Annotated in this window: 109 protein-coding genes (2 of these 109 running past the window's edge); 59 read left to right on the forward strand and 50 right to left on the reverse strand. The window is 70.6% G+C overall.

The genetic code is table 11. From position 1 onward, the window contains the following. Both edd and eda read left to right on the forward strand, forming a co-directional pair. Nucleotides 1–861, forward strand: partial view of a phosphogluconate dehydratase gene (gene edd / locus HFP48_RS26640; protein WP_168580385.1) — the 3' portion only. 972 nt of this gene lie to the left of the window's left edge; 861 of the gene's 1,833 nt are visible here — the last part of the coding sequence; its start codon lies off the left edge, out of view; its stop codon occupies nt 859–861. A gap of 11 nt (nt 862–872) precedes the next feature. After that, a complete protein-coding gene (gene eda / locus HFP48_RS26645) occupies nt 873–1,496 on the forward strand; it encodes a bifunctional 4-hydroxy-2-oxoglutarate aldolase/2-dehydro-3-deoxy-phosphogluconate aldolase (protein WP_043799984.1) in 624 nt (207 codons plus the stop codon). Nucleotides 1,497–1,518: 22 nt separating this feature from the next. On the opposite strand, the gene HFP48_RS26650 is transcribed toward eda, so the two are convergent. The 5 genes from HFP48_RS26650 to HFP48_RS26670 are packed head-to-tail and all read right to left on the reverse strand — an operon-like array spanning nt 1,519 to nt 6,066. Further along, the gene (locus HFP48_RS26650) at nt 1,519–1,995 is read right to left on the reverse strand and encodes an OsmC family protein (protein ID WP_235431134.1); all 477 of its coding nucleotides are present in this window, start codon (nt 1,993–1,995) and stop codon (nt 1,519–1,521) included. Further along, nucleotides 1,992–3,329 (reverse strand): LLM class flavin-dependent oxidoreductase, encoded by a 1,338-nt coding sequence (locus HFP48_RS26655; protein WP_168580666.1) that lies wholly within the window; start codon nt 3,327–3,329, stop codon nt 1,992–1,994. The genes HFP48_RS26650 and HFP48_RS26655 overlap by 4 nt, the downstream gene beginning before the upstream one ends. Before the next feature lie 34 nt (nt 3,330–3,363). After that, nucleotides 3,364–4,449, reverse strand: a complete 1,086-nt coding sequence (locus HFP48_RS26660; protein WP_050036111.1) for an NrtA/SsuA/CpmA family ABC transporter substrate-binding protein — start codon at nt 4,447–4,449, stop codon at nt 3,364–3,366. A 31-nt stretch (nt 4,450–4,480) separates the two neighbouring features. After that, complete coding sequence (locus HFP48_RS26665; protein ID WP_168580386.1) at nt 4,481–5,230, reverse strand: ABC transporter ATP-binding protein; 750 nt, start codon at nt 5,228–5,230, stop codon at nt 4,481–4,483. Further along, on the reverse strand, nt 5,227–6,066 hold the full coding sequence (locus HFP48_RS26670) for an ABC transporter permease subunit (protein ID WP_203329775.1): 840 nt from the start codon (nt 6,064–6,066) through the stop codon (nt 5,227–5,229). The genes HFP48_RS26665 and HFP48_RS26670 overlap by 4 nt, the downstream gene beginning before the upstream one ends. 190 nt (nt 6,067–6,256) lie before the next feature. Here HFP48_RS26670 and HFP48_RS26675 point away from each other — a divergent pair, with 190 nt between their 5' ends. From HFP48_RS26675 to alc, 7 genes are all read left to right on the forward strand, one after another. After that, nucleotides 6,257–6,886 carry a GntR family transcriptional regulator gene (locus HFP48_RS26675; protein WP_050036112.1) on the forward strand — a complete coding sequence of 210 codons (630 nt, stop codon included), beginning with the start codon at nt 6,257–6,259 and terminating at the stop codon, nt 6,884–6,886. A 22-nt stretch (nt 6,887–6,908) separates the two neighbouring features. Then, the gene (locus HFP48_RS26680) at nt 6,909–8,075 is read left to right on the forward strand and encodes an ROK family transcriptional regulator (RefSeq protein ID WP_168580387.1); all 1,167 of its coding nucleotides are present in this window, start codon (nt 6,909–6,911) and stop codon (nt 8,073–8,075) included. A gap of 213 nt (nt 8,076–8,288) precedes the next feature. After that, nucleotides 8,289–9,731 (forward strand): sugar porter family MFS transporter, encoded by a 1,443-nt coding sequence (locus tag HFP48_RS26685; RefSeq protein WP_006944106.1) that lies wholly within the window; start codon nt 8,289–8,291, stop codon nt 9,729–9,731. Nucleotides 9,732–9,775: 44 nt separating this feature from the next. Then, a complete protein-coding gene (locus tag HFP48_RS26690) occupies nt 9,776–10,762 on the forward strand; it encodes an ROK family glucokinase (RefSeq protein ID WP_006944107.1) in 987 nt (328 codons plus the stop codon). A 196-nt stretch (nt 10,763–10,958) separates the two neighbouring features. Then, the gene (locus tag HFP48_RS26695; RefSeq protein ID WP_168580388.1) at nt 10,959–12,239 is read left to right on the forward strand and encodes an aldolase; all 1,281 of its coding nucleotides are present in this window, start codon (nt 10,959–10,961) and stop codon (nt 12,237–12,239) included. Next, nucleotides 12,227–13,561 (forward strand): allantoinase AllB, encoded by a 1,335-nt coding sequence (gene allB, locus HFP48_RS26700; RefSeq protein WP_168580389.1) that lies wholly within the window; start codon nt 12,227–12,229, stop codon nt 13,559–13,561. Before HFP48_RS26695 ends, allB begins: the two co-directional genes overlap by 13 nt. Then, nucleotides 13,558–14,544: an allantoicase gene (alc, locus tag HFP48_RS26705; protein ID WP_168580390.1), complete on the forward strand. Its 987-nt coding sequence runs from the start codon at nt 13,558–13,560 to the stop codon at nt 14,542–14,544. Before allB ends, alc begins: the two co-directional genes overlap by 4 nt. A gap of 221 nt (nt 14,545–14,765) precedes the next feature. On the opposite strand, the gene HFP48_RS26710 is transcribed toward alc, so the two are convergent. The 5 genes from HFP48_RS26710 to HFP48_RS26730 all read right to left on the reverse strand — a co-directional run bounded on the left by HFP48_RS26710 (nt 14,766) and on the right by HFP48_RS26730 (nt 17,912). Further along, nucleotides 14,766–15,629 (reverse strand): DUF1206 domain-containing protein, encoded by an 864-nt coding sequence (locus HFP48_RS26710; RefSeq protein WP_231772305.1) that lies wholly within the window; start codon nt 15,627–15,629, stop codon nt 14,766–14,768. Further along, nucleotides 15,622–16,878: an acyl-CoA desaturase gene (locus HFP48_RS26715; protein WP_050036479.1), complete on the reverse strand. Its 1,257-nt coding sequence runs from the start codon at nt 16,876–16,878 to the stop codon at nt 15,622–15,624. The genes HFP48_RS26710 and HFP48_RS26715 overlap by 8 nt, the downstream gene beginning before the upstream one ends. Before the next feature lie 74 nt (nt 16,879–16,952). Then, nucleotides 16,953–17,108: a DUF6131 family protein gene (locus HFP48_RS26720; RefSeq protein WP_164528060.1), complete on the reverse strand. Its 156-nt coding sequence runs from the start codon at nt 17,106–17,108 to the stop codon at nt 16,953–16,955. Between the two features lie 90 nt (nt 17,109–17,198). Beyond that, on the reverse strand, nt 17,199–17,366 hold the full coding sequence (locus tag HFP48_RS26725) for a CsbD family protein (RefSeq protein ID WP_170914042.1): 168 nt from the start codon (nt 17,364–17,366) through the stop codon (nt 17,199–17,201). An 81-nt stretch (nt 17,367–17,447) separates the two neighbouring features. Further along, the gene (locus HFP48_RS26730; protein ID WP_050036118.1) at nt 17,448–17,912 is read right to left on the reverse strand and encodes an APC family permease; all 465 of its coding nucleotides are present in this window, start codon (nt 17,910–17,912) and stop codon (nt 17,448–17,450) included. Between the two features lie 133 nt (nt 17,913–18,045). On the opposite strand from HFP48_RS26730, the gene HFP48_RS26735 reads away from it, so the two are divergent. The 4 genes from HFP48_RS26735 (at nt 18,046) to HFP48_RS26750 (ending at nt 22,355) form a co-directional block, all read left to right on the forward strand. Next, a complete protein-coding gene (locus HFP48_RS26735; RefSeq protein WP_043796804.1) occupies nt 18,046–18,771 on the forward strand; it encodes a TetR/AcrR family transcriptional regulator C-terminal domain-containing protein in 726 nt (241 codons plus the stop codon). Nucleotides 18,772–19,208: 437 nt separating this feature from the next. Beyond that, nucleotides 19,209–20,099: a MoxR family ATPase gene (locus tag HFP48_RS26740; protein WP_043796805.1), complete on the forward strand. Its 891-nt coding sequence runs from the start codon at nt 19,209–19,211 to the stop codon at nt 20,097–20,099. Nucleotides 20,100–20,107: 8 nt separating this feature from the next. Then, nucleotides 20,108–21,223, forward strand: a complete 1,116-nt coding sequence (locus tag HFP48_RS26745; RefSeq protein WP_161996251.1) for a VWA domain-containing protein — start codon at nt 20,108–20,110, stop codon at nt 21,221–21,223. Continuing rightward, entirely contained in the window at nt 21,216–22,355 is a 1,140-nt protein-coding gene (locus tag HFP48_RS26750) for an XdhC/CoxI family protein (protein ID WP_006944119.1), read from the forward strand. The genes HFP48_RS26745 and HFP48_RS26750 overlap by 8 nt, the downstream gene beginning before the upstream one ends. 20 nt (nt 22,356–22,375) lie before the next feature. On the opposite strand, the gene HFP48_RS26755 is transcribed toward HFP48_RS26750, so the two are convergent. Next, a complete protein-coding gene (locus HFP48_RS26755; protein WP_006944120.1) occupies nt 22,376–23,842 on the reverse strand; it encodes a hypothetical protein in 1,467 nt (488 codons plus the stop codon). Nucleotides 23,843–24,058: 216 nt separating this feature from the next. Between HFP48_RS26755 and HFP48_RS26760 the strand changes: the two genes are divergently transcribed. The 4 genes from HFP48_RS26760 to HFP48_RS26775 are packed head-to-tail and all read left to right on the forward strand — an operon-like array spanning nt 24,059 to nt 28,501. Then, nucleotides 24,059–24,565, forward strand: coding sequence for a (2Fe-2S)-binding protein (locus HFP48_RS26760; RefSeq protein ID WP_006944121.1), 507 nt, complete (start codon nt 24,059–24,061; stop codon nt 24,563–24,565). Then, on the forward strand, nt 24,562–26,949 hold the full coding sequence (locus tag HFP48_RS26765; protein WP_006944122.1) for a xanthine dehydrogenase family protein molybdopterin-binding subunit: 2,388 nt from the start codon (nt 24,562–24,564) through the stop codon (nt 26,947–26,949). Before HFP48_RS26760 ends, HFP48_RS26765 begins: the two co-directional genes overlap by 4 nt. Then, nucleotides 26,946–27,803, forward strand: a complete 858-nt coding sequence (locus HFP48_RS26770) for a xanthine dehydrogenase family protein subunit M (protein ID WP_029546635.1) — start codon at nt 26,946–26,948, stop codon at nt 27,801–27,803. Before HFP48_RS26765 ends, HFP48_RS26770 begins: the two co-directional genes overlap by 4 nt. Before the next feature lie 20 nt (nt 27,804–27,823). Then, on the forward strand, nt 27,824–28,501 hold the full coding sequence (locus tag HFP48_RS26775; protein ID WP_006944129.1) for an SRPBCC family protein: 678 nt from the start codon (nt 27,824–27,826) through the stop codon (nt 28,499–28,501). 109 nt (nt 28,502–28,610) lie between these two features. Here the strand turns inward: HFP48_RS26775 and HFP48_RS26780 are convergent, their stop codons facing one another. The 3 genes from HFP48_RS26780 to HFP48_RS26790 are packed head-to-tail and all read right to left on the reverse strand — an operon-like array spanning nt 28,611 to nt 33,506. After that, entirely contained in the window at nt 28,611–31,325 is a 2,715-nt protein-coding gene (locus tag HFP48_RS26780) for a molybdopterin cofactor-binding domain-containing protein (protein WP_168580391.1), read from the reverse strand. Then, nucleotides 31,322–32,131 carry an FAD binding domain-containing protein gene (locus tag HFP48_RS26785; protein ID WP_043796815.1) on the reverse strand — a complete coding sequence of 270 codons (810 nt, stop codon included), beginning with the start codon at nt 32,129–32,131 and terminating at the stop codon, nt 31,322–31,324. The genes HFP48_RS26780 and HFP48_RS26785 overlap by 4 nt, the downstream gene beginning before the upstream one ends. A gap of 4 nt (nt 32,132–32,135) precedes the next feature. Next, nucleotides 32,136–33,506: an 8-oxoguanine deaminase gene (locus tag HFP48_RS26790; protein ID WP_168580392.1), complete on the reverse strand. Its 1,371-nt coding sequence runs from the start codon at nt 33,504–33,506 to the stop codon at nt 32,136–32,138. A 142-nt stretch (nt 33,507–33,648) separates the two neighbouring features. On the opposite strand from HFP48_RS26790, the gene HFP48_RS26795 reads away from it, so the two are divergent. Further along, nucleotides 33,649–35,121 (forward strand): PucR family transcriptional regulator, encoded by a 1,473-nt coding sequence (locus tag HFP48_RS26795; RefSeq protein WP_043796904.1) that lies wholly within the window; start codon nt 33,649–33,651, stop codon nt 35,119–35,121. Nucleotides 35,122–35,131: 10 nt separating this feature from the next. Here HFP48_RS26795 and pucL read toward each other — a convergent pair whose 3' ends face one another. Genes pucL through uraD form a run of 3 tightly spaced genes read right to left on the reverse strand, consistent with a single transcriptional unit; the run spans nt 35,132 to nt 36,895 of the window. After that, nucleotides 35,132–36,046: a factor-independent urate hydroxylase gene (pucL, locus tag HFP48_RS26800; protein ID WP_006944142.1), complete on the reverse strand. Its 915-nt coding sequence runs from the start codon at nt 36,044–36,046 to the stop codon at nt 35,132–35,134. A 4-nt stretch (nt 36,047–36,050) separates the two neighbouring features. Further along, complete coding sequence (gene uraH / locus HFP48_RS26805; RefSeq protein WP_006944145.1) at nt 36,051–36,377, reverse strand: hydroxyisourate hydrolase; 327 nt, start codon at nt 36,375–36,377, stop codon at nt 36,051–36,053. Then, complete coding sequence (gene uraD, locus HFP48_RS26810) at nt 36,377–36,895, reverse strand: 2-oxo-4-hydroxy-4-carboxy-5-ureidoimidazoline decarboxylase (protein WP_043796817.1); 519 nt, start codon at nt 36,893–36,895, stop codon at nt 36,377–36,379. Before uraD ends, uraH begins: the two co-directional genes overlap by 1 nt. Before the next feature lie 155 nt (nt 36,896–37,050). On the opposite strand from uraD, the gene HFP48_RS26815 reads away from it, so the two are divergent. Further along, nucleotides 37,051–37,953 carry an LLM class F420-dependent oxidoreductase gene (locus HFP48_RS26815; protein ID WP_029546642.1) on the forward strand — a complete coding sequence of 301 codons (903 nt, stop codon included), beginning with the start codon at nt 37,051–37,053 and terminating at the stop codon, nt 37,951–37,953. A 19-nt stretch (nt 37,954–37,972) separates the two neighbouring features. Here HFP48_RS26815 and HFP48_RS26820 read toward each other — a convergent pair whose 3' ends face one another. Next, a complete protein-coding gene (locus HFP48_RS26820) occupies nt 37,973–38,701 on the reverse strand; it encodes a helix-turn-helix domain-containing protein (RefSeq protein WP_029546643.1) in 729 nt (242 codons plus the stop codon). Between the two features lie 92 nt (nt 38,702–38,793). Between HFP48_RS26820 and HFP48_RS26825 the strand changes: the two genes are divergently transcribed. The 5 genes from HFP48_RS26825 to HFP48_RS26845 all read left to right on the forward strand — a co-directional run bounded on the left by HFP48_RS26825 (nt 38,794) and on the right by HFP48_RS26845 (nt 43,735). Then, nucleotides 38,794–39,243 (forward strand): hypothetical protein, encoded by a 450-nt coding sequence (locus HFP48_RS26825; protein WP_006944152.1) that lies wholly within the window; start codon nt 38,794–38,796, stop codon nt 39,241–39,243. Between the two features lie 81 nt (nt 39,244–39,324). Continuing rightward, complete coding sequence (locus tag HFP48_RS26830) at nt 39,325–39,801, forward strand: hypothetical protein (protein WP_006944153.1); 477 nt, start codon at nt 39,325–39,327, stop codon at nt 39,799–39,801. A gap of 1 nt (nt 39,802) precedes the next feature. Then, nucleotides 39,803–41,641, forward strand: a complete 1,839-nt coding sequence (locus tag HFP48_RS26835) for a glycoside hydrolase family 15 protein (protein ID WP_080688416.1) — start codon at nt 39,803–39,805, stop codon at nt 41,639–41,641. A 52-nt stretch (nt 41,642–41,693) separates the two neighbouring features. Continuing rightward, nucleotides 41,694–42,335: a hypothetical protein gene (locus tag HFP48_RS26840; protein ID WP_006944155.1), complete on the forward strand. Its 642-nt coding sequence runs from the start codon at nt 41,694–41,696 to the stop codon at nt 42,333–42,335. Then, a complete protein-coding gene (locus HFP48_RS26845) occupies nt 42,332–43,735 on the forward strand; it encodes an FAD-binding oxidoreductase (RefSeq protein ID WP_029546646.1) in 1,404 nt (467 codons plus the stop codon). The genes HFP48_RS26840 and HFP48_RS26845 overlap by 4 nt, the downstream gene beginning before the upstream one ends. Nucleotides 43,736–43,781: 46 nt before the next feature. Here the strand turns inward: HFP48_RS26845 and HFP48_RS26850 are convergent, their stop codons facing one another. Further along, nucleotides 43,782–44,228 (reverse strand): MarR family transcriptional regulator, encoded by a 447-nt coding sequence (locus HFP48_RS26850; RefSeq protein WP_080688420.1) that lies wholly within the window; start codon nt 44,226–44,228, stop codon nt 43,782–43,784. A gap of 241 nt (nt 44,229–44,469) precedes the next feature. On the opposite strand from HFP48_RS26850, the gene HFP48_RS26860 reads away from it, so the two are divergent. Further along, nucleotides 44,470–45,117 (forward strand): maleylpyruvate isomerase family mycothiol-dependent enzyme, encoded by a 648-nt coding sequence (locus HFP48_RS26860; protein WP_029546648.1) that lies wholly within the window; start codon nt 44,470–44,472, stop codon nt 45,115–45,117. Between the two features lie 65 nt (nt 45,118–45,182). Here HFP48_RS26860 and HFP48_RS26865 read toward each other — a convergent pair whose 3' ends face one another. The 3 genes from HFP48_RS26865 to HFP48_RS26875 form a co-directional block, all read right to left on the reverse strand. Continuing rightward, complete coding sequence (locus tag HFP48_RS26865; RefSeq protein WP_050036127.1) at nt 45,183–45,848, reverse strand: FMN reductase; 666 nt, start codon at nt 45,846–45,848, stop codon at nt 45,183–45,185. Next, complete coding sequence (locus HFP48_RS26870; RefSeq protein WP_006932509.1) at nt 45,845–46,990, reverse strand: LLM class flavin-dependent oxidoreductase; 1,146 nt, start codon at nt 46,988–46,990, stop codon at nt 45,845–45,847. The genes HFP48_RS26865 and HFP48_RS26870 overlap by 4 nt, the downstream gene beginning before the upstream one ends. 93 nt (nt 46,991–47,083) lie before the next feature. Then, a complete protein-coding gene (locus tag HFP48_RS26875) occupies nt 47,084–47,914 on the reverse strand; it encodes an oxygenase MpaB family protein (protein WP_168580393.1) in 831 nt (276 codons plus the stop codon). Nucleotides 47,915–48,172: 258 nt separating this feature from the next. Here HFP48_RS26875 and HFP48_RS26880 point away from each other — a divergent pair, with 258 nt between their 5' ends. Then, nucleotides 48,173–48,853: a class I SAM-dependent methyltransferase gene (locus HFP48_RS26880; protein WP_043796830.1), complete on the forward strand. Its 681-nt coding sequence runs from the start codon at nt 48,173–48,175 to the stop codon at nt 48,851–48,853. Nucleotides 48,854–48,900: 47 nt separating this feature from the next. Then, the gene (locus tag HFP48_RS26885) at nt 48,901–49,740 is read left to right on the forward strand and encodes an alpha/beta fold hydrolase (protein WP_029546653.1); all 840 of its coding nucleotides are present in this window, start codon (nt 48,901–48,903) and stop codon (nt 49,738–49,740) included. Nucleotides 49,741–49,749: 9 nt separating this feature from the next. Here the strand turns inward: HFP48_RS26885 and HFP48_RS26890 are convergent, their stop codons facing one another. Then, a complete protein-coding gene (locus HFP48_RS26890; RefSeq protein WP_168580394.1) occupies nt 49,750–50,733 on the reverse strand; it encodes a DUF389 domain-containing protein in 984 nt (327 codons plus the stop codon). Nucleotides 50,734–51,173: 440 nt separating this feature from the next. Between HFP48_RS26890 and HFP48_RS26900 the strand changes: the two genes are divergently transcribed. The 3 genes from HFP48_RS26900 (at nt 51,174) to HFP48_RS26910 (ending at nt 53,728) form a co-directional block, all read left to right on the forward strand. Further along, nucleotides 51,174–51,620 (forward strand): hypothetical protein, encoded by a 447-nt coding sequence (locus tag HFP48_RS26900; RefSeq protein ID WP_065923311.1) that lies wholly within the window; start codon nt 51,174–51,176, stop codon nt 51,618–51,620. A gap of 84 nt (nt 51,621–51,704) precedes the next feature. Continuing rightward, nucleotides 51,705–52,157: a DUF6069 family protein gene (locus HFP48_RS26905; protein WP_246872486.1), complete on the forward strand. Its 453-nt coding sequence runs from the start codon at nt 51,705–51,707 to the stop codon at nt 52,155–52,157. A 446-nt stretch (nt 52,158–52,603) separates the two neighbouring features. Then, nucleotides 52,604–53,728: a globin domain-containing protein gene (locus tag HFP48_RS26910; protein ID WP_246872487.1), complete on the forward strand. Its 1,125-nt coding sequence runs from the start codon at nt 52,604–52,606 to the stop codon at nt 53,726–53,728. Between the two features lie 13 nt (nt 53,729–53,741). Here the strand turns inward: HFP48_RS26910 and HFP48_RS26915 are convergent, their stop codons facing one another. The 5 genes from HFP48_RS26915 to HFP48_RS26935 form a co-directional block, all read right to left on the reverse strand. After that, nucleotides 53,742–54,233, reverse strand: coding sequence for a TspO/MBR family protein (locus tag HFP48_RS26915; RefSeq protein ID WP_006943512.1), 492 nt, complete (start codon nt 54,231–54,233; stop codon nt 53,742–53,744). 35 nt (nt 54,234–54,268) lie between these two features. Further along, entirely contained in the window at nt 54,269–54,499 is a 231-nt protein-coding gene (locus HFP48_RS26920) for a hypothetical protein (protein WP_029546658.1), read from the reverse strand. 217 nt (nt 54,500–54,716) lie between these two features. Continuing rightward, nucleotides 54,717–57,302 carry a cation-transporting P-type ATPase gene (locus HFP48_RS26925; protein ID WP_168580396.1) on the reverse strand — a complete coding sequence of 862 codons (2,586 nt, stop codon included), beginning with the start codon at nt 57,300–57,302 and terminating at the stop codon, nt 54,717–54,719. A gap of 181 nt (nt 57,303–57,483) precedes the next feature. Beyond that, nucleotides 57,484–58,785, reverse strand: a complete 1,302-nt coding sequence (locus HFP48_RS26930; RefSeq protein WP_029546660.1) for an MFS transporter — start codon at nt 58,783–58,785, stop codon at nt 57,484–57,486. A 101-nt stretch (nt 58,786–58,886) separates the two neighbouring features. After that, nucleotides 58,887–60,554 (reverse strand): AMP-binding protein, encoded by a 1,668-nt coding sequence (locus HFP48_RS26935; protein WP_043796835.1) that lies wholly within the window; start codon nt 60,552–60,554, stop codon nt 58,887–58,889. Between the two features lie 289 nt (nt 60,555–60,843). On the opposite strand from HFP48_RS26935, the gene HFP48_RS26940 reads away from it, so the two are divergent. Further along, nucleotides 60,844–63,162 carry an FHA domain-containing protein gene (locus tag HFP48_RS26940; RefSeq protein ID WP_168580397.1) on the forward strand — a complete coding sequence of 773 codons (2,319 nt, stop codon included), beginning with the start codon at nt 60,844–60,846 and terminating at the stop codon, nt 63,160–63,162. A gap of 16 nt (nt 63,163–63,178) precedes the next feature. Here the strand turns inward: HFP48_RS26940 and HFP48_RS26945 are convergent, their stop codons facing one another. Continuing rightward, entirely contained in the window at nt 63,179–63,757 is a 579-nt protein-coding gene (locus HFP48_RS26945; RefSeq protein WP_050036131.1) for a hypothetical protein, read from the reverse strand. Between the two features lie 90 nt (nt 63,758–63,847). Here HFP48_RS26945 and HFP48_RS26950 point away from each other — a divergent pair, with 90 nt between their 5' ends. Then, nucleotides 63,848–64,897: a helix-turn-helix domain-containing protein gene (locus tag HFP48_RS26950; RefSeq protein WP_037202103.1), complete on the forward strand. Its 1,050-nt coding sequence runs from the start codon at nt 63,848–63,850 to the stop codon at nt 64,895–64,897. Nucleotides 64,898–64,904: 7 nt separating this feature from the next. Here the strand turns inward: HFP48_RS26950 and HFP48_RS26955 are convergent, their stop codons facing one another. After that, nucleotides 64,905–67,274, reverse strand: a complete 2,370-nt coding sequence (locus HFP48_RS26955) for an FdhF/YdeP family oxidoreductase (protein ID WP_043796923.1) — start codon at nt 67,272–67,274, stop codon at nt 64,905–64,907. A 167-nt stretch (nt 67,275–67,441) separates the two neighbouring features. Here HFP48_RS26955 and HFP48_RS26960 point away from each other — a divergent pair, with 167 nt between their 5' ends. Both HFP48_RS26960 and HFP48_RS26965 read left to right on the forward strand, forming a co-directional pair. Beyond that, the gene (locus HFP48_RS26960; protein ID WP_168580398.1) at nt 67,442–69,016 is read left to right on the forward strand and encodes an FMN-binding glutamate synthase family protein; all 1,575 of its coding nucleotides are present in this window, start codon (nt 67,442–67,444) and stop codon (nt 69,014–69,016) included. Nucleotides 69,017–69,123: 107 nt separating this feature from the next. Then, complete coding sequence (locus HFP48_RS26965; protein WP_168580399.1) at nt 69,124–69,285, forward strand: hypothetical protein; 162 nt, start codon at nt 69,124–69,126, stop codon at nt 69,283–69,285. A gap of 79 nt (nt 69,286–69,364) precedes the next feature. On the opposite strand, the gene HFP48_RS26970 is transcribed toward HFP48_RS26965, so the two are convergent. Both HFP48_RS26970 and HFP48_RS26975 read right to left on the reverse strand, forming a co-directional pair. Continuing rightward, entirely contained in the window at nt 69,365–70,189 is an 825-nt protein-coding gene (locus HFP48_RS26970; RefSeq protein ID WP_168580400.1) for a cytochrome c biogenesis CcdA family protein, read from the reverse strand. Further along, complete coding sequence (locus HFP48_RS26975) at nt 70,186–70,896, reverse strand: thioredoxin domain-containing protein (RefSeq protein ID WP_168580401.1); 711 nt, start codon at nt 70,894–70,896, stop codon at nt 70,186–70,188. The genes HFP48_RS26970 and HFP48_RS26975 overlap by 4 nt, the downstream gene beginning before the upstream one ends. A 128-nt stretch (nt 70,897–71,024) precedes the next feature. Between HFP48_RS26975 and HFP48_RS26980 the strand changes: the two genes are divergently transcribed. Continuing rightward, nucleotides 71,025–71,522 carry a hypothetical protein gene (locus HFP48_RS26980; RefSeq protein ID WP_168580402.1) on the forward strand — a complete coding sequence of 166 codons (498 nt, stop codon included), beginning with the start codon at nt 71,025–71,027 and terminating at the stop codon, nt 71,520–71,522. Here HFP48_RS26980 and HFP48_RS26985 read toward each other — a convergent pair. Together HFP48_RS26985 and HFP48_RS26990 are read right to left on the reverse strand one after the other, a co-directional pair. Further along, nucleotides 71,512–72,453 carry a M56 family metallopeptidase gene (locus HFP48_RS26985; RefSeq protein WP_168580403.1) on the reverse strand — a complete coding sequence of 314 codons (942 nt, stop codon included), beginning with the start codon at nt 72,451–72,453 and terminating at the stop codon, nt 71,512–71,514. The two genes, HFP48_RS26980 and HFP48_RS26985, sit on opposite strands and share 11 nt — an antisense overlap. Beyond that, nucleotides 72,450–72,827 carry a BlaI/MecI/CopY family transcriptional regulator gene (locus HFP48_RS26990; protein WP_210432844.1) on the reverse strand — a complete coding sequence of 126 codons (378 nt, stop codon included), beginning with the start codon at nt 72,825–72,827 and terminating at the stop codon, nt 72,450–72,452. Before HFP48_RS26990 ends, HFP48_RS26985 begins: the two co-directional genes overlap by 4 nt. A gap of 386 nt (nt 72,828–73,213) precedes the next feature. On the opposite strand from HFP48_RS26990, the gene HFP48_RS26995 reads away from it, so the two are divergent. Together HFP48_RS26995 and HFP48_RS27000 are read left to right on the forward strand one after the other, a co-directional pair. Beyond that, the gene (locus tag HFP48_RS26995) at nt 73,214–73,939 is read left to right on the forward strand and encodes a peroxiredoxin (RefSeq protein ID WP_210432785.1); all 726 of its coding nucleotides are present in this window, start codon (nt 73,214–73,216) and stop codon (nt 73,937–73,939) included. A 310-nt stretch (nt 73,940–74,249) separates the two neighbouring features. Continuing rightward, the gene (locus tag HFP48_RS27000; RefSeq protein ID WP_168580405.1) at nt 74,250–74,828 is read left to right on the forward strand and encodes a hypothetical protein; all 579 of its coding nucleotides are present in this window, start codon (nt 74,250–74,252) and stop codon (nt 74,826–74,828) included. A gap of 113 nt (nt 74,829–74,941) precedes the next feature. Here HFP48_RS27000 and HFP48_RS27005 read toward each other — a convergent pair whose 3' ends face one another. Further along, the gene (locus HFP48_RS27005; protein WP_246872488.1) at nt 74,942–75,298 is read right to left on the reverse strand and encodes a winged helix-turn-helix domain-containing protein; all 357 of its coding nucleotides are present in this window, start codon (nt 75,296–75,298) and stop codon (nt 74,942–74,944) included. Between HFP48_RS27005 and HFP48_RS31765 the strand changes: the two genes are divergently transcribed. Beyond that, complete coding sequence (locus HFP48_RS31765) at nt 75,287–75,457, forward strand: hypothetical protein (RefSeq protein WP_246872489.1); 171 nt, start codon at nt 75,287–75,289, stop codon at nt 75,455–75,457. The genes HFP48_RS27005 and HFP48_RS31765 overlap by 12 nt on opposite strands. A 97-nt stretch (nt 75,458–75,554) precedes the next feature. Here the strand turns inward: HFP48_RS31765 and HFP48_RS27010 are convergent, their stop codons facing one another. The 3 genes from HFP48_RS27010 to HFP48_RS27020 all read right to left on the reverse strand — a co-directional run bounded on the left by HFP48_RS27010 (nt 75,555) and on the right by HFP48_RS27020 (nt 78,408). Then, nucleotides 75,555–76,118, reverse strand: a complete 564-nt coding sequence (locus tag HFP48_RS27010) for a flavin reductase family protein (RefSeq protein ID WP_168580406.1) — start codon at nt 76,116–76,118, stop codon at nt 75,555–75,557. 231 nt (nt 76,119–76,349) lie between these two features. Further along, nucleotides 76,350–77,195 carry an NADPH-dependent oxidoreductase gene (locus HFP48_RS27015; RefSeq protein ID WP_168580672.1) on the reverse strand — a complete coding sequence of 282 codons (846 nt, stop codon included), beginning with the start codon at nt 77,193–77,195 and terminating at the stop codon, nt 76,350–76,352. Nucleotides 77,196–77,289: 94 nt separating this feature from the next. Beyond that, complete coding sequence (locus HFP48_RS27020; protein WP_010596237.1) at nt 77,290–78,408, reverse strand: LLM class flavin-dependent oxidoreductase; 1,119 nt, start codon at nt 78,406–78,408, stop codon at nt 77,290–77,292. A 498-nt stretch (nt 78,409–78,906) separates the two neighbouring features. Here HFP48_RS27020 and HFP48_RS27025 point away from each other — a divergent pair, with 498 nt between their 5' ends. From HFP48_RS27025 to HFP48_RS27060, 8 genes are all read left to right on the forward strand, one after another. Then, entirely contained in the window at nt 78,907–79,971 is a 1,065-nt protein-coding gene (locus HFP48_RS27025) for a 2-oxoglutarate and iron-dependent oxygenase domain-containing protein (RefSeq protein WP_010596238.1), read from the forward strand. Beyond that, nucleotides 79,968–80,807: a MetQ/NlpA family ABC transporter substrate-binding protein gene (locus HFP48_RS27030; RefSeq protein WP_006943671.1), complete on the forward strand. Its 840-nt coding sequence runs from the start codon at nt 79,968–79,970 to the stop codon at nt 80,805–80,807. Before HFP48_RS27025 ends, HFP48_RS27030 begins: the two co-directional genes overlap by 4 nt. Beyond that, nucleotides 80,804–81,814: a methionine ABC transporter ATP-binding protein gene (locus tag HFP48_RS27035; protein ID WP_102031753.1), complete on the forward strand. Its 1,011-nt coding sequence runs from the start codon at nt 80,804–80,806 to the stop codon at nt 81,812–81,814. The genes HFP48_RS27030 and HFP48_RS27035 overlap by 4 nt, the downstream gene beginning before the upstream one ends. Then, a complete protein-coding gene (locus HFP48_RS27040) occupies nt 81,811–82,479 on the forward strand; it encodes a methionine ABC transporter permease (RefSeq protein WP_029546695.1) in 669 nt (222 codons plus the stop codon). Before HFP48_RS27035 ends, HFP48_RS27040 begins: the two co-directional genes overlap by 4 nt. Nucleotides 82,480–82,598: 119 nt before the next feature. Further along, nucleotides 82,599–83,642 (forward strand): putative sulfate exporter family transporter, encoded by a 1,044-nt coding sequence (locus tag HFP48_RS27045; protein ID WP_006943674.1) that lies wholly within the window; start codon nt 82,599–82,601, stop codon nt 83,640–83,642. Between the two features lie 169 nt (nt 83,643–83,811). Beyond that, entirely contained in the window at nt 83,812–85,773 is a 1,962-nt protein-coding gene (locus HFP48_RS27050; RefSeq protein ID WP_029546696.1) for a gamma-glutamyltransferase family protein, read from the forward strand. Nucleotides 85,774–85,911: 138 nt separating this feature from the next. Further along, entirely contained in the window at nt 85,912–86,340 is a 429-nt protein-coding gene (locus HFP48_RS27055) for a CBS domain-containing protein (RefSeq protein ID WP_029546697.1), read from the forward strand. Nucleotides 86,341–86,421: 81 nt separating this feature from the next. Further along, entirely contained in the window at nt 86,422–87,093 is a 672-nt protein-coding gene (locus HFP48_RS27060) for a hypothetical protein (RefSeq protein ID WP_029546698.1), read from the forward strand. On the opposite strand, the gene HFP48_RS27065 is transcribed toward HFP48_RS27060, so the two are convergent. Next, on the reverse strand, nt 87,084–88,841 hold the full coding sequence (locus tag HFP48_RS27065; protein ID WP_050036155.1) for a cutinase family protein: 1,758 nt from the start codon (nt 88,839–88,841) through the stop codon (nt 87,084–87,086). The genes HFP48_RS27060 and HFP48_RS27065 overlap by 10 nt on opposite strands. Nucleotides 88,842–89,038: 197 nt before the next feature. On the opposite strand from HFP48_RS27065, the gene HFP48_RS27070 reads away from it, so the two are divergent. From HFP48_RS27070 to HFP48_RS27080, 3 genes are all read left to right on the forward strand, one after another. Then, nucleotides 89,039–89,599, forward strand: coding sequence for a dihydrofolate reductase family protein (locus tag HFP48_RS27070; RefSeq protein WP_029546700.1), 561 nt, complete (start codon nt 89,039–89,041; stop codon nt 89,597–89,599). Between the two features lie 58 nt (nt 89,600–89,657). Further along, a complete protein-coding gene (locus tag HFP48_RS27075; RefSeq protein WP_029546701.1) occupies nt 89,658–90,074 on the forward strand; it encodes a TIGR03618 family F420-dependent PPOX class oxidoreductase in 417 nt (138 codons plus the stop codon). A 308-nt stretch (nt 90,075–90,382) separates the two neighbouring features. Continuing rightward, on the forward strand, nt 90,383–91,702 hold the full coding sequence (locus HFP48_RS27080) for an aromatic acid/H+ symport family MFS transporter (RefSeq protein WP_168580407.1): 1,320 nt from the start codon (nt 90,383–90,385) through the stop codon (nt 91,700–91,702). Nucleotides 91,703–91,812: 110 nt separating this feature from the next. Here HFP48_RS27080 and dnaB read toward each other — a convergent pair whose 3' ends face one another. The 5 genes from dnaB to rpsF form a co-directional block, all read right to left on the reverse strand. Continuing rightward, complete coding sequence (gene dnaB, locus HFP48_RS27085) at nt 91,813–95,028, reverse strand: replicative DNA helicase (protein WP_168580408.1); 3,216 nt, start codon at nt 95,026–95,028, stop codon at nt 91,813–91,815. Between the two features lie 472 nt (nt 95,029–95,500). Further along, nucleotides 95,501–95,956 (reverse strand): 50S ribosomal protein L9, encoded by a 456-nt coding sequence (rplI, locus tag HFP48_RS27090; RefSeq protein ID WP_006932315.1) that lies wholly within the window; start codon nt 95,954–95,956, stop codon nt 95,501–95,503. Nucleotides 95,957–95,975: 19 nt separating this feature from the next. After that, nucleotides 95,976–96,218 (reverse strand): 30S ribosomal protein S18, encoded by a 243-nt coding sequence (gene rpsR, locus HFP48_RS27095; protein ID WP_003938621.1) that lies wholly within the window; start codon nt 96,216–96,218, stop codon nt 95,976–95,978. 43 nt (nt 96,219–96,261) lie between these two features. Continuing rightward, nucleotides 96,262–96,771 carry a single-stranded DNA-binding protein gene (locus tag HFP48_RS27100; RefSeq protein ID WP_006932313.1) on the reverse strand — a complete coding sequence of 170 codons (510 nt, stop codon included), beginning with the start codon at nt 96,769–96,771 and terminating at the stop codon, nt 96,262–96,264. Nucleotides 96,772–96,835: 64 nt separating this feature from the next. Beyond that, nucleotides 96,836–97,123: a 30S ribosomal protein S6 gene (rpsF, locus tag HFP48_RS27105; RefSeq protein ID WP_003938619.1), complete on the reverse strand. Its 288-nt coding sequence runs from the start codon at nt 97,121–97,123 to the stop codon at nt 96,836–96,838. 130 nt (nt 97,124–97,253) lie between these two features. On the opposite strand from rpsF, the gene HFP48_RS27110 reads away from it, so the two are divergent. The 4 genes from HFP48_RS27110 (at nt 97,254) to HFP48_RS27125 (ending at nt 100,045) form a co-directional block, all read left to right on the forward strand. Beyond that, nucleotides 97,254–98,597 (forward strand): glycosyltransferase 87 family protein, encoded by a 1,344-nt coding sequence (locus HFP48_RS27110; protein ID WP_206530792.1) that lies wholly within the window; start codon nt 97,254–97,256, stop codon nt 98,595–98,597. Next, nucleotides 98,594–99,193: a GNAT family protein gene (locus HFP48_RS27115; protein WP_168580409.1), complete on the forward strand. Its 600-nt coding sequence runs from the start codon at nt 98,594–98,596 to the stop codon at nt 99,191–99,193. Before HFP48_RS27110 ends, HFP48_RS27115 begins: the two co-directional genes overlap by 4 nt. 76 nt (nt 99,194–99,269) lie before the next feature. Beyond that, complete coding sequence (locus HFP48_RS27120) at nt 99,270–99,620, forward strand: CD225/dispanin family protein (protein ID WP_006932305.1); 351 nt, start codon at nt 99,270–99,272, stop codon at nt 99,618–99,620. Between the two features lie 11 nt (nt 99,621–99,631). Further along, entirely contained in the window at nt 99,632–100,045 is a 414-nt protein-coding gene (locus tag HFP48_RS27125) for a DUF2752 domain-containing protein (RefSeq protein ID WP_043796892.1), read from the forward strand. Between the two features lie 99 nt (nt 100,046–100,144). On the opposite strand, the gene HFP48_RS27130 is transcribed toward HFP48_RS27125, so the two are convergent. The 3 genes from HFP48_RS27130 to HFP48_RS27140 all read right to left on the reverse strand — a co-directional run bounded on the left by HFP48_RS27130 (nt 100,145) and on the right by HFP48_RS27140 (nt 105,017). Beyond that, on the reverse strand, nt 100,145–101,722 hold the full coding sequence (locus HFP48_RS27130; RefSeq protein ID WP_050036158.1) for a glycosyltransferase 87 family protein: 1,578 nt from the start codon (nt 101,720–101,722) through the stop codon (nt 100,145–100,147). Between the two features lie 9 nt (nt 101,723–101,731). Further along, nucleotides 101,732–104,260: a transglycosylase domain-containing protein gene (locus HFP48_RS27135; RefSeq protein WP_230304374.1), complete on the reverse strand. Its 2,529-nt coding sequence runs from the start codon at nt 104,258–104,260 to the stop codon at nt 101,732–101,734. A gap of 334 nt (nt 104,261–104,594) precedes the next feature. Next, nucleotides 104,595–105,017: a DUF5318 domain-containing protein gene (locus HFP48_RS27140; RefSeq protein ID WP_065923290.1), complete on the reverse strand. Its 423-nt coding sequence runs from the start codon at nt 105,015–105,017 to the stop codon at nt 104,595–104,597. A gap of 94 nt (nt 105,018–105,111) precedes the next feature. On the opposite strand from HFP48_RS27140, the gene HFP48_RS27145 reads away from it, so the two are divergent. From HFP48_RS27145 to HFP48_RS27165, 5 genes are all read left to right on the forward strand, one after another. Further along, nucleotides 105,112–105,942 carry a DUF1707 domain-containing protein gene (locus HFP48_RS27145; protein WP_168580410.1) on the forward strand — a complete coding sequence of 277 codons (831 nt, stop codon included), beginning with the start codon at nt 105,112–105,114 and terminating at the stop codon, nt 105,940–105,942. 23 nt (nt 105,943–105,965) lie between these two features. Then, nucleotides 105,966–106,793, forward strand: a complete 828-nt coding sequence (locus HFP48_RS27150; RefSeq protein WP_168580411.1) for a DUF1707 domain-containing protein — start codon at nt 105,966–105,968, stop codon at nt 106,791–106,793. Then, nucleotides 106,790–107,341 carry a hypothetical protein gene (locus HFP48_RS27155; protein ID WP_231772267.1) on the forward strand — a complete coding sequence of 184 codons (552 nt, stop codon included), beginning with the start codon at nt 106,790–106,792 and terminating at the stop codon, nt 107,339–107,341. The genes HFP48_RS27150 and HFP48_RS27155 overlap by 4 nt, the downstream gene beginning before the upstream one ends. Nucleotides 107,342–107,461: 120 nt before the next feature. Beyond that, a complete protein-coding gene (locus HFP48_RS27160; RefSeq protein ID WP_006932293.1) occupies nt 107,462–108,019 on the forward strand; it encodes a PadR family transcriptional regulator in 558 nt (185 codons plus the stop codon). Continuing rightward, complete coding sequence (locus tag HFP48_RS27165) at nt 108,012–109,100, forward strand: inositol-3-phosphate synthase (RefSeq protein ID WP_006932291.1); 1,089 nt, start codon at nt 108,012–108,014, stop codon at nt 109,098–109,100. The genes HFP48_RS27160 and HFP48_RS27165 overlap by 8 nt, the downstream gene beginning before the upstream one ends. 95 nt (nt 109,101–109,195) lie before the next feature. Here the strand turns inward: HFP48_RS27165 and HFP48_RS27170 are convergent, their stop codons facing one another. From HFP48_RS27170 to HFP48_RS27180, 3 genes are read right to left on the reverse strand one after another with little or no spacing between them, the layout of a single operon-like run. Continuing rightward, nucleotides 109,196–109,948, reverse strand: coding sequence for an SDR family oxidoreductase (locus tag HFP48_RS27170; RefSeq protein ID WP_006932290.1), 753 nt, complete (start codon nt 109,946–109,948; stop codon nt 109,196–109,198). Then, nucleotides 109,945–111,015 carry a phosphotransferase family protein gene (locus tag HFP48_RS27175; RefSeq protein ID WP_168580412.1) on the reverse strand — a complete coding sequence of 357 codons (1,071 nt, stop codon included), beginning with the start codon at nt 111,013–111,015 and terminating at the stop codon, nt 109,945–109,947. Before HFP48_RS27175 ends, HFP48_RS27170 begins: the two co-directional genes overlap by 4 nt. Beyond that, nucleotides 111,012–112,262 (reverse strand): acyl-CoA dehydrogenase family protein, encoded by a 1,251-nt coding sequence (locus HFP48_RS27180; protein WP_168580413.1) that lies wholly within the window; start codon nt 112,260–112,262, stop codon nt 111,012–111,014. The genes HFP48_RS27175 and HFP48_RS27180 overlap by 4 nt, the downstream gene beginning before the upstream one ends. Before the next feature lie 82 nt (nt 112,263–112,344). On the opposite strand from HFP48_RS27180, the gene HFP48_RS27185 reads away from it, so the two are divergent. Next, nucleotides 112,345–112,662, forward strand: partial view of a TetR/AcrR family transcriptional regulator gene (locus HFP48_RS27185; RefSeq protein WP_006932287.1) — the 5' portion only. It continues 246 nt past the right edge of the window; only the first 318 of its 564 coding nucleotides appear in the window; the start codon lies at nt 112,345–112,347; its stop codon lies off the right edge, out of view.

Consider the following 112,662-nt stretch of genomic DNA (forward strand, 5'->3'; position numbering starts at 1 on the left):
GACCTGGCGGACCTGTCGGCCGTCGTGCCGCTGCTCGCCCGGATCTACCCCAACGGCGCGGCCGACGTGAACCACTTCCACGCCGCCGGCGGGCTCGGTGTCGTCGTCTCGGAACTGCTCTCGGCGGGCCTGCTGCACGACGACGTCACCACCGTCGCCGGCCCCGGTCTGCACCGGTACACGCAGGAGCCGCGGCTGCGCGACGGGACGCTGCAGTGGGAGGCCGGGCCGTCCGAGAGCCTGGACCGCACCGTGCTGCGCGGCGTCGTGGACCCGTTCGCCGTGGACGGCGGGCTCAAGGTGCTCGACGGCAACCTCGGCGAGTCCGTGCTCAAGGTGTCCGCGGTCGCCCCGGAGCACCACATCGTCACCGCGCCGGCCCGGGTGTTCGACGACCAGGCCGACTTCCTCACGGCCTTCGAGGCGGGCGAACTCGACCGCGACGTCGTGGCGGTGCTGCGTTACCAGGGCCCGCGCGCGAACGGAATGCCAGAGCTGCACAAGCTCACCCCCGCGCTGGGGGTGCTGCAGGACCGCGGGCGCCGGGTCGCGCTGGTGACCGACGGCCGGATGTCGGGCGCGTCCGGCAAGGTTCCCGCCGCCATCCACGTCACGCCCGAGGCCGCGGCCGGCGGCCCGCTCGCCCGCGTCCGCGACGGCGACCTGATCACCGTCGACGCCGTCGCCGGCTCGCTGTGCGTGCACCTGTCCGACGCCACACTCGCCGACCGCGTGGCGACCGGCCACGCCCCCTCCGACGACGCCTGGACGGGCACGGGCCGGGAACTGTTCGCGGGCCTGCGGGCCGCCGTGGGCCCGGCCACCCTCGGCGCCAGCGTCTTCCAACCCAACCCCGCGTGAAGGAGACCCCGATGAGCCTGCTGGACGTGACCCCCGTCGTTCCCGTCGTCGTGATAGACGATGCCGCGGACGCGGTCCCGATCGCCCGGGCCCTCGTCGACGGCGGTGTGCCGATGATCGAGCTGACTCTGCGCACCCCGTGCGCCCTCGAGGCGATCGAGCGGATCGCCGCCGAGGTTCCCGAGATCACCGTTGGTGCCGGCACGATCGTCGAACCCGGCCAGGCCGCGCAGGCCGCGGCGGCCGGCGCGCGCTTCCTGGTGTCGCCGGGCGCGACGGAGTCGCTGCTGAAGGCCATGACCGACACGGGACTGCCGCACCTGCCGGGTGCCGCGACCGTCTCGGAGGTGCTGCTGCTCCTCGAACGCGGCTACCGCGAGATGAAGTTCTTTCCCGCGGAGGCCGCGGGGGGCACCCGGTTCCTCGCGTCCGTCCACTCCCCCGTGCCCGCGGCCCGGTTCTGCCCCACCGGCGGGATCTCGGTCGCAACCGCCCCCGACTACCTCGCGCTGCCCAACGTCGGCTGCGTGGGGGGCTCGTGGCTCACCCCCGCCGATGCGGTGCAGACCCGGGACTGGGCCCGGATCACCCGCCTCGCGCAGGTGACCACGAAACTACGCCTGGCCGAGGCGTAGGCGGACCGGGCTCGCCCCCGTCCTACTCGGACGCGACGGGGGCGAGCCCTCGTCCGTTGAGGCGCAGTTCCACCCCACTGCCGCGCCTGATCGTGTTGTAGATCGGGCAGGTGGCCACGAATTTCGCGGCCAGTTCCTCCGCGTCGCGGACCCCGGGGCCGTGGATTTCGAGCTCGAGCAGCGTCCGGTCGTAGACGGTCGGATCGTCCGTTCCCCGCACGTGGGACGCGCGGGCGGTGAGTGCATCGAGTTCGAGTCCGTCCGAGGCGGCATTGTGCTCGATGTTCGCGAGGGCGCAGGAGGCGAGCGCGGACAGCAGCAGTTCCCCGGCATGAACGGCCTCACCGTCGGCAAGCCTCGAATCGCTGACGAAGTGGTTGCCGCGAGCGCTGAGCACGAACCTGCCCGGGGCGCCGGCCGAGGTGCCGACGGCCACTGCATCGGCGATCGGCGCCGCGTCCACCGCGTCCGGATGGTGTGCGAATTGCCCGGCATTCACGGGCGCACTCCGGCGCGCTCGGCCCACTCGCCGTGCCCGGGACGGGACAGGCCGAGGTTCTCCCGCAGCGTGGCACCCGTGTACTCCGTACGGAGGATTCCACGCCGCTGCAACTGGGGCACCACCTCACGGGCGAACGTCTCGAATCCGCCGGGCTGGTGGGGTGCCTGCAGCGTGAATCCGTCTGCGGCACCGTCCTCGAACCACTCCTGCAGGCCGTCGGCGACCTCGGCCGCGGTCCCGATGAACCCGCCCTCGTAACGCCCGCCGTACTGCTTGCCGAGTTGACGCAGGGTGAGGCCCTCGCGCTCGGTGATCTCGCGAACCTCGTTGTAGTGACCCTCCACTCCCGCCACCTCCACCTCCGGCAGCCGTTCGTCGAGCGGGAACGTCGACAGGTCGACATCGAGATGGTATGCAAGGGTGGACAATCCACCGATCGGTGGCACGAGTTCGAACATCTCCTCGGCCAGTTCCTTCGCGCGGGCCGACGTGGGGCCGACGACCGGCGTGATCGAGGGCAGGATCTTGACGGACTCCGGATCCCGGCCGTACTTCGCTGCCCGCTCCTTGATTTCCGTGTAGAACGCCTGCGCCGACTCCTTCGATGCGTGACTGCAGAAGATCACGTCCGACCAGCGGGCGGCGAAATCCTTGCCCTTCGCGGAGGCTCCGGCCTGGATGAGGACGGGGTACCCCTGGGGCGGGCGCGGCACGTTGAGCGGTCCCTGCACCGAGAAGAACCGGCCCTGGTGATCGATGCGATGCACCTTGGCCGGCTCGGCGAAGAGCGGCTCGTCCGGGTCCAGGACCAGCGCATCGTCGTCCCAGCTGTCCCACAGCTTGCCGGTGACCTGCAGGAATTCGTCGGCACGCTCGTATCGGGTGGCTCGGTCGAACTGCTCGTCGAGGTCGAAGTTGCGGGCCTCCGATTCCTGGAACGACGTGACGATGTTCCACGCGACGCGGCCGGAGGTCAGGTGGTCGAGGGTCGCGAAGGTGCGGGCGAGGTTGAACGGCTGCGCGTACGTGGTGGACACGGTCGCGGCGAGTCCGAGATGCCGGGTTGCGGCGGCCATCGACGCGATGATCGGCAGCGGATCCATACGAAGGGAGCCGAGAGCACCGTAGCGGAGCTGGGAATCGGTGCTCCCTCCGAACCGGTCCGGGACGGACAGGATGTCCGGGAAGAAGGCGAGGTCGAAGCGGCCGTGCTCGAGGGTGCGCGCGATGTTCTGGTAGTAGTCGGCGTCGAGCCATCCCGGCACCGAGCCGGGGTGGCGCCACCCGCCCGGTCGTCCGGGTCCGGCGGTGACGAAGGCAGCGAGGTGCATCTGTGCGGTCACGAGAGTCTCCTGAGGTGAACGGTCAGGCCTGGGCGAGTTCAGCGGCGACGGCGGCACGAACGGAGTCGAACCTGCTGTCGGACAACCAGGTCTGCACATCGACGGGCTCGGGGTACACGCCGAGCCGGTGGAAGTTGTCGGCGAGATCCTGAGTGCCGGCGATCGCTCCTTCGTCGACGGCGGTGAACTGCCCCGCCCCGGAGTAGGACAATCGCCGGGCTTTCACCAGATCGAGGTAGACGTCCCGCTCGAGCGTCGAGTCACCGAACCCGCCGAGCGCCGTGAACTCGTCGACCGCCGTCTCCGGATTCGCCTCGACCCAGCGCTGGGCGTCGCGCACGTTGCGGGCAAGTGTCGCGGCGACCTCCGGATGATCGAAGGCGAAATCCTCGCTTGCGACGAAGAACGCGTAGTCGTACGTCTTCACTCCGGGCAGGGTTGCCGCGTTGTGCTTGCGCCGGGCCAGCTCGATGGTGGGCTGCCAGTTGATCCACGCGTCGACCTTCCCCTGGGCGAAGGCGGCTTCCGCATCGGCGGCAGTGAGATTGACGTAGTCCACGTCGTTGATTGTCAGCCCGGCGGAGTCGAGGTACTTGACCAGGCTGTAGGTGCCCGTCGTGCCCTGGTGGTCGGCGATGCGACGGCCGCGCAGGTCGGCGGCGCTCTTGATGTCGGATCCCTTGGGGACGAGGATGTCGACCTCGTTGGAGGGAAGCGGATAGGACACGAGCGGCACGACCGGGACGTTGCCGCCGATCGCGTAGATGACGGCGGTGGCCGTGGCGAACGAGAAGTCGACGCTACCGGCCTTGATGGCCTCCATCACCGGCAGCGATGCAGGGAAGCCGGACGGATAGGTCACCGGCACGCCGAGATCCGAGGCCAGGTCGAAGCCTCCGAGGTTGTGGGACAGGACGGTGCCGGGTTCGGCCTTGCCGTCGCCGATCAGTGCGTAGCGCACTTCGGTGAGTGCCTTCGCGGCACCCGACGAGTCCTTCGTGCCGCAGGCGGCCAGCGCTCCGATGCCGGTGACCGCGAGCGCTCCGAGGCCCGCGGCCTCGAGGAATCGCCGGCGGCCGAATCCGGGAAGTGGCGAGCGGGAATTCATAGGGGACAACCTCTCTCGGATCGAGCTGATATCAGTGGTCGGGATGGACGGCACGCTCGGCGTCGAGGAGTCCGGCGAGCAGCTCCTCCTTCCAGGCGGCGAGCTGCGCGTCGCCGCGATGCCGCGGCCGCTCCTGGGGAACGCGCAGGTCGCGCGTGATGCCGGAGGGAGTGAGCAGCAGGACGCGATCGGACAGCACGAGCGCCTCCTCCACGTCGTGCGTGACGAGCAGGACCGTGCGCGGGTGCTCCACGAGCAGACGTTCGAGCAGCTGGTGCATCGTGACGCGGGTGACGGCGTCGAGAGCCCCGAACGGCTCGTCGAGGAGCAGAACCTCCGGCCGGTGGAGCAGGGCCCGCGCGAGCGCGACGCGCTGGCGCTGGCCGCCGGACAGTTCGGCCGGCCAGTTCTTCTCCCGACCCGTGAGTCCGACCTGCCCGAGGAGTTCGGCCGCACGAGCACGCGCTCCACGGGTGCCCAGAGTGACGTTGCCCAGGACCGACTTCCAGGGCAGCAGCCGATCCTCCTGGAACATCATCCGCGAGGTGTGGCCGCCGGCGGGCACACCTCCGGTCGGTTCGACGGTGCCGGCTGCGGGCACTTCGAGACCGGCGAGGATGCGGAGCAGCGTGGACTTGCCGACCCCGCTCGGGCCCAGGATCGAGACGAACTCGCCCGGGGCGACGTCCAGGTCGATATTCCTCAGTACCCAGTGGTCGCGGTACCGCTGTCCGATGCCGCGTAGGCACAGGCCGACGAGGTCGTCTGCGACCGTCTTCACCGGTTCTCCCTTCGGTAGTTGGCATTCCAGCGCAGGACGCGTGCCTCGATCAGGCGGACGATCTGGTCGGCGAGCAGACCGGCAACCGCGTAGAGAACGATGGCAAGGACGATGCGATCGTTGCGGAGCATTTCCCGGCCGTTCTGGGCGAGATACCCGATTCCTTCGCGGGTCGCGATGGTTTCGGCGATGACGAGGGTGAGCCAGGCGACGCCCAACGCGTATCGGATGCCGTTGAGGACGACCGGCATGGCCCCGGGCACCACGATCTCGCGGATGATGCCCCAGTGGGTCAGGCCGTAGGAGCGGCCGAGCTGGATCAGCTTTGCGTCGACCGTGCGGATTCCGTTGACGGTGTTCAGGTACACCGGGAAGACGACGCCGAGGATCACGAGAACGATCTTGGGCAGTTCGCCGATCCCGAACGCGGCGATGAGCAGGGGCACCAACGCCAGATGCGGGAGTGCGCGCACCATCTGCAGGGTGCGGTCGAATATCCCTTCCGCGATGCGGGAGAGACCGACGGCGAAACCCAGGACGAGACCTATGGTCGCGCCGATGACGAAGCCGATGACGATGCGCCGGAGGCTGACTGCGATGTGCGACTGCAACTCGCCCGTGGACCACAGCGAACGCGCGGTGTCGAGGACGTCGGTCGGCGGCGGCAGGACGGAGGCTGGGACGACTCCTTCGGTGGAGGCCCACTGCCAGCTCAGCAGAACCAGCAGCGGAACTGCCCAGGGCAGCAGCAACGCCCACGGCAGCACCCGTCGAATCCCGGCGGTTCGCTCGCCGCCCTGCACGCTCGCAGACTCGGGTGCGATTGCCTCACTCATGAGTCGAAGTCGGGATGGAACGGATCATGCGGCACTCCTCGATCGGTCGGACGCCGGTCACGCTATCCAGACGTGCACGCACATGTCGTCAGTTGTATACACATGGATTCAAACTCTGTACACGCGCCCACGAGCGTGATACGGCTTGACGAATCCCTCGACACGAACCGCCCCGACAGGAAGGAAGCCGGTGACATCTGCAGGCCCGGGTCCCTACAGCGAACTGCGCACACGCATCATCTCCGGCCGCTACGCCCCGGGCGCGCTCCTGGTTCCGGCCACAGTGGGTGAGGAACTCGGGGTGTCCCGGACACCGATCAGGGAGGCGCTCATCCGGCTGGAACTCGAAGGCCTCGTGACGAAGGTGTCGCGCGGCTTCGTCATCCGCGAGCGGTCGCCGGAGGAGATTCTCGACATCTGCGAAGCACGCATCGCACTCGAATCCGTCGTGGCGCGTTCCGCGGCACTCCGACGCACCGAGTTCGACCTCGCGATGTTGCGGCGGGCACTCGAGTCGGCACGGACCGGGGTTCCCGACGAACGTCTGCGGGCGCATGCCGAGTGGCACATCGCGCTGCGGGTCGCGGCGCACAACCCCACCATCTCCGAGTTGATGGAACTGCTCGACGCCCGCCTCCATGTCTACGACGGGACCGCGTCCCGATCCACCGCCAATCTCGATCTGATCGAAGCCGAGCACGAGGAGATCTACCGCGCCGTGGTCGACGGAGACGGGGAGCGCGCGAGCGAGTTGATGGTTGTCCACCAGACGAGGACCCGCGACCTGCGAATCGCCGAGATGGTCGAATCGAAGCGGTAGCACCGGGCGGTACGCTGGGCAGATGCGTGAGGAGAACGACCACCCCGGCTCGCAGTCGTCGCTGCGTACAGCCAATCAGCAACGGGTGGTAAGGGTTCTGCAGTCCGGTGGCGAACTCACCCAGGCGGAGATCGCCCGGCGCACCGGTCTGGCCCCGGCCACGGTGTCGAATCTGGTGCGGGAACTGACCACCAGCGGCCTGGTGGAGGTGGCCGCGGCCGAGCGCCCGGGCCAGCGGGGGCGGGCCGTGAAGCTCACCCGGTCGGCGGGCCTGGCCGTCGGAATCGATTTCGGGCACCGGCATCTCACCGTCGCCGTCGCCGACCTGTCGCACGAGATCCTCGCCGAGAAGCGGGTCGAGCTGGCGAGCGGACATCGCGCCGAGGACGGGATAACAAGGGCCGGGGCGCTTCTCGACGACGCCCTCGTCGAACTCGGGTGCGGACGCGACGCCGTCGCGGCCGTCGGCATGGGCCTGCCCGCGCCGGTCGAGTCCGCCACGCACCGGATCGGCGGGCCGTCGATCCTGCCGGGCTGGGTGGGCGTCGACCCGGCCGCACTGGCCGCCGAGCGGCTCGCGCTTCCCGTCCACGTCGACAACGACGCCAATCTCGGTGCGCTGGCCGAGCACATCTGGGGTGCCGGGTGCGGCGTGGACGACCTGGCCTACATCAAGCTGTCCGACGGCGTCGGCGCCGGACTGGTGCTGGACGGGCGGCTGTACCGGGGCCGCGCCGGCACGGCCGGCGAGATCGGCCACACCTCCCTCGACGAGTTCGGCCAGGTGTGCCGGTGCGGCAACCGCGGCTGCCTCGAGACGATGGTGGCCTCGCACGTGGTGATCGGGCTGCTCGAGCCGAGCCGGGGGCCCGGCCTGACGATCGCGGACGTGGTGGCACTCGCCGAGGCCGGCGACGCCGGGTGTGCCCGGGTGCTCGCGGACACCGGCCGCCACGTCGGGGTCGCGGCGGCGAGCCTGTGCAACCTGCTCAATCCGCAGCTCCTCCTGATCGGCGGCGAACTCGCCCTGGCGGGAGAGCTGCTGCTCGAGCCCCTGCGTCGCGCGATCGAGCGGTACGCGGTGCCCAGCGCCGCGCGCACCGTGCAGGTACGGACGGCGGCGCTCGGCGCCCGGGCCCAGGTACTCGGGGCGGTCGCCCTGGGACTGCGCGCGGCCAGCCCCCGCTGAAGATCATCTTCGAGGCTTCGGCGCCGACTCACGTCCAGAACTAGGTTCAAATTCGAACATAAGTAGCGTCTCAAGACGCTTTTTTCATTCATTTCTTGACGACTGACGCCGCTTCGTCCTACTGTGGTCCAGCACACAGTTCGCGTGACCGCCGCCACTCGCCTCCCGGAACGGGACCGCCGCGGCCGGGTCCCGCCGCCCACGAGGAGTCCCATGAGTAACCACGTCGCGCTCCCGACCGTCCCCGACACCGGACCGGACACCGCCGGCGCCCCGGTGCCGGTCCGCATCGCCGCCATCGCCGCGCTCGGCGGCCTGTTGTTCGGCTTCGACAGCGCCGTCATCAACGGTGCCGTGTCGGCCATCGAATCCCGGTTCGCCGTCTCGTCCGCCGTCCTCGGCTTCGCGGTCGCCTCGGCCCTGCTCGGCGCGGCCGGCGGCGCCGTCCTCGCCGGCCGCATCGCGGACCGCTACGGCCGGCTCACCACCATGCAGGTCGCCGCCGCGATGTTCCTGGTCAGCGCGCTGGGCACCGGATTCGCCTTCAACGTCGAAACTCTCGTCCTGTTCCGCATCGTCGGCGGTGTCGGCGTCGGACTCGCCTCCGTCATCGCCCCCGCCTACATCGCCGAGATCTCCCCCGCCCGGGTACGCGGTCGCCTGGGATCGCTGCAGCAGCTCGCGATCGTCGTCGGCATCTTCGCCGCCCTGCTCGTCGACTACGCCCTCGCCGCCCTCGCGGGTGGCTCCCGCGAGGAACTGTGGTTCGGGCTCGAGGCGTGGCGCTGGATGTTCCTGTCCATGACCGTTCCCGCCCTCGTGTACGGATTCCTGACGCTCACCATCCCGGAGTCCCCGCGCTATCTCGTCGCGAAGGGCCGCATCGGGGAGGCCCGCGGCATCCTCGGCACGCTGCTCGGCGAGCAGGGCATCGACCTGCGCATCGAATCGATCCGCGCCACCCTCGGCCACGAGCGCACCCCGTCGCTGCGCGACCTGAGGGGACCCGCGCTGGGCCTGCTGCCCATCGTGTGGATCGGCATCGGGCTGTCGGTGTTCCAGCAGTTCGTCGGCATCAACGTGATCTTCTACTACTCCAGCATCCTCTGGCAGGCAGTGGGATTCGACGAGAACAGCTCCCTCGTCATCACCGTCGTCACGTCCGTGGTCAACATCGCCACCACCCTCGTGGCCATCGCGTTCGTCGACCGCATCGGACGCCGGCCCCTGCTGATCATCGGCTCGGCCGGCATGGCCGTCACCCTCACCACGATGGCCGTCGTCTTCGCCACCGCCTCCACCACCGTCGTCGACGGTGTGACCACCCCGCACCTGACCGGACTGCAGGGACCGATCGCGCTGATCGCCGCGAACCTGTTCGTCGTCGCGTTCGGCATGTCGTGGGGACCGGTCGTGTGGGTCCTGCTCGGCGAGGCCTTCCCCAACCGGATCCGCGCGGCGGCACTGTCGCTCGCCGCCGGCGCGCAGTGGGCGGCCAACTGGGTCATCACCGTGAGCTTCCCCGCCATGAAGGAACTGTCGCTGGGGCTGTCGTACGGCTTCTACGCCGTGTGCGCGGTGCTGTCGCTGCTGTTCGTCCTGCGCTGGGTCAAGGAGACCAAGGGCCGCGAGCTCGAGGACATGGACGCCGCCTGAATCCCGGGCACCCCGGTAACAGAACAGTCAGGGAGAGAACAGACATGGCACTGACCATCGGAATCGACGTGGGCGGCACCAAGGTCGCCGCCGGCGTGGTCGACGAACACGGCACCCTGCACGCCCGGCTCCGCCGCGCCACCCCGTCGGACGACCCCGCCCGCACCGAGGACGTCGTCGCCGACGTGGTCCGCGAACTCCGCGCCGCGCACGACGTGTGCGCGGTGGGCATCGGCGCCGCCGGATTCGTCGCGTCCGATCGCCGTACCGTGCTGTTCGCCCCCAACCTCGCGTGGCGCGGCGAACCGCTCGGCGAGGCCGTCGAGGCCGCGTGCGGGCTGCCGACCGTCGTCGAGAACGACGCCAACGCCGCCGCCTGGGGCGAGGCACGATTCGGCGCCGGCCGGGGTGCCCGCACCGCGATCGTCCTCACCGTCGGCACCGGCATCGGCGGTGGGCTGATCATCGACGGCGCCCTGCACCGCGGAGCCTCGGGGCTGGCCGCGGAACTCGGCCATCTCAACGTCGAGCCGCACGGCCGTCGCTGCGGGTGCGGGAACCACGGCTGCTGGGAGCGTTACGCCAGCGGGCGGGCCCTGGTGCGGGAGGCGCAGGAGATCGCGAGCGTCTCGCCCGCGCTCGCCGGCCGGCTGCTCGAGCTGGCCGGCGGGCGCGCCGAGCAGATCACCGGGCACCACGTCACCACCGCCGCCCGCGAGGGCGACGCCGCCGCGCTCGAGTGCTTCCGCACGATCGGCACGTGGCTCGGTCACGGCATGGCGGACCTCGCCGCGTTCCTCGACCCGGAGGTGTTCGTCCTCGGCGGCGGTGTGTGCGAGGCCGGGGAACTGCTGCGCGGGCCCGCCGTCGCCACGTTCGCCCAGCGGCTGACCGGACGCGGGCACCGCCCGGCCGCCCCGGTGCGGCTGGCCGAGCTCGGCCCCGACGCCGGGATCGTCGGCGCCGCTGACCTGGCCCGGCGCCGCACGGATCTGTCGGCCACGCGCCTCGATCTCTCGGCCGCCGGCTGAACACCCGCCCGGGTGGGGCGAGCGAATGTATCACCGACTCGGACTGAGGAGGTGAGCGATACATTCGCTCGCCGCACGCGGTCCACCGCGTAACACCGTCGTTACCGCGGTTAACCGTTCGCTTGACACGACGCCACTACCGTCGGCGGAGCCACGCGTATACAGCCGTGGATACAGACGACGGGAGTGTGCAGCGGTGGACGGACTCGAACGGCTCCACGCCTCGCTCGACGCGACGCTCGGGCCCGTCGACGCCGCGTACGCCACCGCCTATCCCGGGACGACACCGGCGCGGCAACCCGTGCACACCGTGTACGTGCCGGCCCACCGGTACGACGCGACGACCGTCGCCGACTGGGGTGCACACGCCCGCCGGGTACTCGACGAGAACTGCTCCGGCCCCGGCGACCTGGCCGGCGTGACGGGGATCGAACCGGAGCTCGCCGAACAGGTCCTACCGCTCGTGCGGGCCAAGCTCGGCACCGAGCCGATCGAAGATCTGCGCATCGACTTCGAGGACGGTTTTCCCCAGACGGACGTGCCCGGCCCGCACCGCGACACCGACGAGGACGCCCACGTCGCCCGGACCGCCACCGTTCTCGCCGGCAATCCCTCCGCCACCCCGTTCGTGGGGCTGCGCTTCAAGTGTCTCGAGCCCGCCACCCGCCGTCGCGGGATCCGCACGCTCGACGCCTTCGTCGGTGCTCTCGCCGAGAAGACCTCCGCTCCGGACGGTTTCGTCGTGACCCTGCCCAAGGTGACTGCACCCGAGCAGGTCTCCGCGATGGTCACCGTGTGCGAGCACCTCGAGCGTGCGCACGGGCTCGACGTTCCCCTGCGGTTCGAGATCCAGATCGAGACCCCGCAGGCGATCTGCGGTCCCGACGGCACCGCGCAGGTGGCGCGGATGCTGCACGCCGCCGCGGGCCGTTGCGCGGGACTGCACTACGGCACCTACGACTACTCCGCCGCGTGCGGCATCGCCGCCGAATACCAGGCCATGGACCACCCCGTCGCCGACCACGCCAAGGCCACCATGCAGGTGGCCGCCGCCGGCACCGGCGTACCCCTGTCCGACGGATCCACCAACCGCCTCCCCGTCGGCACCCGCGAACAGATCCGGGCCGCGTGGGGCCTGCACGCCCGGCTGGTGGAGCGGTCGCTGCGCCGCGGGTTCTACCAGGGCTGGGACCTGCACCCCGCGCAACTGCCCACCCGCTATGCCGCGACGTTCGCGTTCTACCGCCGTTCGTTCCCCACCGCGGCGGCCCGCGTCGCCGCCTACCTGTCGCCGGGGCGTGACTCCGGCTATCTCGACGAACCCGCGACGGCCCGCGCCCTGGCCACGTTCCTGCTCCGCGGCCTCGCCTGCGGAGCCCTCACCGAGACCGAGGTCCGCGACCGCGCGGAGACCACGCCGGACCGGCTGACGCGGCTCGCGGGCCGACAGGAAGGACCTACCGGATGTCCACCGTGATCCGCACGCGACGCGCCGTCGTCGGCGACCGCGAACACCCCTGCTCGGTCGTGCTCCGGGACGGGCGCATCGCCGCGATCGGGGCCTACGACGCCCCTGCCCCCGCGGGCGCCGAGGAGTTCGTCCTCGCCGACGACGAGGCTCTTCTGCCCGGTCTGGTCGACACGCACGTGCACATCAACGACCCCGGCCGCACCGAGTGGGAGGGATTCGCGACCGCGACCCGCGCGGCCGCCGCGGGCGGCGTCACCACCGTCGTGGACATGCCGCTCAACTCCGTGCCGGCCACCGTCGACGTCGCTGCGCTGGAGGTCAAGAAGAAGGTTGCCGCCGAACAGATCTCGGTCGACGTCGGATTCTGGGGCGGCGCCGTGCCGGGCAACCTCGCCGACCTCGAACCGCTCTGGGACGTGGGCGTGTACGGCTTCAAGTGCTTCCTCGCCCATTCCGGGCTGGACGAGTATCCGCCGCTCGACCGGGAACAGATGCTCGCCGCGATGCGCACGATCGCGGGCTTCGGGGGCCTGCTCATCGTCCACGCCGAGGACGGGCCCACCCTCGACGCCCAGCCGCCGGCCGCGGGCCGCCGGTACGCCGGCTTCCTGCGGTCGCGTCCGCCGGCCGCGGAGTCGCGGGCCGTCGCCCAGGTGCTCGAGGGCGCCCGGGAAACGGGTTGCCGCACCCACATTCTGCACCTGTCCGACGCCGGGAGCCTGCCGCTGATCGCGCAGGCCAAGGCCGACGGCGTGCCCGTCACCGTCGAGACGTGCCCCCACTACCTGTCGCTGTTCAGCGAGGAGATCCTGGACGGTGCAACTCATTTCAAGTGCTGCCCGCCGATCCGCGAGGCGAGCAACCGGGAAGGCCTGTGGCGCGGCCTCGCCGAAGGCACGATCGACGCGGTGGTCTCGGACCACTCGCCGTGCGTGCCGGAACTGAAGAAGTTCGCGACCGGAGACTTCGCCGAGGCGTGGGGCGGCATCTCGTCGCTGCAGCTCGGCCTGCCGATCGTGTGGTCCCAGGCCAGGCGCCGCGGCCACACCCTGACGGAGGTGACCCGATGGATGGCCCGAGGCCCCCGCGACCTGGTGGGCATGACCGACCGGGGCGAGATCGCGATCGGCAACGTCGCGGACTTCTGCGTCCTCGCCCCCGACGACGCGTTCGTCGTCTTCCCCGAACGCCTGCACCACCGCAACGCCGTCACCCCCTATGCCGAGACCGCGCTGGCCGGGGTGGTCCGCGGGACGTGGCTCGGCGGCCGCCCCGTGGGCCGGACGCCGAACGGGCGCCTGCTCGACCGTGAGAGGACGAACCCGTGACCGACCCCGCCTTCCTGCAGCTGCCCGACCTCGCGTCCCGGACCCTCGCCGGCTCCGTGGTGTACGCCAACGACGAACTGTTCGCCCAGCGGGAGAATCTCGTCACCCCGGAACCCCCGGCCTTCGACACCGGGGACTTCGGGCACAAGGGCAAGGTGTACGACGGTTGGGAGACCCGGCGGCGCCGCGAACCCGGCCACGACTTCGCGATCGTCCGGCTCGGGGTGCCCGGAGTCGTGCGCGGCGTGGTGATCGACACCGCATGGTTCACCGGCAACTACCCGCCGTTCGCCTCGGTGGACGCCGTCGAGACGGAGGGGTATCCGACACCAGACCAGCTGCTCGCGGCGCCGTGGCAGCCGATCCTCGACAAGGTGGCCCTCGCCGGGGACACCGCCAACACCTTCGCGGTCGACAGCGAATACCGATGGACACACCTGCGGCTCAACATCTTTCCCGACGGCGGGGTGGCCCGGCTGCGCGTGCACGGCGAGCCCCGGCCCGACCCGGCGTTCCTCACCGGGACGATCGACCTCGCCGCGCTCGAGCACGGGGCCGACGTGGTGGACTGCTCGAACCGCTTCTACTCGTCCCCGCGCAACATCATCGCCCCCGGCCGGGCGCGGCACATGGGCGAGGGCTGGGAGAACGCCCGCCGCCGCGACGGCGGCAACGACCATGTGGTGGTGCGCCTGGCCGGGGAGGGCCACGTCGACCACGTCGAAATCGACACCTCGTACTTCGTCGGCAACGCCCCCGGGTGGGCACGACTGATCGGAATCCCGGACGGCGCAGCGCTCTCCGACGAATCCGCGTGGGTCGAGCTCGTGCCGCGGACGGCACTGCTGCCCGACTGCCGGCACCGGTTCCGCGTCGACGCGGCCGTGCCGTTGCGGCACGTGCGGCTCGACGTCTATCCCGACGGGGGCCTCGCCCGGCTGCGCGTGCACGGGCGGCTGACGTCGCCTGCGGCGGAAATCTGACTTCCTGCGTGAACGACGGTGCAAGCAGCGGCACGCCGTCGAATGCGGTATCAACCAACTCGAGCAGAACCGGGCCGTGGCAACTCGATACGACAACTCGCCGTTCGCTACGCGTCTACCGTCCGCATCACCGCGACCAATTAGTGGCTCCGGACGGACAACTGATGAAAAACGCCTAGAGTCTGGGGGTGCTCCGTTCGGCGGCTCGGGGCTGCGCCCGGCTACATCTTGGCGTATCTGGCCATGGCGAAGCTGTAGAGGCCGTAGGTGATGATGCCCACGCCGGCCGCGATGAGGAGGGCAGCCCCATAGGGTTGCGCCCCCAGGGTTTTGAAGGCGCCGTCGAGTCCGGTGGCCTTACCGGGCTCGGATTGGATGACGGCGAGAATCACCAGCAACCCGATGGCGGCGATGGCCAGACCTTTCGCGATGTACCCGACCATGCCCAGTCGTCGCACGAGAGGACTGGTGATTCCTTCGAGGTCGTCGAGGAAGCTGCGACTGACACCCTTGTAGACGTGGTATCCGCCGACCGCGATGATGACCAGCGCCCCCGCGAGGAGGACGATCGTACCGGCGGTGGTCTGCATCAGGCGGGCCGTGATGCCCGCACTCTGCCCGCTGCTGGACTTGCCGCTGCCGCGGGCGAAACCGAACGCGGAAAATGCGAAAGCGAAGTAGACCACCGCCAGGGAAAGGGCCTTGAGACGATCGATCACCTCCGATTTCTTGCTGTCGGCGTCCGGTCGGGACGAACTGCCGAGCGCCGCTTCGGCGAGCCGCCACAGTCCCATGATTGCGAACGCGACGACGCCCACCCACAGCGCTGCGATGCCGCCCGGCTTTGCGGCCAGTTCCGTCATGGCGCCGGATTGGTCGGCGGTGCCGGCTGCGCCGCCGAGGGCGAGCCGGATGGCGATGTAGCCGATGATCAGGTGCACGATGCCGCTCACGACGAACCCCGCGCGGGCGAATCGTTCGAAGATGCTGTTCTGGGCCAGACGGCCCGCGGTGGAGGACGAGTTGCCGTACGACGGCGGCGAAGAGCTCGCGGCGGGTGCCGAGGAAGGGGTGGTGTCAGGCATGGCGATCGTCCCATGTTGGTGGTGGAATTCTCCGTCGGCGGGTGCGACGGTTCGTGGGCAGGGTGCGTAGGGCTGTCCGTAGCCCGATGCGGGAAGCCGGAGCACCTCCGCCCGTCTCACGCAAGGCACGGAATTTCAGTTCGGAGGCCGTCTCGGGGGCATCGTCGGCGGTCGCTCGCAGGAACCGGTCGGGCAGTGCGAGTTTGTGGATGGTGCGCAGCGTCAGCAGGTACTGCCGTGCAAGGGGACCGGTGGTGTAGGGCAGGTCGTACTTCTCGCACAGCGCTTGCACCCTGGTGGAGATTTCCGCATAGCGGTTGCTGGGGAGATCGGGAAACAGGTGATGCTCGATCTGGTAGCAGAGGTTGCCGCTCAGGAACGCCATCACCGGGCCGGCCCGGAAGTTGGCCGCGCCGAGCATCTGCCGCAGGTACCATTCGGCCCTCGTCTCGTTCTCGAGTTCGGCGAGGGTGAACTTCTCGGCGCCGTCGGGGAAGTGCCCGCAGAAGATCACCACGTACGCCCACACGTTCCGCACCAGATTCGCGGTCAGGTTCGCCGTCAGCGTTCGCCGCCAGCGACGTCCGCTGAGGGCGGGAAAGAGCAGGTAGTCCTTGCCCGTCTGACGGGCGATCTTCCCGATCAGCGCTCGGAAGTGGGCGGATTTCTCGGCAGCGGTGCCGACGCGGTCCTGTTCGGAGTACAGGTCGTGCAGAGCGATGCCCCATTCGAACGTGGCCGCCAGCAACAGATTCCGCAGCGGTTGCAACAGATGTTCGGGCTTCCAGGGCTGGTCACGAGTGATGCGGAGGACACCGTAGCCGAGGTCGTCGTCCATTCCGACGATGTTGCTGAACACGTGATGGCGGTAGTTGTGGGAGTAGCGCCACTGCGACGAGAGGCCGGCCATGTCCCATTCCCAGTTGCTGGAGTGGATTTCCGGGTCGTTCATCCAGTCCCATTGACCGTGGGAGACGTTGTGGCCGATCTCCATGTTCTCCACACTCTTGGCCACGCCGAGCGCCGCCGTTCCGAGGACCCAGCCCACCGGGCCCCTGGTGCCGTAGATCACCAGCCGCGCAGCGGTATCCAGTAGCCGCTGGAGGCCGATGGTGCGGCGGATGTAGGCGGCATCGGCCTCACCGAGCGACTCGGTGACGTCCTGGCGAATGCTGGTGAGCTCGTCGCTGAGTGCCTCGACGTCCTCGTCGGTGAGGTGTGCGTATTCCTTGATATCGGAGATGGCCATGGTGCGCTCCAGGTTCCGGACGAGCCCCACCCGGAACGCCGGGTGGGGGCGTCCGGTGCGGCCTCAGGGCCGGGTCAGTAGTAGTGGCGTCGGCCTGCCACCGCGTGGCCCATCGACCCCATGATCGCCAGGACCACTCCGATGAGGATGAGCGCGACCCCGACATACAACAGGATGGGCAGGCTGATGACCACGCCGACGATGGCGAGGATGATTCCGAGAACGATCATGAGGACCAACTGATTTCGGGTTGTCTTGCTTGTGCGGACGGCAGCCGGTGCGCCGGGCAGCACACGGCGCACCGACGTGAGATGCGGAATCTAGTGTTTGAAGGCGTCCTTGATCTTGGCGCCGGACTGCTTGAGGTTGCCCTTGACCTGGTCGGCCCGTCCTTCGGCTTCGAGGCTGCGATTCCGGGTGGCCCTGCCGAACACCTTCTTCACCGAGCCCTTGGCGGCCTCGGCCGAATGCGCGAACTTTGTACGCATACTCATGACGGGTTCATCTTCCTCTGGTGTTTCGCCGGCGCGGACGCGCCGGTCGTGGATGAATCGGTACCGGGCCGACCGTCAGTGTGTGACGCCGTGGCGCACGGTGGCTTGACCTGTTCGGTGACCGAACGGGTGTCGCCAGTCACGTCGCCCGTCGTGCTGGTCGCGGTGGTTCGTCCCGTGCGGTGTCCTGTCGACTGTATCCGGGTTCGCGGAGGCCATCTCGCGCTGTTCGGCGAGGCGGTCCCGGTCCTGGTACGCAGTCGCGGTTTCGCGGCGGGATTCTGTCAGGTCGTGGCGGGCGACACGGCCGCGCCGGGAGGTGCGCCGGGCGCCGGCAAGGAGCATGCTGAGCCCGATGAGCCCTACTGCGCCGACGACGATGCCGTAGAGGAACAGCGTGCCGGTGGAGCCGGTGACGTGATAGCCGAACACGGCAAACCCGTCGGTCACGGCGTGCCCGTCACCGCTGTTGCTCAGCACGCCGGTGAGTCCGACAATCACGGCGGCGAGAAGGACGATGAGTCCGAAGATGATGATCATGGCGGCCTCCCGGGCCTACGTCGTGAGACTCAGTCAACGCCGAAATCCACCGTATGTCAACACTGTAGGTCTACTGCCAAGACCTACGGTAAAGGCCTACGGTGGGAGGCAATGAGTGAAGGAAGTGTTTGTGATGGCCAAGGCCCCCGCTGATCGCACGCCCCGCTCCGGCAAGGGTCGGGTCCCGGACGGCGGCCCGATCACCCGACAGCGAATCCTGACGGCCGCACTCGAGATCATCGACCGCGACGGAATCGACGCACTGTCCATGCGTCGCCTCGGCAAAGCCCTCGACCGCGACCCGATGACCCTCTACCGTCACGCCCCGAACAAGGCCGCTCTCCTCGACGCCGTCGCCGAGAACGTCCTCGAACAGCTCGAGGTCGACACCGACGACGGCGACTGGGTAACTCAACTCCGGGAGGTCGCCCGGGGCTTCCGCCGGTTGGCGCTCGACCATCCCCACGTTGTCCCGCTCCTGGTCACCCGGCCCCTGGCGACGCCCCTCGGACTGCGGCCGCTGGGAACACTGCGCCCGCTGGAAGACATCCTCACCTTGCTCACCCGGGCCGGCTTCACCGCGACTGATGCCCTGCACGTCTACCGGGCCTTGTTCGGATTCCTCCACGGTCACGTCCTCAGCGAGCTCCAGGAACTCGTCGAACGACCCGACGAGCACGACGATCTGCTACGCCTGGGACTGCACCGCCTACCGATCGGCGACTTCCCCCTCCTGCGCGGCCTCGCACCGGTACTGGCGTCCTACGACGGCGCCGCGGAACTCGAACGCGGCCTCGACATCCTGTTCACCGGACTCACCGCGACACTGACCTCCCTCGACGGCCCAGTCGCGCGGTGATCCCACGACGGCGAGTCGTCGGTCGATCGTCGCCGCGGGCATCCCTGAGCAGGACGGTGGTCCCGTCGCGGATGTCCGGTTCCGGGAACGACCGCAACACGGGCACCAGATCGCTCAGGATCGGGGCCGGACGCTTGCCTGACGGCATCGCGAGCACCGCCCACCAAACACCAGCGCGGCCACAACCTTCGGTCCGAATTTCGGCGGCCGACGCACGGGGTCGCACCACCGTCGGTGTCAGTGTCGACCGCAAGGCCTTGCAGACATGGTCCCGATTCCGGCCGGTCGTGGCACACAACTCGACGAGGGAGCACATCAGGGCCGAGCCGGCCGGGTCGAGGCAGGGCCCCGGCTGCACGTCGAGGCAATGGTGCCTTTCCGGACTTCCGGAGCTCCGAAAGGACGCCACGGCAGCGGCGCTGCCATAGGCTCGCAGCATGACGGCATCGGCGGCGATCGGCTCACCGGAGGAGCTGGCGCGGGCGCTGGACACGACGGGTTATCTCGCCGACGACGGCCTCGCAACGGTCGCCTTCCTGGCGCTGCGCATGGGCCGCCCGCTGTTCTGCGAGGGGGAACCCGGCACCGGCAAGACATCGCTGGCCATTGCCCTCGCCGACGCGCTGGCCCTGCCGCTGATCCGGTTGCAGTGCCACGAGGGCATCGATGCGTCCCAGGCCCTCTACGACTGGGACTTCCCCCGGCAGTTGCTGCACCTGCGCACCCTCGAGGCCGCGAGCGGCGGCCACCTGGAGGCCGAGGAGGCGGAACGCTCGCTGTACACCGAGCGGTTCCTGCTGGCGCGGCCCCTGCTGCAGGCGCTCACCGACGCGCCGTGCGTGCTGCTCGTCGACGAGATCGACCGGGCCGACGACGAGTTCGAGGCGTTCCTGCTGCAGGTGCTGGACGAGAACGCCGTCACCATCCCCGAGCTCGGGCAGGTGCGGGCGCGGACGCCGCCGCTGGTGGTGCTCACCTCCAACCGCACCCGCGAGGTGCACGACGCCCTCAAACGCCGCTGCCTGTACCACTGGCTCGAACATCCCGACCTCGCGCGGGAGGTGGAGATCCTGCGCCGCCGCATCCCGGGCATCGCCGAACACCTCGCGGAGCAGGTCGCCCACGCGGTGCAGACCATGCGCGGGATGGATCTGCTCAAGCCGCCCGGCGTCGCCGAGTCGCTGGACTGGGCACGAGCGCTGCGCGAGCTCGACCGCGACGTGCTCGACGCGACGACCGCGGCCGCGACGCTGGGCGCCGTCCTCAAGTACCGGGAGGACCTCGACCGGGTGGTCCGCACCGGGCTCGACCGGCTCCTGACGGGGTGAGGCCCGCGATGACGACGGCCGCGGACGTCGGAGGTCCCCTCGTCGGGATCGCCGGGTTCACCCGCGCCCTCGCCGCGGCCGGCCTGCCCGTCGCCTCGGACGCCGCCGAGGCCTACGTGCGCGCCCTGCGCGAGATCGACCTCGGCGACCGCCGGCAGGTGTACTGGACCGGACGTGCCACCCTGTGCCACGACCCCGACGACATCCCCCGCTACGACCTCGCGTTCGAAAGCTGGTTCGGGGGAACGGCACCCGGCGTGACGTCGCCGCAGACCCGCACCCCGCGTCGGGCCCGCATCGCCGGACTCACATCCGCGGGTGGTGACGAGACCGCCGGGGAGGGTCCGGAACTGCGGGTCGCCGCGGACGACGCCGACGTGCTCCGCCGTCGCGACATCGCGGAACTGTCCGACGCCGAGCGGGCACACCTCGCCGAGCTGATCGCCACGCTGCATCCGCGACCGCCCACCCGCCCGGCGATGCGGCTGCGCCCGTCGCGCCGGGGCCGCATCGACCCGCGCCGCACGGTGCGCCGGATGCTCGCGGCCGGGGGCGAGCCCGTCCGGCCGAGCCGGCACGGCAAGGCGACCCGTGCGCGCCGGGTGGTGCTGCTGCTCGACGTCTCCGGATCGATGAGCCCCTATGCGGACGCGCTGCTGCGGTTCGCGCACGTGGTGACCCGCGCCGATCCCGCCCACACCGAGGTGTTCTCCCTCGGCACACGCCTGACGCGGCTGTCGCGCGCGCTGCGGGCCCGCGACCCGGAACTCGCCCTCGCCGCGGCGGGCCGGGCGGTTCCCGACTGGGCGGGCGGCACCCGGCTCGGCGAGACCCTGCGGGCGTTCCTGGACCGGTGGGGCCGTCGTGGGCTCGCGCGCGGTGCCGTCGTGGTGATCTTCTCGGACGGCTGGGAACGCGGCGATCCCGGCCTGCTCGCCGAGCAGCTCGCCCAGCTGCGCCGCCTCGCCCGCGCCGTGCTGTGGGTCAACCCGCACGCCGGGGCGGCCGGGTACGAGCCGGTGCAGTCCGGCATCGCGGCCGCCCTGCCGCATCTCGACCGTCTGCTCGCCGGGCACAGCCTCGCGACGCTGCAGGAACTGCTGGAGGAGGTCCACCGTGCGTGAGGTTCTCGACGAACTCGACCGTCGCTACCGGGCCGGCGACACCGTCGCCTTGGGAACCGTGGTCTCGACGTTCCGTTCCGCGCCACGCGCACCGGGCGCGGCGATGCTCGTCGCCGGCGACGGCACCGTGACCGGCAGCGTCTCCGGCGGTTGCGTGGAGGGCGCCGTGTACGAGCTCGCCCAGCAGGTGATCGAGGACGGTGTGCCCGTGTTGCAGCGGTACGGCGTGTCCGACGACGACGCCTTCGCCGTGGGGCTCACGTGCGGCGGCATCATCGACGTGTTCGTCGAACGGGTGGACGTCGCCGGATTCCCCGAGCTGGGCGAGGTCGTCGCGTCGGTGCGGGCCGGGGAACCCGTCGCGGTCGCCACCGTCACCGAGCATCCCGATCCGGCGTGGGTGGGTCGTCGCATGGCGGTGTGGCCGGATCGCGCGCACGGGGCGCTGGGGTCGGCGCGGGCGGACGACGCCGTCGCCGACGACACGCGGGGTCTGCTCGCCGCGGGCCGGACCGCGACGCTGCACTACGGACCGGACGGGCAGCGCCGCGGCGAGGGCATGTCGGTGTTCGTCCACTCGTTCCAGCCGCCGCCGCGGTTGCTGGTGTTCGGCGCCATCGACTTCGCGGCCGCCATGGCGCAGCTCGGCTCGTTCCTCGGCTACCGCGTGACGGTGTGCGACGCGCGGGGCGTGTTCACCACCGCCGCCCGGTTCCCGGCCGCCGACGAGGTGGTCGTGGACTGGCCGCACCGCTACCTCGCCGCCGAGGCGGCCGCGGGGCGCGTCGACTCGCGCACGGTCGTCACCGTGCTCACCCACGACCCGAAGTTCGACGTGCCGCTGCTCGAGGTGGCATTGCGGCTCGACCTGGCGTACGTCGGTGCCATGGGGTCGCGGCGGACGCACGAGGACCGGTTGGCGCGCCTGCGCGAAGCGGGGATGACGGAGGACGAGCTGGCCCGGCTGTGCTCCCCGATCGGCCTGGATCTGGGGGCGCGCACACCGGAGGAGACCGCGGTGTCGATCGCGGCGGAGATCATCGCGCTGAAATGGGGTGGCCGGGGCGAGCACCTCGCCCGCACCGAGGGCCCGATCCACGCCCACGAGGACAGCGCGGTTCCAGGGCAGTAGGAGCTGCCCGGGAACCGCGCTCAGCCCTCGGCGACGACCCGGAACTTCTCGAGCGAGGTGTCGGTCGCGTCGGGAATCACCATCCCGGCGTTCACGCCGCTGCGCAGGTAGTCGACGACGGCGTCGTCGAGCCGCTCACCCGGCACGACGGCGGGAATGCCCGGCGGATAGGGGGTGATCTGCTCGGCCGCGATGCGCCCGGCGGCCCGGCCTGCGTCGACCATCTCCGCCCTGCCGAAGAACGCGTCGCGCGGCGACATCACCGAGTCGAGCTGCAGCTCGCCGGGGCTCGGCAGATACATCTTCGGCGGCGGATCGAACGACTCCGCGGCCTGCGACAGCGACTCGAGCGCCGCGACGAGCCGGTCCGTGGTGCCCTCGTCGTCCGCCATGGAGAGGGTGGCCAGGATGCGCCGGTGATCGGTCATGCCGAGGTCGAGCCGGCAGTGCTCGCGCAGCCAGTCGCTGCACTGATAGCCGGAGACGCCGAGTTCGCTCACGTCCAGGAGGATCTGCAGCCGATCGAGATCGTGCGAGGCCTCCTCGCCGAGCAACCGGTCCTCGAGGACGGTCGGCCCGTCGATCGCGGCGATCCGGTCGCGGGTACGCCGAGCCAGCTGCAGTGCGTCACCGAGCAACTCGGCGCCGTGCTCGACCATCTGCCGGCGCCACCCGTCGATGGCCGAGTAGATCATCACGTTCGGACTCGTGGTCATCAGCAGGTCGGCACAGGCCGACAGGTGCGCCCCGTCCACCAGGTCGCCTTGTAGGTGGTACACCGATCCTTGCTCGAATCCGGCACCCATCTTGTGGACGCTGACCACGCAGATGTCGGCGCCGGCGTCCATGGCCCAGGTGGGCAGGTCGTCGTGGAACGGCAGGTGCGCGCCCCACGCCTCGTCGACGATGAGGGGCTTGCCCCGCTCGTGGCAGACCTTCGCGATGCCCTCGAGGTCCGCGCACGTGCCGTAGGGGCTCGGGCTGACGATCAGCGCGCCGGCCGCATCCGGGTACTTCTCCCACGTCGCGCGCACCTGGTCCGGCGACGGCGGATGGGAGAAGTGCATCTCCTCGTCCCATCGGGGGGTGATCCAGCGGGGCGTGACGCCGCTGAAGATCAGCCCGGCGACGATCGACTTGTGCGAGTCCCGGCCGACGAGCAGTCCCCCCGGATCGTTGCCCGCCACCGCCATCATCGCGGCCTTCACCGACAGGGAGCTGCCGCAGGTGGAGAAGAACGCCTGCTCCGCTCCGACCGCCTCGGCCATGAGCTGCTCGGCCCGCGAGAGGTAGCCGTTGCCCGACTTCCGGTCGTCGAGGCCGCCCGAGGCGAGCACGTCCGAGCGGAACGTGTCGAGCCCGAGGACCTTCTTCACCCGCGGGTCGGCACCGCGGCCTTGGCGGTGGCCGGGCGGGGAGAAGCCGTAACGGTCGAGCCGGTGGTACTGATCCAGTGCATCCAGCAGGGGAGTTTCGGACTGATCCATGCCCGGGGGGTACCCCGCACGCGGACCGAAAATGCCCTGCCGCGGGTCGGCTTCGCGAGTCGGATTCCCCCGTCCCGCCGCCACCCGCGCGGGAACGAGGTTGTTCCGCCACCGATTCGGCGAATCGGCGTATTCGGTGGTCATCGTTGGAGCACAGTGTCAGTGAACACTTCTCGACGATCTTGGATCCCGGATGTTCCCGGCATTGGAGGCCCGATGCGCATCACTGTCACCGTCGACGGGACGACCTACACGGACGAGGTGGAACCGAGGCTGCTGCTCGTGCACTATCTGCGCGACCGGCTCGGCAAGGTCGGCACCGTGGTGGGCTGCGACACCAGCAACTGCGGTGCCTGCACCGTGCACCTCGACGGCCGCAGCGTCAAATCCTGCTCGGTGCTCGCCGTGCAGGCCGACGGTGCGGAGGTCACGACCGTCGAAGGCCTGTCCCGCGACGGCGTGCTGCACCCCGTCCAGCAGGCATTCCACGACAACCACGCACTGCAGTGCGGCTACTGCACGCCCGGCATGATCATGTCGACGATCGACCTGCTCGAGGAGAACCCCGATCCCGACGAGCACGAGGTGCGGCTGGGTCTCGAGGGCAACCTGTGCCGCTGCACCGGCTACCAGAACATCGTGCGGGCGGCGCTGGACGCGGCGCAGAAGGCCCGGGCCGCCGAACTGCAGACGGACAACACGACGGCAGGAGGCGGGCGATGACCAGCACCGTCGAACCCGAGATCGGCCAGTCGCGGCGGCGCAAGGAGGACGAGCACCTCGTCACCGGGCGCACCCGCTGGACCGACAACCTCGTCCTCCCCGGGATGCTGCACATGGCGATCCTGCGCAGCCCGTTCGCCCACGCCCGCATCACCTCGATCGATACGTCGGAAGCACGGCAGAGACCCGGCGTGGTGGCGGTGCTCACCGGCGCGGACGCCTCGCCGGAGCAGGGCAGCCTGCCGTGCGCGTGGGTGATCACCCCCGATATGAAGATCCCGCCCGCGCCGTCCCTGGCCGTCGACACGGTCAACTTCGCCGGGGAGGCCGTCGCCCTCGTCGTCGCGCGCAGCGCCTACGAGGCCCACGACGCCCTCGAGGCGATCGACGTGGACTACGACGAGCTGCCCGTGGTCCTCGACCTGGCGACCGCCGCCCGCGACGGCGCCGACCTCGTGCACCCGGACCTCGGCACCAACGTCAGCGCCACCTGGACGTTCGACTCCGCCGAGGCCGGCACCGGCGGCGACGTCGAGCAGGCCATCCGCGACGCCGAGGTCGTCGTCGAGCGCACGTTCCGGCAGCAGCGGCTCATCCCGGCGTTCATGGAACCGCGCTCCGTCGTCGTCGACCCGACCGGGCCGCAGATCACCGTGTGGTCGGCCACGCAGATCCCGCACATCCTCAAGATCATGCTGGCGATGACGCTGGGCGTCCCCGAGCACAAGCTGCGGGTGATCGCACCGGACGTCGGCGGTGGTTTCGGCGGCAAGCTGCAGGTGACCCCGGAGGAACTGCTCGCACTGCTCGTCGCGCGCCGGCTCGGGAAACCGGTCAAGTACACCGAGACCCGCAGCGAGTCGATGGTCGCGGCGCATCACGGCCGCGACCAGATCCAGAAGCTCACCCTCGCCGCGCGCCGCGACGGCACCGTCGTCGGCCTGAAGGTCGAGCTGCTCGCCGACATGGGCGCCTACCTGAGGCTCGTCACCCCGGGCGTACCGATCCTGGGCGCGTTCATGTTCAACGGCATCTACAAGTTCGGCGCCTACCACTTCTCGTGCACCAACGTGTTCACCAACAAGGTGCCCACCGACGCCTACCGCGGGGCGGGCCGGCCGGAGGCGACGTTCGGGATCGAACGGATCATGGACGAGCTCGCCGCCGAGCTGTCGATGGATCCGCTCGAGCTGCGCGCCAAGAACTGGATCCGGCACGAGGAGTTCCCGTTCGACACCGTCGCGGGCCTGACGTACGACTCGGGCAACTACGAGGCGGCCACCGCGAAGGCCCGCGATCTGTTCCGGTACGACGAGTTACGCCGCGAGCAGGAGGAACGCCGCCGCCGGCAGGACCCCGTCCAGCTCGGCATCGGGGTGTCGACCTTCACCGAGATGTGCGGCCTGGCGCCGTCGCGGGTACTCGGCTCGCTCAACTACGGGGCGGGCGGCTGGGAGCACGCCGCGATCCGCATGCTGCCCACCGGCCGGGTGGAGGTGGTCACCGGTTCGTCGTCGCACGGGCAGGGCCACGAGACGGCGTGGAGCCAGATCGTCGCCGACCGGCTCGGAGTGCCGTTCGAGGACATCGAGGTGCTGCACGGCGACACGCAGACCTCGCCGAAGGGGTTGGACACCTACGGATCCCGGTCCCTCGCCGTCGGCGGTATGGCCGTGGTCAAGGCCGCGGAGAAGGTGATCGCGAAGGCCCGCCCGATCGCGGCGCACATGATGGAGTGCTCGGAGGACGACCTCGAGTTCGCCGAGGGCCGGTTCCGGGTCCGGGGTACCGAGAAGGCCGTGGGCATGAGCGACATCGCGCTCGCGGTGTTCACCGCGGCCGACCTGCCCGAAGGCATCGAGCCGAACCTGGATTCCGAGGCCACCTACGACCCGGACAACTTTTCGTTCCCGCACGGCACGCACCTGTGCGCCGCCGAGGTGGACACCGAGACCGGGCAGGTGCGCATCCGCTCGTACGTGTGCGTCGACGACGTCGGGCACGTCGTGAACCCGCTCATCGTGGAGGGGCAGGTGCACGGCGGCCTCGCCCAGGGCATCGCGCAGGCCCTGTACGAGGAGGCCGTCCACGACGAGTCCGGCACCCTGCTCAGCGGTTCGTTCGCCGAGTACCTGCTGCCGTCGGCCGCGGACCTGCCGACGTTCACCACCGACCGCACCGAGACCCCCGCCACCGGAAACCCGCTGGGCGTCAAGGGGGTCGGCGAGTCCGGCACGATCGCCTCCACGCCGGCGGTGGTCAACGCCGTCCTCGACGCCGTGCGCCACCTCGGCGTGCGGGACATCGAGATGCCGTGCACCCCGATGCGGGTGTGGCACGCCGTCGAATCAGCTCGGCAATCGGCTCAGGGAGGCGCCCGATGATTCCGTCGACGTTCGACTACGTCGCGCCCACCACCATCGACGAGGCCGTCGCCGCGCTGGCCGCGGCCGGGGAGGACGCCAAGATCATCGCCGGCGGGCAGAGCCTGATGCCGGTGCTGCGGCTGCGGCTGGCCGCCCCCACCACGCTCGTCGACCTCGGGCGCGTCCCCGACCTGCGGGGGGTGCGCGAGGACGGCGGCGACCTCGTGATCGGCGCGATGACCACCCACCACGACGTGATCCACGATCCGCTCGTGCGTGAACACGCGCGGCTGCTCGCCGAAGCCACGAGCACGGTGGCCGACCCGCAGATCCGGCACCGCGGCACCCTCGGTGGGGCCCTGGCCCACGCCGATCCGGCCGGGGATCTCGGCGCGCCGGTGCTCGCCCTCGAGGCCACCCTCGTCGCGGCCGGACCGTCGGGGCGGCGCAGCATCCCCGTCGCGGAGTTCTTCGACGACTACTTCACCACCACCCTGCAGCCCGAGGAGATCCTCGTCGAGGTGCGGATCCCCAAGCTCACGGGATGGGCGGCGCGGTACGAGAAGTTCAACCGGGTGGCCCACGCCTGGTCGATCGTCGCGGTCGCCGCCACCGTGCAGACGGACGGCGGCACGATCCGTCAGGCCCGGGTGGCGCTGACGAACATGGCGGCCGTGCCCGTGCGGGCGCACGCCGTCGAGCGGGCCCTCGTCGGGCAGCCCGCGACGGCGGACACCGTCCGTGCCGCCGCCGAGCAGGCCACCGAGGGCACCTCACCCATGAGCGACGGCAACGCCGACGCCGACTACCGCCGCCAGCTCGCGCGGGTGCTCACGCGCCGTGCCGTGGCGACGGCAGCGGACGTCGCCTGAGCACACACTGGAGACGAACCATGCAACTCGAACACCACATGTCCGTGCCGGCACCCATCGACGAGGTGTGGACGGCACTGCTCGACCCCGAGAAGGTGGCACCCTGCATGCCCGGCGCCACCCTCACCGGCGTCGACGGCAACACCTTCACTGGCACGGTGAAGATCAAGATGGGACCGGTACAGCTGCTGTACAAGGGCACCGGGGAGTTCGTCGAGACCGACGAGCAGGCCCGCCGCGCGGTCATGGAGGCCGCCGCGAAGGACTCGCGCGGCAACGGCACCGTGAACGCGACGTTCACGATCACCCTCGTCGGCGACGGCGACCGCACCGAGGGCACCGTCGTGACCGACCTGTCCATCACCGGCAAGCCCGCCCAGTTCGGGCGGGGCATGATCTCCGACGTCGGCGGCAAGATCATCGAGCAGTTCACGGCGTGCCTGGCGGACAAGCTCGGTGGCCCACCCGCCCCGGTGCCGACGCCGGAGGCCGCCGCGCCCCCACCCCCGGCGGGCGGGGCCCCGGAGGTGACCCCGGCCGTGCCGGTGACGGCGGCACCACAGCCCACCGAGGCCGCGCCGCTGGACCTGATGCAGTACGCCCGCGGGTCCGTACTCAAGCGCGTCGGCCCGGCAGTGGCCGTGTCGGCGCTGGTGGCCCTGATCGTCTACCTGCTGCTGCGGCGCCGCCACCCCTGAGACCGCCTGTTCGCCCCTCCCCTCCTCGAGCGAATGTATCGTTCCGTCGGCCTGATCGAGTGAGCGATACATTCGCTCGGCACGGGCGGGCCGACGGAACCGGCGCCGATCACTGCAGCAGCCGCCAGATCCGGTCGCGGGAGAGCGGCAGCTCCTGCGGCCGGACCCCGATCGCGCGGCGCACCGCGTTCGCCAGCGCGGGCGCCACCGGGTTGAAGGGCGCCTCGCTCATCGACTTCGCGCCCATCGGGCCGAGCGCGTCGTAGGTGTCGGCGAAATACACCTCGGTGCGGGGCAGGTCGGCGTACTGCGGAATGTGGTAGTTCCGCAGCGCATCGGTGACGACGCGGCCGGTGTCGTCGGTGACGAGTTCCTCGTACAGCGCGACCCCGATCGCCTGGGCGGCGCCGCCCTCCACCTGGCCGCGGCACTGCTCGGGGTTGACCACGACGCCGGCGTCGGCGGCCTGCACCGACTGCAGGATCCGCAGCTCGCCGGTGCGCACGTCGACGGCGACGCGGAAGGCCTGCACGTTGAACGACAACGAGCGGGGCAGGCCGCCGTGGCTGCCCTCGGCCCGCAGCGTGCCGCCGGCCGCGTCGAGCAGTTCGCCAGGGCTGACGAGGCGGCCGCCCGCACGCACCCCGTCCGCCTCGGGCACCGCGTCGTCGGGGTCGGTGCCGGTGATCTGTCCGGCGAGTTTGACCATCCGCCGGCGCAGTTCCCGCGCGGCGGCGAGCAGGGCCTTGGCGGCGACGACCGTCCCCGACGATCCGTACGCACCGGTGTCGTGGGTGGTGACGTCGGTGTCGGACTGGCGGATCCGGATGCGGTCGGGGTGGGTGGCCAGCTCGGTGGCGGCGATCTGGGTGTGCACGGTGGTGGTGCCGTTGCCGAACTCGGCGGTGCCGACCCGCGCGAGATAGGTGCCGTCGCGCAGCAGTTCGACGGACGTGTCGGCGACGTGCCCGCCCGGTGGGTTCGACGCGATCATCGCCAGGGCCATGCCCTCACCGACGCGCCACTGCGGCCCGGCCGGTTCCCCGGCACCGCCTCGGCGCATCGCGTCCTGCACCAGGTCCAGGCACTGGTCCAGCCCGTAGCTGCCGAAGATCAGATCGCCGCCCTCCGGGTGCGCGCCCACCAGGTCGTCGCCGGGCACGACGACGTTGCGCCGCCGCAACTCGTACGGGTCCATGCCGAGTTCGACGGCGAGCTCGTCCATCGCCGACTCGATTGCGAAGATGATCTGCCCCAGCCCGTAACCGCGGAACGCGCCGGAGGGACGGTTGTTGGTGTACACGGCCTGGGCGTCGACCCGCTTGTTCGGGCACCGGTACACCTCGACGGATTCGCCGCATCCGTGGAACATCACTCCCGCCGAATGGTTTCCGTAGGCGCCCGCGTCGGAGAGCACATCGATCGCCAGGGCGGTGAGGACGCCGTCGGCACCGGCCGCGACCGTGACGTCCACGCGCATCGGATGCCGGCACGGCGCGACGGTGAGCTGATCGGTGCGGGTGAACTCCCACTGCACCGGGCGTCCGGTGCGCAGGACGGCCGCCGCGACGACGTCCTCGGCGAGCATCTCCTGTTTGGCGCCGAAGCCGCCGCCGACGCGCGCGGCGAACACCCGTACCCGATCGCGGTCGAGACCGAAGATGTGGCACAACTCGTCGCGGACGAGGAACGGCACCTGCGTGGAACTGCGGATCACCAGGCGGCCCCCGGTCGCGAGATCACCGCTGCCGTCGATCCACCCGATGGCGCCGTGGGTCTCGAGGTGGGTGTGCTGCACGCGCTGCGTCTGCCACCGGCCGCGCACGACGGCGGCGGCCGCGGCAACACCGGCGTCGACGTCACCGACCTCGCCGTGCAGTTCGGCGACGAGGTTGCGCGACGGATCGGCGATGCGGTTCTCGGGTCCCTTGTCCGCGTGCAGCAGCGGAGCGCCGGGCCGGCGCGCCTCGTCCGGGTCCAGGACGTACGGCAGCACCTCGTATTCGACGGCGAGCAGGCGACATCCCTCCTGTGCGAGCGCCGGGGTCTCGGCGACGACGGCCGCGACCCGCTGCCCGTGGTGGCGCAGGATCCGGTCGAACAGCACGGTGTCGTCGGGGTCGTCGTCCCGGTGTTCGTGGCGGGCCGTGGAGTACGCGACGGCCGGGGCGTCGCGGTGACAGAGCACCGCGTGCACGCCGGGCAGTGCCTCGGCGGCGGTGGTGTCGATCGAGACGATCCGTGCGTGGGCGTGCGGGCTGCCGAGCACGGCGACGTGCAGCGCACCGGCGACGGTGGTGTCGAAGGTGTAGGGCTCGGCGCCGGTCACCACCCGCGCGGCGGCCGGGGCACGCAGGGACCGCCCGCAGGAGGGCCCGGGCGCGGGCGCCTCCACGTTGGTGACGCCGCGCAGTGCGTCGTCGACGGACCGGTAGCCGGTGCACCGGCACAGGTTCCCCTTGAGCCGGTTCGGCAGGTCCGTCAGATCGTCGTCGGTCAGGGTGGCGGCGGTGACGATCATTCCGGCCGTGCAGAATCCGCACTGGAACCCGGCGGCGTCGACGAACCGCTGCTGCAGCGGATGCAGATCGTCACCGGTACCGAGGCCGGCGACGGTGGTCACGGCGTGGCCCTCGGCACGCACGGCGGGAAAGACGCACGAGTGCACCGCCTCTCCGTCGACGAGGACCGAGCAGGCGCCGCAGTCGCCGGCGTCGCAGCCCTTCTTGACCTCGAAGTGGGCGTGCTCGCGCAGCAGCGTGCGCAGGCACTGTCCCGGCCGGGGGTCGGCGTCGAGTTCGCGGCCGTTGACGGTGAACCTCACGACAGTTCCTCCCGGATCTCGTCGGCCAGGACGGCGGTGACGGCGCGGCGCCAGTCGGCGGCGCCGTGCGCGTCGGTGAAGTACGCGTCGGCCGGCACACCGGTACGCAGCGCGTCGGCGAGTTCGCCGGGCGTGGGTGGCTCGGGGAATCGGAACACGTAGGGCCGCACGGTCGCGGCGGTCACCGACAGCGTGAAGGCGCCGTCGGGGCCGACGCGGCCGATCACCACCGCGCCGGAGCGGCCGAGTGGGGCGAGCGCGATCTTGCGGAACGCGGTGCGCGACGCCAGCGCCGCCGCGGGGACGTGCACGCTGCGCAGCACCTCGCCCGGCCCGAGCAGATTCGTTCCGTTTCCGGTAACGAACTGCTGCACGGGAATCCGTCGCTCCGCGCCGTCCGGCGCCCAGATCAGGGCGGTGGCGTCGAGCGCCGTGGACAGCGAGATCATCGCCCCCGCCGGGAACGCGAGGCAGACATTGCCGCCGACGGTGGCGCGCTTCCAGATCTTCCACGAGGCGAGCAGTGCCGCCGCGCACTGATGGAACAGCGCTGCGCTCGGCCATGTTTCGGTGCCCGACAGCGCTGCGAGGCGTTCCACGGTGCAGGTGGCCGCGATCTCGAGACCCGCGTCGGTGACGGTCAGAGCGGGCCAGCGCAGCCCGGACAGGTCCAGCAGCCGGCGCAGGTACGGCTGCGGCTCGGAGAACAGCCACGTCCCGCCGCCGACGAACGCCGTAGCAGCGTCGGCGACGAGATCCTCTCGGGCGCGGGCTATGTCGTATGCGGTCACGGTGTGCAGGTCCATGCGCTCACCCCGCCTTCGCCACCAGGGCGTCGTGCGCGGCGGCAACCTCCGCGGCCACCGACGTCTCGTCGACGGTGCGCACCTCGTCGCGGCGCACCACCTCGCGACCGTCGATCAGCAGCAGCTCGAGCGGCGGCTGGGAGCCGAGCACGAGCGCCGCGACGGGATCGGTGATGCCCGCATGGGCGAGCGTGTCGATCCGCCACAGCGCGAGGTCGGCAAGCTTGCCGACCTCCAGGGAGCCGATCTCGTTCTCCCGGCCGAGGACCCGCGCCCCGCCGACGGTCGCCAGTTCCAGGCTCTGCCGGACCGTCATCGCGCGCGGCCCGCTGCGGGCCCGGGCGAACAGCGCGGCGTGGTGGGCCTCCTCGAGCATGCAGCACGACTCGTTGCTCGCCGCCCCGTCGACCCCGAGACCGAGCGGCACCCCCGCCGCGTACAGGTCGGCGGCGCGGGCGATGCCGGCACCGAGGCGGGCGTTGGACGTCGGGCAGTGCGCCGCGCCCGTGCCCGAGGCGGCGAGCACCCCGATGTCGCGGTCGTCCAGGTGCACGGCGTGCGCGTACCAGACGTCGGGGCCTGTCCAGTCGAGCGACTCCATGTACTGCACCGGATTGCAGCCGAACCGCTCCATGCAGAAGTCCTGCTCGTCGAGGGTCTCCGCGAGGTGGGTGTGCAGCCGCACCCCCAGATCGCGGGCGAGCACCGCGGACTGCTTCAGCAACTCCGTGCTCACCGAGAACGGCGAGCACGGTGCGAGCGCGATCCGCAGCATGGACCCGAACGACGGATCGTGCCACCTCTCCACGGCCCGTTGGCTCTCGACGAGGATGGTGTCGAGGTCCTCGACGACGTGGTCCGGCGGCAGGCCGCCCGCGCTCGCGCCGAGGTCCATGGATCCGCGGCACGGGTGGAACCGGACGCCGACGTCCGCGGCCGCGGCGATCTCCGCACCGAAGACGTCGCCGCCGTCGCGCGGGACCACGTAGTGGTGGTCGGTGCTGGTGGTGCAGCCGGTGCGGACGAGGTGGGCGAGGGCGCCCTTCGCCGCGACGTGCACGGCGTCGGCGTCGATCCCGCCCCAGACGGGGTACAGCGTCGTCAGCCACTCGAAGAGGGTGTGGTCGACGGCGAGGCCTCGGGTGATCCACTGGTACAGGTGGTGGTGGGTGTTCACCAGGCCGGGCGTCAGCACACAGCCGGTGCCGTCCACGAGGGTGGCGCCGGCGTAGCCGCGCGGCTCGCCGGCGCCCACGGCGACGATCCGGTTGCCCTCGACGACGACGTGCCCGCGCCGGTACTCGGCCCGTCCGGCGTCCATCGTCACCACGTGCGCGCCCTGGATCACGATCGGCCGGGTGGTGTTCGGCTGCATCGGCGTTGCTCCTCACGCTCGTCGACGCTCCCAGTCAACGCCCCGGAAACCGCAACATCCCGGTCGGCACACACGAAACGGAACCGAAATATCGGCTTCGTATTGTGCGATCGTCCAAACCCGTCACCCGGAGGTGAACGCCGTGCTGCTACAGGATGTCCTCGACGCACCGGAGCTCGGAATCCGCCTGCTGCACGGCGACTCCGATGCGCTCACCCGCCCGGTGCTGCGGGCGTGCACGACCGACATGCCCGATCCCACCCGCTACGTGAGCGCGGGATCGTTGGTGTTCACCGGCCTCGTCTGGCGGCGCACCGCGGCGGACGCGGACCTGTTCGTCACGCTGCTCGCCCGCGCCGGGGTCTCCGCCCTCGCCGCCGGGGAGGCGCTGCACGGGCAGGTGCCGTCCGACGTGGTCGAGGCCTGCGTCCGGCACGGGATACCGCTGCTCTCGGTGCCCGAGGAGGTGCCGTTCAGCCGGGTCATCGAGTACATGACCGGCCGGATGGCCGGGGCGCGGATGGACCGGTTGCAGACCGGCCTGGCCCGGCAGCGACGGCTGCTCACCGCGGTCGCCGACGGGTGCAGCCTCGACGAACTCACGGACCGGACCGCCCGGGAGTTCGGGGTGCCGGCGTGGCTGCTCACCGCCACCGGGATGCCCGTCGCCGGCGCCGATCCCCTGCCCGACGAGGATGTCGACGCCCTCACCAGGACCGCGCTGACCGCCGATCGCCTGCCCGCCGAGGTGGCGGGGGGATACACGGTGCTGCCCGTCGGTTCGGGGCTCGCCGACCGGATCGGCTCGTGGTACCTCGTGGTCCGGCACGCCGGCACCCCGGACGCGGAGTGCCTCGACGCCTTCGGCGAACTCGCCGCGGTGGCGGCCCTCGACCGGGTGCGGCGGGAGGAACGCCGCCGGCTCGGGTGGGAGGCCGCGGACCGGACGCCCCCCGGGGGCGACATCGACTGCGGCAGATCACCGGTCGCCGTGGTGGTCGACCGTGCCCCGGCCGGCACCCCGGAGCAGCGCGCCGCGATGCGGGCCGCCGTGCAGGACGCGTTGTCCGGCGCCGTCACCACCGTCGACGTCGCCGGGCGCGTCGTCGCGCTGGTCGACGGCGACGAGTCCGAGGTGGTTGCCGCACTGCGGCGGCGCCTGGGGCGCCTCGCTCCCGCGCTGGCCCGGACTCGCCTACTCGTCGGTGTCAGTGCTTGCGGCACAGGCGAATCCGTTGACGGCGCGGTGCGCTCCGCGGCCGCCGCCGTCGCCGCGGCGCGCGGCGACGCGGGGGCGGTGTGCGTGCGGGCGGCCGAGCTCGATTCCGCGCTCGGGTTGTTCACCGCCGTTCCCGATCAGTTGCGCCGCGCGTTCGCCGGGCGCATCCTCGGGCCCGTGCTCGAGCACGACCGGCGCACCGACGCCGGGCTGCTCGCCACCCTCGAGGCGTTCCTCGACTGCGACGGCTCCTGGCGCCGCACGGCGGACCGACTGCACGTGCACCTGAACACGGTCCGCTACCGGATCGGCCGCGTCGAGGCACTCACCGGCCGCGACCTCGGACGCATCGGCGACCGGCTCGACGTGTACCTCGCCGTGCGCGCCCTGGCATGAGAGCGGCCCGTCAGACGGCGCCGGTGTAGGCGTCCCAGGCGATCCCGGCGTCGGGGGCGTCCTCGCGCTGCACCGTCGCCTGGATGAGACCGTAGGGCCGGTCGTCGGCGTGGAAGACCTCGTTGTCGTTGGCCACGCCGAACCGCTCGAGGTCGTAGACGAAGTGATGCTTGTTGGGGGCCGACAGCCGGATCTCGGCGACGAACGGGTACTTCTCGAGCACGGCGCGTCCCATCTCGAAAAGAGTCTGCTGCAATGCTTTCGACTGAAGGTTCGCGAACCGCTCGAGCATGGTCGCCTTGATCCCGGCGTAGGTGACGTCCCAGTCGACGTCGGTCGTGGTGAACCGCCACTTCGCGACGAGGCTCGTCGCCATCACCCGGTCGCGAGTCGGCTCGAGGACCGTGTACGGATCGGTGAGGAACCCGGCGAACTCGGAACCGGTGGACTTGAGTACGACGAGGTCCTTCAGCCCGCCGATCACCCATTCCCGGCGCGCCCGGCCGGAACCCTGGACGGTCACCGCGGCGGTGCGTACCTCGGAGCCCTTCCGGGTCCAGGTGTGGTCGTGCCCCACACCGTCGACGGCGACGCGCTCCCAGGCGTATTCCTCGATCTCGATGCGAGCCGAGTGGACGGGTTCGACGTCGTCGACGAAGTGCCGCGCGAGGGCGAGGGCGTAGGTCTCGACGAACTCGACGCCCTTGGCGTAGGCGTAGATCGTCTGCTTCTGGGTGTCGGTGGGCAGGACGGTGCCCTGGTCGCCCTCGAGGTGCGCGGCGCCGAAGTCGCCGCGCAGGCAGGACGAGACGTTCATGTCGCGGATCTCGTGCCGCGGGGTGTCGCGGTGGATCCGCACCACGCGGTTCTCGGCCTTGCCGTACTGGTGCGGTCCGAGAACGATCTTGCCGGTCAGTTCGGTCATGGGGTCAGCTCCCGCGGTAGGTGGAGTAGGCGAACGGGGACAGCAACAGCGGCACGTGGAAGTGATTGCCGGCCACAGAGATCCGGAAGGTGACGACGACCTCCGGATAGAAGGGGACGATGTCGCGCTCGGCGAACCAGTCGCCCGTGCCGAAGGTGAGGGTGTAGGTGCCGGGCGGCAGGGGCTCGTCGGTCAGTGCGCGGATCCGGCCGTCGTCGTCGGTGCGTCCCGTCCCGAGGACGCTGCCGTCCGCGCCGGCCAGGGCGACGTGCACTCCGGCTGCCGGAGTCCCGGTGGTGGCGTCGAGCACGTGCGTACTGAGGGTGCTCATCACCCGCCCCCACGGGACGCGACGTCGGCCTCGTCGAGCACGAGACGTTCGAGCCGGAGCCGGGTGATGTCGGCCAGGGCGGAGCGCACCTCCGCGGCCTCGGTGGCGGGATCGTTGCCGAGGCGGCGGTGGAGGATGTCGAGCAGCTCGGCGGCGGACCGCCCGGCCGCGCGCACGAGGTACACGTGCCCGAACCTGTCCTCGTAGGCACGGTTGCCGACGGCGAGGGCGGCAAGGATCCGGGCGTCGGCGGTGGCGACGGCCGACTGCTCCCGCTGCGACGACGCGCTCTCCGAACGTTCCCCGATGCGCGGATGCCCGGCCAGGGCCTCGGCCCGGCCGTGGTCGTCGAGACCCGCGATCGCGACGGACACGGCGTCGAGCAGGGCCGGACGGTCGCCGTACGGGCGTCCGGCGGCCACCCGGGCGGCCCAGGTCGCGCCGGCGCAGCAGGTCGTCAGCAGCGCGACGGCCTCGTGTTCCGGCAGGGCGTCGAACTCGGCGACGGTGTACGGCACGGGAGCCTCCTTCGTTCCGGTGTCTCCACCCTCGCGCAGGCGGGGCGGCTCCCGGGGTGCCCGCAGCTACAAAGTCGGCCGCGGTCCGGCGGAGGGGTTTGGACGATCATCCAGGGCCGCGGTCCGGGCCGACCGCCACCGATCGACCGCCCGGAATGAAACCGGCGGCGACGGAGGTTGGACCCGGCGTGACGGATTCGACGAAGGCAGAGAACACGACGCAGACTCCCCCGCTCGGCCGCTTCGGCGTCTGGCGGCACGCGACCGGCCTCCCACCGGAGACCGGAGCCGAGATCGAGAAGCTCGGCTACGGCACCATCTGGATCGGCGGTTCACCGCCCGCCGACCTCGAGGTGGCCGAACGCCTCCTCGACGCCACCGAGAACATCGTCGTGGCCACCGGCATCGTCAACATCTGGACCGCCCCCGCCGACGAGATCGCGGCCTCCTACCACCGGCTCGAGGAACGCCATCCCGGCCGCTTCCTGCTCGGTGTCGGCGTCGGCCACCCCGAGGCGCACGGTGAGACGTACCGCAAGCCCTACGCGGCACTGGTCGAGTACCTGGACGTGCTCGACCGCGAGGGCGTGCCCGAGGCGCGGCGGGTCCTCGCCGCGCTGGGACCGAAGGTGCTGAAGCTGTCCGCGGACCGGGCCGCCGGAGCCCACCCCTACCTCACCACCCCCGAGCACACCCGCGAGGCGCGCGCCGTTCTCGGCCCGGGCGCCGTGCTCGCCCCCGAGCAGAAGATCGTGCTGTCCACCGACGTCGCCACGGCCCGCACCATCGGCCGCAAGGCCGTGGCCAACCCGTATCTGAAGCTGCGCAACTACCGTGCGAATCTGGAACGCACCGGCTTCACCGCCGAGGAACTCGACAACGACGGCACCGACCGGGTCGTCGACGCGCTCGTCGCGCACGGCGACGCGGAATACATCGCGTCGCGTCTGCGGGAGCACCTCGACGCCGGGGCGGACCACGTCGCGGTCCAGGCCCTGCCGATGCGGGACGACCCGGTTCCGGCCCTGCGGGAGGTCGCCGCGGCGCTCGGGCTCTGAGGCCCGGAACCGCGACGACTCACCGCTCTACGCCCCGGATCCGGACGCAGCAGAACCCCGGTTCCGGGGCGAGTTCCGCGCAGAGCCGGTCGGTCCCGAGTCCGGCGACGACCCCGTCGAGCAGGGCGAGGTTCATCCCGCAGACCAGTTCACGGTGCTCGTTCGCCAGCCGGTCGAACGGGCAGTTCGCCAACCGCATCTGCCCGTCGCCGGACAGGCGCGGCTCGTAGCCGTGCCGGGCGAGCAGCCGCGCCATACGTTCGAGGTCGGTACCTCCCGCGTCCATAGGACCGGGCACCGTTCCGGCGGGCACGGCCGGGGTGGCCGCATTCGCGGCAATACGCCGGCCGTGCTCGACGGCAGCGGTCCGCACCGCCTCCGCGATGGGCACCGAGTCGCGCATCGACCGCTCGATCGCGGCCGCCAGAACCTCCCCGGCGAGGTCGTAGCGCCGCTCGGGCAGGGAGATCGACAGCTCGCGCGACGAGCGCCGATAGAGCTTCGACGGCCGTCCTGCGCCCGGGCCCGTCCGCCCCGAGAGCCTGCGGTACTCCGTCTCGAGCAGGCCCTCCTCCACGAGCCGGTCGAGGTGGAACCTCGCTGCGTGCAGCGGCAGGCCTACCGCGGCCGCAGCCTGCTCGCGCCCGACCGCGTCCGCTTGTGCGGCGACGTAGCGGTAGAGGGACCTTCGAGCCGGGTCTGCCAGCGCACCGATCCCCGACGCCTGTTCGGCGAACTCGTCCTGCACGATTCCCCCTTCTAAAAGAGAAACTTCTTGACGTAATCTACGTCACACCTCTAAAATCAAATCTACTCTCTCTTAGAAGTCAGGAGACTTCGATGAGCCACACGCCCACCTCCCCCACCACGCTCCACTCCACCCCGGCCGGCACGAACGCCGGCGCCCGCCAGGCATTCGTCCTTCTCCGGACCGTGTTCACGGTGGCCCCGATCGCCTTCGGTCTCGACAAGTTCGCGAACCTGCTCACCGACTGGGAGCGCTACCTCGCACCCTGGATCGACGACCTCGTCCCGGGCACCGCCCACCAAGCCATGCTCGCGGTCGGCGTGGTCGAGATCCTCGCCGGCATCGTCGTCGCGATCAGACCCGCCATCGGCGGCTACGTCGTGGCCGCATGGCTGCTCGGCATCATCGTCGACCTGGTCACCCTCGGCGGCTACCTCGACATCGCGCTGCGCGACTTCGGATTGGCGGTTGCCGCCCTCGCCCTGGCCCGGCTGGCCACCGCCCCGGTGACTCGCCGCGGACCCACCCCGGGTACATCGTGAAACCGAGCCACCGGTTCACGGACGTCCGACGGCGACCGTGGACCGGCGGCAGCGACCTCCCCACCGAAAGGTGACTCCGCCATGGACTGGGCCGGATGGGCGCTCTTCGGATCGGTGGCCACCACCGCCCTGACCGCAGTCATGATCGCCGCCCAACTGGCCGGTTACAGCCGCCTGGATCTGCCGCTCGTGCTCGGCACCGTCGTCACCGCCGACCCGGATCGTGCCCGGGTGGTCGGATTCTTCATCCACCTCGCGATCGGCCAGGCCTTCGCACTCGGCTACGCCGCCACCTTCGCGCTGCTCCACCGGGCGACGTGGTGGCTCGGCATGCTGCTCGGCCTGCTGCACGTCGCGGTCGCCTTGACGGTCCTGCTGCCACTACTGCCGGGCGTGCATCCGCGCATGGCCTCCCATCGAGCCGGGCCGCGGAGCACCGCGGTCCTCGAACCACCCGGCCTGCTCGGCCTGAACTACGGTGCGCAGACCCCCGCCGTCGCCGTCGCCGCCCATCTCGTCTACGGCACCGCACTCGGCCTTCTTCTCCAGGTGCGCTGAAATGACTTTCAGGATGACCGATTTCGACGAGAGTGGCATCGAGGACAGGGCGGGCACGCAGACCCGGATCGGGGACTACGGCCTGCTGGGCGACACCCGCACCGCGGCCCTGGTCTCCGGCGACGGATCGCTCGACTGGCTCTGCGTGCCCCGCTTCGACGGAGATCCCGTCTTCGGCCGACTCGTCGGCGGAGCGCCGGCGGGGCGGTTCCGGCTCGGGCCCGAGGGGCATGCCACCGTCGTCCGGCGCCGCTACCGCACGCACACCGCAACGCTGGAAACCACCTGGGACCTCGGCAACACCCGGCTCACCCTGAGCGAGGCGATGATCGCGGAGGTGGCCGGACGGCTGCTCCCGGCGACCGTCCTCGTGCGTCGCCTCTCCGTCGAGGGCGAAACCGCGCGCGCCGTCGTCGAATTCGATCCGAGGCTCGGTGAACGCCACCGCCCCCCGAAGGTGCGGCGCGGTCCCGACCTCGTGTGCGAGTGGGGCTCGCTCGCCCTGTCCCTGGCCTGCGACTCCGGCACCCCGATCCCGCCGGGCCGGCCGACCTCGATCCTCGTGACCCCGCGGCATCCGGTCACCGTCGTCCTGACTGTGGCCCACCGCGAGCCGCTGATCCACCTCCCTCCCGCCGCGGCCTGGGAGCTCGTGACCGAGGACGAGGCACGCTGGCGGGCGTGGACGGCGGAGATCGCTCACGATCTGCCCTGTCGTGAGGCCGTCGTGCGAAGCCTGCTGACGCTGCGGCTGCTCACGTATTCCCCGTCGGGGGCGCCGATCGCCGCCCCGACGACGTCGTTACCCGAGTGGCCCGGCGGGGTCCGGAACTGGGACTACCGCTACGCCTGGCCGCGCGACGCCAGCATCGGCGTCGCAGCCTTCCTGGGCGCGGGCAAGGTCGACGAGGCACGCGGGTTCCTCGGATGGCTCCTGCACGCCAGCCGCCTGCAGCGGCCCCGCCTGCCGGTCCTGTTCACCCTCGACGGCCGGCACGCCCCCGCCGAACGCACCCTGCCGGGATGGCCGGGCTTCGCGGGCAGCGTACCCGTGCGGCTCGGCAACGACGCGGCCGATCAGCATCAGCTCGACGGCTACGGCTGGGTCGTCGACGCCGCATGGACGTTCGTCCGCTCCGGTCGGCCGCTGAATTCGGAAACCTGGCGCATGGTAAGGGGATTCGCCGATCACGTCTGTGCACGGTGGCGTGACCCGGACGCCGGCATCTGGGAGATCCGGGGCGACGCCGACCACCACGTGCACTCCAAGATGATGGCCTGGCTCGCCCTCGACCGGGCCCTGCGCATCGCCGAGACCCACCGCCTGTCCAGCCGTCGTCGCCGGCGCTGGCTCGCGGCGCGAGACGACCTCGCCGACGAGGTGCTCGCCCGCGGCTTCGACCGGATCGGAAATCGGTACACCCGCACCTACGGGTCGCGTGACATCGATGCCGCCCTGCTCGTGCTCCCCGTCCTGGGCATGGAGGATCCGGACTCGCACCGGGTGCGCGGCACGATCGACGCGATCCGCAGCGAGCTGTCGGCCGGAGGCCCTCTGCTCTACCGATATCCCCCCGGACAGGACGGGCTGCCCGGCGTCGAGGGCGCGTTCCTGCCGTGCTCCTTCTGGCTGGTCCAGGCGCTGGCCTTCACCGGCCGGCGGACCGAAGCCGGGGAACTGTTCGAAACGCTGCTGCGGCGCGCCGGCCCCCTCGGCCTGCTCCCGGAAGAGGTGGACCCGGGCACCGGCGCCTACCTCGGCAATTACCCGCAGGCGCTCACCCATGCCGCGGTGGTACAGGCCGCCCTCGCCCTCCGGGCTCACGGGGGAAGCGGATGAGCGGGGCCTCCGGGACCTTCTCTCCCCGGCTCCGGTGTGGAACAGTTTCCTCATGGCGATCCTCACGATCGCAGGCGTCGCGACAGCGGTGAGCGCATTCGCCTTCTACCGCCGGTGGCACCTGCGGTGGGGAGCGACGACCGCCGAGCACGCCGGTGCGATGCCCGGAGACGACATCCTCTCCTCGGCGACGTTCACTGCGACCCGTGCCCTCACGATCGAGGCGCCGGCCGAGTGCGTGTGGCCGTGGATCGTCCAGGTCGGCTACAACCGGGCCGGCTTCTACTCCTACGACCGTCTCGACAATCTGGGGCGGCCCAGCGCGACGACGATCGATCCGCGCCTGCAGTGCATCGAGGTCGGCGACGTGGCGGCGCCGATGGCGAGTCGGGCCACGGCGGCGACGTCCTTCCGGGTGCACTCCTTCGATCCGGGGCGCTGCCTCGTCTGGGCGAAGCCGGATTCGACGTGGTCGTGGCGCCTCGATCCCATCGACGACGGGCGACGGACCCGGCTCGTGAGCCGGTTGAAGGCCTCCTACCGGCCCACGCCGTCGCTTCCGCTCACCGTCGCGCTGATGGAACTGGCCGATTTCCCGATGATGCGCAGGATGCTGCTCGGCATCCGGGAACGCGCCGAACGCCTCGCCGGAGACGATCCCGCCTGCTCCCGGCAACGTCTGGAGGACACATGACTCGTACGACCGGCGACCTCGGCATGCTGCGGGCCGCGATGGAGGGCCCGGTTCTCGGACCCGGCGACGCGGACTACGACGAAGCGCGCACGGTGTGGAACGCCGACATCGACCGCCGCCCGGCCGCGATCGCACAATGCCGGAGCACCGCCGACGTGAAGGCGGCGATCGCCTACGCGACCGAGCACGGAATGGAGATGGCCGTGCGCGCGGGTGCGCACAGCACCGCGGGCGCCTCGGTCGTCGACGACGGCCTGGTGATCGACCTCGGATCGATGGATCACGTCGTCGTCGACCCGGAGAGCAGGCGAGTACGGGTCGGCGGGGGCGCCCTGTTGCGTGACCTCGATGCCGCCACGCAGGCCCACGGGCTCGCCGTCCCGGCCGGTCTGATCAGTCACACGGGCGTCGCGGGACTGACGCTGGGCGGAGGAATGGGCTGGCTCACCCGGCAGGCCGGATTGAGCATCGACAACCTCGAGTCGGCCGAGGTCGTCACTGCCGACGGCCGGATCCTGCGTGCCGCCGAGGACGAGAATCCGGACCTGTTCTGGGCGATCCGGGGCGGCGGCGGCAACTTCGGGGTGGTGACGGAGTTCGAGTTCCGCCTGCACGAGGCCGGCCCCGTCGTGCAGTTCGGGCTCCTGTTCTGGGGCCTGGATCAAGGCACCGAGGTGTTGCGGCTCGCCCGGGAGGTCATCGATACGCTGCCCCGCGAGCTGAACATCGTGATCGCCGGCGTGAACGCCCCACCCGCCCCGTTCGTGCCCGAGCAATACCACCTCCAGCCCGGCTATGCCTTCCTTGTCACCGGTTTCGGAGCACCGCAGACGCACGAGGACGCGCTGGCGCGGATTCGGCGCGCTCTGCCACCGCTGTTCGAGTTCGTCACGCCGATGCCCTACGTCGACGTGCAGCAGCTGCTCGACGAGGGCAACGCGTGGGGCTTCTACTGCTACGACAAGGGTTGCTACGTCGAAGATCTCTCCGACGATCTGATCGCGACAGTCGTCGATGTCGTGCCGCAGAAGAACTCGCCCCTGTCGCTCCTGTTGTTCTACCGGCTGGACGAGGCGTACTGCGAAACGAGGGAGGACGACACCGCTTTCGGCGGCGGACGGACGCCACGCTTCGCCGTCTTCATCGTCGGCGTCTGCCCCGATCCCGGTCTGCTGCCACCGGAGCGGGCGTGGGTGCGGTCCGTCTGGGAGGCCCTGCGCCCGTATTCGGTCGGCATCGGCGCGTACGTCAACTCCATGGCCGAGTTCGAACAGGACCGGGTGCGCGCCGCCTACGGCCCCACCAAATATGCCCGACTGGCCGAGATCAAGGCGAAGTACGATCCGCACAACGTCTTTCATCGGAACGCCAACATCGTTCCCGATGTACGGCGCGCGTGACACCGACGGATGACCGCCCCACGTCCGGTGGGACGTGACCGGGCGACTACTCCCCCGACGGCCGATACGGATCGGTGATCTCACGGAGCAGGGTGAGCGCCTCGCGCAGCTGCTTCATCCGGCGCGCGCCGAGATGCTCGGTCCACTCGGCCTCGATCCGCGCCTCCTCGGCCCGGGCGACGTGGCCGGCCTCGGCGCCGCGCGGAGCGATCCGCACGAGTCGCGCGCGGGCGTCGGTGGGGTCGACCGTGCGTTCGACGTAGCCGGCCCGCTCGAGCTGGTCGACGAGGAAGCTGGCTGTCTGCTTGGCCACCTGGGCCTGTTCGGCGAGAACTGTCAGCCGGGTCCCACCGGGTCCGATCCGGGCGGCCACCCGCGCCTGGGCGAGCGTGATGTCGTCGTAGCCGGCGCGCCGCAGCGCCGCGAGAATGCGGTTCTCCGCCGAGCGCTGGGCGATGAACATCAGCACGGCGGCACTGAGGTCCTCGGCCATCATCCTCCCTTGCCGATAGTCCGATCATCGAACTATATTGGTACCAACATCGTACTGATTGTGCCCGTCCGGGAGGTGCGATATGACCGGCGAACCGATCTCCGGGGACTCGATTCCCCGCGGCCACGACGCCGTGCGCGTCTTCGAGGGCGCGAGTGCTGTCCGGCTTCGCGGACGTCTTCGAGCTCGAACGCACCAGGACCCGGGCACCGGTGTTCCGCTGAGACGGAAGGCTCCGGCGATGAACGACGACGAGGTGTGGGCCGCGATCGACAGCGAGCGACGACGCACGGCCGACCTGCTCGGGCAGCTGTCCGACGACGAATGGGTACAGCCGTCGCTGTGCGACGGCTGGACGGTACGCGACGTCGCGGCCCACCTGACCCTGCAGCAGCTGACCGTCGGGGACTGCGTCCGGATGGTTCTGCGTCATCCCGGCCCGCTGAACTCGATGATCTGCGCCGCCGCCCGCCGACGGGCGACCCTGCCGACCGACCGGTTGATCGCGGACCTGCGCGCGACGATCGGTTCCCGCCGCCGCAACGTGGGGCTGACCAGCCTCGAGCCCCTGAGCGACATCCTCGTGCACGGCCAGGACATCGCGATCCCGCTGCACCGCGACCTCGAGATGCCGGTGACCGCGGCGGCCGCGGCGGCCACCCGCGTGTGGTCCTTCGGCGGCAGGGGCAAGGCCCGGGTCTTCCGCTCCCTTCCGCTGCGCGGCTACCGGCTCACCGCCACGGACGTCGAATGGTCGGCCGGGGAGGGGCCGGAGATCCGGGGGCCGATCTCCGCGATCCTGTTGCTGCTCACCGGCCGCCGCGTGGCGCTGCCCCTGGTGTCCGGGCCGGGCGCGGACGAGTTGCGCGCGCGGTTGCCGGCCGGGTGATCAGGTTTCGGATGCGGCACGGCCCGCCCGGTCCGCTCCGCGCCACACCGCGGTACGACGAGTTCTCAACCCATGTGGGCGCGCAGCAGATCCTGGAACGGCGTGCCGGGGGCGCGCAGCGAGTTCCCCGACGAGCGCGGCCGCGCCGGGGAGGACGCGGGCGTGAAGCCGTCCACACCGGTCCGTTCACCGACGACGAGCGCTGCGAGTTCCTCGGCCGCCCGCCGGATCCGGCTGCCGAGGGCGGCGCCGGCCTCCCCGTCGCCGAAGTCCTCGGTCGCGGCGAACACGCCCGTGGGGACGACCACCGCGCGCAGGAACGTCAGCAGTGGACGCATCGCGAAGTCGAGCACCATCGAGTGCCGGGCCGAGCCCGCGGTCGCGGCGACGATCGTGGGCATGCCGTTCAGCGCGTCGGTGTCGAGCACGTCGAAGAACATCTTGAACAGGCCGCTGTAACTCGCGGTGAACACCGGAGTGACGGCGATCAGACCGTCGGCGTGCGACACCTGCTCACGCGCCCGCGCGACGGCCGGGGCCGGCAGGCCGCCGGTGGCGACCGTGATCGCGAGATCGGTTGCGAGATCGCGGAGTTCGATCACCTCGACATCCGCGGACTCACCCCGCGCGCCGACCGCCGCGGTGACGGCGGCGGCGATCCGGTCCGCCAGCAGACGCGTCGACGACGGTTGCGAGAGCCCGGCGGTGACGACGACGATGCGGCGGCTCATCGGGCGTCGGCCTCCTCGGCGGCGGACAGATCCACCTTTGCGGGAACCACGAGGCGGTGCGGGGAATCCGGACCCGCGGCGACGAGCGAGGCGTGCGTCGGGGGCTCCGACGGCACGTGCGCCGGGCGGCGTCGTTCGAACTCGGTGCGCAGCACGGGCACGACCTCGCGGCCGAGGATCTCGATCTGCTCGAGCACCACGTCGAGGGGCAGACCGGCGTGGTCCATGAGGAACAGCTGCCGCTGGTAGTCGCCCGCGTAGTCGGCGAAGCCCAGGGTGCGCTCGATCACCTGCTCGGGGGTGCCGACGGTCAGCGGGGTCGTCGCGGAGAAGTCCTCGAGCGACGGTCCGTGACCGTAGACGGGGGCGTTGTCGAAGTACGGCCGGAAGACGCGCTTGGCCTTCTCCTCGGTCTCCGCCATGAACACCTGGCCGCCGAGGCCGACGATCGCCTGGTCGGCGGCGCCGTGGCCGTACTGCTCGAACCGGGTGCGGTAGAGGCTGATCATCTGCTGGATGTGTTCCCGGTTCCAGAAGATGTTGTTGTGGAAGAAGCCGTCGCCGTAGAACGCGGCCTGCTCGGCGATCTCCGGCGAGCGGATCGAGCCGTGCCACACGAACGGCGGGGTGTCGTCGAGCGGCCAGGGGGTCGAGGTGTAGCCGCGCAGCGGGGTGCGGAACTTGCCTTCCCAATCGAGGGCCTTCTCCCGCCACAGGCGGCGCAGCAGGTGGTAGTTCTCGATCGCGAGCGGGATGCCCTGGCGGATGTCCTTGCCGAACCACGGGTAGACCGGGCCGGTGTTGCCGCGGCCCATCATGAGGTCGACGCGGCCGCCCGAGAGGTGCTGCAGCATCGCGAAGTCCTCGGCGATCTTCAGCGGATCGTTCGTCGTGATCAGCGTCGTGGCCGTGGAAAGGATCAGTTTCTCGGTCCTGGCGGCGATCCAGCCGAGCATGGTGGTGGGCGACGACGGGACGAAGGGCGGATTGTGGTGCTCGCCGCTCGCGAAGACGTCGAGCCCGACCTCCTCGGCCTTCAGCGCGATCTCCGTCATCGCGACGATGCGTTCGTGCTCGGTGGGTACGCGGCCCGTGGTGGGGTCGCGGGTCACGTCGCCGATGGTGAAGATGCCGAACTGCACGATGAGCCTCCGTCAATAGTTGATTACTCAACTATATGAACCGGTGCGGTGCGGGCGATATTCCGGCCACCCGGACACCGGCGCGGCGGCATGTCAGAAGACGGGCAGGCCCAAGCGGCGCCGCAGGCGCAGGTCGACCAGATACGCCTTCCACGGAATGCTCCACAGTCCCGGCGTCAGCCGGTGCACGGCGCGCAGCAGGCGCGGGTACCGGGCGAAGGCGCGCTGGTCGTCCGACGACCACTCGAATTCCATGACCGCGCGGAATTCCGGCGGTAACGCTCCTCGTGTGACGAGCCGGAACGGGCGGCCGAGCGCTCGGTGTATCGCGTAGCCGGCCCGGCCCAGCCGGACCTCGAGGAAACGGAGGTCCGCCAGGGCGGCGAGATAGGTACGGACTTCGTCCGTCATCGACACCTCGTCCAGGCCCGCACGCCACACGCTGTCGTACTCCTCGCGCGTGACCGGCCACGCCCCGGGCCGCACGTTCAAGGTGGTGCCCAACGTGGCCCCGTCGCGAAGCACCCGCTCGTACTCGGCGTCGGTCAACGGACCGTGCAGGTATTCGTACTGGTCGACGAAGTACTTCAGCAGGCACACCGCCACCCACAACTGCAGCTTGGGAGAGTTGGCGCTGTAGGGGGTCACCGAATCCGGCCCGGACACGACCCGGGCGTGGATTCGCCGTACCGCTTCCCGCACGTAGGCGCGATCGTCCTCGTTGCCGAATACCGCCACCGCGAGGTACGTCGTGGTGGTGCGGGCGCGCTTGACGGGATGCAGATCCGCCCGGCCGGAGTGCACCGCGCTCTCGATCACTCCCTGCCCCACTCCGGGCACGGCCAGTTGCATGATGACATTCGCCGCGTTGATCGATCCCCCCAGAGGCGAGACAAGATCACCGACGGTACGGATCGTCCGCATACACCCTCCATCTGACAACGATCGTACTCACTTTACGCTGCACATCGACCCCACCTCAACGGCCCGCAGACCATTCGATCGAGCGTCGCCGGGTGCTCGCTACGGAGCGGGACGCGAGCGGGACCGTCTGCCGGGTCCACGATTCGGGCCCGCCCTCGGAGGCAGCCGAGGCACCATGTGTCGATCGGCATCGACGCCGGCGCGCCCGACCGCACAGGGCCGGCCGTCCACGGCCGGAAGTCACGAGGAAGGCACGGCATGGAACATGTCGACCGCGGCGCCCTGGACGCCCAGCGCGGACACTGGCAGCGCACCTATCGCGACAACCCGACGATGTACGGGCCCGCACCGAGCGAGCCAGCCCGGCGCGCCCTCGAGCTGTTCGACCGCGAGCAGGTGCGTGAGGTCCTCGAACTCGGCGCCGGCCAGGGCCGGGACACGCTGGCCTTCCTCCGGGCCGGGTTGTCGGTGACCGCGCTCGACTACGCGCCCGAGGGCCTCGGCGAACTCCGGCGCGGCGCGGCCGAGGCCGGCGTGGCCGACCGGCTCACGACCCGCGTGCACGACGTGCGTGAACCCCTGCCCGTCGCCGATGCGTCCGTCGACGCCGTCTACAGCCACATGCTCTTCAACATGGCCCTCACCACCGAGGAGATCGACGCGCTCGGCACCGAAGTGCATCGGGTGCTGCGCCCGGGCGGCTGGCACGTCTACACCGTGCGGCACACCGGCGACGCCCACTTCGCCACCGGGACGGACCGTGGCGACAACCTGACCGAGCACGGCGGGTTCGTCGTCCACTTCTTCGATCGGGCACTCGTCGAGCGTCTGGCGCAGGGATTCACCGAACCGCAGGTGGAAGCCTTCGAGGAAGGCGGCCTGCCGCGGCGACTGTGGCGCGTCACGCAGCAGAAGATCCGGCCCACGCCCGCGGGATGACACCCTTTCGCGCATTTCGCGCCCCCGGACACCCGCCGGACGCGAGGATGGGCGGCATGGTCGGCAGGCTCGCCCTCCTAGGGCTGATCGCGGCGTGCAGCATCGCGACCGCCGCACCCACGGCGGGCGCCGAACAGCGTGCCGCAGAGGCTACGACCGGCCCGCCGCAGAGCACCTTCGGCGCCGCGCTCGCCTACTCGCTGGCGCATCCCGGCGTCGTCCCGGCCGGGACGAACGATGCCGACTGCGTGCCCACACCGGCGCACCCCGAACCGGTGGTGCTCGTCCACGGCTTCCTCGAGAACTCCTACGCCAACTGGGCCGGATTGGCACCGGCGCTGAAGGCCGAGGGGTACTGCGTGTTCGCACTCGACTACGGCGCACCGCCGGGCGAGCCGTTCAAGGCGCGCGGGCCGATCCCGGACGCCGCCGGCGAACTGGCGGCGTTCGTCGACACCGTCCTGGCCGAAACCGGCGCCGAGCGAGTGAGCATCGTCGGTCACTCCAAGGGCGGCGCCGTCCCCCGGTGGTACGTGCGGTTCCTCGGCGGGGCGGACAAGACCAGCCGCATCGTCGGGCTGGCGCCGGCGAACTACCCGTCGCTCGGGCCGCCGTCGGTCGCGCAGGATGCCGTGCTCGCCGAACTCAACGCCGGCAGCGACACCGTCGAGGGCGTCTCCTACACGGTCGTCGCCACCAGATACGACCAGGTGATCATCCCCTACACGGCGTCGTTCCTCACCGGGCCCGGCGCGCAGAACATCCTGCTGCAGGACGTGTGCCCCGCGAACACCGCCGACCACGTCTCGATCCCCTACGATCCGGTCGCCGAGCAACTGGTGCTGGCCGCACTGGACCCGGCCGGGGCGCGGCCGGTCGTGTGCTGAGCGCCGCCCCTACCCGCCGGGCAGGCGCCGCGTTCCGCCGATCACGAGGGTGACCTCCACGTCGACGTCGCGCAGCCCGGCCTCGTTCAGGGCGTCGCGCAGGGTCGCCGGATCCGCCTCGGGCGGCGGCCCGAGCGCCTCGATCCACAGCACGGACTCGCGGAATCCGATGTCGGTGATCACCCAGCCCTGCTCCTGCGCCCACTGCTCCGCGACGGGGGCGACGTCGGCCTTCAACGTCTCCTGCCGGATCACTCGCGTGCTGGACACACCCAGGGGGACCGCGACGAGCACGACCGCGGCGACGACCGTGAGCACGCTGAGACCGCGCAGGTCCCCGACCGTACGGCCGGCGCGGTGCGCCGCCCCGCGCACCCCCGCCAGCAGAAAGACCAGGGTGCCGGTGGCGACGATGGCGGCGACGTTGGTGGCGAACAGCAACAGGGCCCCACCGGCCTGCCGCGGCGCGCCGGACTCGAGGGTCAGGCCGACCACCGCGAGCGGCGGCACGAGCGAGATCGCGATCGCCACACCGGGCAGGGTGTCGGACACATCGCGGCGCACCAGCGCGAAGGCCCCGACCGCACCGGTGGCCAAGGCGGCGACGAGGTCGATCATCCGCGGCGCGACCCGTCCCGCCACCTGGCTGTTGTTCTGCGCGAGCACGTCCAGCGGATCGAGCAGGCCCACCGCGAATCCGGTCGCGACCACCGCGGCCGCTCCGGCCACGACGAGCAACGCGGAGGCGATCAGGTTGCGGTGGTCGTTGAGGACGACGGCCAGTGCGGTCCCGACGATCGGCGTCATCAGCGGCGCCACGATCATGGCGCCGATGACGGTGGCGGTCGAGTCCGCGACGACGCCCGCCGAGGCGATGACCGCGGCCAGCACGAGCAGGGTCCAGAACGTCGCGCGCCGGGAACGGGGCCGGGCGTCCTCGGACAGGAACAGGGTGGAGGTCATCCGCTCGATGTCCTCGGTGGTGGGTCTCACGAAAGCCTCCTGGTGCGTCGTTCCGCGAGTGCATCACAGCAGACGCCGCGCGCCCACAGGATCGGGACACCGGTCCCTTCCGTCCGGGACACCGGTCGCGACACGATGTCCCGCACCGGACGGAGGAGGACGCACGCGGTGACGACGGACGAGGCGGTGACGACGGACAAGGCGGCGACACGACCCTCGACGCTGATCGCTGCCCTCCCGCACCGCTACCGTGCCGTGCTGCACTTGCGCATCGCGTGTGGCCTGTCGATCACCGACACGGCCCGTGCCCTGAACACCGATGCCACCTCCGTCCGGCTCGCCCAGCACCACGCCCTGAACCTGCTCCGGCAGCAGCTCGGCCACTCCCGGAACATGTCGGACCCCCGGCGCACACTGATCACAGAACCGGGGACCACCTCGCCCGGACGTACCGAGGAGGAGCGAGTGCCATGGAAACGGGGTGTGGGGCCTTCTTCAGCTGGACCTCACGACGGGTGACGTTGCCGCACTGCCTGCGTGCCGTCGCGGCGGGAACACCCACGCAGTCCGGGCTGACTCTCGATCACCGGGTCGCCTCGGGCACCGTCCGCGGCCGGCTGCTCGCCTATCACGACGCCGACGACGACGCCGACTACGTGGCCCTGCTGGTCGGCGACGTGGCCGGATCGGACGACGTGCCCGTGCGGGTGGTCGACGAGGAGCGACTGCTGGTGGAGGGTGCGCGCAGCACCGAGCCGGCGGAGATCCTCGTGGGCGCCCCCGACGCCCGCGACCCGGATGCGGAGCAGCGGGAGCTCGACCGGCAGCTGTGCCTGGGCGGCCCCGTGCGTTCGATGCTCGCGCATTCCGGTGCCCGTTCGGTCACCGTGGACTGGTGCGCGGTGGCCGCGGCATAGCTTGCGCGGAACGGACTTGACCTCGAGTCGACTCGAGGTTGAACGATGAGCGACGTCAGTTCATCGGCCCTTCCGGAGGACACCATGAGTGTTGTCAAGCCTCTCGACCGCACCACCACGTCGACCCTGCCCGCCTTCTCGCTCAGCCGTCCGATGGCGGTGCTCGTCCCGGTCGTCGTGGCTCTCGTCGCCAACGTCGCACTGTGGCTCGTCGGCCTCGCCGCCGGCGGCTCGTTCGAGGTGACCAACGGCGACACCGTCGAAAGCGCCGCCCCGGGCGGCGTTCTCGTCATGACCGTCGTCCCGCTCACCGTCGGCATGAGTCTCGCGGCGCTGCTCAGCCTGCGCTGGTTCGGCATCATCCGCGTCGCCGAGGTCGTCGGCGCGGTGACCGCGCTCGGCACCATCGCGTCGACGATCGTCGCCGACTTCGACACCCCGAGCACGATCACGCTGTCGCTGATGCACGTGGTGATCGCACTTGTCGTCGTCGCGGGGCTCGAGGCGATGCGCAACCGCATTGCAGCCCAGCGGTAACCACCGGGGCGACGCAACCGTCCCGGGGAACCGGCCCGAAGGTCCCGATTGTCGCAGGACCTTAGGGCCGCCGCCGCACCCTCCGGCGACGGTGACCTACGGCACGGAGACCGACGCGTCTTCCGTTCCTCCCCAGGCACCTTCGCGGCGATGCGGGCACCGCCTGCAGGTGGTGCCGGTCGCACACGCGGCGCCGGCATTTCGTCCACATGCTTCGTCCACAGGACCGAAGTACCCGACCGCCCGGGACGTACGTCCCGAGATCTGTTCCCCGGCCGACCGTTCCGGGCACAGGGCGATTCGCGACAAGCAGTATTCCGCCCTAGAGTCGCTCCCCGGTGCGACGCGTCCGGCATGCGCCGCGCCGCACACGGACAGGATCGCGGAGGTGGCGGACATTGTGGGACCCGAGACTGTGTGCGCTGATCCGCAGTAACGTCGAGGCCGTGTCCGCCCGCCCGGACGGCTTGCAAACCCTGTCGAAAGCGTTCTACGCCAACCTGTTCGCGCGTCATCCCGAGACCCGGCAGTACTTTCCCGCCGCCATGGGCGAGCAACGCGAACGCATCCTGCACGCCGTCGTCCACGTGGTGGACCGGCTGAGCCGACCCGAGACCGTCGTCCCGTTCCTCGAGCAGCTCGGCCGCGACCACCGCAAGTACGGCATCGAGCTGTGGCAGTACAAGGCGCTCACCGAGGCCCTGATCGATGCGGTGGCGCAGGCCGCCGGCGACGACTGGACCACCGAGCTCGACGACGCATGGCACCACGCGCTGCACCTCGTCGCCACCACGATGACCGAGGCCGCGGCCGCCGAAACCGGCCCCGCCGCCTGGGTGGGCACCGTCGTGGAGCACCGCAGACCGCTCGACGACGTCGCCGTCGTGCGCCTGGGGCTCGACCAGCCGATGGCGTACGAGCCGGGACAGTACGTGAGCGTGCAGGTTCCGGGGCGGCCGCGCATGTGGCGTTACCTGTCACCGGCGACGCCGCCGGACGCGGACGGCGCCGTGGAGTTCCATGTCCGTCGCGTCTCCGGCGGCTGGGTGAGCCCGTACATCGTGAGCCACGCCCGCGTCGGCGAGACGTGGGTGCTCGGCTCACCGATCGGCGCCCTGGGGGCGGAGACGATGCGGCCCGGCCCCGGTCGGCCGCGCCCGCTGCTGATGATCGCGTCGGGTACCGCGATCGCCCCCATGCGGGCCCAGCTCATGGCCCTCGCCCGGCGTCCCGCCACGCGGGCGGTCACCGTGTTCTACGCCGGGCGCTACCCGTGCGACCTCTACGACCTGCCGACCCTGTGGCACCTCGCCCGCACCAACCCGTGGCTGACGGTCGTGCCCGTGACCGAGTCGCCGACCGACCCGTGGTGGTTCACCGGCCCCACCGATCCGCCGGTCGGCCTGTCCCTCCTGGAGGGCCCGGTGAGCCGGTGCGTCGCCGAGGCCGGGGACTGGTCGGGGCACGACGTGCAGATCGCCGGGTCCCCCGCCATGATCCAGGCGACCAAGTTCCGGCTGCAGGCCACCGGCGTGCCCGCGGACCGCATCCGCCACGACCCGCTCTACTGACGACCGCGCTTGGTCAGGACCGGTTGAGCCGCGCGATCCGGCCGCTGAGGACCGTGGCGAACGCGCACCACACCGCGTACGGGCCGAGCGCGGCCCCCGCCGCCGGCTTCGCGAGGGCGGCGCGGCGCGCCAGGTCGGCGCTGCTCACCGCGAGCGCCCCGGCGACCACCGTCGCCGGCACGAGCCGATGCGCCTTGAAGAACACCCACGACCAGGACGCGTTGAGTGCCAGGTTCACCGCGAGGGCGGCCCGGTAGTAGGTGGCCTCGTCGACCCGCGCCTCCGATTCGAGCTCGTCGATGGCCACCGCGGAACTCACCGCGATGTCGCCGTACAGCGCCGTCCACACGACGGGGAAGACCGCACTCGGCGGCTGGAACGACGGCTTGCGCAGTCGCCGGTACCAGCGTGTGTCCACGTCCCGGGAGGCGATCGATCCCACCACCGCCGTCGCGGCGGTCGCCGCGGTCGTTCCGAGCAACGTGCGGCCGAACATGCTCGACATACCTGCTCTCCTTACTCCCGCCGTCGGCGAGGTCGTCACATCGCGAGGTCGTGGATCTGGGGGAAGGGCCGCTGCGGATGCGGCGGCGAGGGCTCGGGATCCGGCTCCGGCGGGAACGGCGGCTGCGGCTCCGGTGGGGTCGGCACCGGGTTCGGCTCCGGTGGGAACGGCGGCGGCGGCGTGGGCGTCGGCGGGATCGGCGGGGCAGGCTCGGGTGAGCCCGGCTCCGTGTCCGGGTCCGGTGCGGTCAGGCCGGGGACGATCATGGCGGGTCACTTCCGATCATCGGCGAGCGGTGTTCCGGGGATACCCGGTGCCGCGGCGGCGCAACCCCAGGTTCGGCACGTCAACGACGTCGACGGCCCGCACGTCTCCGTAGTGCTTGTGCAGAGCCCAAACTGTGACGACATCCATGCGGCTCCTCCCCTTCGGTCCCATCGTGCGCGTGCGGCGGGATGCCCGCACCCCGAACGCCCCGGCGGCTCACTGCCGGCGACGGCGCACCCGCTTGTACACGGAGTCGACCACGAGGACCGCGGGGATGCCCAGAAGCGCGACCCCCAGCGCCTCGAGCGGCGGAACCGCGTGCCCGAGAACGTCGGCGACCGGGCCGACGCCGAGGAAGACGACGAGGGCGACGAGTTCGGCGAGCACGGCCCACAGCAGCAGCCGGTTCGAGCCCCACCCGAGCTGCCACGGCGGCCGGGTCGCGCTGCGACAGGCGAACGCGGTGCCCACCTGACCGAGGACGACGGCGGTGAACGCGGCACCGGAGGCAGCGAGAAGTGCCGTCCCGGTGGGAAATTCGCCCCCGGGGCGCCAGCCCGCGACGAGCAGCGCCACGAGGAACGCGCTCATCTCGACGATCGCCTCGGTCGGCCCGAGCACACCGAACACCCGGACCAACAGGGTTCCGTCGACGAGGTGGCGGCGTTCCGGCGGGCGTTTCAGCGTGTCCCGGCTCGGAGGCTCGCCACCGAGGGCGAGCGCCGGCAGCAGATCGGTGCCGATGTCGATGCACAGGATCTGCAGCACCCCCAGGGCGAGCGGGAACTGCCCGCCCGACAGGCCCCACAGCGCGAAGGGCGTCAGTTCGGCCACGTTGGAGGTCAGGTGATAGCTGAGGAAGCGGCGGATGTTGGCGTAGGTGGCACGGCCCTGTTCCACCGCGGTGAGGATGGTCGCGAAGTCGTCGTCGAGCAGCACCAGATCGGCGGCCTCGCGCGCGACGTCCGTGCCGCCCTCACCCATCGCCACCCCGATGTCGGCCTGCCGCAGGGCCGGTCCGTCGTTGACGCCGTCACCGGTCATCGCCACCACGTGGCCGCGGTCCTGCAGGGCCTTGGCCACACGCAGCTTCTGCTCGGGCGAGACGCGGCTGATCACGATGCCGTCCCGGTCGAGCAGGGCACCGAGCAGCTGATCGTCCTCGGGCAGGTCCTTGCCCTGCACCACCCGGCCCGCGGGCCCGAGCAGCCCGATCTCGCGGGCGATGGCGCGCGCGGTCTCGGGATGGTCGCCGGTGAGCATCGCGACCTTGATGCCGGCGCCGCGGGCGGCCCGCAACGCGGCCGGGACGGCGGTCCGCGGCGGATCCTCCATGCCGAGCAGGCCGAGGAGTTCGAGGTCGCGTTCGGCGAGGTCCGGGTCGGTCTCCGCGCCGGGATCGGTCAGGGTCCGGCGGGCGACGGCGAGCACCCGCAGGCCCCGCGACGCCATGTCCGCGAGCGCCTCCTCCGCCCGGTCGACGAGCTCGCCCGGGTCGGCGCAGCGCGGAAGCACCGCGTCCGGGGCGCCCTTGAGGAGCAGCTGCCCGCCCACGATCACCGATTCGCGGCGGCGCCGGGGGTCGAACACGAACCGGCGGGTGACCGGCCCCGGCTGTGCGCCGGGGCCGGCGAGACGGGCCGCGAACGCGGCGATCGCCGCCTCCATCGGGTCGCCGACCGCCCGCCACTCGTCGTCGTCGAGGGTGATCCCACCCTTCGAGGCGGCCGCACCGGCGAGACCGGCGGTCGCGGCCGCCGCCACCGCCGGCTCCGGGCCGGTCACCTCACCGGTGGGCGCATACCCCTCCCCGCGCACCGCCACGGTCCCGGCCGGGGTCCACGCCTCGACGACGTTCATCTGGTTCTGGGTGAGCGTGCCCGTCTTGTCGGTGCAGATGAACGTCGTCGAACCGAGGGTCTCGACGGCCTCGAGGTTGCGCACCAGCGCGTTGTCGCGGGCCATGCGCTGCGCCCCCATCGCCAGCGACAGCGTCACGGTGGGCAGCAGTCCCTCGGGCACGAGGGCGACGGTGATGCCCACCGCGAAGAGGAAGGCGTCCTGCCAAGAGATCCCCACCAGGAGAGACACGGCGAAGAACACCGCGCCGACGCCGACGGAACCGAAGGCGAGCGTCCGGACGATGCGCTGGATCTCCAGATCGAGCGGGCCGGGTGGACGTCGCACCGAAGTGGTCAGGGCCGCGATACCGGCGAGGCGGGTGTTCGCACCCGTAGCCGTGACGATCCCTTCGGATTCGCCCTCGGCGACGAATGTTCCGGCGAACACGGCCGCGCCGGCCGTGCGGAGCACCGGTTCGCTCTCCCCGGTGAGGGTGGATTCGTCGAAGGTGCAGCGGCCCGCGACCGCGAGGGTCAGATCGGCCGGGACCCGGTCGCCGCCGGTGAGCACGACGACGTCGCCGACCACCAGGTCGCGGGCGTCGACGGTGCGCAGCGCCCCGTCGCGCCGCACGACGATGGTGGTGGGCAGCAGCTCCCCCAGGCGTTCGGCGGCCTTCTCGGCGCGCTCCTGCTGCACGAAGGCAAAGATGCCGTTGACGACGATCACCACGATCACGGCGATGCCCAGCTCCGGCATACCCGCGACGAACGCGAGGGCCGAAGCGAACCACAACAGCAGCGCGAAGAAGTGCGTGAGCTGCGCGATCAGCCTGCGCCACCACGGCACCCGTCGCGCAGCCGGAAGCTGGTTCGGCCCGTCCCGGCGGAGCCGCGCGGCGGCCTCCCGGCCGGTGAGCCCGTCGCTGTCGAGCAGCCGCGCACCGGAATCTGCCTGCACACCGCCTCCTCGCCCACGGGATCGACGTGTCACCGCGACGAGGAGCGGGTACAGCACGCCGGGACCGGTCCCGCCGCTGCGGCAGCCCCAGCGTAACGGCATCCGGTCCGGGCCGCGGGACGTCACGGGACACGGCTGCGCCCCGCCGGTTCCGTGCCGGCGGGGCGCAGCCGATCGTCCGTCAGGCGTGTTCGAGGCGGATGCCCTTGGTCTCCTTCATGAAGACGCAGGCGATGCCGGTCAGCACGCACAGCACCATGATGTACACGCTGAACGCCCATCCGATGCCGCGGCCGATCAGGAGCTGATTCAGGTACGGGGCGGTTCCGCCGAACACCGCGACGGAGAACGAGTACGCGAAGCCGATCGCCTGGGTCCGCAGCCGGGTGGGGAAGCTCTCCGACAGCGTCGCCGACAGCACCGACGCGGGGACGGACACGACGAGCAGCGCGACGGTCGTCGCGACGAGCAGGGTCCATCCGGCCGAGGAGATCATCATCGTCAGCGGCAGCTGCAGCACGAGCATCAGTGCGGCGAACGCGAACAGCATCGGGCGGCGGCCGATCCGGTCGGACAGCATGCCCCAGAAGGGCAGGGAGACGAGCGCGATCGACTGGGCGATCACCGACATCCAGTAGGCGACGTCGGGGTCCATCCCCTGCTGGGTGATGGCGTAGGTGGCGACGTACGACGTCCAGGTGTAGTGGGCGGCGGTGATGCCGGAGGTCATGCCGATCATCAGCAGGATCGCGCGGACGACGGTCTTCCGCGGGATGCGCGGCTGCTCGTCCTGCTCCTGGTGGGCGTCGAACACGTCGCTCTCGTCCATGCTGCGACGCAGGTACAGGGCGACCAGGGCCAGGCAGGCGCCGATGAGGAACGGGATGCGCCAGCCCCATTCGGCGACGGCGGTTTCGGAGAGCGACGAGGTGACGGCGCCACCGATGCTGTAGGCGAGGACCGAGCCACCGAAGATCGCGATGAAGGCGACGCTGCCCCACATCCCGCGCCGGTGCGGCGGGGCGATCTCACCGACGTACGAGTAGGCGGTGGCCGATTCGCCGCCGTGGGCGAAGCCCTGCATGATCCGCGCGGCGAGCAGGATCAGCGACGCCCACGCCCCGATGGACTCGTAGGTGGGCATGATGCCGATGACGAGGCTGCCCGTCGCCATCATGAGCATCGTGGTGACGAGGACGAACTTGCGGCCCCGCCGGTCGGCGATGCGGCCGAACACGATGCCGCCGAGGGGGCGCATGAGGAAGCCGACGGCGAAGACCGCGAGCGTGGACAGCAGCGCGGAGATCGGATCGGAGTTGTTGAACATCACCGCGGCGATGAACGGTGCGAAGACCGCGTAGGCGCTCCACTCGTACCACTCGAGCACGTTGCCGACCGCGCTGGCGAACAGCGATTTCTTCTTCGATGCCAGGGTGGGCGCGGTGTCGACCGCACCCCGGGTGTTCCGGACGTCGGTGTTCACGTCGTATCTCTTTTCGTTCGCGGGAGCGGTGGCCGAATGTCACATGGGTTCGATGTGACCGAACCCGTGTGACATTCGGTCACGCCGGAGGGGACGGACCGTCAGGCGGTCGGGGTGGGGATCGTGCGGTCGCGCAGGTCGCTGCGCCGGATCTTGCCGGTCTGGGTCTTGGGGAGGTTCTCGACGATGTGGACCCGGCGGGGCCGCTTGTAGGCGGCGAGGCGGTCGCGGACGAAGTCCACGAGCTCGCGCTCGGTGGCGTGGGCGTCGCGTTCGAGCGACACGTACGCCACCACGGATTCGCCCTGGTAGTCGTCGGGCTGGCCGACGACGGCGGCCTCGTGGACGGCGGGATGCTCGTACAGGGCGTCCTCGACCTCGCGGGGCCACACCTTGTATCCGGAGACGTTGATCTGGTCCTTCAGGCGGTCCACCAGGTAGACCCAGCCGTGCCGGTCGATGATCGCACCGTCGCCGGTGCGCAGCCGCCCGTCCGGCAGGGTGGCGGCGGACGCCTCGGGGTTGCGCCAGTACCCGGAGATCACCTGCGGGCCGGACAGTTCCAGTTCACCCTGCTTGCCGGGTTCGACGTCGGCGCCGTCCGCGTCGACGACACGCGCGTCGAGCAGGGGCAGCGGGACACCGATCGCGAGGGTGCCGCTGGCGGGGTCGACGGGTGCCCGCCGCCCGGGCGGTACCGCGATCACGCCGGAGGAGGTCTCGGTCATGCCGTAGGCGTTGTGGATGTACTTGCCGAACTTCGCTTCGAACTTCTCCACGGTCGCGGGCGGGATCGGCGCGCCGCCGGAGTAGAGGGTCTTGATCGAGGCGAAGTGGCGGGCCTCGGCGCCGGGGGTTTCGTACAGGGCGTTGAACACCGTGATCGAGCCGATCGTGAACGTGACCCCGTGCTCGACGAGGGCCTCGAGCGCGACCTCGGCGTTGAAGCGGTTCGCGAAGACCAGGGCGGTGTCGTGCACCAGCGCCAGCGTGGCGTTGATGACGGCGCCGGTGATGTGGAACAGCGGGGCGACGGCGAACACCGCGTCGCCGGCGGCCAGGCCGACGAAGGAACCGAAGGTGGTGGCCACGGCCAGCACGTTGGCGTGGGTGTTCATCGCACCCTTCGGCGGACCGGTGGTGCCGGAGGTGTAGGCGAGCAACGCGACGTCGTCGCCGGTGATCTCGACGTGGGGCGGCCGCCGGCCCCGGTGTTGTTCGATCAGCTCGACGAGGTCACCGTCGGGCGCGGCCACGGCGCGGTCCGTCGACGGGAAGACCCGGGCGTCGTCGCGGGTCTGGAAGTCCAGGTCACTGGTGCTGAGGATCCACCGCACGGAGCTGTCGCGGACGGTGTCCGCGGTCTCCGCGACGGCGGTGTCGGCGCACACGATGCCGACGATCTCGGCGTCGTCGACGAGGCGGCGCAGTTCGGCCCGCCGGTACATGGGGTTGAGCACGAGCGCCGCGGCCCCGAGCTTCCACAACGCGAGCAGGGTCAGCGCGTACTGGGGGATGTTCTGCAGGTAAATGCCCACCCGGTCGCCGCGCTGCACGCCACGGGCGGCGAGGGCGACGGCGAGGGCGTCGGAGAGCTCGTCGGTCTCGCGGGCGGTCAGCACACCGTCGAAGTAGGCGATGGCCTTGCCGTCCGGGTTGGCATCCACGCGGGCGCGCCACGCGTCCACCAGGGAGACGAACGGCACCGCCGGCTCGGGATCGAGCCCGTTCGGGTAGAGCGCGGTCCAGGGGCGCTTCTCGGACGTCACGACGCAGTTCCTTCCACTCGACTGCGGAACCTTCCCACCGCCACGACCGATCGCTCGGTCGGTAAGCGGTCTGTTAGTAGTGTCCTGGGCCACACAAGCGCCTGTCAAATCGGGCACACCACACTCGCGCCGTCCGCGTCGACGGCCTGGCCTGGGCATTCCCGGAGTGGGAGAATCGGAGATCGACCGGCTCCCGGCGCACGATGCGACGAGCGGTCGGAAATCGTCGGTGGGCGGTCGAGGACCGCACGTCGGTGCGAGCGGACACGTCTGACGGAAGGCCGAGACGATGGACGACCTGGAGACCCGGCACGCGCAGGTCCTGCTCGAATGGGACGACGGGCGCGCCGGCTACGGCCCCGGCGCGACGGTGCGCATCGGCCGCGACCGATCGATGGACGTCACCCTCGACCACCCGGTGGTCTCCCGCGAACACGCGTTCCTGCACTGGGACGAGGGGTGGTATCTCGTCGACTCCGGCAGCAAGAACGGGCTTTTCGTCGACGGCCGCCGGGTGGAGCGGGTCCGGGTCACCGGGACCGTCGTCGCCAGGCTCGGCGACCGGGCCGAGGGACCCGACCTCCGGATCTCCGTCGCCGAACCCGAGGCGACCCGCGAACGCAGATGGGGCCTGCTCGACCAGCTGACCGCGGTCCGCGCCGGCGACACCCGCGGACCGCTGCGCCGGCCCCGCCCCGCGCCCCGGCCCGGCGACGTGTCGATCGGCCGCGCCGCCGACAACGCCGTCGTCGTCCCCGACGTCCTGGCCTCCCGGCAGCACGCGGCCCTGCGCACCGGACCGTCCGGTCTCGAGATCGAGGACCTCGGCAGCGTCAACGGCACCTTCGTCGCCGGCACCCGGATCACCCGCGCCGCCCTCACCGAGGGCGACGTCGTGACGATCGGCAACACCGACCTCGTCGTCCGGGACGGCACCCTCGTCCCCCGGGAGAAGGTGGCGGCTCCCGCGACCGGTGGCCTGCGGGTCCGCGCCGTCGGGCTGACCATCGACGGGAATCGTCGACTGCTCCACGACGTCACCCTGGCCGCGCCGCCCGGCACGCTCACCGCCGTCATCGGCCCCTCCGGCGCCGGCAAATCCACCGTGGCCAAGATCGTGTCCGGCACCGGCAACCCCACCGACGGGGTCGTGGAGTTCGACGGCCACAGCGTGCACGCCGAATACCAGGCCCTGCGCTCCCGGATCGGTCTCGTCCCCCAGGACGACGTGCTCCACCGGCAACTCACCGTCCGCGAGGCCCTCGGCTACGCCGCCGAACTGCGGCTGCCGCCGGACACCACCCGCGCCGACCGCGACGAGGTGATCGCCCGGGTGCTCGCCGAGCTACAGCTCACCGAGCACGCCGGCACCCGCGTCGACCGCCTCTCCGGGGGCCAGCGCAAGCGCGCGTCGGTCGCCCTCGAACTGCTCACCGGGCCGTCGCTGCTGATCCTCGACGAACCCACCTCCGGCCTCGACCCGGCGCTCGACCGGCAGATCATGACCACGCTGCGCCGCCTCGCCGACTCCGGCCGGGTCGTCCTCGTCATCACGCACTCGCTGTCCTACCTCGAACTGTGCGACCAGGTGCTGCTGCTCGCCCCCGGCGGCAAGACCGCCTACGTCGGCCCGCCCGGCGAGGTCGGCGCCGCCCTCGGCAGCACCGACTGGGCGGAGATCTTCGCCCGCGTCGCGGCCGAACCCGACGCGGTGCACGCCGAGCACCTCGCCCGCAGCGCGGCCGTCGACCATCCCCCCGCCGCCGCCCCCGGGCCGCTGGGCCGCCCCGCCCATACCTCCCGCCGCCGACAGCTGAGCACCGTCGCCCGGCGGCAGATGCGGCTGATCCGTGCCGACCGCGGCTACCTCGTCTTCCTGTCACTGCTGCCGTTCATCCTCGGCGGGCTGTCGATCCTGGTGCCCGGCAGCGACGGATTCGGCCCACCGAGCCCGGGGGCGGAGCCCGGCGAGCTGGCGTTCATCCTCATCCTGCTGATCCTCGGCGCCTGCTTCATGGGCTCGTCGCTCACCGTCCGGGACCTCGTCGGTGAACGGATGATCTACCACCGCGAACGTGCCGCCGGGCTCGCACCCTCGGCGTACCTGATCGCGAAGATCGTGGTGTTCTGCGCCGCCGCGATCGTGCAGTCGCTCGTGCTGGTCCTCGTCGTCCTCGTCGGCAAGGGCACTCCCGGGCCCGGCAGCGTGATCCCCTCCGGCAGCGTCGAACTCGTCGTCGACATCGCGCTGACCACGTGCGCCTGCGTGGTGGTCGGCCTGGCCCTGTCGGCCGTCGCCCGGTCCGGCGAACAGGTGATGCCGCTGCTCGTCGTGACGGTCATGGTGCAACTCGTGCTCAGCGGCGGCCTGATTCCCATCACCGGGCGCGCCGTGCTCGCCCAGCTGTCGTGGCTGTCGCCGTCGCGCTGGGGCTATGCCGCGACCGCCTCGACCGTCGATCTGCGTGCCAAGGACCCGACCGCCGAGGCCGACGTGCTGTGGCAGCACGCCCCGTCGTGGTGGCTGCTCTCCACCGGGATGCTGCTCCTCCTCGGCATCGTCTACGCCACGTTCACCTACACCCGGTTGCGGCTGCGCGCCCGGTGAGCGCGATGCCGATGTCTCACACGAGGACGAGCGCGACGGCGACCGCGATGTCGAGGACGGCGCAGAACTCGGCGAAGGAACGGTCCACGGTGACCCGGAGCCGATGGTGGACGAGATCCCACACGCCGTGCAGGAACCATCCGGCCGCGACGATGTACCGGGCTACGTCCGGATCGACGGCGAGCGCGACCAGGCCGAGCGCCCCGAAGGCGACCATGCCGGCCGCCTGGACGAGGAAACGGCGGTCACGCAGCCGGCCGCGCACCGCGCCCACGACGACCACGACCGCCGCCGCGGCGCCGATCAGCACCGTCGACGGCACGACGTCCAGCGCCCGCACCACGAACCACGCCGTGTAGGAGGCCGGGAACACCACCCACACCGCACGCGGGCGGTCGAGCACGGCCGTGACGAGATACAGGAACGGCAGCAGCATCATCATCTCGGTGAGGATCTCGACGCTCGCCTCGGCGGGCGTGCCGATCAGAGCGAACGCAAGAGCCGCCACCGTCGGCCAGCGCTGCGCCAGGAAGGCCGGCCCGGCCGAGCGGCGCGATGCGGGGCGGGCCGTGCTCACGGCCGTCGTGGTGTCCATGAGGTCTCCCGGGGGCAGTGGTGGGGGATGCCTCCACGATCGGCGGCCGGGGCCGGCCGGGCGAGACCCGGGCGCCGGACAGGTCCGGAAATTTGGGATCCCTGTCCGCCGGACACGTCGCGTCCGGGCCCGGCCCCGGTTACGGTCGACGGTGTGGACGAACGACTCGTGGTGGTCGTCGGCTACGACCGGGCGGAGCTGCTCGACATCGCCTGCGTGACGACCACGTTCGCGGCGGCGAACCGGTTCGGCGCGGTCCCGGCGTACCGGGTCGAGCTGGCCACCCCCGGCGGGGCCGCGATCACCTGCGACACCGGGCTCGTGCTGGCCGGACAGCGACGGCTCGAGCGGCTCGTCGGAACGCTCGACACCCTCGTGGTCTCCGGTGGCTTCGGGCACATCGACATGGCCGACGACGCCCGGTTCGTCGGCCACGTGCGCCGCCTGGCGCGGGACAGCCGCCGGGTGGCGTCCGTGTGCACGGGCGCCTCCGTCCTCGCGGCCGCCGGTCTGCTCGACGGCCGTCGCGCCACCACCCACTGGGCGTTCGCCGATCGGCTCGCCGCGCGGTATCCGCAGGTGCAGGTGGATCCGTTGCCGATCTTCGTGCGCGACGGGCACGTCGCCACCGCCGCCGGCGTCACCAGCGCCCTGGACCTCGCCCTCGCGTTCGTCGAGGAGGACCACGGCCCCGACATGGCCCGCCGGGTCTCCCGGGCCCTCGTCACCTACCTGCAGCGGCCGGGCAACCAGGCGCAGATGAGCATGTTCACCACGGCCCCCGAACCGAAGGACCGCGGGATGCGGCGCCTCGTCGACCACATCACCACCCACCTCGACGGCGATCTGTCGGCCGCCGCGCTCGCCGCGCGCGCCGGGATGAGCGAACGGCACCTCACCCGGATGTTCCTGCACCACCTGCACGACACACCCGCCCGCTACGTCCGCCGGGTTCGGCTCGAGTCCGCCGCCGTCCTGCTCACCACCACGTCGCTACCGGTCACGGCGGTCGCGGCGCGCTGCGGCTTCGGCACGGCCGAGACGCTGCGGCAGGCGTTCACCCGTCGCTACGGGGCGTCACCGGCGGCGTTCCGCGCCGGTCACTCGCGTACCGCGGCCCGGCACACCGGGGCCGGCTGAGCGGGTCTCAGGACAGGTACTCGGGGTCCGGGCAGGTCTTGTGCGACCAGTCCGACCCGAGGCGGCCCTGGTGCGAGTCCTCCGGGCACTCGCCGCTGCGCTCGCCCGCGCGCGCCAGGGACACCACGACGGATTTCGAGGTAGGGCAATTGCTCTGGCGTGCAGTCGAATCCAGCGGTACCAGCTCGTTGGTCTCGGGATAGTAGGCGGCCGCCGAGCCGCGCGGCGTGTCGTACTCGACGATCCGGAACGACCGCGCGCACCGGACCCGCTCGTCGCCGTCCCACCGGGTGAACAGGTCGACCAGGTCGCCGTCGTCGAAGCCGAGGGCGGCGATGTCGTCGCGGTGCAGGAAGATCACCCGCCGCCCGCCCTCGATGCCGCGGTACCGGTCGCTCAGCCCGTAGACGGTGGTGTTGAACTGGTCGTGGCTCCGCAGGGTCTGCAGGATCACGTGCCCCGCGGGCACCTGCAGCACGTCGATCGGGGAGACCGCGAACTCGGCCCGCCCGGAGGCGGTGTGGAAGGAGCGCGAATCGCGCGGCGGATGCGGCAGCACGAAGCCGCCCGGCCGCCGCACGTTCACGTCGTAGCTCTCGCACCCGGGCACCACCCGCGAGATCAGGCCGCGGACGACGCCGTAGTCGTCGCGCATCGCCTTCCAGTCGAGGCCGTACCGGTCCCCCAGCGTGGCCTCGGCGATCCGGGAGACGATCTCGACCTCGGACTTCAGGTGCGCGCTCGCCGGCGGCAACGGTCCGCGGGACGCGTGGACCGAGCACGTGGAGTCCTCGACCGTCACGAACTGCGGGCCCGACGCCTGCACGTCCTGCTCGGTGCGGCCCTTGGCCGGCAGGATCAGCGCCGTCTCCCCGCACACGAGATGCGACCGGTTGATCTTGGTGGAGACCTGCACCGTCATCCGGGCCCTGCGCATCGCCGCCGCGGTGACGTGGGTGTCCGGCGCGGCCTGCACGAAGTTGCCCCCGAGCCCCATGAAGAAGCGGGCCCGGCCGTCGCGCAGGGCCCGGATGGAGTCGACGGTGTCGAAGCCGTTCTCGCGCGGCGGATCGAAGCCGAACTCCCGTTGCAGCGCATCGAGGAAGTGGGCCGGCGGCCGCTCCCAGATACCCATGGTGCGGTCGCCCTGCACGTTCGAATGCCCGCGCACGGGGAACAGACCCGCGCCCCGCTTGCCGATGTTGCCCTGCGCGAGGGCCAGGTTGGTGACCTCCTTGATGGTGGCCACCGCGTTGCGGTGCTGGGTCAGGCCCATCGCCCAGCAAAACACCGTCGCGCGCGAGTCGCGCAGCAGCGTCGCCGCCTCGGTGATCTGCTCCCGCGACAGCCCCGTGGCGGTGGTGACGACGTCCCAGTCGACGCCGGCGACGTGGTGGCGCCACTGCTCGAAACCGTGGGTGTGCCGTTCGATGAACTCGTGGTCGAGCGCGTCCCATTCCACGAGCAGCGAACCGAACGCCTGCAGCAGCGCGAGGTCGCCGTTCAGCGCGATCGGCAGGTGCAGGTCCGACAGGTCGGTGCCGCGGCCGACGACCCCGCGTGGGGTCTGCGGATTGCGGAAGTTGACCAGGCCCGCCTCGCGCAGCGGGTTGATCGACAGGATCGTGGCGCCGTTGCGTTTCGCCTTCTCGAGGGCGGTCAGCATGCGCGGATGGTTCGTCCCCGGATTCTGGCCCTGCAGGACGATGAGCTCCGCGTGGTACACGTCGTCGAGCGTGACGCTCGCCTTGCCGATGCCGATCGACTCCTGCAGCGCGATGCTGGTGGACTCGTGGCACATGTTGGAGCAGTCGGGCAGGTTGTTCGTGCCGAAGGCCCGGGCGAACAGCTGGTAGGCGAATGCCACCTCGTTCGAGGCACGCCCGGAGGTGTAGAAGATCGCCTCGTCGGGGCTGTCGAGCGCCTCGAGTTCCGCACCGATCAGGGCGAACGCCTCGTCCCAGTCGATCGGCTCGTAGTGGGTGGCGCCGGGCCGCTTGATCATCGGATGCGTGATGCGGCCCTGCCGGCCGAGCCAGTGCTCGCTGTGCGAATCCAGGTCGGCGATGCTGTGTGCGGCGAAGAACTCGGGAGTGGCACGGCGCCGGGTCGCCTCCTCCGCCACCGCCTTCGCACCGTTCTCGCAGAACTCGGCGACCGATCGATGTCCCGGGTCCGGATCGGGCCACGCACAGCTCATGCAGTCGAAGCCCTCGGCCTGGTTCAGCCGCAACAGCGTCTGCGCCGTCCGGATCGGTCCCATCCGTTCGAGGGACCGCTTCAGCGACACCGCCACCGCGGTCGGGCCCGCGGCGTGATCCTCGGCGTCGTCGACCTCGAGGTCGCGCTCGTCGTAGTCCCGATCGTGTCTGCGCATCGCCGGCCCCTCGTCGTCCACACCGTGTCCGCGGTCGTCCACACCGTGTCCGCGCGCCCGGGTGCCCCGCGCACGCGTGTCGGTGCACTGCCTACCCGCGCGGCCCGCTCCCGAAACCGCGTTCACGAAGGTCGGCGGGCATCGCGGCAGCGTCGTACGGTGGCCCCATGAAGTGGTCGAAAGCCCTCGGAATCCCCGCCGCGGCGATGGCCGCGGTCGCCTCGTACGACCTGCTGCAGCGACGCCACGCGCTGCTGCGCAACTTCCCCGTCGTCGGGCACGGCCGCTACCTGCTCGAAGCGGTCGGTCCCGAGTTGCGGCAGTACATCACCACCGGCAACGACGAGGAGCGCCCCTTCACCCGCGATCAGCGTCGCTGGGTGTACGCGTCGTCGAAACTCGTGAACAACACCTTCGGTTTCGGCACCGACAACGACGTCGAATACACCGACGGTTACACGATCATCAAGCACCGCACGTTCTCCGAGACCCCGCCGTCGGCGGCGCCGCACGCCGGGGAGGAGCTGCAGATCCCGTCGGCGAAGATCCTCGGCGGGGCGCGCGGGCGGGCGAAGGCGTTCCGGCCGCAGTCGATCGTCAACATCTCGGCGATGAGCTTCGGCTCGCTGAGCGGGGCCGCCGTCTCGGCGCTCAACCGCGGTGCCGCCGCCAGCGGGTGCCTGCACAACACCGGCGAGGGCGGGCTGTCGCGCTACCACCGCAACGGGGCAGACCTGATCTTCCAGATCGGCACCGCGTACTTCGGCTGCCGCGACGAGGAGGGCCGGTTCGACCTGGCCCGGCTGAAGGCCGTCGTCGAGTCGGCGCCGGTGCGGGCGATCGAGATCAAACTGAGCCAGGGTGCCAAGCCCGGCCTCGGCGGCCTGCTGCCCGGAGCCAAGGTGACCCCCGAGATCGCCGAGATCCGCGGCATCCCGGAGGGTCGCGACTGTGTCAGCCCGTCGCGGCACACCACGTTCCACGACGTCGACAGCATGCTCGACTGGATCGAGCTGATCGCCCACGAGACCGGGTTGCCGGTCGGCATCAAGTCGGCGGTCGGCGACATGGCGTTCTGGCAGAACCTCGTCGACGCGATGTGCAACTCCGACCGCGGCGTCGACTTCGTGACGATCGACGGCGGCGAGGGTGGCACGGGCGCCGCGCCGCTCGTGTTCACGGACGCGGTCTCGCTGCCCTTCCGCAGCGGCTTCGCCCGGGTCTACAAGCTGTTCACGGAGGCGGGCCTCAGCGACGACGTGACGTTCATCGGCGCCGGCAAGCTCGGACTGCCCGACAACGCGGTGGTGGCGATGGCCCTGGGCTGCGACATGGTCAACATCGCGCGGGAGCCGATGCTCGCGATCGGCTGCATCCAGGCCCAGAAGTGCCACACCGACCGGTGTCCGACGGGCGTCGCCACCCAGAACCCGTGGCTCGAGCGGGGGCTCGACGTGGAGCTGAAGTCGGTGCGCGCCGCCAACTACATCCGGGCGCTGCGCCGGGACATCTTCAAGCTGGCCGAGGCGTGCGGCGTCGCGCATCCCGCTCTGATCACCCCGACCGACGTCGAGGTGGCGGACGGCAACCGCCGCGCGATCACGATCGCGGAAATGTACGGCTACCAGCCCGGCTGGGGCCTGCCCGGCGCGTCGGACCGGGAAGAGATCACGCGGCTGATGCTCGGGGTCGCCGCGGCCGAGGGGGGCGAGGGCTCGCCCGGCGCGCGCACGGTGCCGTGACGCGGGTCGGGTCGCTGTCCAGAATCCGGACAGTTCGGGGCGCCGAGCCCGCGTCACGCTGGAGCACGACCACTCGCGACACCGCGGAACCCGCCGGGAGGCAGATCGTGATCGACAAGATGTACGCCACGGTTCTCACCGTCGGCGGTGTCGTGTTCGCCGGCTGCCTGCTCCTCGGCGAGGCGATGGACGCGATGGGCGGCGGGGGCCGGATCGTCGTCCCGGAGGTGCCGGACAACGCCGGCGAACGGTCCGCGCAGCTCTGCTAGGAGCCTGACCGAGGGCGCCGGTCCCCTGGTCCTGGCACGGGGCCACGGTGATCTGCGGCAGCGTCGGCTCGGCCGGATCTCATCGGCGTTGCCGGGCTCGCAGCACCCGGACCGCGACCACCGCGAAGAGCGCAAGGACGACGATCAGCAGAAGACCCGGCTCGGACAGGGCCGCGGCCCACCGTCCGAGGGTGACCTGTAGATCGAACTGCTCGTCGACCCCCATCACCCCCGTGAGGTTCGCTGTGCCGTCCGTGGTGAGGAACAGGAGGCCGATGCCGACGAACAGCAGTCCCGACACCAGGGAGGTGGTGTGGGTGTGCAGCGGTCCGAGGCTGATCGGCCGTCCGCGCAGCCAGGTGCGCTTGCCGAGGTCGAAGCGCTTCCAGGCCGAGGCGAGCGCGAACAGCGGCAGGACCATTCCGAGGGCGTAGACGGCCATGAGCGAGGCGCCGTGCAGCGGGTGACCGCCCGCGACGGCGATGGTCAGCACACTCCCGAGCAGAGGGCCGGAACAGAATCCGGCGAACCCGTACACCGCGCCGAGCACGAAGACCGACGCCGCCCCCGAACCCGTGATCGAGTTCGCCGCCCGCTGTGCCGACGTCGAGGCGAAACCCTTGCCGAGGACGGTCGTGATGCCGAGGCCGATCAGCACCGCACCGCTGGCCAGGGTGATCAGCCCGCGATGCTGGGTCAGCGCCGCGCCCAGCAAGCCCATACCCGCCCCCAATGGGGTGAGCACCGCGGCGAGGCCCCCGTAGAAGATCGCGGTGCGGGCGGCCAGACGTCCGGCTCCGTCGAAGGCGTAGGCGAAGAACGACGGCAGCAGCAGCGCCGAACAGGGGCTGAGCAGCGAGAGCACGCCGCCGAGCAACGCACCGAGCAGCCCGATCTCGGTCACGGCGCCGACCCGGCGGCCGCGTCGATCACCTGCTCGAACACCGTCACCGGCTGCGCCCCGAGGATCGGGGTGCCGTTGACGACGAACGACGGCGTGCTCGACACCCCGATCGCGTTCGCCTCCAGCACGTCGGCGTAGATGGCCTGGTCGGCGGAGGCGCCGGTCGCGTCTCGTGCGAACCGGTCCAGGTCGGGCACTCCCGCGGCCTCGGCGAAGCCGCGCAGGGCCTCGGGGCTCAGGTCGGGATGACCTCGTTCCGGCGACGCCGCGTACACCGCGGTACCGAATTCCCAGAACCGGCCCTGTTCGGCGGCTGCGCGCCCGGCGCGGGCGGCGGCCATCGACTGTTCCCCGAAGATCGGCAGATCACGCCATTCGATGCGCAGGATGCCCTCGTCGACATACTTGTCGACCAGAACGGGCTCGGTGTCCCGGCTGAACTTGGCGCAGAACGGGCAGCGGTAGTCCGAGTACGCGATCATCACCACCGGGGCGTCGACCGCGCCGAGGGCGAGGGGGTCACCGTCGAGGCGCCGGGACAGATCACCGACCGGGCCCATCTCGGGAGTGGGTGCCGACGCCGTGTTCTCGGTGTCGCCGGTGCGGTCGACGATCAGGACGGCAAGGAGCACGAGGACGACGAGGCCGAGTGCGCCGAGCAACCACAGGTCGCGGCGAGGCTCGAGGGTTCGGGCGGGTGGGGTCATTCGCAGCCTTCGGGTCGGTGCTTGCCGGGTCGGGTCGCCCGCCCGGAACTACTAAGAGCGATAGTAGCTCGAGCTACTAAGCTCCTTAGTAGTTGGACACCCCTGCACCCTCGGACAAGGATGACGACGTGCTCACTTCCGCCACGGACCTCGACACCACCACGCGTACGGCGGCACCGGACCGAAGGAGGCGAGTGCTGCGTTCCGCCACGGCAGCCGTGGTGACGCTGATGGCGGTGGGTGTGCCCACGGACATCCTCGCCAACCCGTGGTTCGGGCGCGAGGTGCCGGTGCGGTGGTGGGAGTATCCGGTCCTGGCGGCAACGGTGATGCTGACCGCGCTCTGGTTCGGCATCCAGCAGCATCGCCCGGGCGAGACACAGACTGCGACGCCCGCGGCGGGGGTGCTGTTGACCGTCTTCGCCGTCGGCTGCCCGGTCTGCAACAAGCTGGTGCTCGTCACCGTCGGAGCGTCCGGTGCACTGGGATGGTGGGCCCCGCTGCAGCCGGTTCTCGCCGTTCTCTCGCTGGCGATGCTCACCGCCGCGGTGCTCTACCGCTGGCGCCGCCGCCCCTGCAACGACTCCTGTACGCCGTCGGTGGCCCCGACCGCACCTACACGGTGAGGCAGGAGGCGGCCACGATTCCGATGACCGAGACGCCGGTGAGGAGAGCGGGGAGCGCCGAGACGGTCAGGGCGAGCGGATAGGCGAGCACCCGGCGGGACCACTCAGGACGCGGAGCCCGACTCAGCCAGCGGAGACGGTCGTCGACGAAGCGGTGGGACGACGGATCGGGTGTGCTCGAACGGGCGCTGCACCGGATCAGCGCATCCCGGACCGCCTCATGGCCGCAGACATGGGCGGCTCGGCGATCGGCCGCGAGTTCGACGAATACCCGCACCCACGCCGCCCCTTCCCGACACAGGGGCACGAACGGCAACGCCGCCGCCAGGGCGCCGCCGAACATCACGAGCACATGGTGACGTCCCCGGATGTGCGCGTACTCGTGGGCAAGCACCGCTCGGCGCTCGAGGGGGGCGAGCACCGACAGCCCCTCGCTGGCAACGACAATCCCGTTCCTGCCCCCGACACTGTATGCAGCACAAGATTTTTCGCGCAGCCACACCACCTCGCCGACCTCGCCGCTCGTCCGCGCCTCGCCGAGGATCCGGACCAGGTTCAGGTGCGCGGCGCTGTCGCGGCGATGCCGGCGATACGACCGGCCCACCACCAAGGCGATCCGCACGAGCAGAGCACCGGCAAGGGTCCACAGCGCCGTCTCCGCATAGGGCAGCCACGGCAGCAGCCCCTCGTCCCGAGCGGTGCGCACGCACGACGCCGCCAGGAGAGGTATCTGCTCCGACCACAGACCCGGCCGGGTGACCACCGCGAGCGGACCGCCGACCAGCGCCGAGACGAACAGCACTTGGGTGGACACCCACGCCACCAGCGCCAGACGCGGATCCGTCCCCGGAGCCGCCAGACGGGGCAACCACCGCGGCGCCCCGAACCCGAGCACGAGTGCTGCCGCGAACAGCGCGACGGCCACGATCACGAGGACACGTCCCCACGTCCGCGGTTTGTGGTTCGGCGGGCGGCCCGGCGCAGGATCCGGGATTCGTCCTCGGTGGCGGAGCTGGCGAAGTGCAGCATCACCTGTTCGGGGTTCCCACTCGCCTGCAACACCTGGCGCATGAGTTCGGCCGCCGTCTCCTCCCGGCTGCGTACCGCCCGATAGCGGTAGCCGCGTCCGATCCGGCTGCGCGAGACCATGTTCTTGGTGTGCAGATTGTCCAGGACCGTCATCACCGTCGTGTACGCCAACGCCCGCGGCGAATTCAGGCGCACCATCACGTCCCGCACCCGAAGCGGCTCCTCGGCCTGCCACAACACGTCCATGACCGCCGATTCCAGCTCGCCGAGGCCCATCACGTCCGTGTCACCGCTTCCGTTACACCCTTACCGTCCGAGCGCCGGCCGGACCGATCCCACTGTACGACCCGCACCGTCGATCCTTCCCGCGTGGGCCGGGCTTCTACGCGCTGCCGACACGAACCGGAGCGGTCCGTGCCGGGCCTTCGTCCGGCATTCCGCGCCGCCCGCGACAGGACCAGCCGGGAAATGCAGCCACCGACCACCGCAGCGCGGTCACCCCGGTTTCCGAGGTGAAAGCCATGGGGGCCGAGGACGGCCCGAAGAATTCCTTTCCGGAGTAGCGGCGGCCGGGGCGGAACCGGCGAAGCCCTCGACCCCATACCCTATGGGGTATATGCTGGCATTGTTCCGCGATCCACTCTCGATCGACGAGGTGACCGATGACCACCGCAGACACTCCCGCCCGGACCGTGACCTCGATGCCCCGGATCGGCGACCCGGCACCCGCCTTCACCGCGGTGACCACACAGGGGCAACTCAGCTTTCCCGGCGACTACCAGGGCAAGTGGGTGATCCTGTTCTCCCACCCGGCCGACTTCACCCCCGTGTGCACCAGCGAATTCATCACGTTCGCCTCGATGCAGGACGAGTTCCGCAAGTACAACACCGAACTGGTCGGACTCTCGGTCGACGGCCTCTACAGCCACATCGCCTGGCTGCGCACCATCAAGGACAAGATCACCTTCAACGGCATGAGCAACGTCGAGGTGACGTTCCCGCTCATCGAGGACATCACGATGGAGGTGGCCCGCAAGTACGGCATGATCATGCCGGGCGAAGACTCCACCAAGGCCGTCCGGGCGGTATTCGTCGTCGACCCCGGCGGGATCATCCGCACGATCATCTACTACCCGCTGAGCATGGGTCGCAACTTCGACGAGCTGCTCCGCGTGATCAAGGCCCTGCAGACCGCAGACGCGTTCGAGGTGGCCACGCCCGCCGACTGGCGTCCCGGCGACCGCGTGATCGTCCCGACCGCCGGCTCGTGCGGTGTCGCGGCGGACCGGATGGCCGGCGCCGAGGAAGGCGTCGAGTGCGAGGACTGGTTCTTCTGCACCAAGCAGATCAGCGAAGATGAGGTCGAGAAAGCCATCCGCGCCGACTAGCGTCTCATCACTTCCCCGGCAGCGAACCCGATCTGCCCGCGCCCGGGGCGCGGGCACCGCCGGGTCCGTCGGCACTTCCGCGACCCCGAACGACGGGTCCACCACCGAATCGAGCGTTCCCGACCGATTGTGTAGGATATCGCCCATGGCACCCGAGACCGCAGCGACCGTCGTCGCCCGCTGGTGCCGTCGTCACGTCGATCTGGGCCGGGTCTCCTCGGGCATCTGTACGGGCTGACTGCCCACAGCCCCTTCCGCACGATGCACCGGAACAACCCACCGGTGCATCGACAGATCCAGGAGAAACTCCTTGTCGCACAATGATGCCCGATCCTCCACCCGTCCCCTGCGCATCGCCGTCGAACTCGCCGGACCCGAGGGCCCGCACTACTGGGCCGATCTGACCACCGGACGCGCCGACGAACCGGCGCTCGACCTGAGCGCCTCGCCGTCGAACGTGGTCCGCATCCGCGCCGCCGACCTGAGGAAGAGCGCGAAGCTCCGCGAACGGGCGCGCTCCCAAGCCCGCGCCGACGGTCGCGACCCCGACAGCGTCAGCGTCCTGGTCGATCTCGAGGTGCTCGTCGCCGAGGAGGCCCGCGGCGCGCGCAAGCGGTATGCGCTGCTCGACGGCGGTCGTCGCGCAGACACCCTGTCCTACATCGGCACCCCGCACGGACTCGCCGGACTGATCGCCGACATCCACACCACCCGCGTGGCCGATGGCGTCACCCTTCTCCCGCTCGGCGCCGAGTTCACGATCGAGCACATCGTCGACGGCACCCTGCCGTGGCTCGAATCACGAGGTCTGGCAACACCGTCACCCGCTGTGGTGGAGGTCCTGCGGCGTTTCGGCACCGAGGACCGCGGGCTCCTCCCCGCCTCCTGACCGCTGTCCGAGAGGCGGGGCGAGAGTTCGTTCTCTCGCCCCGCTTTCAGTCCTCGCGAGGTCCGAGGCGGCGGCGGTATCCACCGCGGACTCGACGGCATCGTCGCCCGGCGTCACGCGCACCGCCGCGTCAGCAGTTCCGTGATGTGAACGGCCTGGTGCGGGTCGAAGCGATATCCGCTGCCGCGGACCGTGGAGATGATGCTGCCGAATTGCTGCAATTTGGTCCTGATCCGGGAGACGTGGACATCGACGTTCCGGCCGCGACTGTCCACCTCCCGCACCCCGGTCCCGAGGTCACGCAGGACGGCCCGGGACACCACGGTCCTCGGGTTGCGGACGAGATAGGCGAGGATCTCGAACTCGCTGTGGCTGAGCAGTACTCGCCGGCCATCGAGCAGGACGTCGCGGGCGGGAAGGTCGATGATCAACGGGATGGGGGTCGGGCTGAGCACCGTATGGGTGCTCACGCCCGGAGCCAGATCCTGGGCGGCCTCGCGAAGGGCATCGGCGAGCGCCGCCAGGTCACGCGAAGAGTGTGTTCCGATGTCGGGCAGTCGCAGGACGAGAACGAGTTCGGCACCGGCGTCGGTGACTACGTCATTGCGAGTGTCGAGGATTCCATGTGAGGCTCCGGTCGAGGAGGGGATCCGACGAGCTGACGGGCGATGCGGTGCGGCGACAGCTCGGACACTCGTTCCGGAGACTCGGCAGGCGACTCATGATTCACTCCTCCAATGCGACGGGGCGGTGGTAGGCGCCCTCGTGGTAGAGCAACGGAATACGCTTGCCCTCCGCCGGATTCGAGTCCTCGTGCGCACGAACCACGACACCGACGACCAGAGTGCTGTCACCGAGCGGAATCAACCGGTCGACGACAACCCGGAGCCAGACCGGCGTGTGGTGCAGGACGGGTTCACCGGATTCGAGTCGGGTCCAGAGCGACTCGTCGGAGAACCGCTCCGCCGCGCTGCGCGCGAAGCGCTGCGCGAGATGCTGCTGATGGTCGCCCAACAGGTGGATCACCAACGACTCGGCCGAGCGGACGGCGCCGATGCTCGACGACGTGTCGGTGATGTTGAACGAGACCAGCGGCGGATCGAGGGAGAGCGAAGCGAAGGACGTCGCAGTGAACCCGACCGGGCCGGAGCTGGATTCGAGAGTGACGATCGTGACCCCGGCGGGGTGCCGCCGAAGGGCCGAGCGGTATTGGTCGCCACGGACGCCCGGAGCGTGCTCCGATGCGGCGGTGGCGGAGTATTCGAGGGCATTCGACATCGACAGGGACATAGCCGTTCCTTGAAGGAGGTACATACCGAGACGGAGGGAGGAGTCGGGAAGACACGTACTCAGGTCAGGAGGCACAGAGACACGAGCGGGTGCGGCACAGGTCCACGTGCCTGCGGCTCCACGCTGTTTCGGTCATAGTGCTCGATCCTCACCTGTCTGCAGTCGATCGTGGCCGGCCCCGACGGTCTTCGTCGGGGCACAGCCGAGGCGGTGCCGGGGTTGCCGGCGCCCCTAGTTCGTCGGGAAACCCCTTTCGCGCAACGCGTCTCGAAGTCGGCGGCGCGATCCCAGGGTACCCGGATCCGTCAGTCGTGCCACGATTCGCCCGGTCCAGCTGCCCGGCAGGCCCTGTCCACGGTAGAAGTCCTCGGCGCGGGTGTCGTACCGGGCGATACCCGCGTCCTGCGCCTCGAGTCGGTAACGGTCCCGGTGGCACACCACGTCGAAACCGAGTCGCGGCTTGACCTCGGCCCGCTCCGCCGGATCGGGGAAGCCGACCGAGAGGCCGACGACCGGGAAGACCCGCTGCGGCAGTTCCAGGACGTCGGCGACGCGCTCGGGCTCGTTGCGGATGCCACCGATGTACACGGTGCCCAGGCCGACCGATTCCGCCGCGACCACGGCATTCTGCGCGGCCAGGGCCGCGTCGACCACGCCGAGCAGGGTGCCCTCGGCGAAGTCCGCGTTGACGAGTTCTCGGCCGTGGACCGTAGCGATGCGCTCCGAGCGGGCGAAGTCTGCGAGCCAGACCAGGAAGAGCGGCGCGTGGCGGACCGCATCCTGATCGCCCGCAAGGGTGGCGAGCGCATCGATCCGCTCGCGGTCGGTGACGGCGACGACGGACCACAGCTGCAGATTGCTCGAGCTGGCCGCGGACGACGCGGCGGCGACGACGGCGCGCAGATGATCCTCGGGGACGGGACGGTCGAGGAACCGGCGCACCGACCGGTGCGCCAGCTGAGTCGCCAGCACCGCGTTCCAGGGGCCGGCCGTGTCGGCAGCACCGAAGCGTCGTTCGAGAGCACCGCGTCGTTCGAGAGCACCGCGTCGTTCGAGAGCATCGGAGCGAGCGACCACCCGATCCGCGCCGGCGCCGGGGTTCGCTGTGAGTGGGTGAGACGTGGTCACGAGTGGAGCCCTTCTGGCCGGTTCCCGGCCGGTCGACGGATCGCTATCGGCTGCCCACCGGCGAATCGGCGGTGAACCCTCTGGCGCGCTCGGTGTCGGATTCGCTCCACAGCGTCGTCGGCGGTACCTCCGCGCGCACCAGCGGCACGACCTCCTCGGCGAATCGACGCAGGGTGTCCTTCTGGCGTTCGAAGTCGAGCACGTGGTTGACGGATACGGATTGGAGGACGTGGCCGAAGCACTCGTGGTAGTCGAGGATCTTCTCGGCCACGCGATCCGGCGAACCGACCAGGGCCGGACCCCGCTCGACCGCCTCCTCGATCGTGCGGAAGCTGGTGGTCTTGCCGACGGCGCCCGGATCATGTTTCCTCTTGTCGGCCTGGCGTACCGCACCTTCGTAGATGGGCCGGTACTCCTCGATCGCCTTCTCCGTGGTGTCCGCGAGGAACAACCCGCCCGAACCCGATCCGACGTAGGCCTTCGCCGGGTCGTGACCGTGTGCGGCGTAGTGCTCGCGGTATCGATCGATCAGGACCTTGTAGTTCTCCCGGGGCTGCAGGGCGTTGGCCGTCACGATCGGGTCTCCCCACTTCGCCGCCAGGTCCACTGCCCGCGCCGACGTGGCGGATCCGTGCCAGATGCGGAACGGCCCGTCGAACGGGCGGGGCAGCGTCGTGACATCGGCGAGTGCCGCTCGGTACTCACCCGACCAGTCGACGTGTTCCTCCCGCAGCAGCCGGCGCAGCAGTTCGTAGTTCTCGGTGAGGTAGTCGTACTGTTTGCCGATGTCGAGGCCGAACAGGGGGTACTGGAGCACCTCGTTGCCCTTGCCGATGACGATCTCGAGGCGGCCCCGGCTCAGCTGATCGACGGTGCACAGATCCTCGGCGACGCGCACGGGATCGAGCACCGACAGCACGGTCACACCCGTGGACAACAGGATCCGCTCGGTGGCCTGTGCGATGGCACCGAGGACGACGATCGGGCTGGACGAGAGCACGTCGCCGGCATGACGTTCGCCGACCGAGTAACTGTCGATGCCGAGCTGCTCGGCGAGCACGGCCATCTCGACGACGCGGTTCAGGCGCTCCGCGGGAGCGACGACGTCGCCGGTGACCGGATGCGGCGGGTTGAAGATGATGTCGAGGATCTGGAAGCGCACGAACTACAGAGTCTGCCGTCCCGGTGGGCGTCCGCGAAGGGTTGTCCTCGAGGTGATCGGAACCGTTGCGCCCGGCCGGACACGTCGCCGTCGTCGTCTCGGCATCGGCGTCACGGTAGCCGTGCACCGGGGTGCGGACCAGGATTGCGATCGTCGTGATCCGAAATCGGTGCAGGTCGGACCCGCCCGAAAGGGCGTGGGTTGTCCGAGACCCGTCCACTGGATAGCGTGACCGTCCGGCAGCACCGAGGGCGGATTCCCGCCACGAACGGGCCGCGCCCGCGGCCCATCGGAGGAAAGATGGTCGGCACCAGTCACGCGCAGGTCGTGATCGCACGCGTCGTGGGCACGCACGCCCCGGCGTGTTGTTGTCGCTGACAGCCGTCCCACCGGACGCACCCGCGTCTCCCGATACTGACATCTCCTCCGGCCGCCGGTGCCGCGTTGCCCGTTTCCCGGGCACCCGGCGCTCGACGTGGCCCGAAAGGACTCCCTGCGATGCCTCCCTCGACCACCCTGCCCGTCGTCGACCTCACAGGCCTCGACGGCGATGCCGCCACCCGGGCCGCCCTGCTCGACCGGCTGCGCCGGGTCACGCACGAGGTCGGCTTCTTCCACCTGGCCGGCCACGGCATCGACCCGGCCCTCGCCGACCGGCTGATCGCGGCGGCACGCGCGTTCTTCGCCCTGCCCGACCCCGTGAAGCTGGAGATCGAGAACTCCCACTCGCCTCATTTCCGCGGCTACACCCGCGTCGGGGGTGAACGAACCCAGGGATATGTGGACTGGCGCGAGCAACTCGACATCGGCCCCGAACGGGCTCCGGTGGCACAGTTCGACCCCCAGCGGCCGTGGGAGGTGCTGCACGGTCCGAACCTGTGGCCGAGCCGGGTGCCGCAGCTGCGGACGCTCGCGCTGCAGTGGATCGAGCAGGCCGGCGCGGTCGGCCGTCGACTCCTCCGGGCATGGTCCGAATCCCTCTCCGCACCAGCCGATTTCTTCGACGGCGCGTTCGCGGACCCCGATCCGCTGCTGAAGATCGTACGGTACCCGGGCCACGACCGATCGATCACCGGACAGGGTGTGGGCAGTCACAAGGACGTGGGAGTTCTCACGCTGCTCTATCCGGAACCCGGAAGCACCGGCTTCCAGGTGGAGATCGACGGCACCTGGGTCGACGTCGAACCCCTGCCCGGACACTTCGTCGTCAACATCGGCGAACTCCTCGAACTGGCCACCGGCGGCTACCTGAAGGCGACGACGCACCGGGTCCTTCCGCCGGCTCCCGGCACCGACCGGGTATCCCTGCCGTTCTTCCTCAATCCCGCACTGGATCAGGCGTTGCCGCATGTGCCGCTGCCCGGCGCACTCGCCGCCGAGGCCCGCGGGGTGGGTGCGGACGAGCACGGTGACGCCCTGCACGCCGTGTACGGGCTCAACGCGCTCAAGTCACGGCTGCGGGCACACCCCAACGTCACCGAGCGCCATCACGCCGACCTCTCGAACTCCCCCCTCCTCGCCGGCCGGCCCGGCGATCTCGACGAAAGCGAACACTCCGAATGACTCTGCGCCGCACCCTGTCCGTGGTCTCCGCCGTCGCCCTGGCCACCGGGCTGGCCGCCTGCTCCGCCTCCGGGACCGGTGAGGACACGCTCGTGATCTCCGCCTCCGCGACACCGCACGTCGAAATCCTGGAACACGTGCGGCAATCCGGTGCGCTCGGCGACGTCGTCCTCGACATCAAGCCCGTGACCGGCGAGGTGGACCCGAACGAGTTGCTCGAAGCCGGTGACGTCGACGCCAACTTCTTCCAGCACCACCCGTACCTCGCCGACTGGCAGCAGCAGAAGGGCGTGGACAACCTCGAGTCGGTCGCCGCCGTACACCTCGAACCGCTCGGCCTGTACTCGAACAAGATCGCCGCGGTCGCGGACCTGAAGGACGGCGACACGATCGCGCTGCCGAAGGACACGACCAATTTCGCGCGTGCGCTCTACCTCCTGGAGTCGGCGGGCCTGCTCGAACTCGACAAGCCGCTGTCCGAAGCGGACATCGCGACGGTCACTGCCGCGAACATCGTCTCGAATCCGAAGAACCTGAGGTTCGTCGAGCTCGAACGCGCGCAGCTCGCGCGCACCGTCGACGATCCGGCGATCACGGCCTCGGTCGTCAACTCGAACTACGCGCTCGAAGCGGGGCTCAACCCCGCGGACGACAGCATCGTGCGGGAATCCGTCGACAACAACCCGTTCGAGAACATCCTCGTGGTGCGATCGGAGGATGCGTCCGATCCCGCCGTCACCGCCCTCGCGGACGCCCTCGAGTCGCCCGAGGTCGCCGCCTGGATCGCCGAGAACTACGACGGCGCGGTCGTACCCGTCCACGAGGTCGGCGCGTGATCGTCGTCGACGGACTCACCAAGTCGTACCCGGCAACGGGCGGCACCGGCACGATCGACGCACTCCGCGGAATCGACCTGAGGATCGACGAGGGAGAGGTCTTCGGCATCGTCGGCCCCAGCGGTTCCGGCAAGTCCACGCTGCTGCGGTGCCTGAACCTGCTGGAACGCCCCACGAGCGGACGCATCCTCCTGCGCGGCGAGGACCTCTCGCACCTGTCCGAAGGCCGGCTGCGCGCGTCCCGTCGCCGCATCGGCACCGTGTTCCAGCAGTTCAACCTCCTGCACTCCCGCACCGTCCGCGCGAACGTCGAGTTTCCGCTCGAGGTCGCCGGCGTACGGAGGACGGAGCGACGGGACCGGGCCGAGACGTTGCTCGAGCTGGTCGGGCTCACCGACAAGCGGGACGCCTTCCCCTCGCAGTTGTCCGGCGGGCAGCAGCAGCGCGTCGGCGTCGCGCGCGCACTCGCCGCCGAGCCCGACGTCCTGCTGTGCGACGAGGCGACCAGTGCCCTCGACCCGGCCACCACGGAGCAGGTGCTCGATCTGATCGCGACCGTCAACCGGACCCTCGGCGTCACCATCGTCGTCGTCACCCACGAGCTGTCCGTGGTGCGCCGGATCTGCACGTCGGCGGCGCTGCTGGACGGGGGCCGCATCGTCGAATCCGGTCCCGTGGCCGATCTCGTGGCCGACCCCCTCTCCCGCCTCGGTGATGCGCTGCTGCCGGCGGGCGTCGGCGAGCAGAACGGGGACGTGACCGCGCTCGTCACCGCCCGCGGCTCTGCCGTCGCCACGCCGTGGCTGTCCCGGCTCTCCCGCGACGTCGGGGTCGACGTCGCGGTCGTCGGTGGCCGGGTCGACCGTGTCGCCGGTACCGACATCGGCAAGCTGCACGTGCGTTTCGACGGCGACGTGGATCGCGACGCGGTGGACCGATTCTTCGCCGCCCTGCCCGACGTCACCGTCGCGTGGACGACCGGCGTCGTGGCGAGGGTCGGGGCATGAACAAACTCAGCTGGTACGACGCCCTGCCCGAGGTGTGGGCCGCCACGCTCGACACCCTCTACATGGTGGGCGTCGCCTTCCTCCTCACCGTCGTGGGCGGGGTGCTCGTGGGTGTTCTGCTGCACGTGACCGCGCCGGACGGGCTGCGCCCGATCCGCACGCTGTATCTCGTGGTCGGGGCCGTGGTCAACGTGTTCCGTTCGCTGCCGTTCCTGGTCCTGCTGATCGCGCTGATCGGTGTGACCCGTCTGGTGGTCGGGACTGCGATCGGGCCGACCGCCGCGCTCGTCCCCTTGACGATCGGCGCGATCCCGTTCTTTGCCCGCATCGTCGAGAGCGCGCTGCGAGAGGTTCCGCGTGGGCGGGTGGACGCGGCCCGGGCTATGGGGGCCTCGAACCGGCAGATCGTCACCAAAGTACTTCTTCCCGAATCGCTTTCGTCTCTGATCTCCGGTGCCACCCTCACCGCGGTTCTGCTGGTCGGCTACTCCGCGATGGCCGGGGTCGTCGGTGGCGGCGGGCTCGGCGACTTCGCCATCGTCTACGGGTACCAGCGCTTCAACACCCCGGTCCTGATGGTCGCGGTGGTGGTGTTGATCGTGCTCGTGCAGGCGCTGCAGACCGTGGGAGACGTCGCGGTGCGGGCGCTCGCACACCGGCGATGAAGTTCGCTTCGCGGCGGCGCGGCCGTGCCTACCGCGGCCCTGTCTCATATCGAATCGATATGAGGTGATGCCGAAACACCGTCTATCCGCGACGCACGCCACCCGCCAGGGTGGAGACCATGGCCACTTCTCTCCAGACGCTCTCGGCTCCGGCCGCGGTACGCCTGCGCGCTCCGCTTCCGGGACTCGCCGTCTGTGCTGCGGCGGCAGCGGCGGCCCTCGTCGCCGCCCGGCTCGCCGGGGGCATCAGCCCCCTGCTGATCGCCATCGTCCTCGGCGCACTCCTGGCCAACACGACCTCGCTCCCGGCGTCCACCGAACCCGGCCTGGCCGTGGCCTCGCGCCGGTTGCTCCGGATCGGGGTCGCCCTCCTCGGTCTGCAACTCCTCGTCACCGACGTGCTCGCCCTCGGCTGGGGCGTGCTCGGCCTCGTCGTGGCCGTGGTGGTCGGCGGCATCGCCGGAACGATGGCACTGGGCAGGATCCTCGGGCTCGACTGGACCCAGCGCCTGCTCGTCGCCTGCGGCTTCTCGATCTGCGGCGCCGCCGCCGTCGCCGCGGTGGACGGGGTCGTCGACGCCCGCAAGCAGCACGTGGTCACCGCCGTCGCACTGGTGGTCGTCTTCGGCACCGCCATGATCCCCGGCCTGCCGCTCGCGGCCTCCGCGCTGGGACTCGACACCACCCAGGCCGGCATGTGGGCCGGCGCCGCGATCCACGAGGTGGCGCAGGTCGTCGCCGCGGGGGAAGCCGTGGACGCCGGCAACGCCGGGGCGCTGGGCGCGAGTGCCCTTGCGGTGGCCGTGACCGTGAAGCTCGCCCGGGTCGCGATGCTCGCGCCCGTGGTCGCCTGGATCGGCGCGGTGTCCCGCCGCCGCAGCCGCGAGCAGACCGAAATGCGGCGGCCCCCGCTGGTGCCGCTGTTCCTGCTCGGCTTCCTCGGCTGCGTGGCCCTGCGCGCCACCGGCCTGCTCCCCGACCCGGCTCTGGACGTCGCCCGGCTCGCGCAGACGGCGCTGCTCACCGCCGCCATGTTCGCGCTCGGCACCGCCGTACGCATCGACGTCCTGCGGGGCGTGGGCTGGCGGCCCTTCGCGCTCGCCGCCGCATCCACGGTGTGGGTCTCGGCGATCGCCCTCACCGGAATTGTGCTGCTGGGATAGCGGATACGCTCCACAGCCGCGCGCCGATCGGCCACACACAACAGTCGTGCCGCACGCGGGTGACCGGAAGGTTCGCGGCTGGACGCGGTGGCCCGGCACGACGGCCCGGCCGAAACGGATCTCGCGGGAAGCACTTCGGGCACCGGTGGCCGCTGTTACCGTCGGCGAGATGACACCGGTGGCGAAGGTGGGCTCCACGATCCGCGTCGCGATCGCCGCGGCACTGTCCGTCGCGCTGCTCGGCGCCTGCACGTCGGCCGGTGACGACTCGTCGGGGACCGCCGAATGCATCCACGTCCCCAACGGCACCCCGCTGTCCGCCGCCCCGCCCGCCCCGTCGGCGTCCGAAAGGGACCTGGCCACCAACCCCGAGGTCGCCACCGGCTACCGCGACGACATGACGGCGGTGACGACCGCGTCGTACGCGGTGTCCACTGCCAACCCGGTCTCGACGGAGGCGGCGTGCAAGGTGCTGCGCGACGGCGGCACCGTCGCCGACGCGCTGGTCGTCGCGCAGACGGTGCTCGGGCTCGTGGAGCCCCAGTCGTCGGGGATCGGCGGCGGCGCCTTCCTGCTCTACTACGACGCGGAGACCGGGCAGGTGCAGGCGTACGACGGCCGGGAGACGGCACCGATGTCGGCCACCGAGAACTACCTGCGCTGGATCAGCGACACCGACCGCACCGCGCCCCGGCCCGACGCCCGGGCCAGCGGCCGCTCGATCGGGGTGCCCGGAGTGGTGCGCCTGCTCGAGGAGGTGCACCGCGAACACGGGGGCACGGAGTGGGCCCGGTTGTTCGACCCGGCCATCTCCCTCGCCGACGACGGGGTGGTGATCAGCGACCGGATGGCCGAGTCGATCGCCGACTCGGCACCCGACCTCGCCGTCGACGACGAGGCGCGGGCGTACTTCCTGAACCCCGACGGCACGCCCAAGACCGCGGGCACCGTCCTGGTCAACCCGGCCATGGCGAAGACGCTCGGCGCCATCGCGTCCGGCGGCGCCGACGCCTTCTACACCGGAGCCCTCGCCCGGGACATCGTCGACGCCACCACCACCGAGGCGGGCGGCCGCACCCCCGGGACGATGACGGTCGACGACCTCGCCGGCTACGAGGTGAAGAAGCGCACCCCCCTCTGCACGCCCTATCGGGCGCACGAGGTCTGTGGCATGCCGAACCCGTCCTCGGGCGGGATCGCGGTGGCTGCGACGATGGGCATCCTCGGGAACTTCGACCTGTCCGCGCTGGGACCGACCGACGTCGACGAGAACGGTGGCGAGCCGACCGCCGACGCCGTGCACCTGATCTCCGAGGCCGAGCGCCTCGCGTACGCGGACCGCGACAAGTACGTGGCGGACTCGGACTTCGTTCCCCTGCCCGGCAATTCGCCGCAGACGCTGCTCGACGACGACTACCTGCGCGGGCGTGCGGGCCTCATCGACCCGGGCCGGAGCATGGGCACGGCACAACCCGGCGACTTCGGGCCGGTGCCCCTGGGCACCCCACCACAGGACCGCGAACACGGCACCAGCCACATCTCCATCGCCGACGAATACGGCAACGTGGCCTCGATGACCACGACGATCGAATCGGCGTTCGGGTCGTTCCACATGGTCGACGGCTTTCTGCTGAACAACCAGCTGACGGACTTCGCCGCCGAACCCGTGGACAAGGCCGGGGTGCCGGTGGCCAACCGCGTCGAACCGGGCAAGCGACCGCGCAGTTCGATGGCGCCGACGCTCGTCTTCGATCGCAATCCCGACGGCAGCCGCGGCGACCTGCGCATCGTCGTCGGCTCGCCGGGCGGTTCCGTCATCATCCAGTACGTGGTCAAGACGCTCGTCGGGATGCTCGACTGGGGCCTGGACCCGCAGCAGGCGGTGTCGGCGGTAGCGTTCGGCGCGGCGAACACCCCGGTCACCGGGGTCGGGGGCGAGCATCCGGCGATCGACGGCAGCGACGACGGCGCACGCGATCCGCTGGTGGCCGAGCTGCGCGCGCGAGGCCATCAGGTGGCGGTGCTCCCGCAGTCCAGCGGACTGAGTGCGCTCCGCCGGGACGAGTCGGGATGGGTCGGCGGCGCGGACCCCCGTCGCGAGGGCGCGGTGATGGGCGACGCCACCGGATAACGATCCGACGCGCGGTACGGCCCATCGAGTCACGACTGGATAACCACACGGGGTCTCGTCGACCTGCAGGAATAAGATCGACAACCATCGATCGCCGTCACGGCGGATGACTGGGAGCGGATGGATCGGGGTGCCCGGATGCGGATCGCGGACGTGCTGCGGAACAAGGGGCCGGTCGTGGCCACGGTCGATCCGGACCTCTCGGTCGACGAGATGATCGGTGAACTCGCCCGCCACAACGTGGGCGCCCTCGTCGTGGTGGAGGGCGACGCCGTGATCGGCATCGTCTCCGAACGCGACGTCGTGCGCCGGCTCCACCAGCACGGTCCCGCCCTGCTCGACGCCCGTGTCCGGGACATCATGAGCACGACGGTGTCCACGTGCCTGCCCACCGACACGGTGAACAGCCTGGCCGAGACCATGACCGAACGCCGGATCCGGCACCTGCCCGTCGTGGTGGACGGCCACCTGGTGGGCATCGTCAGCATCGGTGACATCGTGAAGAGCCGGATCGACGAACTGCAGTGCGAACGCGACCAACTCGAGTCGTACATCGAGCACGGCTGAACCCGGGGCACCGGATTTCAGGGGGATTCTCCGGGTGATCCCGGATTACCCTGCGGCGCCTGCCGGACGACAGTGGACCATATGGCGAAGCGTCCGGGGCAGCGGTGGCGGCAGGCGACGGTGTGGCTGCACGTGGTCACGTCCGTGGGATGGATGGGCCAGGCCCTCGCGCTGCTCGTCCTGTTGACGCTGAGCCGCACCGCGGTGGATCCCGCCGTGCGGGTGGCCGGCACGACCATGGCGCAGCACCTCGACGGCACGCTGCTCGCTCCGCTGGCCAACGCGTCGGCGTTCACGGGCTTTCTCCTCGCGGCGGCGACGCCGTGGGGATTCCTGCGCTACTGGTGGGTGGCGATCAAGTTCGTCCTCACCGTGGTCCAGGTGAACCTGGGGATCTTCCTGCTGTCGGCGGGCCTGAACGGCTCGGTGGCCGCCGTCCGCGACGGCACGTCCGGACCGGCGGGACCGATGATCGCGGGCACCGCTCTGATGATCAGCGCCCTCGCGTTCCAGGCGTGGTTGTCGGTCGCGAAACCGTGGGGCCGCACCCCGTGGTCGGCCGGGAAAGCGAAGCTGCCCGCCGCGCCGCCGTGGGTCTTCGCCATGGCGACCGGCGCGGTGGCCGCCGACCTCGCCGTCGCGACTCTGCTCGGCCATCCGCTGCCCGCCTTCGCCGCCCTGGCCCTGGTCGTCGCGTCGACGACCAGGGCCAGGGCGATCCGCGAGGCGAGCCCTCAGCCGGCCTACGGCTGAGGCACCGGCGTGGTCGTCGGGGTGGTGGTTGCGGCCGGCGTCGTGGTCCCGGGGGCACTCGACTCCGCGGTCGTCGGGGCGACGGTCGTCGGCTCGACGGTCGGCAGCGGCTCCACGGCAGGCAGGGGCTCCACGGCCGGCAGCGGGGACGGCGCTGCGGGCGAGGGAGCCGGGGCCGCGGGCGAGGGAGCCGGGGCCGCAGCCGGGACGGGCGGCACCGGTGCCGGCGAAGCCGACGAGGAGGCCGCGGCCCGAGTCGGCGACGCCGGGGTCGACGACGTGGTCGTCGGCGTGGTCGTGGTGGCCCCGGCGGCGGCCTTCTCCACGTCGCCGTCCGTCGTCGGCGGGAGCGGCGCCGGATCGATCGGCTTCGACGAGACAACGAGCTGCGGAGCGGTCGCCTCGGCCTCGGCCTTGTCGAGCTCGCCGCTCTCGGCCTGCTTCGCCAGATGGGTCAGCCATGCCGCCGCGTACTGCGCGGACGTCAGGGGCTTTCCGTTCTCGGGGTCGGAATCGCGCCAGTAGTCGAAGTGGTGCCCGGTGTCCGGCCCGAGGGTCTGCTGGTACGGATCGCTCAGCGCCACCTCGAGGGTGTTCTCGTTGTCGGCGATGAATCCGATGACCTCGTTGCGCAGCTTCGCGGGCAGATAGGTCAGGTCGATCAGCTCACCGGAGGTGATCTCGCCGTCCGTGCCGGTCGAGGCGACGTCGCGGGCGGCCGGTTCGTAGGACGGATCCGACACCTTGATGAGGACGTCGAGGAAGGTCTCGTCGCTCTGCATCCAGTTCTCCTGCGACTGGATGTCGGCGAACGCGGCCATGGCGATCCGCCCGAGGACCGTGGCGACGTCCAGCGCGGTCTCCGGGGTGAGCCCGTCGCGCTCGAGCGCGTCGACGTTCAACTGCCGTCCTACGTTCACCGCGAGCTGCAGCAGGGCGATGTTCTCCGGAGCGGAGCAGGTCAGGTCGCCCTCCGAGCAGAACGACGCCACCTTGCCGTCCAGCGCCCCGAAGCTCCCCGAGGTGCCCGGCAGCGAACCGCTGCCCGACGCGCTGTTCCGGCCCGACTGGTAGGCGAGGTCGAATCCGTCCGGGTTGCGGAACTCGTCCTCCGCGCCGGGGAACGGTCCCTCACCCGCCGTGCGCCCGGCGTCGGCCAGGATGACCACACCCACGACCGAATCCGGATCGACGATCTCGTACGACCCGTCCTCGGCGCTTTCCTGGTTGCCGATCTCCATCGCCACGCGGCGCGCCACGTCGGCGCCCTCGCTGTACCCGACGACGGCGAACTTCGTGTCGGGGCATGCCTGGCGGATCGCCTGCATCACGGTCTCGGCGTTGTCCACGCCGGCCTCGACGGCGTCGTCGTACGACGACATGTTCGCCGGGTACTCGACGTACACGGCGGAGTAGGAACCTTCGGGCACGTCGTCCCGCGGCGCGTTCACGACCTCGTCGACCCAGGGGCTGCTGAAGTCGGTGGACGATGCGGCCGGCAGGGGGTTCCCGTCGGCGTCGAGGAGCATCGCGTGGGTGCCGGGGCGGGGACTGTCGTTGCGCCCGCCGACCGCGATGCTGACCATGTCGTGGCACTCGGTGACCGAGGCGGTCAGCGTCGTCGGGGCCGTCGACGGAGCCGACGGTTCCGAGACAGCGACGGCGACCACCGCCGCCGCGCCCAGCGCCACGGGTGCCACCGCAGCCGCGACAATCCGCTTGTTTCGCACCGCCCAGTCAAGTGCCATGGTCAATCCCCATCCGAAGTCGGTCCGTGCCGACGACCCTGATTGTGGTGTCGACGCGTCGGTCGGAAAGTCGTTCGAGACGGCAATCGTGTTACATGTCCGCGTCGTAGGCGTGGTCGCGATGAGTTCCCGGCGCCCGGGCGGTCGGTATCCCGTAGGCGGAGCGACACGGGCATCACGTCGGAAGGAGGGACCCGTTGCGGACACTTGCCATCACCCAGAACGTCACCCTCGACGGTTCGATCGAGATGCTGGGGGACTGGTTCGACCCCCAGGGTCAGGCGGAGGTGGACAATTCGGATCATCTGGCGGAACTGCACCGGCAGGACAGCGAGTCCGACGCGCTGGTGCTCGGCCGACGGACGTTCGAGGACTTCCGGGGCTACTGGCCGGGGCGGACCGACGATCCCACGGGCATCTCCGCGTATCTCGACCAGGTGCAGAAGTACGTGGTGTCCTCGACCGTGACGGATCCGCAGTGGCAGCACACCACCGTCCTCTCCGCCGAGCCTCTGGCCGCGATACGCGCCCTGAAGGCGCGCATGGGCCGGGACATCGTGGTCACCGGCAGCATCTCGCTGTGCCACGCCCTGATCGAGGCCGGACTCGTGGACGAATACCGGCTGTTCGTCCATCCCGTCGTGCAGGGCCGCGGACGCCGGTTGTTTCCGGACGGATTCGCGTTGCCGCGGCTGCGCCTGCTCGCAGCGAACGCCTTCCGTTCCGGCATCACCTTCTCCCGCTACGCGGCGGGCTGATTCCCCTGCGGCGGCAAACAGCCTCGGCACCGTCGTCGGCGCGAGTAGGCTACCGGGCATGGCCGATCTGTCCGGCGACGTGCGGGCTCTGCTCGGGGCGCGGAACATGGCGCACGTCGCGACGCTCATGCCCGACGGCTCGCCGCACGTCTCCCCGGTGTGGATCGCGGTCGAAGGTGATCACTTGGCGATATTCTCCGCTCAGGAGAACCGGAAGGTCGCCAATCTGCGCCGTGACGGGCGCGTCGCCGTGTCGGTCTGCGATGAGCACAACCCGTATCGGTCGGTCGTCGTCCGCGGCCGGGTCGTCGAGGAACTCGAAGGCGACGAAGCGGTCGCGATCATGGACCGAATGAGCAACCGCTACATCGGCAGCGACTTCCCCATGCGCTCAGCGATCGTGTCGCTCATCGAACCCGAGCGAGTTCACCTGCAGGATCTCCCGTTCCGACATCCCTCGGACACCGGAACCTGAGCCACAACACTCGAACGATCGGTTCCCGGGCCGCCCCGGCACGACGGCGACCGTGATCCGCACGCCGCACCGGAATTCGCGCGCTGAACTGCCGCAGCGAATTCCGGTGCGGCGCGTGAATTTTCGGCCAGAGCGGATCCCGACCCCCACCATCCCCGGACCGTAAGCACAATGGCCGTTTTCGCTGAGTGAAATAGATTCTGCCTGATCAATTTTCGCGGTCGGCCCCGCGCCGCGGCCGAGTTGACGTATCGCAGCGCGCGCAGTCACAATCCGAACGATCACTCGGTTACGAACAGGTGTGCACTATGCGAACAAGCTCGGATCGGACCGCCGCCCAGGCGCCCCGACACACAACCCGCTCCGCGAGTCTCGTCGTCGCGCTGTGCTGGGTCGCGGTACTTCTCGACGGCTTCGACCTCGTCGTTCTCGGCGCGGTGAATCCGGCGTTGCTGGACTACCCGGACTGGAACCTCGACGCAGGCGGCCTCACGGTCATCTCGACCGCCGGCCTGGTCGGCATGACACTCGGAGCCCTGGCTATCGGCACCCTCACCGACGTCCTCGGCCGGCGACGCACCCTCATCTTCTCCGTCACCGCCTTCTCGGTGCTGACACTCGCGTGTGCATTCGCGACCTCGCCGGAGATGCTCGGCGGCCTGCGCTTCCTCGCGGGTCTCGGGCTCGGCGGCGCACTGCCCACCGCGTTGGCGATCGTCGCCGAATTCATGCCCGGCAAAAAGGGATCCGCGTCGACGACCGTCATGACCGGCTATCACGTCGGCGCCGTGGCGACCGCGCTGCTGGCCCTCGTTCTCCTCGAAAGTTCGGGGTGGCGTTCGATGTTCATCGCGGGCACCCTGCCGGCGTTCGTCCTCGTCCCGCTGATGATCCGCTACCTGCCCGAGTCGCCGGCCTACCTGTCGGTGCGAGGCCGGCACGACGAATCCGAGCGCATCGCCGCCGACTACGGACTTCCGCCCATCGATGTGACCACGGTGCCGTCGGACACCGACCGCCCCGCGGATGTCGCGAAGACCTCGAAACCGGGATCGCCGGTGCGGACTCTGTTCTCGCCGCAGCTGCTGCGCACCAGCGTGTCCATCTGGGTCACCTCATTCATGGGCCTGCTCCTGGTCTACGGCCTCAACACCTGGCTGCCGACGATCATGCGGGAAGCCGGATACGACCTCGGTGCGTCGCTGTCGCTGCTGCTCGTGCTCAACGCCGGTGCCGTCGCGGGCCTGCTCGTCGCCGGCCGCGTCGCCGACCGGATCGGTGCCCGCACCGCGGGCATCGCATGGTTCACGCTCGCCGCGCTGTTCCTCGCCACGCTCAGCATCAACCTCGCCTACGGCGTCTACGTGCTGGTGTTCCTCGCCGGGTGCTTCGTCTTCAGCTCCCAGGTACTCGTCTACGCCTTCACGAGCGCGGCCTACCCGGCCGAGGCACGCGCCACGGCGCTCGGCTGGTCCGCCGGCGTGGGCCGCATCGGCGCGATCTGCGGTCCGATCCTCGGCGGCGCGCTGCTGCAGGCCGGCGTCGCCTACCCCTGGGGCTTCTACGCCTTCGCCGCCGTCGGCGTACTCGGCGCCCTCGCGCTGTCGACGAGCCGGCCGGTGCGGTAACACTCGAAACTTGCTCACTGATTCGGAATTTGCCGCGTCAATTGCGTGGGTAGATTCCGAATCGGTGAGCGAATCCGTCGGACGTCGCTAAGTGATGCGAACCGGATCTCTCAGCCCCGCGCCATGTCCACGAACCGCGACAGGTGCAGCTGGTGCGCGACGGTGATGGTGGCGGTCGGACCGTTGCGGTGCTTGCCGAGGATCAGGTCCGCCTCGCCGCCGCGCGGGTCGTCACGTTCGAATGCGTCGGGCCGGTGCAGCAGGATCACCATGTCGGCGTCCTGCTCGAGACTGTTGTGCACCGAGATGCCGTCGGCAACGAAGTTGTGTGTGCCCGGGACGGTCCCGTCGAACACGTCCTGCTCACCGATGCTGGTGACGGACACGATCTCGTCCCAGTACACATTGTTGGTGGCGAGCATTTCGATGCCGGCGGTGTCGAGGACGCCCGCCACCTGGGCCAGACTCGATCGCGAACCCCCTGCGGACCGCGAAGCCGCGGCCGCGACCAGCTCACGGGGGGCGAGCTCCTCGACTGCGAGGAGCCGGCTCAGCGTCGCCTCGACGTCGGGTGTCAGGGTGTCGGCGTCGTGGCGTACGAGCTTCGGCCCGAGCTGAGCGAGCACCCACTGCGCCGCAGTGCCGTGTGCACCCACGTCGTGCAGGAAGACGGCCTGATTCTCCGGACCGGTGACGACAACATCCCAGCCCGAGCCTGTTCCGGCCGCGGCGATCCGAGCGAAGACACCGATTCGCAGGAGAAGGCGGGCCAAGTCGTCGGCGAGGCGCCGGTCTGCGGACGGATACCGGACAGCGGCTCGTCCTTCGACCGCGTCCCACGCGACGATCCCGTTGCCCTCCCAGACGTGGCACACGAGCGCGGCGATCTGTTCCTTCGGCAGCGAGAATGCCTGTGGCGGAACAGAGCTATCGGCGACGGTGCGCTCAGCCAGCGCGACGACGTCGTCCTCCGAGACGGCGTGCGTCTCGAGGGGGGCAGGAACCGCGCGGGGTACTGCGACGCGCTCCCCGGCCGTCAGCTCGCCGAGGGGAATCCACCCGTCCACGGTGAGGAAGGGATGGTTCGCGGTGGCCTCGACCTGACGCCCGGAGTCGAGCGTCAGACGGAACACTTCCTTGCGTCCGCTCGGGAACACCTTGGTCATCGGGCGGGCGACCATACGCATGCGCTCGTCCAGCGACCAGACGACGGGCTGTTCACCACTGGCCAGCAACTCGCCGAGGGTGACCTCGCAGCCGTTGTCCGCGCGCAGGACGCGGGTGCTCGCAGTGAGGCAACCCGACTCGCGAAGATCGGAGACCATCGGCTTCTTGTCGGTGCGCTGCTCGGGGCCACGGTTGAGCTGACAGATCGCGACCACCGGGACCTCGAGCTCCTTCGCGAGAAGCTTGAGGCTACGGGAGAATTCGGAGACCTCCTGCTGGCGGGACTCGACCTTCTTACCGGAGGTCATCAGCTGCAGGTAGTCGACGACGATCAGCCGGATGTCGTGTTTCTGCTTGAGGCGCCGCGCCTTTGCGCGGATCTCCATCATCGTCAGGTTGGGGGAGTCGTCGATGTACAGCGGCGCTTCGCTGATCTCGCTCATCCGCCGGGCGAGCCGGGTCCAGTCGTCGTCGGTCATGCGGCCCGAACGCATGTCGCCGAGCTTGATCTTCGCCTCGGCCGAGAGCAGCCGCATGACGATTTCGGTCTTGCCCATCTCGAGGGAGAACATGACGGAGGCCATGCCGTGCTTGACGGAGCAGGACCGCAGGAAGTCCATGCCGAGCGTGGAGTTGTGGGTGGGGATCATGGACCGTCCGGCGAGGTACAGGTGCTCGCCGTCGACCTCGACGCACCGCACCGGCACGGACTCGACGGGGCGGACGGCGACGATGCGGCGTTCCCGCGGCACCCCCGTGCGGGTCTCCTTGTGCGCCTTGGCCTTGCTGGGGAGGACGAAGACGTCGTCGTCGGTGGCGAAGCGCACCGTGGAGCCGGTGGTGGTGCAGGTGTAGCCGAGGCCGGCCAGGAGCTCGGCGACGTCGTCGCGCAGACGGGCGCAGTCGGATTCGAAGCGGACGGTGCCGTCGTCGCCGACGTGGCCGCCGGCGTCGAGCAGACCGGCGAGCAGCTCGCGCCGCTGCCGTTCCGCTGCCCGCTGGTAGGCGCCGGGGATGCGGGCGCCGAGCGTCATGAGTTCCTCGGCGAACCCGCCCTCGCCCTGCACCCGCATGTGCACGTGGGGATCGGCGGAGGGGCCGCCGAGCCAGGCGCCGAGGGTGAACGGGGCAACGGGCAGATCGGCGACGGGCAGCTGCAGCGCGGCGACATTGCCGACGACGTGACCGTCCGCGAGGGACGCGGCGATCTCCCCGGTGGTGCGCACGCGCGACGGGCCGCCGTCGGAGGTGACCCACTGGTGCTGTTCGTCGGCGACGAGGACGGTGCCGTCGGAGAATTTCACCTCGAAGCACGGCCGGCCGTGCAGCACCTCGGTGGCGGCCAGCACCCGGGTGGGGCGGCCGTGGGCGTCGAGGAGTTCGTCGCCGGCGGCGACCTCGCCCATGGTCGTCCAACCGCCGGGGGTGGGCAGGGGAGTGTCGAGGGCCAGCGCCTTGCCGACGCCCGGACGGGCGGCGACGATGATCATCTGCCCGGGATGGAGGCCGTTGGTGACCTCGTCGAGCTCGGCGAATCCGGTGGGCACACCGAGGGAGATGCCGCCGCGGCTGGCGATCGAGTCGATCTCGTCCATGGTGGGCTGCAACAGCTCTTCGAGCGGGACGAAGTCCTCGGACGTGCGGCGCTCGGAGACCTCGAAGATCTCGGCCTGGGCCCGGTCGACGACCTCGGCGACGTCCTGGCCCTCGGAGCCGGCGTAACCGTACTGGACGATGCGCGTTCCGGCCTCGACGAGGCGGCGCAGGATGGCCTTCTCGGCGACGATCTCGGCGTAGTAGCTCGCGTTCGCAGCGGTGGGCACGGTCTGGGTCAGGGTCACCAGGTAGGCGGCGCCCCCGATGCGGCGGAGTTCTCCGCGCCGGTCGAGTTCCGCGGACACCGTGACGGGGTCGGCGGGCTCACCGCGGCTGTAGAGGTCGAGGACGGCGTCGTAGACGGCCTGATGGGCGGGGCGGTAGAAATCGCCGGGCCGCAGCACTTCGAGCACGTCGGCGATGGCGTCCTTGCTGAGCAGCATGCCACCGAGCACGGACTGCTCCGCAACCATGTCCTGCGGGGGCTGGCGGCCGAAGTCGCCGGCCGGCTCCTCGGGCGGTCCCGGGTAGTCGGAATGGCCCCGATCGTCTACTACAGCCACGCGACGCCGTCCTTCCCCTTCTCGGCACCTCCGCCGCGGACAGACCCCGTCCACCGGCGCTCGACACCACTTCTACCCGGCCCCACCGACACGTCGTCCGGGACGCGCGCGCTCGACGTTAGGCACTCGGAGGGCGGCGTCCAAATCCGCCTGTGCACACAACTGTGGATGAATTGTGGAAAGGGGAGGACGGCCTTGTGCACCCCTTGGGGACAACCTGGGGACAACGCATCTCGCACTTCGCATCGCTGCTGTTCAGACCGGTAAAATCGACTTTCACAGGTGTGGAGAACAATCGATTCGGCGTGTCGCCACGGATGTGTTTCCGGGCGTGTTCCGTCCTCCCGGCCCCGGAATGCCGTGCCGCGGATCACAAACCTACCGGTACCCCTGTGGGGTTATCCACAGCCCCTGTGGAAAGACGACGAAGAGCCCTGCACACAGTGTGTGCAGGGCTCTTCGGGAGCCGGAATCAGGCGGCCACGACGTTCAGATCGAACTTCGCGGTCACGTCCGGGTGCAGCTTCACGACGACCGTGTGCTTGCCGGTCGACTTGATGTGCGCCTTGGGCAGCTCGATGATGCGCTTGTCGACGACCGGGCCACCGGCGGCCTTGATGGCGCCGGCGACGTCGGCCGCGGTGACCGAGCCGAACAGCTTGCCCGAGTCCCCGGCGGTCTTCACGGCCAGGGAGACGTTCTCGAGGCCCTCGATGGCGGCCTTGAGCTCCTTGGCATGATCGAGGCCGCGCACCGCACGAGCCTCCTGGGCGCGGCGGATGCCCTCGACCTGCTTCTGGGCACCACGGGTGGCGACGATCGCCAGGCCGCGGGGCAGCAGGTAGTTGCGGCCGTAGCCGTCCTTGACCTCGACGGTGTCGCCAGGCGCACCGAGGTTGTCCACGTCAGCGGTGAGAATGAGCTTCATCGTGTGTCCCTCCCTTTCCTTAGCGAGCCGTCGAGACGTAAGGAAGCAGGGCCACCTCACGCGAGTTCTTCACAGCGATGGCAACGTCGCGCTGGTGCTGCACGCAGTTGCCCGTGACACGGCGAGCGCGGATCTTGCCGCGATCGCTGACGTACTTACGCAGCAGCGTCGTGTCCTTGTAGTCGATCTGCACGTTCTTTTCCTTGCAGAAGGTGCAGACCTTCTTCTTCAAAACCTTTTCGCGCGCGGGCGCCTTAGGCATGGTCTTTCTCCGTACTTTCCGAATGTTCCGATCGAAGGTCGGATCAGAACGGGGGTTCGTCGTCCCCGCCGAAGGAGCCCGCCGCCGCCGGCGCGCTGCCCCACGGGTCGTCCCCGCCGGTGCTCGCGCTGGCACGAGCCCCACCCGATCCTCCGGAGGAACCACCGAAGCCGCCCCCGCCACCGCCACGGCTGGCCTTGTTGACCTTGGCCGTCGCGTAGCGGAGCGAGGGGCCGATCTCGTCGACCTCGAGCTCCACGACAGTGCGCTTCTCGCCTTCACGCGTCTCGTAGCTGCGCTGCTTGAGGCGGCCCTGCACGATCACGCGCGAGCCACGGGTCAAGCTCTCGGCCACGTTCTCCGCCGCCTCGCGCCAGATGTTGCAGCGCAGGAACAGCGCCTCGCCGTCTTTCCACTCGTTGGACTGACGGTCGAAGATGCGGGGCGTCGACGCGACGGTGAAGTTCGCGACCGCAGCTCCCGCCGGGGTGAAACGCAGCTCGGGATCAGCCGTCAGATTGCCGATGACGGTGATGACGGTGTCGCCTGCCATGTGGTTCCTCCTGCTGTGTGTGGAGTCCTGATGCGCCCGAGCCTACGGCCGGACGCCGACAGACTCACTTGCCGTGGCGCAGAACCTTGGTGCGGAGCACCGACTCGTTCAGGCCGAGCTGGCGATCCAGCTCCGCAACCGTGGCGGGCGTAGCGCTGATGTCGATCACCGCGTAGATGCCTTCGCTGTGCTTGGCGATCTCGTACGCGAGACGACGCTTACCCCACACGTCGACCTTGTCGATCTTGCCGCCGTCCTGGCGAACGACGTTGAGGAACGTATCCAGCGACGGGGCGACAGTGCGCTCGTCCAGGCTGGGGTCGAGAATGACCATCAGTTCGTAATGACGCATAAGACCTCATCACCTCCTATGGACTATGGGCGGTCACGGACGGTCCGTGACAGGAGGGTCGTTGCGTCAGCAACCCATGCAGGCTACACGATGCGCCCTTGACCAGCGAAATTCGCCTAGGGTGAAGAACATGCGCACGAGTTCCCGGACGCCCGCGCTCGTCGCCGTCGTGACGTGCGCGCTCGCCATGTGGCTCGGCTACCTGAACAAGGCCCGCTGCGCCGCACCACCGTTCGACCCGCAGGGGCGCAGCGTGCGTTTCGACGCGGTCAAGGACGCCACGGTCTGCTACTCCGACATCCAGCAGCTGTGGATCGGTCGCGGCATCAACCTGCACCTGTTCCCGTTCCTCGACGGCGGCATCACCCGCGACGGCGTGCTCACCGGCGGCACCGTCGAGTACCCGGTGCTCAGCGGCATCCTCATGTGGGTGGGGGCCCTGCGCGCCGACACCGACGCCGAGTTCCTCCTGCACTCCGCGCTGCTGCTGGCACCGTTCGGCCTGCTCGTCGCCTGGTACCTCGGCCGGCTGGCCGGGTGGGCCGCGCTGCTCTGGTCGGCCACGCCGCCCCTCGTGATGTACGCGTTCCTGAACTGGGACCTGCCCGTCGTCGCGACCACCGTCGGGGCCGTCGCCGTGCTCGGGGTGCGCCGCTGGCCGCTGCGCACCCGCGCGGTGATCGCCGCCGTCCTGCTCGCCGTCGGGTTCTGTCTCAAGGTGTATCCCGGCATCTTCGTGCTGCCGCTGATCGCATACGTCCTCACCGGCGGGGACGAGCCCGGGCCGCGGCGGGACGTGCGGGGCGCGGTGGCGGTGGGCGCCGCGGCGGCGGCGACGGTGATCGCCGTGAACCTGCCGTTCGCGCTGCTCGGGTATCCGGGGTGGCGCGCATCGTTCGAGTTCCAGGGCAACCGCGCGGCCGACGCCACGAGCAATTCGATCTGGTACTGGGGGCTGCGGCCCCTCGTCGGGGGCTATCAGGACACCGAGGTCACGGCCGAGTACAACGACCTCGTCTCCGTCGTCTCGCCGTTGCTGATCTGCGCCGCCTTCGCGCTGGCGCTGTGGCTGGGGTGGCGGCGGTACCGTCGCGACGGCTGCTATCCCTGGGTGGCGGTCGGCGCCGCGATGCTGTGCGGATTCCTGCTGCTGCACAAGGTGCATTCGCCGCAGTACACCCTGTGGTTGCTGCCGTTCCTGGTGCTGCTGCGGGTGCGGTGGCCGCTGATCGTCTCGTACCTCACCGTGGACCTCGCGATCGGCATCGGCGTGTTCCTGTGGTTCGACGCGACCATGACCCGGACCGACACCACGATCCCGCTGCTGCTCACCCTCGTCGGGGTGTGGGGCCGGGCCGTGCTGCTCGTCGTACTGTTCTTCGTGTTCGCCGGCGCGCCGCTGCGCCGGCCCGACCCGACCCCACCCGACGAGGAGCGGCCCCGGATGCCGGCGATGAGCGGAAAACCCGGATGAGCACGGCCTGGTACGAGCAGCCGGTGCTCGACGGCACGCGGATTCGCCTCGAACCGCTGGCCGCGGGACACGCGCCCGGCCTGCTCGCGGCCGTCGACGATGCCGACGCGATCTTCCGGTGGACGTCCGCCGACCTCCGGACACGCGACGACGCCGACGCGTTCGTCCGTACCGCGCTCGACGATCCGGACCGCCTGCCGTACGCGGTCGTCGACAAGTTCGTCGGCGCCGTTGTCGGCACCACGTCGTACTACCTGATCGATCCCCGGCACCGGACGCTGGCGGTCGGGCACACGTGGCTCTCGCGCGCGGTGCACGGTGGCGCCGCCAATCCCGAGTCGAAACTGCTGTTGCTGCGCCGCGCCTTCGACGATCTCGGCGCGGTCCGCGTGGAGTGGCACACCGACGAACACAACGCGCAGTCGCGCGCGGCGATCACCCGGCTCGGAGCCGGGTTCGAGGGCTTGCTGCGCAAGCATCGGCGGCGCCGCGACGGCAGTTGGCGCACCACCGCGCTGTTCGCGATGACCGACGACGACTGGCCGGCCGCCCGGGTGGGTCTCGAGGCGCGGGTGGCCGACCGCCTCGCCAGGTGACCGCGGCTGGTCTACCCTTCCGCGCGGGGGGACCCCGGAACAGGCTGGGATCCCGATGGGGTGATCGAGGACGACGATGAGCGACTATCCGCAGTACCCGCCGAACAATCCGGGCGGTTATCCCCCGCCGGGCGGATACGGGTACTACCCCGGCCCGCAGTTCGGGCCGCCGCCCGAGAACAACCTGGTGTGGGGCATTCTCACGACGATCCTGTGCTGCCTGCCGCTCGGTGTCGTCTCGATCATCAAGGCGAGCCAGGTGAACTCCCTGTGGGCGCAGGGCCAGTTCGATGCCGCACGCCGGGCGGCCGACGACGCGAAGAAGTGGGCGATCTGGTCGGTGGTGGCGAGCGTGGCGGTGTGGGTGGTGATCGTCGTCTTCTACATCGTCGTCCTCGCCGCGGCGGTCTCGTCGTCGAGCTACTGAGGCATCCGGTCGTGCAGACGCTCGCCGCCCGGCTCGCCGCACCCGTCGGGGTGGCGGCCGTGTCGGCGTGTGTGTGCGCGGCCGTCGCGTGGGCCGACCCGACGACGCCGGGCGGCCCGATCCCGCCGTGCCCGACCCGCGTCCTGTTCGGCATCTGGTGTCCCGGGTGCGGATCGTCGCGGATGCTGTATTCGCTGCTGCATCTCGATGTTCCGGACGCCCTGCGGTACAACGCGCTCGGGGTGCTCGCCGTGCTTCTCCTGGGGTGGTCGTTCGCCGTGTGGACGGCCGGCCGGGTCCGTGGCCACCGGATCGCCCAGTGGTACCAGTGGCGGTGGGCGCCGCAGCTCGTGCTGTGGGTCGTGCTGGGCTGGTTCGTCGTCCGCAACCTCCCCGTCGCGCCCTTCAACGCGCTCCGCGTGTAGACGGCGCTCGTCGCGGACGAGCACTAGCGCGCGAAAATGCTTCCCGCGCAAGTTTTTACGCGCACAGGCAGCACCCGTCGCGCGCGGCTCGGGCCGAGGCTACGGGACGGTGCTCGTCGCGGGTGTCTGCCGATCGGCCGATTCGGGAGGTGATGTCCGCCGGATGCCGGGACGGAGACGGCCCGGGAGCCGGCGCGGGGGAGCGTCGGGGGCATGGTCGAGCACGCCACCCACGGGGTCGTCGACGAAGCCGTAGCGCACGAGATCTTCGGCCGGCCGGAGAATCTGCCGGACGACGAGCGCGCACAGCGCCACGACCGCGAGGTCGCGCAGCAGGACGGTGGTCGTGAACCACTGCTCGGGCAGGCCCTTGTTCTCGGCGCCGAGATAGAAGTACATGCGCGGCACCCAGACGAGGGCGTCGATCGTCATCCACGCCAGCAGGATCCGCCGGTGCGGCAGAGCCAGCACGGCGAGCGGCACCAGCCACAGCGAGTACTGGGGGCTCCACACCTTGTTGGTGAGCAGGAACGCGGCAACCACGAGGAAGCACAACTGGGCGAGGCGGGGGCGGCGCGGAGCCGTCCACGCGAGCCACGCGATGCCGGCGCAGGCCACGGCGAACAGCAGCAGCGACACCGAGTTCAGCGTGGAGGTGTCCCAGCCGGACCAGCCGGTCAGCGACCGCACGACGTTGTAGATCGAATCGGGGTCCGCGCCGCGGTCGGTGTTGAGCCGGAAGAACTCGGCCCAGCCGCGCGGGTAGAGGACCATGATCGGCAGGTTCACCACGAGCCACGCGACGGCCGCGGCACCGGCCGCCTGCCCGAGCGCCCGCAGCTTCCCGGTGCGCAGGCACAGCAGCAACAGCGGGCCGAACAGCAGCAGCGGATACAGCTTGGTGGCGGCACCGAGTCCGAGCAGCACCCCGGCGAGCACCGGTCGCCGTCGCGCCCAGGCCAGCAACCCGCCGGCCGCGAACGCGGTGGCGAGCGCATCGAAGTTGGTGAAGGCGTGCACGACGACCAGCGGCGAGGCGGCGACGAGCGCCGCGTCCCAGATGCGGCGGCCGGCGGAGAGGGCGGTGGCCCACACGGTGGCCAGCCAGGCCATGGCGAGACCGACGGCGACGATGTCGAAGTAGATCGCCACCTGCAGGCCGCCCGGAAGCCACGACGTGGCGTCCCAGGCCTTCGCGGCCCGCATCGAGACGTACTGGTAGAGGCCGGCGAGGACCGGATACTCCATGTACCGGACCTGGGTCTGCCCGTCCGGGCCGGGCTCCTCCCACGACGTCTTGTACGGGAAGGCGCCGGTACTCAGGCGTTCGGCGCCGTAGAGCGGCACGACGTCGGAGTAGCACATGGCGACGTACTGCCGGTTGTCGCTCCAGTCCAGTCCGAGCGCGCCGCCCTCGCCGACCGGTCCCTGCTGGATGCAGGCGGCCTTGGTGAACCAGCCGAGGGCGAGGAACACCACCGCGAGGAGCAGCATCGCGCGCAGCGGCGTGAAGAAGCGAGTGCGTCCGAGCAGGGCGTACCGCCCGACGGGTCCGCCGATGACGGTGGACAGGCGCGACACCGTCGGGTCGGTCCATCCGGGTGCGTCGCGCCAGTCCGCGGATCGGCGGTCTGCGACGAGCGGACCCGGCGACGCGAGCTCTCTCTTCTCGGTCACCCCGCGAGGCTACCCGCCGGGTGTGGCGCCGACGGGGTCCTCCTGGAACCGGCTGTTGCCGGACTGCTGGTCTTCACCGGTGCCGGTCGAGTCGTCCTGTGTCCCGAAGCCCGGCGTGTCCGCCTCCGTGGTGGGAGTCGGCGTGGGCACCCGCTGCGTGGTGGTCTGCGGCGCCACCCCCGGCATGGGGATGGTCACGCCCGGGAGGATCTCGACGTTGCGGGTCGTGATCTCCGGCGGCGTGGGCAGCTCCGGCGTCGTCCGCTCGGTCGTCGTGGGGGTCGGCGTCGTGGTCTTCGGCGGCGCCGGCGCGGAGTACGCCGGCACGCCGGCCTGTCCGGCGATCGGTTCGGGCGTCGGGAACTTCTCGACATCGGTGCCGTCGAGGGCGCCGTCCATCGTGTCCTTCCAGATGTCCGACGGCAGGCCGGAGCCGTAGATCATGCCGCCCCAGCTGTTCTCCAGGGGCAGGCCCTGTTCGGTGCCGACCCACACGGCCGTGGACAGCGACGGCGTGTAGCCGACCATCCAGGCGTCCTTGTTCGAGCCGGTGTCGCCGAGCTGGGCGGTGCCGGTCTTGGAGGCGGACGGCCGGCCGCCGGCGAGGGCGTGCCCGTTGGAGTACGCGGCGATCGGCATCATCGCGGCGGTGGTGTTGTCGGCGACGGCCTCGTCGACCCGCTGTTCCCCGGCCGGGGTGCCGCGGTCGAGCAGCACCGTGCCGTCGGCGGTGACGACCTTCTGCACGAAGTAGGGCTCGTGGTAGGTGCCGGACGCGGCGAGCGTCGCGTATGCCGACGCCATGTCGATCACGCGGGACTGGTACTGCCCGAGCACGATGCCGTAGTTGGGGCCGACGCCGCCCGGCTCGGTGAGGGTCTCGCCGACCCCGGGGATCTCCTCGGGGATGCCGAGCTGGTGCGCCATGTCGGCGATGGCCTGCGGGCCGTTGTCCATCTCGAGCATCATCCGGTAGAAGCTGGTGTTGAGCGACCGCTTCAGCGCCTCGGCGATGGTGCAGGTACCGCAGTTCTCGCCTTCGACGTTGCCGATCGAGATGCCGTTGACGGTGAGCGGGCCGCTGTCGTACATGGCGGACAACGGGTTGCCCTGGTCGAGGTTGGCGGCCAGGCCGAACACCTTGAACGACGATCCGGTCTGCAGGCCGGACTGGGCGAAATCGAACCCGGCGCCGTCGTCGCCGCCGTAGTAGGCGCGGACGGCGCCGCTGCGCGGATCGACGGACACGACGGCGGTGCGCAGCTCCTCCGGCTCGCCCTCCATGTTGGTGCGGACGGCGTCGAGCGCGGCCTCCTGCGCCTGTGGGTCGATCGTGGTGGTGATCTGGAGTCCCTCGGTGTTGAGCAGGGTCTCGTCGATGCCTTCCTCGGAGAGCTCCCGGAGCACCTGGTTGCGCAGCAGGCCCTCCGGCCCGTTGCTCTGGCCGCCGTTGTCGACCTCGGCCAGCGGCACGTACCGCGGGTACTGCATCGACGCCCGGTCGGCCGCGTTCAGGGTGCCGGCGGACACCATCCCGTCGAGGACGTAGTTCCAGCGCGCCTGGGCGCCCTCCGGGTTGGTCTCCGGGTCCAGCAGCGACGGCAGCTGGATGGAGGAGGCGAGCACCGCGCCCTCCTCGACGCTGAGCTCGCCGACCGGCTTGCCGAAGTACGCCGTGGAGGCGGCGGCGATGCCGTACGCACCGCGCCCGAAGTAGATGGTGTTCAGGTAGGCGGCGAGGATGTCGTCCTTGGACCACTGGTTGGCCATCTTGGACGCGAGGACGAGTTCCTTCATCTTGCGGGTGAGGGTGCGCTCGGAGCCGACCAGCGCCGTCTTCACGTACTGCTGGGTGATGGTCGAACCACCGCCGGCGCTCTCCCGGCCGAGGATGTTGTCGCGGGCCGCGCGGGCGAAGCCGCTGACCGAGAATCCCGGGTTGCTGTAGAAGTCGCGGTCCTCGGCGGCGAGCACGGCGTTGCGGACGTGCTCGGGAATCTCGTCGAGCCGCACCTCGGTGCGGTTGCCTTCGGGCGGCACCACCTTGGTGATGACGGTCGAGCCGTCGGCCGCGTAGACGGTGGCCACCTGGTTGGTCTTCAGGTCACCGGGTCGCGGGACCTCCTGGACGACGTAGGCCAGCATGAACGCGAGGATGGGCAGTACCAGAGCCAGCGCCACGGCCGCGTAGCCGACGCGCCGCACGGTGCGCCAGCGCGTCGACTTGGGCTCGCCACCACCGCGGGGCGGCTCGTCGCCACCGCCGCGCGCGGTGGGCGGAGGCGTGGGGGGACGCCCGCCGGGCCCGGGCGGGCCGCCGGCCGGCCGGTTGGGCGGCTGCTGACGGTTCTGGTTCGGCACCGGGGGCCGGTTCTGGGGCGGCAGTTGCCGGGTGCGGTCCTGCGGCGGCTGCTGCGGTCGCGGCGCTTGTGGGTTCCCCGCGGCGAACTGCTGCGGCGGGTACGGCTGCGGCCCGCCCTGCTGGGGGCGCGGCTGCGGCGGATAGGGGCGTCCCGGCGGCGGCATCCGCCGATCCATGGGCGGCCCACCCCCAGATGCGCGTCCGGGCGGGGGTCCCCCCACGGGTCCCGGTCGCCGCGGCGGCGGGGGACCTGCCGGTCCGTTCCCGTGCGGCGGCCTCGGCCGTTCGCCCTGCGGATCGTTGTGGGGGGAACTCACGTACTCATCTCCAACCGGTAGCGCGGACGCGGTGGCACGCGTCCTCGTTTCACGTCTGCAGACTTCGGTCTCGTCGGGCAGCGCGCGTTCGGGCAGTGCAGTGTTCTTCGGGCAGTGCAGTGTCACAAGGGGACGGAGTCACCGGGGACGGGGTCACCGGGGACGGGGCGGTTCAGCAGGGGTCGCGCACGGCTCACTCGCTCGCGGTGCGGCGGCTCTGGCCGGTCGACCTGCGGCGGGGCCGCTTGGGCGCGGGTTCCGCCCCCAGGACATAGGACTGGACAAGGTGGTTCCAGCTGCACGTGCGGCACACCTCGACCACGTGGACGGAGAACTCCTCCTGGCTGGCGGCCAGGCGGACCAGTTCCTCCGCGGTGCGGGCCGACCCGGACACCGGGCCGAGCTTGTCGCCGAACACCCACGACACGAGTGTCAGCTGCTCCTTGCGGCAGATCGGGCAGACCACGTCACTGCCCCGACCGTGGAACTTGGCGGCGCGGAGCAGGTAGGGGCTGGCGTCGCACACCTCTGCGACGCCGGTCCGCCCCGAGTAGACCTGGGCGAGCAGCGACCTGCGCTGCAGCGCGTAGTCCACCACCTGCCGCTGTATCCGCACGGGTCCAGAGTACGTGCGGACGGCACGTGGGTGGGCGGGGTGTGGGGCGCGCGACTGCGCGACGCGCCCATATCGGGCGTTCTAGGCTGCCCGGGTGGTGAGCCGACACACGCCGCGAACGCGGGCACGCGACATCGACCGGGCACTGGTCTGTGGCCGTCTCGACACCGCCTACACCGACGGCCAGCTCGATTTCGGGGAGCACCGGGATCGGACGGCCCGGGCGATGTCCGCAAAGACGCTGGGCGAGCTCGCGGACCTGGTCCGCGACCTGCAGCCACCGGAGGATTCCGGGGACCTCGCAGCGCCGCCGCCGGGCCGCCGGCCCGGTCTGCGACGGGCCGCCGCCGTGACGGTCGCGGTGGCGGCTGCGGCGGCCGGCGCGGCGGTGATGCTGTCGGATGGGGACGGCCCGGCGCCGGGACCCGCGGCGGTGCGGGAGCAGCCCGCCGCGCCGGTGGCGGTCCCCGACGACGCTGTCGATCCGATCGTTGTGACCCCGGTCCGGCCGCTCGAGCCCGGCGGGTTCGAGGCGGTTCTTGCGGCGGTGCGGGACCGCTTCGGCGACACGGTCGTGTACCGGCTGGTCCTCCGTCCGGAGCGGGCCCACATCGAACGGGCGCTGCCGGACGAGCCGGGCCGGATCGCGACCTACACCTACGCGGGTGGGGCACTGCGGGCCCAACCGGTGACGGTGCAGCGCTTCCCCGGCTACCAGGACTTCGACCTCGGCGCGGTCGATGCGGGGGCCGTGACCGCCCGGATCGCGGAGGCGCCCGCGCTGGTCGGCCTGCCCGGCGGCACGGTCTCGCACGTGTCGTTCGCCCACGACGGCACCCCGGCGGTGACCATCTACGTCGAGTCCGGCGACGGCACGCGGTACGTGAAGATTCTGTTCGACGGCGGCGTGCTGGGCGTGTTCTGAGCTGCGTCGTTACGATCTCCCGCATGATCGGCCGCCATTCGCCTTCCACCAGGGCACGCGACGCCGATCGGGCTGCGGTCCGGGCGCGGCTCGACGCGGCGTATGCGGACGGTCAGCTCTCGGGCGCCGAGCACGAGGTCCGGGATGCGCGCGCCGGTGCGGCGGACACGCTCGGCGAGCTCGACGAACTGGTCGCCGACCTGCAGGCGAGCCCGGGCGCCGCCGCGGCGGCACGGGTCCGCGCCTGGGGTCCCTGGGTGTTCGCCGGGGCCGTGGTGACGGCGGCGGTGGTGGCGGGGGTGGCGACGTTCCGCTGGGTGCGCGCCGACCCGCCACCCGCCGGGGCGCAGCAGGCGCTGTACCTCGACCCGGCGGCGCTGCGACCGGTCGTGGTGCCGACGCCGAGCCTGGTGACCCGGGCGGGCCTCGAGCAGTACCGGGCCGACCACCTGGCGGCGTTCGGGGACGCGCTCGTCGACAAGGTGGACTTCTTCGAGCAGCACGCGAGCATCACCCGCTCCGTCCCCGACGTCCCGGACCGCATGGTGTCGTACACCTACCGCGGCGGTTTCGACCCGGACCATGCGCCCCGGACCCGTGCCGTGGACACCCCGGTGGTCGACCTGGCGACGCTGGATGTCGACGAGATCGCCCGCTACGTCGCGGGGGCGCCGCAGAGCGTCGGCGTGCCGGACGGCACGGTCGGCCACATCTCGGTCGGCTTCTCGTACGACCAGCCGTCGGTGCGCATCTTCGTGCGCAACACGGCGGGCGAGACCGGATTCCTCGAGGTGACGCCGCAGGGCGAACTGATCGAGCTGCATCGGTTCGAGAACCGGGGGACCCGGTGAGGGCCCGGCGTGTGGTGATCGCGGCGACGACCGTCGCGGTGGGGGCCGTGACGGGCGCGCTGGCGGGAGTCGTCGGGAACGCGGCGGACGGGCCGGAGCCGCTGCCGGACCTGACGTCGCCGCAGGGGCTGGCTCGGTTCGTCGAGGACTATCGGGCCGAGTTCGGCGACACGCTGGTCGACGACCTGACCCTGTTCCCGGAGCATGCGTCGTTCGACCGGGCGGTGGCCGGCGATCCGCACCGGTATCTCTCGTACACCTTCGACGGCGAGTTCGACTCGTGGAGCAGTCCGAGTACCCGGCCGTCGGATGCGGTGGCCTTCGATCTGGCGGGCCTGGACCTGGTCGCGGTGTCGGAGATGATCCTCGGCGCTCCCGCGACGCTGCGGGTGCCCGACGGCCGGGTGGAGCAGGTCGGCGTCGACGTCGACGACGAGGGCCGGGCCACGGTCGTGGTCCACGCGCGGCGTCCCGGCACCGATCAGGGCGGGCATCTCGTCTTCGCGTTCGACGGCACGCCGATCGCGGTGTTCCCGTACGAACCCTGACCGATTTACCGATACTCGTTGTTACATGCACTCCGCTCCAGTATCGTCCTATATATCGGTGCGATATAATCGACAATCGCATCACTCGGATAAGTTCATCGACACGGTGGAGGAGGCCCTTTGCTCGAGCTGGCAATCCTCGGGCTGCTCCTCGAGTCGCCCATGCACGGCTACGAGCTCCGCAAACGACTGACCGGACTGCTCGGCGCGTTCCGCGCCTTTTCCTACGGTTCCCTCTACCCGACGCTGCGACGTATGCAGGCCGACGGACTCATCGAGGAGGACTCGGGAGCACCCGGCACCGTCATGCGACGAGCGCGTCGCGTGTACCAGCTCACCCCGGAGGGCCGTAAGCGCTTCTCCGAGCTGGTGGCCGACACCGGGCCGCAGAACTACACCGACGACGGTTTCGGCGTGCACCTCGCCTTCTTCAGCCGCACCCCCGCCGAGGCGCGGATGCGGATCCTCGAGGGCAGGCGCCGCCAGGTCGAGGAGCGCAGAGAAGGGCTCCGCGACGCAATCGGGCGGGCGAGCGGCACCTTGGACCGCTATACCCGTCAGCTTCATCAGCTCGGGCTCGAGTCGAGCGAGCGCGAGGTCCGCTGGCTCAACGAATTGATCGCCGCCGAGCAGTCGACAGCACAACGCAACACAGAAGGAGAACCCGACCATGGGTGAGAACAGCACCTCGGTGCGCGTGGCCATTGTAGGCGTGGGGAACTGTGCCTCGTCCCTGGTCCAGGGCGTCGAGTACTACAAGGACGCGGAGGCGGGCACCACCGTTCCGGGCCTGATGCATGTCGAGTTCGGCCGGTACCACGTGCGCGACGTCCAGTTCGTCGCCGCGTTCGACGTGGACGCGAAGAAGGTCGGCTTCGACCTCTCCGAGGCGATCTTCGCCAGCGAGAACAACACCATCAAGATCGCCGACGTGCCGCCGAGCGGCGTCACCGTCCAGCGCGGCCACACCCTCGACGGCATCGGCAAGTACTACGCCGAGACCATCGAGCTCTCCGAGGCCGAGCCCGTGGACGTCGTGCAGGCGCTGAAGGACGCGAAGGTCGACGTGCTCGTGTCCTACCTGCCCGTCGGTTCCGAAGAGGCCGACAAGTTCTACGCCCAGTGCTGCATCGACGCCGGCGTCGCCTTCGTCAACGCGCTGCCCGTGTTCATCGCCTCCGATCCGGAGTGGGCCGCCAAGTTCACCGAGGCCGGCGTCCCGATCGTCGGCGACGACATCAAGTCGCAGGTCGGCGCCACCATCACCCACCGCGTGATGGCGAAGCTGTTCGAGGACCGCGGTGTGCAGCTCGACCGCACCATGCAGCTCAACGTCGGCGGCAACATGGACTTCAAGAACATGCTCGAGCGTGAGCGCCTCGAGTCGAAGAAGATCTCCAAGACCCAGGCCGTCACCTCCAACCTCAAGAAGGAGATGGGCGCCAACGACGTCCACATCGGCCCGTCCGACCACGTCGGCTGGCTCGACGACCGCAAGTGGGCGTACGTCCGCCTCGAGGGCCGCGCCTTCGGTGACGTGCCGCTGAACCTCGAGTACAAGCTCGAGGTGTGGGACTCGCCCAACTCGGCCGGCATCATCATCGACGCCATCCGCGCCGCGAAGATCGCCAAGGACCGCGGCATCGGCGGCCCCGTGCTGCCGGCCTCCGCCTACCTGATGAAGTCCCCGCCGGTCCAGATGGCCGACGACAAGGCTCGCGCCGAGCTCGAGGCCTTCATCATCGGCGCCGACGCCTGATCCGCGGCTTCCACCGCCTCTGTGGCCGAATGTCACATTCCTTCGATCCAACTGAAGGAATGTGACATTCGGCCACTTCGCGTCGGGGCGGGAACTCACACCATCCGGCTGACGACGGACAGCGGCAGCACCTTCATCGCATAGGCGAGCGGCGTCCACGGCCAGCTCGGGACGTACGCCTTGTGCGGTTCCTTCTCGATCGCGGCCGCCAGCGCGCGGCACCCGGTCTCGGTGTCGACGATGAACGGCACGTTCTCGACCTTCTCGTTGATCTCCGAGCGGATGAACCCCGGGAAGATCGTGCTCACCCGGATGCCCGTGCGGGCCAGGTCCGCACGCATGCCCTCGCCGAGCGCCGCGACGGCGGCCTTCGACGCCGCGTACGTCGTGAGATTGCGCGGCATCCCGCGCACCGCACTCACCGACGAGATCAGCACCACGTGACCGGCGTTGCGGGGGCGCATGAGCTCGAGGGCGGCCTCGCTCTGCGCCAGCGCGCCCAGGAAATTGGTGTTCGCCGTCTGTGCATTGGCGCGGAAGTAGCCCGTGCCCAGCGGCTGTCCCTTGCCCAGGCCCGCGTTGACGATCACCCGGTCGAGGCCGCCGAGTTCGTCGTCGAACTCCCGGAACACCGTGAACACGTCCTCGTGCCGGTCCACGTCGAGCCGCCGCACCGCGACGGTGATGCCCGGGTGCTTCGCGAGCAGTTCGTCGCGCAACTCCTCGAGTCGCTCGATCCGTCGCGCCGCGAGGGCGAGGTTGCGTCCCCGCGCGGCGAATTCGCGGGCCATGCCGGCGCCGAGGCCGGAGCTCGCGCCGGTGATCAGGATGTTCCTCCGCGTGCTCATGCGCGTCCCCCCTCGATCTCGTCGATCAGCGTGTTGCACCGCGAGTCCAGGTAGCCGACGATCACCCAGAAGTCCTTGAACGCCGGGTTGGTGGTCTGCCCGTGGTGGTAGCGGTAGTAGATCTGCTGGGCGATCACCGCGAGCCGGAAGAGCCCGAAGACCTCGTAGAAGCCCCAGTTGTCCACGGCGAGGCCGGTCTTCTGCGAGTAGTAGTCGACGATCTCGCGGCGGGTGGGCATGCCCGGCAGGTCCGACGGCTGCCGCTTGGTGGCGACCAGCATCGGATCGTCGTCCGCCTGCACCCAGTAGGCGAGGGACGAGCCGAGGTCCATGAGCGGATCGCCGACGGTGGCCAGCTCCCAGTCCAGCACCGCGACGGGCTGCAGCGGGTCGTGCTCGTCGAGCACCACGTTGTCGAGCCGGAAGTCCCCGTGGATGACCGCCGATGCCACGTCGGCGGGCTGGGTCTCGTCCAGCCACTTGGTGACCCGCGCGAAGTCCGGGACATTCTCGGTGCGCGCCTTCTCGTAGCGCGCGGTCCATCCCGCGACCTGGCGCGCGACATACCCCGAGCCGCGACTGAATTCGCTCAGACCCGTGGACGCGGGGTCGACGCCGTGCAGTTCGACGAGCAGGTCGACGATCCGCAGGCACAGCGTGCGGGTGCGCTCGGGTGTCAGGCCGAGCTCGGCCGGCGGGTTCGCCCGCAGGATCGTCCCCGGTACCCGCTCCATCACGTAGAAGTCGCTGCCGAGCACGCTGTGGTCGGTGCACAGGCCGACCATGCGCGGCACGTACCGGTAGGCGGGCGCGAGCAGCGACTGGATGCGGTACTCGCGGACCATGTCGTGACCGGAGGACGGCTTGGCTCCCACCGGCGGCCGGCGCAGCACGAGGTCCCGGTCGGGGTAGCGCAACAGATAGGTGAGATTCGAAGCGCCACCGGAGAACTGGTGGACCTCGGGGGTCCCGGCGATGCCGGCGTGCTCGCCGAGCCAGGCCGCGACGGCCGCGACGTCGAAGGCGTCCTCGTCGCGGACGGCGCGGGCGTTGTCGGGAATCGTCACTTGCGCCCCTCCGGGTTGTTGTACTTGCCGAGTTCGAAGCGGGCCACCAGGCCCTGGTGCACCTCGTCGGGGCCGTCGGCCAGGCGCAGCGCCCGCGCGGCCGTCCAGGCACCGGCGAGCGGGAAGTCGTCCGAAAGACCTGCGCCGCCATGGATCTGGATGGCGAAGTCGATCACCTGCTGCACCACGCGCGGGGTGGCGACCTTGATCTCGGAGACGGCGGAACGCGCGCCGGACAGGCCCTGGGTGTCGAGCAGCCAGGCGGTGTTCAGCACGAGCAGCCGCAGCTGATTGATCGCGATGCGGGCGTCGGCGATGCGCTCGCGGTTGCCGCCGAGGTTGACCAGGGGCTTGCCGAACGCGACGCGGTCGAGGCCCCGGCGGCAGGCGAGTTCGAGGGCGTGCTCGGCGAGCCCGATCAGGCGCATGCAGTGGTGGACGCGGCCGGGACCGAGGCGGCCCTGGGCGATCTCGAATCCGCGGCCGGGGCCGGCGAGGATCGCGTCGAGCGGCAGGCGCACGTCGGTGAACGACACCTCGCCGTGGCCGCCGGGCTCGTCGTAGAAGCCCATGGCGGACAGCATCCGCTCGACCTTCACCCCGGGGGTGTCGATCGGCACCAGCACCATCGAGTGCTGCTGGTGCTTGGGTGCGTGCGGGTCGGTGAGGCCCATGAAGATGAGGATCTTGCAGTCGGGGCTGCCGATGCCCGTGCTCCACCACTTGCTTCCGTTGAGCACCACCTCGTCGCCCTCGACGACGGCGGTGGCCGCCATGTTCGTCGCGTCCGAGGACGCGACACCGGGCTCGGTCATGCAGAACGCCGAGCGGATCTCGCCGTCGAGGAGGGGACGCAGCCAGCGTTCCTTCTGTTCGGGGCTGCCGTAGTGGTAGAGCACCTCCATGTTGCCGGTGTCCGGGGCGTCGCAGTTGAAGATCGACGACCGGAACGGGGAGCGGCCCATCTCCTCCGCCAGGGGGGCGTATTCGACGTTCGACAGGCCCGCACCGAGTTCGGAATCGGGGAGGAAGAGGTTCCACAGGCCCTGGGCGCGGGCCTTGCGCTGCAGTTCGCGGAACTCGTCGGGCACCGACCACGTCGCGGCACCCGAGCTGTCGCCGCGCGCCGCGAAGGGGGCGACCCGCTCCCGGCGCAGCCTCTCCTCCACGGGCACCACCTCGGTGGCGACGAAGCTGCGCAGCCGCTCGAGATACTCGCGCGAGCGTTCCGATTGACCGAAATCCATGAGGCCTCCGTGGCTCTAACTGAGCAATGCTTAGTTAGACTAGCCGGGCGCGCAGCACACCATCAAGAGGGAGGGACCATCCGTGAGCACCGAGAAGCGGCGGCGCCTGCCTCCGGAGGAACGCAAACGCCAGCTCGTCGCCATCGGCCTGCAGGAACTGGCCGCCCGGCCCATCCATGCGTTGTCCGTCGACCGGGTCGCCGAGATCGCCGGGATCTCCCGGGGTCTGCTGTTCCGCTACTTCCCCACCAAACAGGACTTCTACGTCGCCGTCGTGGCCGCGGCCGCGCGGCGCCTGCTGCGGGCCGCGGTCCCCGATCCCGACGACACCGATCCGTTGCGCGCCGTCGTGTATGCCTTCGTCTCGTTCATCGACCGGCACGGGCAGAACTATCAGGCG

Origin of the sequence: Rhodococcus sp. DMU1 (genome assembly GCF_012272955.1) — a bacterium.
GTDB lineage: Bacteria > Actinomycetota > Actinomycetes > Mycobacteriales > Mycobacteriaceae > Rhodococcus > Rhodococcus aetherivorans.

Coding starts and splice junctions, on each gene's coding strand:
- HFP48_RS26975 (WP_168580401.1), bottom strand. CDS start 70,896: ATGACCCCACCCGCCCGAACCCTCGAGCCTCGCCGCGACCTGTGGTTG.
- HFP48_RS26845 (WP_029546646.1), top strand. CDS start 42,332: ATGACTCGTACGACCGGCGACCTCGGCATGCTGCGGGCCGCGATGGAG.
- HFP48_RS26955 (WP_043796923.1), bottom strand. CDS start 67,274: ATGCGCAGACACGATCGGGACTACGACGAGCGCGACCTCGAGGTCGAC.
- HFP48_RS26880 (WP_043796830.1), top strand. CDS start 48,173: ATGGAACATGTCGACCGCGGCGCCCTGGACGCCCAGCGCGGACACTGG.
- allB (WP_168580389.1), top strand. CDS start 12,227: ATGTCCACCGTGATCCGCACGCGACGCGCCGTCGTCGGCGACCGCGAA.
- HFP48_RS26775 (WP_006944129.1), top strand. CDS start 27,824: ATGCAACTCGAACACCACATGTCCGTGCCGGCACCCATCGACGAGGTG.
- HFP48_RS26920 (WP_029546658.1), bottom strand. CDS start 54,499: ATGATCGTCCCCGGCCTGACCGCACCGGACCCGGACACGGAGCCGGGC.
- HFP48_RS26990 (WP_210432844.1), bottom strand. CDS start 72,827: ATGGGCCTCGGCGAGCTGGAATCGGCGGTCATGGACGTGTTGTGGCAG.
- HFP48_RS26685 (WP_006944106.1), top strand. CDS start 8,289: ATGAGTAACCACGTCGCGCTCCCGACCGTCCCCGACACCGGACCGGAC.
- HFP48_RS26745 (WP_161996251.1), top strand. CDS start 20,108: ATGACGACGGCCGCGGACGTCGGAGGTCCCCTCGTCGGGATCGCCGGG.
- HFP48_RS26860 (WP_029546648.1), top strand. CDS start 44,470: ATGAACGACGACGAGGTGTGGGCCGCGATCGACAGCGAGCGACGACGC.
- HFP48_RS26740 (WP_043796805.1), top strand. CDS start 19,209: ATGACGGCATCGGCGGCGATCGGCTCACCGGAGGAGCTGGCGCGGGCG.
- HFP48_RS26960 (WP_168580398.1), top strand. CDS start 67,442: ATGAAGTGGTCGAAAGCCCTCGGAATCCCCGCCGCGGCGATGGCCGCG.
- rpsR (WP_003938621.1), bottom strand. CDS start 96,218: ATGCCTAAGGCGCCCGCGCGCGAAAAGGTTTTGAAGAAGAAGGTCTGC.
- HFP48_RS27030 (WP_006943671.1), top strand. CDS start 79,968: ATGACTCTGCGCCGCACCCTGTCCGTGGTCTCCGCCGTCGCCCTGGCC.
- HFP48_RS26995 (WP_210432785.1), top strand. CDS start 73,214: ATGACCACCGCAGACACTCCCGCCCGGACCGTGACCTCGATGCCCCGG.
- HFP48_RS27100 (WP_006932313.1), bottom strand. CDS start 96,771: ATGGCAGGCGACACCGTCATCACCGTCATCGGCAATCTGACGGCTGAT.
- HFP48_RS27165 (WP_006932291.1), top strand. CDS start 108,012: ATGGGTGAGAACAGCACCTCGGTGCGCGTGGCCATTGTAGGCGTGGGG.
- HFP48_RS27080 (WP_168580407.1), top strand. CDS start 90,383: ATGCGAACAAGCTCGGATCGGACCGCCGCCCAGGCGCCCCGACACACA.
- HFP48_RS26730 (WP_050036118.1), bottom strand. CDS start 17,912: ATGATCATCATCTTCGGACTCATCGTCCTTCTCGCCGCCGTGATTGTC.
- HFP48_RS26815 (WP_029546642.1), top strand. CDS start 37,051: ATGAAACCGGCGGCGACGGAGGTTGGACCCGGCGTGACGGATTCGACG.
- HFP48_RS27120 (WP_006932305.1), top strand. CDS start 99,270: ATGAGCGACTATCCGCAGTACCCGCCGAACAATCCGGGCGGTTATCCC.
- HFP48_RS26670 (WP_203329775.1), bottom strand. CDS start 6,066: ATGAGTGAGGCAATCGCACCCGAGTCTGCGAGCGTGCAGGGCGGCGAG.
- HFP48_RS26785 (WP_043796815.1), bottom strand. CDS start 32,131: ATGGACCTGCACACCGTGACCGCATACGACATAGCCCGCGCCCGAGAG.
- HFP48_RS27045 (WP_006943674.1), top strand. CDS start 82,599: ATGGCCACTTCTCTCCAGACGCTCTCGGCTCCGGCCGCGGTACGCCTG.
- HFP48_RS26835 (WP_080688416.1), top strand. CDS start 39,803: ATGACTTTCAGGATGACCGATTTCGACGAGAGTGGCATCGAGGACAGG.
- HFP48_RS26900 (WP_065923311.1), top strand. CDS start 51,174: ATGGAAACGGGGTGTGGGGCCTTCTTCAGCTGGACCTCACGACGGGTG.
- HFP48_RS26825 (WP_006944152.1), top strand. CDS start 38,794: ATGAGCCACACGCCCACCTCCCCCACCACGCTCCACTCCACCCCGGCC.
- HFP48_RS27180 (WP_168580413.1), bottom strand. CDS start 112,262: ATGGATTTCGGTCAATCGGAACGCTCGCGCGAGTATCTCGAGCGGCTG.
- HFP48_RS26915 (WP_006943512.1), bottom strand. CDS start 54,233: ATGTCGAGCATGTTCGGCCGCACGTTGCTCGGAACGACCGCGGCGACC.
- HFP48_RS27050 (WP_029546696.1), top strand. CDS start 83,812: ATGACACCGGTGGCGAAGGTGGGCTCCACGATCCGCGTCGCGATCGCC.
- HFP48_RS27025 (WP_010596238.1), top strand. CDS start 78,907: ATGCCTCCCTCGACCACCCTGCCCGTCGTCGACCTCACAGGCCTCGAC.
- HFP48_RS27065 (WP_050036155.1), bottom strand. CDS start 88,841: ATGGCACTTGACTGGGCGGTGCGAAACAAGCGGATTGTCGCGGCTGCG.
- HFP48_RS26655 (WP_168580666.1), bottom strand. CDS start 3,329: ATGCACCTCGCTGCCTTCGTCACCGCCGGACCCGGACGACCGGGCGGG.
- HFP48_RS27110 (WP_206530792.1), top strand. CDS start 97,254: ATGCGCACGAGTTCCCGGACGCCCGCGCTCGTCGCCGTCGTGACGTGC.
- HFP48_RS26940 (WP_168580397.1), top strand. CDS start 60,844: ATGGACGACCTGGAGACCCGGCACGCGCAGGTCCTGCTCGAATGGGAC.
- uraH (WP_006944145.1), bottom strand. CDS start 36,377: ATGAGCACCCTCAGTACGCACGTGCTCGACGCCACCACCGGGACTCCG.
- HFP48_RS26725 (WP_170914042.1), bottom strand. CDS start 17,366: ATGCGTACAAAGTTCGCGCATTCGGCCGAGGCCGCCAAGGGCTCGGTG.
- HFP48_RS26690 (WP_006944107.1), top strand. CDS start 9,776: ATGGCACTGACCATCGGAATCGACGTGGGCGGCACCAAGGTCGCCGCC.
- HFP48_RS26885 (WP_029546653.1), top strand. CDS start 48,901: ATGGGCGGCATGGTCGGCAGGCTCGCCCTCCTAGGGCTGATCGCGGCG.
- HFP48_RS26710 (WP_231772305.1), bottom strand. CDS start 15,629: ATGCCTGACACCACCCCTTCCTCGGCACCCGCCGCGAGCTCTTCGCCG.
- rplI (WP_006932315.1), bottom strand. CDS start 95,956: ATGAAGCTCATTCTCACCGCTGACGTGGACAACCTCGGTGCGCCTGGC.
- HFP48_RS26905 (WP_246872486.1), top strand. CDS start 51,705: ATGAGTGTTGTCAAGCCTCTCGACCGCACCACCACGTCGACCCTGCCC.
- HFP48_RS26765 (WP_006944122.1), top strand. CDS start 24,562: ATGACCAGCACCGTCGAACCCGAGATCGGCCAGTCGCGGCGGCGCAAG.
- HFP48_RS27150 (WP_168580411.1), top strand. CDS start 105,966: ATGATCGGCCGCCATTCGCCTTCCACCAGGGCACGCGACGCCGATCGG.
- HFP48_RS27010 (WP_168580406.1), bottom strand. CDS start 76,118: ATGTCCCTGTCGATGTCGAATGCCCTCGAATACTCCGCCACCGCCGCA.
- HFP48_RS27135 (WP_230304374.1), bottom strand. CDS start 104,260: ATGGATCGGCGGATGCCGCCGCCGGGACGCCCCTATCCGCCGCAGCCG.
- HFP48_RS27115 (WP_168580409.1), top strand. CDS start 98,594: ATGAGCACGGCCTGGTACGAGCAGCCGGTGCTCGACGGCACGCGGATT.
- HFP48_RS26760 (WP_006944121.1), top strand. CDS start 24,059: ATGCGCATCACTGTCACCGTCGACGGGACGACCTACACGGACGAGGTG.
- HFP48_RS26680 (WP_168580387.1), top strand. CDS start 6,909: ATGCGTGAGGAGAACGACCACCCCGGCTCGCAGTCGTCGCTGCGTACA.
- HFP48_RS26770 (WP_029546635.1), top strand. CDS start 26,946: ATGATTCCGTCGACGTTCGACTACGTCGCGCCCACCACCATCGACGAG.
- HFP48_RS26830 (WP_006944153.1), top strand. CDS start 39,325: ATGGACTGGGCCGGATGGGCGCTCTTCGGATCGGTGGCCACCACCGCC.
- HFP48_RS26840 (WP_006944155.1), top strand. CDS start 41,694: ATGGCGATCCTCACGATCGCAGGCGTCGCGACAGCGGTGAGCGCATTC.
- HFP48_RS26875 (WP_168580393.1), bottom strand. CDS start 47,914: ATGCGGACGATCCGTACCGTCGGTGATCTTGTCTCGCCTCTGGGGGGA.
- eda (WP_043799984.1), top strand. CDS start 873: ATGAGCCTGCTGGACGTGACCCCCGTCGTTCCCGTCGTCGTGATAGAC.
- HFP48_RS26865 (WP_050036127.1), bottom strand. CDS start 45,848: ATGAGCCGCCGCATCGTCGTCGTCACCGCCGGGCTCTCGCAACCGTCG.
- pucL (WP_006944142.1), bottom strand. CDS start 36,046: ATGACCGAACTGACCGGCAAGATCGTTCTCGGACCGCACCAGTACGGC.
- HFP48_RS26790 (WP_168580392.1), bottom strand. CDS start 33,506: ATGCAGCCGAACACCACCCGGCCGATCGTGATCCAGGGCGCGCACGTG.
- HFP48_RS26715 (WP_050036479.1), bottom strand. CDS start 16,878: ATGGCCATCTCCGATATCAAGGAATACGCACACCTCACCGACGAGGAC.
- HFP48_RS26720 (WP_164528060.1), bottom strand. CDS start 17,108: ATGATCGTTCTCGGAATCATCCTCGCCATCGTCGGCGTGGTCATCAGC.
- HFP48_RS27170 (WP_006932290.1), bottom strand. CDS start 109,948: ATGAGCACGCGGAGGAACATCCTGATCACCGGCGCGAGCTCCGGCCTC.
- HFP48_RS27040 (WP_029546695.1), top strand. CDS start 81,811: ATGAACAAACTCAGCTGGTACGACGCCCTGCCCGAGGTGTGGGCCGCC.
- HFP48_RS27055 (WP_029546697.1), top strand. CDS start 85,912: ATGCGGATCGCGGACGTGCTGCGGAACAAGGGGCCGGTCGTGGCCACG.
- HFP48_RS26735 (WP_043796804.1), top strand. CDS start 18,046: ATGGCCAAGGCCCCCGCTGATCGCACGCCCCGCTCCGGCAAGGGTCGG.
- HFP48_RS27060 (WP_029546698.1), top strand. CDS start 86,422: ATGGCGAAGCGTCCGGGGCAGCGGTGGCGGCAGGCGACGGTGTGGCTG.
- HFP48_RS27075 (WP_029546701.1), top strand. CDS start 89,658: ATGGCCGATCTGTCCGGCGACGTGCGGGCTCTGCTCGGGGCGCGGAAC.
- HFP48_RS26660 (WP_050036111.1), bottom strand. CDS start 4,449: ATGAATTCCCGCTCGCCACTTCCCGGATTCGGCCGCCGGCGATTCCTC.
- HFP48_RS26755 (WP_006944120.1), bottom strand. CDS start 23,842: ATGGATCAGTCCGAAACTCCCCTGCTGGATGCACTGGATCAGTACCAC.
- HFP48_RS31765 (WP_246872489.1), top strand. CDS start 75,287: ATGGGTGCTCACGCCCGGAGCCAGATCCTGGGCGGCCTCGCGAAGGGC.
- HFP48_RS26850 (WP_080688420.1), bottom strand. CDS start 44,228: ATGGCCGAGGACCTCAGTGCCGCCGTGCTGATGTTCATCGCCCAGCGC.
- rpsF (WP_003938619.1), bottom strand. CDS start 97,123: ATGCGTCATTACGAACTGATGGTCATTCTCGACCCCAGCCTGGACGAG.
- HFP48_RS26945 (WP_050036131.1), bottom strand. CDS start 63,757: ATGGACACCACGACGGCCGTGAGCACGGCCCGCCCCGCATCGCGCCGC.